Here is a 95,340-nt window from a genome sequence, read left to right as displayed (position 1 = left end):
GCGCAGCCCCACCCGTCAGGCCGGATCCTCGACGAGGTCGGACGGGCCGACCGTGTTCGGTGTCGCATGCCCCGAGAGGGCGAGCGTGAGGTCGAGTTCGGCGAGCAGGCAGCGGATGACGTGTTCGACGCCTGACCGGCCGTCGAGGCCGAGGCCGTAGACGTAAGGGCGGCCCACGAGGACCGCGCGGGCGCCGAGGGCGAGGGCCTTGACGATGTCGGCACCGGTGCGGACGCCGCTGTCGAAGAGGACGGTGAGCCGGTCGCTCACGGCTTCCACCACGCGGGGGAGCGCGTCGGCCGCCGCGACGGAGCCGGCCACCTGGCGCCCGCCGTGGTTGGAGACGACCACGCCGTCCATGCCGGCGTCCGCGGCCAGCCGCGCGTCGTCCGGGTGCAGGACGCCCTTGAGGACGATCGGGCCGTCCCAGTTCTCCCGCAGGAACGCCAGGTCGGGCCAGCCCTTGGCCGGGTCCGAGAACATCCCGACGAAGTGCATCACGGCCGCGTTCGGATCCTCGTGCACCGGTTTGGCCAGACCAGCCTGGAAGGCAGGGTCCGAGAAGTAGTTGGCCGTGCCGACACCGTGCAGGAAGGGCAGGTACGCCTGGTCGAGATCGCGCGGACGCCACGACAGCAGCGGCGTGTCCAGAGTGACGACCAGCACGCTGAACCCGGCCGCCTTCGCCCGGTCCAGGAAGCTGCGGGCCACTTCCGGGTCCTTCGGCCAGTACAGCTGGAACCAGCGCTCGGCGTCCCCCATCGCCTCGGCGACCTGCTCCATGGGCGTGCTGGACGCGGACGACAGGATGTACGGCACGCCCTGCGCGGCGGCGGCCCGGGCCGCGGCGGACTCGGCGTCCGGATGCATGATCGACAGCACGCCGACCGGGGCCAGCGCGAGGGGGGCCGGGAGGGCACGGCCCAGCACCTCGACCGACAGGTCCCGCTCGTGCACGTCACGCAGCATGCGGGGCACGATCCGGCGGCGCTCCAGGGCCGTCCGGTTGGCGCGGGCCGTGCTCCCGTCGCCCGCGCTGCCCGCGACATAGCCGACCGGGCCGGGCCCGAGCCGCTGCTCGGTGAGCTCCTCCAGCCGGGTCAGATCGGTGGACAGCCGCGGTACGGCGCCCGTCATCCCGGTCAGATAGATCTCGTACTGGAAGTCCGCCCAGTGCTTGCCCACCGTACGCCCGCCTCTCGTCGTCTCCTCGTCGAGACCGTGCCGTACGGCCGACGATACCGAGCGGTATGCGTGCCGGCGGATCAGGCCCGGGCCGCCGCCGCGCACAGCACCCGGGCCAGTGCGCGCGGCTGCGAGAACGTCGGCCAGTGCCCGGTGTCCAGCTCCACCAGCTCCCAGCTGTCGCTCCCGAGGGCCGCGGCCGCCGCCGGCATCGGCTCGTCCCCGTCGAGGAGGCACTTCACATACGTGGCCGGGAGCTCGCCGAGGGGACGGGCGAGGACGGCCGGCTCGGTCAGTGTGACACCGGGGTGCGGTGTCGAGCCGCCCACGATCCGGGTGATCTGCTCGTCCGTCAGCCCCTGCCCGGCGTAGTCCTCGGGGCCCGGCGGCGGCCAGTACCCGGCATGGCCGTCGATCGCCCGCCGTACGTGGTCGCTGGGCCAGCCCGACAGGAACGACTCCCCGTCCACCGGCACGTTCGCGTCGACCAACACCACGCGCCGCAGCCGGTCGCCGATCCGCTCGCCGGCCTGCCCGGCCGGGATGCCCGCGTAGCTGTGCCCGACCAGGACGACGTCCCGCAGATCGAGGCGCTCCACCTTCTCGACGATGTCCCGGACGTGCGTCTGCTGCCCCGCCGGCTGGGTGCTCCGCCTCTCGGCGAGGCCCGTCAGCGTCAGCCCATGGACGTCATGCCCGGCGGCGCGCAGCTCCGCGTCCACCTCGACCCATGCCCACGCCCCGAGCCAGGTCCCTGCCACCAGTACGAAGTCGGCCATGCGGGCAATGTAGCCGGAGGGTCCGACAACGCCCCTCCCGCGCCGGGCCCGCGGAGCGCCCGGGGTTCGGGAACGGCCTCAGCGGCGTCCGTGGTCACCCCTGGTCGTTCGCGTGGTCCGCGCCCGCTGCGGGGCTTGGCCCGGTGTCCGGTCCCTGGGCCCTGACGCGCTGCACGTGCTCCAGCGAGTCGCGCAACTCCGCGAGCCAGTCGTCCGTATGGCGCTGGACCAGGCGCACGCACCAGGCCAGCGCGTCGCTGCGGCTGCGGGCCACGCCGCCGGCGATCAGGGTGTCCAGGACCTGGCGCTCCGGCTGGCGCAGCCGTGTCATGACCGGCGCGGCCACGCGCGTGAAGAGCGTCCGCCGCCCGCCGCACTCCACGCCCCAGGACACCTTCCGGCGGAACCGGTGCTCGGCTTCCCGTGCCACTGCCATCCGGTCCTCGCGGGTGCGCTCCCGGAACTCCTGTGCCCGGCTCTCCAGAGCCGCCTCCCTCTCGGCGGCCGGGGCGTCCTCGGCCAGCCGGGGTGCGGGGATGCGGCCGATCACGGTGATCTCCTCGCGGTCGACCGTGATCTCGGTCAGTTCCTCGAAAAGGTCGTCGGGCAGACGGCCTGCGAACCAGCCGCGGAGCTTCTCTCTCTGCTCGGTCGTAATCATGTAATGACGATTACTCGGCCGATCCATGAACACAAGGGGTCGCAAAGCAGTCGGCCGAGAGCGGAATCGGAATGTTTCAGGCCTATTAACGAACGTACGGATATCAGCCATCTGGCCGCTTCGTGACCCCGGGGACCGTGCGGTTACGGGCTTCACCCGCGCGGATTCCGTAACTTCACGCCACTGATTCAATACGCAATGTTACTGAAACCCGTGGGGTCGATGTGTGTTTCCACGGCGGACTCGGCAGACTCGCGCTCGCCGCTCCGGGCACCGACCGAGCACGGGCCGGCACACCCTGTAATCGATGCGGAAGGATGCACACAATGCGGAACACCGCGCGCTGGGTCTTGACCCTCGGCCTGACGGCCACCGCCGTCTGCGGCCCCCTCTCCGGGGCCGCGCTCGCCACCCCGGGTCAGGACCCCACCGCGCTCTACGCCCCGTCGGCCCTCGTCCTCACGGTGGGCCATGGCGAGAGCGCGATCACAGCGACACCGGAACGCGCGGTCACCCTGACCTGTGCCCCGACCCCCGCCGGCACGCACCCGGCGGCCGGCCCGGCCTGCGCGGAACTGCGCGGCGTCGGCGGTGACTTCGACGCCCTCACCGCGAAGGACGGCGTGTGGTGCACCAAGCAGTACGACCCCGTGGTCGTCACCGTCGACGGCGTCTGGCAGGGCAAGCGCGTCTCCTACGAGCGCACCTTCTCCAACGACTGCATGAAGAACGCCTACGGGACGGGCGTCTTCTCCTTCTGAGAGGGCTGCGCCCACAGACCGGGATCGCACTGAGTCCGTGAAGCACAACGGGCCGTGGCTGGGGAGCCGGGCCGTTGTCACGGGAAGCCGCGATCTCGCGCAAGGGGGCCGGCGGGCGGAGTGGGGCCGCCCGCCGGCCCCTGGGCGTTTCCGTCCGGGGCCTTGGGGGTCCTTTCCCTGTGAGCGTCCGATCAGGTCGCGTGGTGCCAGGCCGCGCGACCCGGGGGCATAGGGAAAGGACCCCTTAGGCCCGCTCGCGGTGGCTCGTGTCGCACCACGGAAAGCGGCGGCTGCGGCGGCAGGTGCACAGGGCCACGCGGAAGCGGTCGGAGGTGACGACGGTGCCGTCCTCCAGCTCCACCTCCACAGGGCCCTCCATCAGCAGCGGGCCCTTGCGCTGGACGGTGACGCGGCGGGGCGTGGCGGACCGGTCAGACGGGGAGTTCGGCACGGACGACCACCAGCTCTTCCTTGTCATCGGCGGCGGACAGCAGCCCCCGCTCCCGCAGCCAGCCTTCCCGGCCGCGCAGGACCGGCCCGAGCGCGATCCGGCGCCGACGGGTCACGGCGGCCTTCAGGCCGGCCGTGCGCAACCGCCCGACGGTCAGGTCCGGGCCGCTGAGTGCCGACTGCACGAGAAGCAGCACCCCGCCCGGCCGCAGCCGGCCGGGCGCCTCCCGGCAGATCCGGTCGACGACCAGCCGCCCGTCGCCGCCCGCGTCCCAGGCCCGGGCCGTGCCTCGCGGCGGCCTGCGATGACCGTCCGGCGCCGGTACGTACGGCGGATTGGCCAGGATCAGTTCGAACGCTTCTCCGCGCACGGGTTCGAAGAGGTTCCCGTGCCGGATGCGGACCGGGAGCCCCGCCACCCGGGCGTTCAGCCGCGCGGCCCACACAGCGCTCCAGGACACGTCCACGGCGGTCACACGGCTGCCCCGGCGCGCGGCCTCCAGGGCTAGGGCACCACTGCCGGTGCCCACGTCGAGAACCCGCGCGCCCGGAGGCAGCGGCTCGTCGGACAGGGCACCGGCCAGCAGCTCGGTGTCCTCCTGCGGGGCGTAGACGCCCGGGGGTACCAGTGCCATCACGGACGCCGAGTACCCCGGCCATCAGGAGATATGAGTTACTTCCCGGGTAAGCGGTGCATACAGTGACGAACGTGACGCACGCCAGTCGGTGAGCAGCCGGGCGCCGAAGCGCTCCTCGACGAACTCGGTGGCGTCGATGCCGAAGGCCACGTCCGGGGCGAGATGCGGCTCTCCTTCCAGCAGCCCGCCGATGACGTCGTGACGCACCACCTGCTCGTGGACCGCGTCCGCCTCGACGTGCTCGTCGTAGAAGTGCTCGGCGGCGGGCCCGGCGCCCGTGCGGCGCATCGCCTCGGCGAGCCGCCGCGACCCCGGTGACGAGGTGATCTCGACCGTCGCGAAGTGGCCGACGAGGGCGCCTCTGAGGGCCCGGTGCAGTCCGAAGAGGGACATCATGTTCACGGAGACCAGAGCCTCGGCGGACGCCGCGTCGAGGTAGCGGCCGTACGTGGTGTCCAGGCCCAGGTCCGTCATGAGGCCGGCGAACAGGCAGGCGTGTACGCGGTCGGCCCGGCCGGCGCCCCACTCGTCGAACTCCACGGCCGCCATCGCCGCCTTCGCCCGGCCGTACAGCCTCGGCAGCACCCAGGCGTGCGGGTCCGCCTCCTTGAGGTGGTAGAGGGAGCGCTGGGCCGCGTACTCGCGCACCTGCCACAGCTCGCCCTCGTCACGCAGGAAGTGGCTGACACCGGTGCCGTCGACGGGCTCGACCAGCAGGCCGGCCAGTGCCTCCTCCACGCCGTCGTGGACGGACGCGTCGGCGCGCAGCGCGGACAGGAAGCGGTGCTCCACGGCCGCGCGGACGCGCAGCAGATCGGGGTCCCACTCGCGCTCCGCGGGGACGCCCGCGAAGCCGCGGTAGTGCAGCTCGTAGCACAGGTACAGGGCGAGCTGGAGGTCGCCGCCGTACACCTCGGCGCGGGCGACCTCCTCGAGGCGGGGCAGACGGCCCGCCCCGCGCAGCCAGGCGTCGACACCCCTGCTCAGCGGGCCGCGCGGGGTGGGCAGTCGTGGTCCGTCGTGCTCCATGCACGCCGGGTACCCGCCCGGCGGCCGAGGTCACCCGGCGCGTGGGACCCGCCCCGGCGGCGGACCGTCCGGCCTCGCGTCAGTCCCCCTCGGCCTGCTCCTGCGCACGCGTGTTGGGGGTGACGGCCTCCCCGGCCTCGCCCCGGTGGCGGCGCTGCCCGGCGGAGTCCCGGGTGCGGATCTCGGCGTCCTCGACCTCCCGCAGCACCTCCTCGAGCGCCGTCTCGGGCGGTTTGCCCTGCTGCTCCTCGTTCCGGTCGTGGTCCTTGTGCTGGGACACGGGGGTCTCCTTCCTCTGTTCGGTACGTCCCGTCACGGGCATGGGCGGTTCAGCCGGAGGCGGTGGCGATGCGCAGCGGCACCGGATCGGGCGGGGCGGCCTCCTCACTGCGGCGGGCGACCTCCGCCCACCAGGAAGAGCCGTCCTCGAGGTGACGCAGCAGCACCCCTTCGCGGATCGCCCAGGGGCAGACCGTGACGGCCTTGATGCCGGTCAGCTTCAGTGCGGTGTGCCCGACCACCGCTCCCGCCAGGCTCTGTGCGGCGCGCGGTGCGGAGACGCCGGGCAGGTGCGCGCGTTCGGCGGCGGGCAGCGCGGCGAGTTGCGTGATCGCCGCACGCAGCTCGGAACGGTGCATCTGCCGGTCCACGAACGGACCGTGCCGTCCGGGCGCCGCGCCGCACAGCCGCCCCAGCTGCTGGAAGGTGCGGGAGGTGGCGACCGCGGTGCGCGGGCCCTCCCAGCGGATCCGCGCCGCGACGTCCCGCAGCTGATGGCGGACCTTGCGGCGCAACGCCCGTACCCGCTCCGGGGAGGGTGGGTCCTCGTCCTCGAAGAACTCGTGCGTCAGCCGCCGCGCGCCCAGCGGCAATGACGCCACGAAATCGGGTAACCGGCCGCGCCCGAAGGCGACTTCGAGCGTGCCGCCACCGATGTCGAGCAGGGCGAGCGGCCCCGACCGCCAGCCCATCCAGCGCCGGGCCGCGAGGAACGTCAGTTCGGCCTCCACCTCGCCCGGCAGGGTGCACAGGTCGACTCCCGTACGGGCGCGGACGGTGCGCAGCACCTCCTGCCGGTTCGGCGCGTTGCGCACCACGGCGGTCGCGAACGCCGGCGGCCCGGCTGCACCCCACCGGGTGGCGGTCCGGCTCGCCTCGGCCACCGCGTCGACGAGTTGTCCCACGGCCCGCTCCGGGATGGGTCCCCCCGGTGTGACCTGCTCGGACAGCCTGAGCCGCCACTTGGCGGTGTGCACGGGCAGCGGCACCCCGTCCGCCGCGTCCGCGACCACAAGTCTGACCGTGTTCGATCCCACATCCACCACGCTGATTCGCATGCGCGGTGGGTACCCATTTACAGGGCGGGCCAACAGACCGCACGCGCCCTGACGGCGAGGACACGCCACCGTTCGGTCACCGCAACCGGCCGGTCACGCCATCTGGCGCCGTACCAGCTCGTGCAGCCGCCCGTTGGTGTCGGCGAGCAGCCGGGCGGGCGGGCCCTGCTGGATGACCTTGCCCTCCTCCATCACCACGACACGGTCGGCGTCCAGCACGGTCGACAACCGGTGCGCGATGACGACGCGGGTGGCGTTGAGGGCCTTGGTGCTCTCGATGACCGTGCGCTGCGTCTCGTTGTCGAGCGCGCTGGTCGCCTCGTCGAAGAAGAGGATGCGCGGCCGGCGGATCAGAGCCTGGGCGATCATCAGCCGCTGGCGCTGGCCGCCGGAGACGGCACCGCTGCCCGCCACGATGGTGTGCAGACCCATCGGCATCCGCTTGATGTCCTCGGCGAGACCGGCCATCTCGGCCGCCGCCATCGCCTCCTCCGGCGTGTACGGCTCGGTGCCGCAGATGACGTCCAGGATCGATCCGGTGAACGGCTGCGCGTGCTGGAGCACCACACCGCACTGGCGGCGCACCGCCGACTGGTCCAGGGCCGCCAGGTCCTGCCCGTCGTACAGCACGCTGCCCGACACGGGCCGGTCGAAGCCGATCAGCAGGCGCAGCAGCGTCGACTTCCCGCAGCCGCTCGGGCCGACGACCGCGACGAACTCGCCCGGCCGCACCTCGAACGACACGTCGTCCAGGACCAGCGGACCGTCGTCCGAGTAGCGGAAGGACACCCGCCGCGCCTCGATCGCCCCGGTCAGCGGGCCCGGCCGGGTGCTCGCCGTGCGCACCTCGGGTGTCGCGTCCAGCACCGGCTTGATCTGCTCGAACAGCGGCAGCGCGGCCACCGCCGAGACGAACGAGCCGGTCAGCTGGGTGACGGAGGTCAGCAGCATCGTCACGGAGGTGTTGAAGGTGAGGAACGCCGCCGCCGACATCGAGCCCCGGGCCGGACCGGCCAGCAGCATGAACATCAGCAAGGTGCACAGCGGCAGATACACCGCGCCCAGCACCGTCGTGAGGTTCTTGATGCGGCCGACCTTCTGCTGGAGCTCCCGGCTGCGCGCGAACTCCGACGCCCACGCGGCGTACGCGTAGTTCTCGGCCGCGGCCACCCGCAGCTTGGGCAGACCCCGCAGCGTCTGGAACGCCTGGTTGTTGAGCTTGTTGGAGAGCACCACCAGCCGCCGCTGCCAGCGCACCTGCCACAACCCGAGCCCCAGGAACACCGCCGCGATGACGACGAGCATGCCGATCGCGGCCATCGCCATCGGCACGCTGAACCACAGCAGCAGCCCGAGGTTCATCGCCCCGACCGTCAGCGACTGGGCGACCGTCGGCCCGACTCCGGCCAGCAGCCGCCGGATCGAGCTGATGCCCATGGCCGCGCTGGCCAGTTCGCCCGTGGAGCGCTCGGTGAAGAACTTCGTCGGCAGTCTCAGCAGCCGGTCCCACACGGCCGGCTGGAGTGTGGCCTCGATCCGGCCCTCCAGCCGCAGGATGGTCAGGTTCTGCAACAGCATGAAGGCCGCCGCCACGACACTGCTCAGCATCACCGCGAGGCACACCTGCACGATCAGGTCCGTCTGTGCCTTCGGCACGAACTCGCCCAGCACCTTGCCGGTCGCGATCGGGACCAGGGCGCCGATCGCCACCGTGATCAGGCCGCTGAGCAGCAGACCGGTCAGGTCGCCGCGCATGCCCTGCATACAGAACCGCAGCAGCCTCAGCGGACTGAGTCCCCGCTCCGGCAGCGGACGGTAGAACATCACCGCGCGCGGCTCGAACTCGTCGGCGTTGGCCTTCTCGACCGGCGTCTCACGCCCGGTCGACGGATGCACCGCGACATAGCCGCCGCGCCGCCACAGCAGCGCAACCGGCGCACCCGACAAGGCCCGTTGGCCGACCAGCGGCCCCACGTTGTCCCGCCACCAGCGGCCGTCGAGCCGTACGGCCCGGGTGCGGACGCGGGAGGCCAGGGCGACCTGCTCGACCGGGTCGAGACGGTCGCCGCCGGTGCCCTTCTGGGTCGGCTCGGTGATCCGGATCCCGGCAGCCTGCCCGACCAGCTTGCAGGCCGCGTACGTGGCGTCCGCGTCGGCCGCGGTCGTGCGCTTCGAGGAGCGTTTGCCGATGGAGGCGAGCAGCGTCCGGTCGGCCTGGGCGCGCACGGCCTCACCGGCCTTGATGCCCTCGGCCGTGCGCGTCTCGTGGGTGCGCTCCAGCTGTTCGATCCAGCGGTCCAGCGTGGTCAGCAGCCGGTACTGCTGGTCGACCATGGACTGCCACAGCGCGGGGTCCATCAGCAGGTCGGCCGCGGCCTCCGCGCCGTACAGCGAGCCGTACTGCACGCTGCCCGGCGGCACCTGCATCCAGAACACGTCGTCGTCCTCCCCCACGCTCGAATACGCTCGCGCGGGGGGACCCCCAGGCGCGACGACCCGCTCGGTGGCCATCGGCGCCTGGAAGAGGATGGACAGACTGCGGCCGACGCCGAGGGAGAGCGCGTACTCCAGCGGACTCGTCGCCGGCGGCACGTACTGCGGGTTGCCGTACTCGTCGTACGACCAGCTGGCGGTGCTGGCCGGCTGGTACAGCTCGCGCAGGCCGATGCGGTGCACCACGCAGTCCCGCAGCGGCCGGGCCACCAGGGTGTGCTGCGGCCCCGGCACCGGGCCGAGCACCAGCGAGCCCGCCTCCAGCCGCCCCAGATGGTGCCAGTGGCCCTGCTGCCCGGCGTCGACCGCGAACAGGTCCACGGCACCGGACGCCACCAGCCACAGCACCTGCGGGCCTTCGAGGTCGAGGCGGTTGAACCCGGCGCAGTCGACGCGCGAGCCCATCTGCCCGAAGGCGCCCAGCACGAGGTCGCCGTCGTGCCCTTCGTGAACGGCCGTCATCTCACCGCTCCCTGACCAGTGCCGCGTACGCGCCGCCGCGAGCCACCAGGTCCTCGTGCCGTCCCCGCTCCACGATCGTGCCGTGCTGCAGGACGACGATCTCGTCGCTGTCGCGCACGGTGCTCAGCCGGTGCGCGATCACCACACAGGCGCAGCCGCGCCGGCGCAGGTTGTCCATCACGACCTGCTCGGTCTCCGCGTCCAGCGCGCTCGTCACCTCGTCGAGCACCAGGATGCTCGGGCGGCGCACCAGCGCCCGCGCGATCTCCAGGCGCTGACGCTGCCCGCCGGAGAAGTTGCGGCCGTCCTGTTCCACCTTGCTGTGGATGCCGCCCGGCCGGCGGGTGATCACGTCGTACAGGGCGGCGTCGCGCAGCGCGTCCTCCACCGCGTCGTCGGGGATCGACGGGTCCCACAGCGCCACGTTGTCGCGGACCGTGCCCTCGAAGAGGAACACGTCCTGGTCGACGAAGGAGACCGAGGAGGCCAGCGCTCCGCGCGGGATGTCCTCGATGCGCTGCCCGTCGATGCGGATCACGCCCTCCCACGGCGCGTACAGCCCGGAGATCATCCGGGACACCGTGGACTTGCCGCTGCCCGAGCCGCCGACCAGCGCCACCTGCTGCCCGGGACCGACCGTCAGGTCGAAGCCGGTCAGCAGGGGCTTGTCGAGCGGGCTGTAGCCGAACGTGATGTTCTCCAGCTCGACATGGCCTTGCAGGCGGCGCGTGGACTCGCTCGCGCCGGGCCGGCCGTAGAGCGGGTCGGCCTTGAAGTTCTCCACGTCCTTCAGCCGGGCCACGTCCGCCGCGAAGTCCTGGATACGGCCCGCGACGCCGTTCAGCCGGGTCAGCGGGGCCGTGAACCGGGTGACCAGGGCCTGGAAGGCGACCAGCAGACCGACCGAGATGTGTCCCTCGACCGCCCGCATGCCGCCGATCCACAGGATCAGCGCGCTGTTGAGGGTGGCGAGCGTCGGCGCGACCACGCCCAGCCAGGCGCTCGGCACGCCGAGCCGCTGCTGCTCCTCCAGGGTGGTGGCGTGCTGCCCGGCCCACTTGCGGAAGTAGCCGTCCTCGCCGCCGGTCGCCTTCATCGTCTCGATCAGCTGAAGGCCCGTGTAGGCGGTGTTGGTGAGCCGGGCCGTGTCCGCGCGCAGCTTCGCCGTGCGGGTCGCCCGCAGCCGGATGACGACCCGCATGGCGACGATGTTCAGCAGGGCCACGCCGATGCCGACGAAGGTGAGCTGCGGGTCGTAGGTGTAGAGCAGCACCGCGTACAGCACGACCACGATCGCGTCCACGCCCGCCGCCGCGAGGTCCCGGGACAGGGTCTCGGACACCGCGTCGTTGGACTGCAGGCGTTGCACCAGGTCGGCCGGGCTGCGCTGGGAGAAGAACGTGACCGGCAGCCGCAGCAGATGCCGCAGGAAGCGGGCGCTGGAGAGGGTGGAGGAGATGATGCGACCGCGCAGCAGGTTGGCCTGCTGGAGCCAGGTCAGCACGACCGTGAGCAGCACGCACGCCGCCATCGACGGGAAGAGCACGCCGAGCAGCGAGGTCTGGTTGCCGATCAGGAACTCGTCGATGTAGGTGCGGCTCAGCGCGGGCACCGCCGCACCGACCGCCACGAGCAGCAGACTCGCCAGCACCGCCGCGGGCATCGTGCCCGCCGTGCCGCGCAGCCGGGCCGGCATCGCGCCCAGGACACCGGGCTTGCGACCGCCCCGGGCGAAGTCCTCACCGGGCTCCATCACCAGGACGACACCGGTGAAGCTGCCGTCGAACTCCTCCACGGGGACGAACCGGCGGCCCTTGCCGGGGTCGTTGATGTAGACGCCGCGGCGGCCGAAGCGGCGGCCCATGCCGTCGTAGACGACGTAGTGGTTGAACTCCCAGAACAGGATGGCCGGCGAGGTCACCTCGGCCAGGGCGGCGAGGTCCATCTGCATGCCCTTGGCCGTCAGGCCGTAAGAACGCGCCGCCTTCAGGAGGTTGCTGGCACGCGAGCCGTCCCGGGAGACGCCGCAGGCGATACGCAGTTCCTCCAGCGGGACGTGCTTGCCGTGGTGGCCGAGCACCATCGCCAGGGAGGCGGCGCCGCACTCGACGGCCTCCATCTGGAGCACGGTGGGCGTGCGGACGGTCTTCGCCCGGGCCTTGGGCACCTTGCGCTTGGGTGGGGCGGCGCGCCGTCTGCTCCGGGGCTCCTGCGCGGTCGAGCTCATGGCAGCAGCCAGTCGACGGGTCGCTGGTCCGACAGCCGGATCGATCCGGAGGCCAGCGTCATGGAGGTCAGCTTGTACGGGGGCCCGTCCGCGGAGGACCACTCGTAGCCGCTCTTCGTGGCGGACGACTTGTCCAGCCGGACCGTCACGGCCACCGGCCTGCCCTTCTTCGTGAACTGCTCGCCCAGCTGGCTGTCCCCGAGGAACGCGGCGATCTGCTGTGGGGACTGGGCCGAGCGGTCCACCGACTTCACATGGCCGCGCAGCACGCCGTACTCCTGGGTCGGCACCGACTGCACGCTCAGGTCCACAGCCGCGTCGCCGGGGATCGAGGCGGCGTTCTCGGCGGGCACGTACACGGTCGCGTAGAGCGGATCACCGGCGTGGGCGACCTTCTCGACGGCTGCGACGTTCGCGCCGGTCTGGATGATCTGCCCGACGGTGGCCGCGAGCGCCGAGACACGGCCCGCGTCGAGCGTGCGGACGACCGCTTCTCCCCGGCTCGTACGGACCTTGAGTACGGGGGAGTCCGCGGGCACCTGCTCGCCCTGCTTGGCGAGCACCGCGGTGACCTGGCCCGCTACCGGGCTCTGGAGGAGGTAACTGCCCTGCCCGTGCGTGATGATGGCGGGTGCGCTGACGGTGGAGGCCACCGAGCCGGTCACCGCCCACACCGAGGCGGCCGCCATCGCGACCACCGTCACCGAGAGCACGAGCCAGCCCTGCGGGCGGGCGAAACGCACCGGGAGGTCGAGTTCCTCCGGAGACTGGAGCTTGGCGAGGGCCTGTTGGCGGAACTGCAAGGGGCTTCCCTCACCGGTGGAAGAGGAGCGTACGGAACCCGAAGAACCCGGAACCGCCGGCTGCGGCTCCGGGACTCAACGGCACTGGGGCTCGATCAGAGACCGGAGACCAGGTTGGTGACCGGGGTGGTGTTCAGGCCGGTGACACCCTCGACGGTGCCGACGGCCGTGTCGACCAGGCCGGAGACCGGAGCAATGCCGTTCACCGTGTCGGTGACGGTGTTCACGGCGTTCACGGACAGGCCGCCGGAGACGGCGTCGAGCTCGGCGTCGGCGATCTCGGCGGTCTCAACCTGGGGGGTGGAGTTCATGATGGAACTTCCCTTCATATGGATATCTCACAAGGGGGGAGCGGCCCCCTCTGGGGGACAGATGACGGCCGCGACCGCGAGCACCGGGCACCCGTCTCCGAATGCCCTGAGCGGCCCCCGCGGTGCGATGGATCAAAGCACGCTGCGGCTCCGCGCTTCCAATCAACCACCCTCCTCACCAGGGAACTTGCGCCCCAGCGGCACCGATCCGTGCAGGTCTGTGCACCGCTTGGCGGCGAGTTCTTCACATGCGGCACCGCATCGGCGCATCCAGGCCCTTGTCTCGCGGGGCCGCGAATCCGGCACTCCCGCCCCAAAGGCGTGACCGAGGCGACCAGGGTGTGGACAACCCAATTTTCGGTGACCGGGTTGAGCATTCGATGTGCAGATTCCCTGAAGCCGGGATTCGGCTCCGTGATGTCAACCGATCGTTCCCGGGTGGATACGGAGCGTTCCGTTCCGCCCTGCCGGGGCGGCGTCCGTTGCTGAAGGGCCGTCATCCGGCCATGGCGCCCCGCGGGCCGGCCGGGCCCGCCCTCCTGGACCGCCCCCTGTGAACAGGGCGGTCGGGGACCGCGCGGTCGGTGTGCGGCCGACGGGAGTTGGCTGATTCCGCGATGCGAAGGGATCACTTGCAAACGGAATTGAACGCCCCGTGTGGCCCGTGCGTACCAACAGCCATCCAGGCGCCCCCCAGAAGCTGCCGGACGGCGGCACCTACTCCGTTCCCCAGGAGGAGAGAAGTTTGAGTCACAAGCGAATTCCGAAGCGCAAGGCCGCGATAGCGGCGGGCAGCGTGGTGGCGCTCGGCGCGGCCGCGATCCTGCTCCCCAACGCCAACGCCTCCCAGGACGGTTCGTCCGACGACGCGGCGGCCGCGCCGAAGACCCTGAAGGCGGGCGACGCCTCGGATCTCGCCTCGCAGCTCTCCGGGCTCCTCGGTGAGGCGTTCGGCGGCTCCTACTACGACGGCGACAGCCAGCAGCTCGTCGTCAACGTCGTACCGGGCGACAACAACAACGTGATCGTGCAGGCGAAGGCGGCCGGCGCGAAGGTACGAGAGGTCGAGAACAGCTGGTCGGAGCTCCAGGACGGGGCGTCGACGCTGAAGTCCGAGGCGACCATCGCGGGCACCTCCTGGTCGATCGACCCGCGTACCAACAAGCTCCTGGTGACCGCGGACAGCACCGTGACCGGTGCCAAGTGGGACAGACTGGAATCCACCGTGCAGGAGCTCGGCTCCGGCATGGCCACCATCAAGAAGTCCTCCGGGATCTTCAAGCCGTTCGTCTCCGGCGGCGACGCCATCTTCGCGGGCGGCTCGCGCTGCTCCCTCGGCTTCAACGTCACCGCGGGCGACGGCTCGCCCGCCTTCCTGACCGCCGGTCACTGCACCCTCGGCGGCAACGAGTGGTCGGACACTCAGGGCGGCCAGCCGATCGCCACCGTCGACCAGTCCACGTTCCCGGGCGCCGGTGACTTCGCACTCGTGAAGTACGACGACCCGGCGACCGAGGCGCCCAGCGAGGTCAACGCCGGCGGCCAGACCGTCCAGATCACCGAGGCCGCGGAGGCGACCGTCGGCCAGGAGGTCTTCCGGATGGGCAGCACCACCGGGCTCGCCGACGGCCAGGTCCTCGGCCTGGACGCCACGGTCAACTACCCGGAGGGCACCGTCACCGGCCTCATCCAGACCAACGTCTGCGCCGAGCCCGGTGACAGTGGCGGCTCGCTGTTCACCCGGGACGGTCTCGCCATCGGCCTGACCTCCGGCGGCAGCGGTGACTGCACGGTCGGCGGCGAGACGTTCTTCCAGCCGGTGACCACCGCCCTGGAGGCGGTCGGCGCGACCCTCGGCGCGGGCGGCGGTGCCGGTGCCGGTGACGAGGCCGGCGCGGGCCAGGAAGCCGGTGCCGGCGAGGAAGCGGGCGCTGGCGAAGAGGCCGGTGCCGGTGAAGAGGCCGGTGCGGGTGCCGGTGAGGAAGCCGGAGCCGGTCAAGAGGCCGGTGCCGGTGCCGGAGGCGACGAAGCGGGTGCCGGAGCCGGTGCGGGTGCCGGTGCCGGTGCCGGTCAGGACGCGGGTCAGGGCGTCGAGGACAACTCCGGTCTGACCGAGTCCCGCTGACCCCTTCCAAGCCGTCGGCAGCCAATCCGGCGCGGCCGGCCCGGTTCCGCCCCCTTCCAGGCGGGACCGGGCCGGCCCGTCGGCGTTCCCGTCCGGGTGCCGCCGCCCGCCGGCCCTACCGGAGAGCCCTGATCAGCAACAGGGCGATGTCGTCGAGCCGTTCCTCCCCGTCCCGGTGATGAGGCGTCTGGAGGACCAGGTTGTCGGCGAGTTCGTCCAGCGGCAGGTCCCCGGCGTCCGCCAGCCGCCGGCCCAGATCCGCGAGGGCCTCCTCGAAGTCCGTGCCGGGGGACTCGACCAGCCCGTCGGTGTACAGGACGAGCAGCGATCCGGGGGGCAGGGCGACCTCCGTCGTCGGGTACACCGCCGAGGCGTCGATGCCCAGCAGCGGGCCGCCCGCCAGGTCGAGGACGCGCACCTTGCCGTCCGGCCGTCTCAGCAGTGGCGGGGGATGCCCCGCCCGGGACATCACGGCCCGCCCGTGCTCCGGGTCGAGCCGCAGGTAGAGGCAGCTGGCGAACAGGTCGGACCCCAGGTCGAGCAGCAGCCGGTTGGTGCTGCGCATGACCTCCTCGGGCGCCTGTCCCACGGTCGTGTACGCGCGCACCGCGGTGCGGACCTGCCCCATCAGCCCGGCCGCCGTCACGTTGTGGCCCTGGACGTCCCCGATCACCGCCGCCGCCGTCCCCTGGGTGCCGACCAGGTCGTAGAAGTCGCCGCCGATGTCCATGCCCTGAGTGGCCGGGACATAGCGGCCGACCGCCTCGATGCCGGGCAGCGACGGCAGGGAGTGCGGCAGCAGCGCCTCTTGCAGGCCGTGCGCGAGCCGGTGCTTGGCGTCGTAGAGCAGGGCCCGCTCCAGCGCCTGGGCGATCAGCCCGGCCATGCTGGTCATCACCGCCCGCTCCTCCGTCGGGAAGGGGTGCGGCTCGGCATAGCAGAGCACGCACGTCCCCACCGGACGGCCCTGGGCGATCAGCGGCAGAAAAGCCCATGCCGCGAACCCGTCGGGGGTCGCGAGCCGCGCCGGGTACAGGCGCTCCAGCTGCTCCTGTGACTCGAAGAAGGCGGGGACGCCCGTCCGCAGCACCTGGGTGCCGGGTGTCGGCTCGGTCAGGGGCATCCCGTCGAACCGTTCCACCACGTGCGGGTCCCGGTATCCGCGGTGCCCGAGGACCCGCAGCCGGTTCGCCCGCGAGCCCAGCACGACCAGGGCCTGGCTGCCCACCGCCGGGGCGATCTCGTCGGCGACCAGCTGCACCACGTCCTGCACCCCCACCGCCTCGGTGAGGGCACCGGCCAGGTCCAGCACCTGGGAGATGGTGACGAGCCGGGACGGCGCCCCGTCGGGTGGCGGTGCGGTCCGGTTCATCCGGGACACGGCCCTGGACCGGGTGATGCGAACGCTCAGGCCCGTCGTGCTCGGGTACAGCCGGAACGACAGCCACTCGCCGGGCGGGCGCAGCGCCACGAACGACGTGACGTGCTGGCTCAGCAGCGCGGCCCGGTAGCGGTCCTCGTACACCGGGTCGTTGAGCCACGGCACGGACGCCCACAGCTGGGTGCCGAGGAGCCGGCTGACCGGGACGTTCAGCAGCTCGGCCGCCGCCGCGTTCACGAAGCCGACCCGTCCGTGCAGGTCCAGCGAGACCAGCCCGTACGGCAGCCGGCTCACCATCCGCGCCGCCTCGACCGTGCCGAGCGTGCCGGCCATGCCGCCCACCAGGGGCGAGGCGAGCAGATCGGTCTCTGGGTGCGGCGGGATGCTGTGCTCGGCGGCCCGCTCCAGCCGGACCGCCAGCCGGCCGCAGGCCGCGGTCAGATGATCGCGCTCGTGGTCGGACATCTCCGCCGGATGCGCGCCCGGCCAGGTCACGAAGACCGCGCCGTAGACGGTCGACTCGGTGGCGATCGGCACCGCGGCCAGGGCGAACGGGTAGGGCAGCACCACGGCGATCCGCGGATAGTGGCGGGCCATCTGCTCCTCGCCGCCGACCCACACCAGCCGCCGCTCGCGCGCCGCGTCGGAGACCGGGATCGGCGAGCTCAGGCCCACCCGCTCCCAGGGCGCCGCGAACGCCCGGGGCAGACCGGCCATCACCGCCATCTCCAGCACCGGCTGATCCGGTGCCATCAGGTACACCGCGCCGGAGTGGGCGTGCACCTCGTCCATCATCGAGGCCAGTGCCAGGGAGAGCAGGGGACGGCCGACCGGCGTCCTGCCTGCTGCCGGCGCCTGCGCGGACGACTGTCCGTCGGACACGCCGACCACCTCCTCGCACGGCCGCGCCACCGGGTCCAGGAACAAATCTCCCCCCTGACGGCCCGTCCCGCACGACGAGCGGTTCCGGAACGGCTCTGGTTACCGTCGGTCACATGCGCTCTGGCCCGGACGGGGGCGCCCCCCGTACCCCGGCCGCCCCGACCCATGCCCCCGTAGTCGAAGCGTGGCCGGGCGTATGGGCGCTGGGCGTGCGCCCCCGCGCACCCTGATGGCCGGATCTTCGCGCCCACGCAGCGTCACGGTCGCGAACAATGGGGCACGCGCTCAATACGACGAGGGGGCGTACGGCGAGCGGAGGGGGAGGCAGTGATCCGGGTACTTCTGGTGCACGACGAGTGTCTGGTGAGATCGGTGCTGGCGGAGTGGCTGCGGCTGGAGTCCGACCTGGCGGTGCAGGACACGTCGTGGCGCGGCGCGCCGGGCCTGGTGCGGTCGGTCCGGCCGGACGTGTGCGCGGCGGACCTGGAGTGCGCGGACTCCTACGGCATCCCCCCGCTGGGCGAACTGTCCCGGCCGGGGCCGGAGCGCGTGCGCCCGCGATTACTCGTGCTCGCCACCGCGAACCGGCCGGGCCTGCTGAAACGGGCGGTCGAGGCGGGGGCGCTCGGCTACGTCGACAAGGAGGGATCCCCGCAGAACCTGCTGCGCGGGATCCGTCGCGTCGCCGAGGGGGAACGTTTCGTCAACGACTCGCTGGGCTTCGGGTTCCTCAAGGCGGCCGAGATGCCGCTGACCCGCAGAGAACTGAGCGTGTTATCCCTCGCGGCCGAGGGAGCCTCCATCGCCGAGATCGCCGGGAGCCTGCACCTCTCCCACGGGACGGTGCGCAACTACATGGCGGCCATCACCCGCAAGACCGGGGCCCGCAACCGCATCGACGCGATACGCATCTCGCAGGGCCAGGGCTGGCTCTGACCCCCGCCGGGCCGGCGCGGGAGCCCAGCTCCCGACGAGGTCCCGGTACAGCGCGGAGGACCGCATCAGCTGCTCATGGCTGCCGTACGCCGCGCTCCGGCCGTCCATCACCAGAACACGGCCGGCGCGGCGGGCCGAGCTGATGCGGTGGGCCACGACCACCAGGGTCCCGCCCGGCCGCGCGGCGAACGCCCGCTCCGCACGCTCCTCCGTCTCTGGGTCCAGATGGCAGGTCGCCTCGTCCAGCAGGGCGAGCGGGGCGTACGACAGATAGGCCCGGGTCAGCGCGACCAGCTGCCGTTCGCCGGCCGACAGCGCCGCCGGATCGACCCGGGCGCCGAGCCCTCCGAGCCGGTCCGCCAGCGGGGTGAGGCCGACCGCTTCGGCCGCGGCCAGCAGCTCCTCCTCGGGCACCGGGTCCGGACGCAGGTACGCGAGGTTCTCGGCCAGGGTGCCGCCGAACACGTACGCCTCCTGCGGGATGAGCACCCGCTGGGCGGCGGCCTCCGGCCCGGGCACGGAGTGACCGCCGACCTGGAGGGTGCCGTGTGAGGGCATGAGCAGCCCCGCCACGAGTGCGGTGAGCGTGGACTTGCCGGTGCCACTGGGGCCCACGACGGCCAGGTGCGCACCGGGTGGCAGAACGAGGTCGAGATCCCGGACGACGGGAGTACTGGCGGGACCGTACGCGAAGGTGACGGAGGCGAGGGAGAGGGCGGGGGGCGGCTCTTCGGCGGGTTGCCTCCGCGCGGGGCGGGGGAGCGGTGCGCTGCGGCCGTCCTCCGTGGGGGAGGCGCTGCCGTCCGGGCGGGCAGTGCCGGTGTCCTCGGCACCGGCCGGGAGGGGGCCTGCGGTCGGGTGGGGCGGGTCGGCGTGGTGCGCGGCGGTGCCCGCAGGGGTGGTCCGGGCGGCTGGGCGAGGCGTTTCGGCGCCGGTGGGGCGGAGGCTCGCGGCGGGGTGGGGCGGGTCGGCGTCGTCGTCGGCGGTGTCCGTCCGGGTCAGTCTGCGCAGCACCACCGTCAGGCGGGAGCCACTCGTGCCCAGGCCGTGGATCAGGTTGCGCAGGGCCGGGAGCAGGGACTGGGTGACGTAGGCGAGGGCGCCGACCAGGGCGCCGGTGGTGACGCCGTGGGCCAGGAGCCAGGGGGCGGCGGCGAGCAGCAGCACGATCGGCAGCTGGCCGCCGACCGTCAGGGACGCCACGCGCAGCACGCCCCAGTGGGCCAGGGCGCGCGCCGCCCGCAGTTCCGCCTCGACCCGTTCCCCGGTTCCGGCGGCGATGTGCGCCTCCGCGCCGGTGGCCGTGATGTCCCGCAGGCCCGGGCATACGGTGCCGAGGTCACCGGCGAGGGCCTCGTCGGCGAGAAGGAACGTCTCCTGCCGCCGGGCGAGGGGCCGCAGCGTCGCGGCGAACAGCGCCAGGCCGGCGGCCAGTGGCGGCCCCACGACCAGCAGGAGCGGCGGGGCGAGCGCGAACAGGCCCGCCAGGGCACCGACGGCGGTGAACACGAAGGAGCGGGAGACCATGACCAGTCCGGCGAAGGTGTCCCGGGCGATCTCCACCTGCTGAGTGAGCCCGGACAGGGAACCCGTGTCCCCGGTCCGCACGCCGCGCGAGACCACCCGTTCCACGAGCCGGTCCCGGAACGGTTCGACCAGAGCCGCGACGGCGGCGTAGACCCGGGCGGTCCCGTACGCGCCGAGCAGGACACCGATCCCGGTGACCGCCAGCCAGGCCAGTCCGACCTCCGCCCGCCCGCGCAGGAACCCCTCGTCCAGGGCTCGGGCGGGCCCGTACCCGATGAGGAAGGTCTGCCCGGTCTCCAGCACGGACCAGGCGGTGAGCCGCAGCAGGACCCGCCGGCGGGCCAGCAGGAAGCGCAGTCCCCGGGTGGGGAGGCCGCTGGAGGCGGAGGTGTCCTTGCGCGCCGGGACAACGGCGGTCGTACGCATCCGGCCGCTCATGCGGTGACGCCCCTCTGCCCGCCTGCCCCGCCCCGGGCGTCCGGGGCCCGCCGCGAGCCGCCGTCGCCCGCATCCGCGTCGGCGGGGCCCGCCCCGTCCCCGAACACCGCCCGGTACTCCGCGAGTTGCCACAACTCCTCGTGCCGTCCCACCGCCCGCACCCGCCCGCCGTCCAGCCACGCCACGGCGTCGGCGCACGCGGCCGTCGCGCCCCGGTGGGCGACCAGCAGCCGGGTGGTGCCCGGGCCGTCGCCGAACAGGGCGTCGGTGATACGGCGTTCCGTCACCGTGTCGAGGCTGGAGAGGGCGTCGTCGAGGATGAGCAGGCGCCCGCCGTGCGCGAACGCCCGGGCGAGGCCGAGTCGTTGGGACTCGCCGCCGGAGCGCGGGGCGTCGGCGACGGCCGTGCCGTATCCGCCGGGGAGGCGGCGGACGAAGTCGTCCGCGAGGGCCGTGCGGGCCGCCTCGCGGAGCAGGCCCGGGGAGGGGGACGTCAGACCGAGGCCGATCGCCTGCTCGACCGTGCCGCCGAGGAGGGCGGGGCGGGCGAAGGCGTAGCCGACCGCCCCGCGCAGGTCGTCGTGCGTCAGCTCGCGCAGGGGCACACCGTCGAGGAGCACCTCGCCCGCGTCCGGGTCGGTCAGCCGGCCGGCGAGCGCGGCCAGCAGCGACTTGCCCGCTCCGGACCGGCCGACCACGGCCAGGGTCGTGCCGCCCGGCACGTCGAGGTCCACGCCGTCGAGCACCGTGCGTCCGCCGCGCCGGGCCGTCACCCCGCGCAGCTCGAGGCGCCCGGGGCCGTCGGGCAGCCGGCGGGTGCCGAAGGCGGTGGCGGGCTCGGTCTCGACCTCGCCGAGGCGCCGGGCCGCGGCCCGGGCCCGGGCCAGGCCCGCGAGCCGGCCGACCATCACCCCGACGCCCGTGGCGAGCACCGCGTACCGGGAGGCCGCGAGCACCTCGCCCACCGAGAGCCGGTCCCGGGTGAGCAGCACTCCGGCCACGGCGACGACAGCGAGTTGCAGCAGCGGGGCCACGGCGACCGCCCGGGCCGCGGCCCGGCCCTGCACCCGCCACATGCGGTGTCCGGCCCGGGACAGATCGGGCAGCGGCCGCAGCACACGGGCCGTCTCCCGGCCCTCCGTGCCGGCCGCCCGGACGGTGCGGGCTCCTTCGACGGCCTCCGCCAGCGCGGCGGCGATGCGGCCCTGGGCCCGCTGATAGCGCGAGGCGCTCTCGGAGGTGTCCCGGGAGACGGCGCGCAGGAGAAGTACGAGCACGGGGGCGCCGGCGAGGAACACGGCCGCGAGCCACCAGTCGATGAGCCCCAGCGCGACCACCCCGCCGACGGGACCGGCGAGCGCGGCGAGCAGTGCCGCACGGGCCGCCGGAGTGGTGCCCGCCTCGGCGGCGTTGCCCACCAGCCGCGCGACGAGGTCACCGGAGCCGAAACGGTCGGCGGCCCGCGGGCCGGCACCCAGGACGTGCCCGGTCAGCCGGCGGCGCAGCCATGCGGTGCTTCGGGCGTCGACGGTGCCGGTCAGGACGGTCTGGACCGCGTCGAGCAGACCGAGCAGCAGCACGAGGCCGGCGCAGCCGAGCACCCAGCGGGTCGCCGGGGCCTGCGCCAGCAGGAGATCGAGGGCCCGGCCCAGTACGGCCGGCAGCAGCAGTCCGGCACCCGTCGCGGCGATGCTCACCAGGCACAGCGCCACGCAGCGGGACCCGCTGTACCGGGTGGCCGTGCGCAGCAGCGTGCGCGCGTGCCCGGCCGCCGGGTCGTCGTCGGCACGCGAGGTCATACGGGCCTTTCCTGGGGTGGGAAGGACCCCGGGCGGCCCCTCCCCGAAGGGAGGGAGCCGCCCGGAGCGAGCAGACCGTAGATCAGAGACAGAGCAGAACGCTCGCGGCGCTGATGCAGGAGAGCAGGCTCACCGTGCTGTTGCCGCCGCCGTCCGTGCGCTCTTCGGTCTCGATGGTCTGCAGGTCGAGAAGTGCCATGGTGTGTCCTTCCGTTGGGTGTCCGTCCGTGGTCATCCGTGGGGACGGGGTGGTGTCACGACTCCGCCGGATCGCGGAACCGCGTCATGTGGGCCGCCGGTGGGGCGGCGGGAGGAACGGCAGGTGGGCGTCGGCCGCCGGGTCGAGGGCCGCGCCGAGTGCCAGCAGGCACCCTGCCGTTCCGGTGGCGAGGTCCATGGAGAGCCGCATCATCTGGTGTCCGGGGAAGGCCAGTTGGCCCTGGTACGTCATCGCGAACCAGCCGAGCCCGGCGATCTGCCCGGCCAGCCGGTCCTCGGTCGCTCCCGGCGTGGTCGTGCGGCTGAGGTGCAGGATCATTCCGGCGCGGCCCTGGAAGAGCCCGGGCTGCGCGTAGAAGCGTGAGGTGGCCGCGGTGAGGACGCCGGAACGGGCCGGCTCGAACTCCCCGGCGAGACCGGGGGAGTGGACCACGAGGTCGTCGAGGACCATGCCGAGGCCCGCGCTGCCGTCGCCGAGGTAGGGCAGGGTCCGCCAGCCCTCGTCGACCTCCAGCGAGCCGTTCTCACGGGTCACGCAGGACTCCAGGTCCCGGCGCAGGGCCACGGCCGCCGCCTCCAGCCAGGCCTCCTCGCCGGACCACTCGTACTGCCGGAGCATGAGCAGTGCGGGGCCGCTCGCGCCGCGCAGCAGCCCGGCGCGCCGCCGGGGCGTGGCCGGAACCGGCTCCGTGAGGCGTTGTACGAGGATCCGCGCGGCCTCGTGGGCCCGCTCGCCCAGTTCCGCCTCGCCGGTCGTACGGGCCAGATGCCCGAGGACGAGGCCGAGCCCGGCCAGCCCGCCGTGCAGGTCGGAGGAGAGGTTCTGCCAGCGCTCGGCGAGGATGCCCTCGACCAGGTCCAGCGCCCGCTGCCGGTGCCCGAGCCGGTCGAGGACCAGGGCGACCCCCGCGAGCCCGTCGTACAGGCCGAGCGGCGTACCGACGGGGGCCGGCGCCGTGCGATCCAGCAGCCAGCGCTCGCCCTCCTCGTACCGCTCGGCACCGGCCGCGTCCAGCGCGAACAGCACCCCCGCGGCGCCGTGGGCGAGGCCGAGACCGCCGCCGTCGGAGAACTGCGCGACGTCGCCCGGGAAGAGCCGGTCGTCGCGCTCCGGGGTGGCCGAGGCGAGGATGGCCTTGACCATCGAGTCGCGGCTGTACGGCCAGTCGCCCGGGTCCACCGGCGAGGAGGGAGTGGCCGGAGTACGGCCGGACGTCTCCCGGGTGATCTCCGTGACCGCCTCGTCGAGGAACTGACGCGGCACGTCCGGGAACTGCTCCGCGATCACCTCGGCCAGATGTGCCGCCTTGCCGCGGTCGACCACGAACAACGTGGTCACGGGCAGGAAGAGGGCCAGCCGCAGACAGGCCAGCGCGTAGCGGTCGATGTCGGCGCCCCGGCGGTCCGGCGGCGCGAAGAACCCGGGGTGGGCGACGACCTGGCGGCCGTTCTCCCCGGCCGGTGCCGCGGCCTCGAAGTCGAGGAGGAACACCGTCTCCTCGTCCGGGGCGACCATGATGTTGAAGACGTGCAGGTCGTTGAAGACGATGCCCCGGGCGTGCACCGCCGCCACGGCGTCCTCCACCCTGCGGTGGATGCGCAGGGCCCATGCCGTGTATGCGGCGACGGCCTCCGCGCCGGGGTCCTGGGTGAGCAGTGGATGCCGTTCGGCGAAGAAGGAGTTGAGCGGACGGCCCTCCAGGAAGTCCATCACCAGGAAGCGGTGACCGCCGAGCTCGAACCAGTCGCGCACCTCCGGGACCACGCCGGTGCCCGCGACCTGCTCCAGAGCCTGCTTCTCCCGCTCGAGCCGGGCGACCGCGTCGGCCCCGTCCGAGGCCAGCCCCGCGTGCGGCCGGCCCTCCTTGAGGACGACCTTGCGCCCGTCACGGGTGTCGGTGCCGACGTACACACCGCCGCCGTTGGAGAAGTGCAGCGCCTTCTCGATGCGGTACGGCAGCTCACCCGTCGTCGTGTCGTTCCGCGTGTCGAGATGCGGCTGCAGGAACGCGGGGAGTGTCACCCACTCGGGCACCTGGAAGGACGGCGACCGCCGGTCCGGCACCAGCCGCCCCTCGCCGTCCCGCACCGCGGGCACCAGCGAGCCCCGCTCGTCCACGACGAACGCGCGGGCGAAGGCGCCGTAGCGGACGTACAGCGGGCCCTCGCCCCACCGCAGGTCGGTGAGGATGTACGGCCCCTCGAAACCCTCCAGCAGCGCGCCCAGCTCGCGCAGCACCTGGTGCAGCTGTTCCTCGTCGGACGGGTAGACGGTGACGAACTTGCCGCTGCCGTCGCGCGGTGCGTACTTGGTGTTGCGCAGGTGGAGCAGGTGCGGACCCGGCACGAACTTGAAGGGGACCCGCCGCTCGACGCAGTAGTCCCACACGATCCGCGCGATCTCCTCCGCGTTCGCCCGGGTCGCCGAGGCGTGGATCTTCCACCCCTGGGCCGGGCCCTGCAGCGGTTCGCCGTCCGGGCCGAGCGGTGTCATGGTCTGCCAGTCGCCGATCCGGGCCGACTCCCAGCCCTCCGGCAGCGGCCGGCGGGCCGTCTCGTAGAGGTGGGCGGCTGTCCCCTGCCCGCCCCGCGCCAGCCGGTCCGGCGTCTCGTAGAAATGCCGGTCGGCCAGCGCGTACACCTCGTACCGCTTGTCCATGCGTCCCCCTCCGTGACGAGCACCGAGCTTTCCAGCCACGTGCGGGGCACGCACAGTCACGCCTGTCACGAGAACACCGTGCGGAACGCATGCGTTAAGACATGTTCGGTTCCTTTCGAGCGCCCTCGGCGGCGTTGGCTCACGGAACGCCCACAGGGGCTGCGCAGGTGTCTCATTAGCGCTGTAATGGCCAACGTGGTCAGTCAGGGCGCCCCAGAGCGCGGAACGCGATCGATGCGTGCCGAAGGTGCCCTCAAGGCGATCGCGGCCGATCAGGAGTCGCCCGAACGGCTGCGCCGCGTCCTCGAACAAGCACTCGTCTTCGCCGGTGCGGCGTTCGCCGCCGTCTACGCGCCCGGACAGGACGGCGAGCTGCTGTGCCTGATGGAGTCCGCCGGGGCCCCGAGGACGCTGTACGGGCTGCGCGACAGCTACCCGCGCACCGGGCGGTCCCCGGTCGCCGAGGCCCACCGCGGGGGACGGCCGGTGTCACTGGGCCCTGCGGAACTCGCCGAGGACGCCCAGGCGCGGCGCGTGCCGTCGGGTGACTTCCACCTGACGGCCCTTCCCGTGCGGGGGGACGGCGGCTGCCTGCTGGCCGTGAGCGAACGCCCCGAGGGGTTCGGCGCCGACGACCGCAGGTGCCTGGAACTCGTCTCCGATGCGGTCGCCTTCACCGCCCCGGCCGCGCCCGCCGAGGCCGGGGACCTGCCGCCGAGCGCCTTCAGCCTCGCCATGGACACCGGCCGGGTCCGGGTCGGCGACGACCTGCTGGACCTGTTCGGCCTGGACCCCGTGGAGTTCGACGGCCGGGTCGAGACACTGCTCGGCCTGACCGTCCCCGAGGACCTGCCGTCACTGATGTCCGTGGTGGAGGCCGACCACATGTCCATCGGCGACCGCGAGCTGGAGTTCCGGGTGCTCCAGCCCGCCGGGCCGCCGAAGTGGCTCCGGCTGCGCGGGCGTCTCCTGCCCGGCGGCGAGGGCCGCCCGGCGCGCCTCGTGGGCACGGTCGTCGACGTCTCCACGCTGCGCTCCGACGTCACCGACGTGGCCCGCGTCCAGCGCCTGGCCGCCGCGCTGGCCACCGCCGTCACCGTCCGCGACGTCGGCAAGGCCGTGGTCGCCGCGCTGCGCCGGCCCCTGCGGGCCGACCGGATCGCACTCGCCGAGCTGGAGAGCGAACGGCTCGTCGTCACCGTCCTCGACCCGCCCGAACCCGAGGCCTGGCCCGATCTGTGGCGGTCGGAGTGGCGCACCGAGTGGCCCGACGCACCCGTGCGCGCCATGCCCACCCTCGCCGCCGCGCTGCGCGAGGGCCGGGCCCGCATCTGGCCCGCCGGCAGCCCCCTGGAACGCGCCCTGGCCGAGGTCGGCCCCGGCGGCCTCGCCGTCCTGCCGCTGCCCGCCGGGAACCGCATGGCCGGTGCCTGCCTGATCGGCTGGGACACCCCGCACGACTTCGGCACCGACGAACGCGCCCTGCTCACCGCCTGCGCCGGCCTTGCCGGACAGGCCCTGGTGCGGGCCCGCGCCTTCGACGCCGAACACGAACTCGTCGGCATGCTCCAGCGCCAGCTGCTGCCGCGCAGCCTGCCCCGGCTGCCGGGCGCGGTGGCCGTCGCCCGCTACCTGCCCAGCACGGCGGGGCTCGAACTCGGCGGCGACTGGTACGACGTCATCCCGCTGCCCGACAACCACGTCGCCCTCGTCATCGGCGACGTCCAGGGCCACAGCGCCGGCGCCGCCACCCTCATGGGCCAGATGCGCACCGCCCTGCGCGCCTACGCCGTCGAGGGGCACCCGCCGGACGTGGTCGTCGCGCACGCCAACCGGCTCCTCATGGACATGGAGAGCGACCTCTTCGCGACCTGCTGCTATGTCGACGTCGACCTGGAGGAGGGCGCCGCCTGGTGCGTGCGCGCGGGGCACCTGCCGCCGGTGCTGCGCTACCCGGACGGCCGGACCGAGATCGCGGAGGCCGAGGGCGGCCCGCCCCTCGGGGTGGTCACCCGGGCCGACTTCCCCATGAGCCCGCTCAGGCTCCCGCCGGGCACCGTGATCGCCCTGACCACGGACGGGCTCGTCGAGACGCCCGGCTCCGACATCGACGCAGGCATGGACCACCTCGCCGAGGAGCTCGCCGACGCCGCCTCCACCGACCTCGGGCTCGTCGCCGACGCCCTCCTGGGCAACGCACCGCGCAGCGACGACGTCGCCCTGCTCCTCATGCGCTACGACGGCATGGACCTGCGCCCGCTCCGGGAGAGCTGGACGGTCTGGCGGGTGCCGCAGGCCGTCGGGCACGCCCGCCGCTTCGCCCGGCGCACCCTGCGCTCCTGGGGCGTCACGGCCGACTACGACGCCGTCCTCCTCGTCGTCTCCGAACTCGTCACCAACGCCCTGGTCCACACCGACGGCAAGGTCCGCATGGACCTGACCCTCGTGAACGACCGGCTGCGCGTCGCCATCGCCGACGCCTCCCCCCGCTCCCCGGTCAGGCCGACCAGCATCAGCTGGGAGGCCACCGGCGGCCGGGGCATCCTCCTCGTCGAGGCCCTCGCCGCGAACTGGGGCACCCTGCCGGTCAGCGGCGGCAAGCAGGTGTGGGCGGAACTGCCGCTGGGGCGCTGAGCGACGGGACCGGCTCGCCGGCCCGCCTTCGGCGCACTCGCCCGTCCGGAGCCGTCACACACCCGCATCCCGCCCCACCGGGGCCTCTGGGCGCGGGCCCGCCCGGCAGCACCCCTGCTCAGCCCAGCCGCTTCAGCAGCTCCTCCGCGAGCGGCGCCGACGACGCGGGGTTCTGGCCGGTGACCAGGTTGCGGTCGGTGACCACGTGCGGGGCCCACGGCTCGGCGGCCCGCACGGTCACACCGGCCTCGGTGAGGCGGTCCTCGAGCAGCCACCTGGCGCGCTCGGCGAGTCCGCCCTGGATCTCCTCGGCGTTGGTGAACGCCGCGACCTCGTAGCCGGCGAAGACGTTCCCGCCGTCGGCCCCGACTGCGGCCAGCAGCGCGGCCGGCCCGTGGCAGACGACACCGAGCGGCCTGCCCGACTCCAGGGCCCGGGCGAGCAGCCTGCCGGAGTCGGCGTTCACGGCCAGGTCCTCCATCGGGCCGTGGCCGCCGGGGTAGAAGACGGCCGCGTAGTCGTCCAGCCGGACGTCCTCCAGGCGGACGGGACGCCGCAGCTCGGTGAAGGACTCCAGCGCCTTCGCGATCCGGTCGGCGTTCTCCTGCCCCCCGTTCACCTCGGGAGCCAGGGAGGCCCGGTCGACGGTGGGCTCGACTCCGCCGGGCGTGGCCACGACGACCTCGTGCCCGGCGGCCCGGAACGCCTCGTACGGGGCGACGGCCTCCTCGGCCCAGAAGCCGGTGGGGTGCTCGGTGCCGTCGGCCAGGGTCCAGGTGTCGGCGCCGGTGACGACGAAGAGGATCTTCGACATGGTGGGTGCATCTCCGTGAGACGGGCCGCGGTCGGACAGTGCGGCGATGACTCGTACGAGGACGACCGTAGGCGCCCGGACCGCAGGCTTTCCAATGGCAGAACCAATGGCAGCCATAGGTTTCCCAATGGCGCGGCCCGGTAGGGTCGGATCTCGTGAGGCCCCTCGACCCCCTCGGCGCGACGGCCCCGCCCGCGCAGCCCGACCTCAACCTGCTGCGCACCTTCCTGGCCGTCTACCGGTCCGGATCCTTCACGGCCGCCGCGCAGCTGCTGGGCCTGTCCCAGCCGACCGTCACCACGCAGATCCGCTCGCTGGAGCGGCAGACCCGCCGGGAGCTGTTCGAACGGCTCCCGCGCGGAGTCGCCCCGACCGCCGTGGCCGACGAGCTCGCGGCCCGTGTCGCGGGCCCCCTCGACGCGCTCGCCGAGGTCACCGGCCACGGAGGCCGGGAGCCGTCACGCGCCGAGCCGGTCCACCTGGCCGGGCCCGCCGAGCTCCTGTCCACCCGGGCCCTGCCCGCCCTCGCCCCGCTCGTCACCGACGGCGTACGGCTGCGCGTCACGATGGGGCTGACCGAGCCCCTGCTCGACGAACTGCGCGCCGGCCGCCACGACCTGGTGATCGCCACCACCCGGCCCCGCGGCCGCACCCTGTCCGCGGTGCCGCTGGCCGACGAGGAGTTCGTCCTGGTCGCCGCCCCCGCCTGGGCCGATCGTGTCGCGCAGCGCCCGGCAGCCGATGCCCCCGCCGCGCTGCACGACGTCCCGCTGATCACGTACGCCGAGGACCTGCCGATCGTGCGCCGCTACTGGCGGCACGTCTTCGGCCGGCGCCTGAACTGCCGCGCCGCCGTCTCGGTGCCGGACCTGAGGGCCGTCCTGGCCCTGGTCACGGCCGGTGCCGGTTTCAGCGTGCTGCCGCGCTACCTGTGCGCCGGGGAACTGGCGTCCGGCGCTCTGGTCCTCCTCGACGCTCCCGAGGACGTGCCGATCAACACCGGTTTCCTCGTCCAGCGCCCGGGCACCTCGGACCATCCGCACGTCACCCTGGTCCGCGACCGTCTGCTGGAGGCCGGCCGTACCTGGTGACGCCGCGGCCCGGCCGGGTACCCGCTGCGGCGGACGGGAAATTGGCACGAGCCGAAGGAAGAGGAACGTCATGGCTCAGCATGTCCGCGACATCATGACCGGCGACCCGGTCACCGTCGAGCCGCAGACCTCCGTCGCCGAGGTGGCGCGCATCATGCGCGACGAGGACCTCGGAGCCGTCCTGGTGACGGACGACGGCAGTCTGCGCGGCCTGGTCACCGACCGCGACATCGTGGTCCGCTCGGTCAGCAGGGGCGGCGACCCGGAGCAGATCACCGTGGCCGGCGCGTGCAGCGACGAGCTGGTCACCGTCAGCCCCGACGAGGACCTGGCCCAGGCGGTGGAGCTGATGCGCGAGCACTCGGTGCGCCGCATCCCGGTCGTCGACCACGGGCACCCCGTGGGCATCGTCTCCCTGGGCGACATGGCCATCGAACGCGACCCGGAGTCCGCGCTCGGCGACATCAGCGCCGCGCGTCCCAACACCTGACGGACGTCTTCCGGGCACGTCTTCCGAACACCCGGACGGGGAGGGGGAGTCCGGCCGCGCGGCACGGACGCCCCGGTCCGGGTTTGTTCGGTTTTCCGCTGGGGACTCGAACGTGAGCGGAAGCAGAAGGAAGATGATGAGTCGTGGAGTCCATGGACACCAGTGAGAAGCCCGTCGCCCGTCAGCACGAGACCGGCTGGTCGAGGGCACGCCGCCTGCGCGGAAAGGCCGCGCTGCGGACCTGCCTCCCCGCCGTCGAGGACCGGGGTACCCCCGGGGTGGTGCACTCCGGGGCGGAGTGGAACATCGTCCGGGGTGAGGACTGATCCCCCTCCGCAGGACCGCGCGGTGACGATCCGGGCAACTCCGCGCGTCGACAACCCGAAGAAGTGATGCTCACGTCCGCCGGATCACGACTAAGGTGAACCGAATGAAGGCTCTCGTGCTGTCCGGCGGCGCAGGAACAAGACTGAGGCCGATCACGCACACCTCGGCCAAACAACTGGTGCCCGTGGCCAACAAGGCCGTTCTGTTCTACGGGTTGGAGTCGATCGCCGAGGCCGGCATCACGGATGTGGGCATGATCGTCGGGGAGACGGCCGAGGAGATCGAGGAAGCGGTGGGGGACGGGTCGGAGTTCGGCCTCAAGGTCACCTACATTCCCCAGGAGCGACCCCTCGGGCTGGCCCACGCGGTACTGATCGCCCGGGACTACCTCGGTGACGACGACTTCGTGATGTACCTCGGCGACAACTTCATCGTCGGCGGCATCACCGGCCTCGTCGACGAGTTCCGGGGCAACCGGCCCGACGCCCAGATCCTCCTCACGCGCGTGGCCGACCCCCGCGCCTTCGGCGTCGCCGAACTCGACCCGTCCGGCCGGGTGATCGGCCTGGAGGAGAAGCCCGACCAGCCCAAGAGCGATCTCGCGCTGGTCGGCGTCTACATGTTCACGCCCCTGATCCACGAGGCGGTCCGCGCCATCGGACCGTCCTGGCGCGGCGAACTCGAGATCACCCACGCCATCCAGCACCTGATCGACACCCGCGCCGACGTGCGCTCCACGGTCATCAAGGGCTACTGGAAGGACACCGGCAACGTCGGCGACATGCTCGAGGTGAACCGCACGGTCCTCGAAGCCATGGAGCGCCGCATCGACGGCGACGTGGACGACGCGTCGGAGACCATCGGGCGCGTCGTGCTCGAAGAGGGCGCGCGGATCGTCAACTCCCGTGTCGTCGGGCCCGTCGTCATCGGCTCGGGCACCGTCGTCAGCAACTCCTACGTCGGTCCCTTCACCTCCGTCGCGGAGAACTGCCGGATCACCGACAGCGAGCTGGAGTTCTCGATCGTGCTGCGGGACTCCTCGATCCAGGGCGTCGGCCGGATCGAGGCCTCGCTGATCGGCCGGCACGTCGAGGTGACCCCGGCCCCCAGCGTGCCCAGCGCCCACCGTCTCGTCCTCGGAGATCACAGCAAGGTGCAGATCACTTCATGAACCTCCTCGTCACCGGCGCCGCCGGGTTCATCGGCTCCCGCTACGTCCGCGCACTGCTCGCCTCGGACGCGCCCGACGCGCCGCGCATCACCGTGCTGGACAAGCTCACCTACGCCGGCACCCTCGACAACCTCGAACTGACCCATCCGCGGCTGGAGTTCGTGCAGGGCGACGTCTGTGACGCCGAGCTGGTCGACAAGCTGACGGCCGGTGCGGACCAGGTCGTGCACTTCGCGGCCGAGTCCCACGTGGACCGCTCGATCAGCGGCGCCGCCGACTTCGTCCGCACCAACGTCCTCGGCACCCAGACCCTGCTGGACGCCGCCCTGCGCCACGACGTGGGCCCCTTCGTGCACGTCTCCACCGACGAGGTCTACGGCTCCATCGAGTCCGGCTCGTGGCCGGAGGACCACCCGCTGCAGCCGAACTCGCCGTACTCGGCCTCCAAGGCCTCCTCCGACCTGCTCGCGCTGGCCTACCACCGCACCCACGGCCTGGACGTGCGCGTCACGCGCTGCTCCAACAACTACGGCCCGCACCAGTTCCCCGAGAAGGTCATCCCGCTGTTCGTCACCAACCTCCTCGACGGCCACAAGGTGCCGCTGTACGGCGAGGGCCGCAACGTCCGCGACTGGCTGCACGTCGACGACCACTGCCAGGGCGTCGACCTCGTCCGCACCCAGGGCCGGCCCGGCGAGGTCTACAACATCGGCGGCGGCACCGAGCTCACCAACAGGGAACTCACCGGCCTGCTCCTGGACGCCTGCGGAGCGGACTGGGACCGGGTCGAGCACGTCGAGGACCGCAAGGGCCACGACCTGCGCTACTCCGTGGACTGCTCCAAGGCCCGCGACGAACTCGGCTACCGACCCCGCCACGACTTCACCACCGGCCTCGCCGAGACCGTCGCCTGGTACCGCGACAACCGGGCCTGGTGGGAGCCCCTGAAGCGGCGCGTCGCCCAGGAGCGGGTATGAGGTGGCTGATCGCCGGGGCGGGCGGAATGCTCGGCCGTGACGTCGTCGGGGAACTCACGCGGCGGGGCGAGAGCGTCGTGGGTCTCGACCGCGCATCCCTCGACATCACGAGCCCCGAAGCCGTCGACGCCGCCGTGCGGGAACACCGCCCCGACCTCGTCGTGAACTGCGCCGCCTACACGGCTGTCGACGACGCCGAGACCGACGAGGCCCGCGCCCTGGAGATCAACGGCCACGGCCCGCGTCTGCTGGCCCGGGCCTGCGCCGCGTACGGTGCCCGCCTGATCCATGTCTCCACGGACTACGTCTTCTCCGGCGAGGCCCGCGCCACCCCCTACCCGGAGGATCATCCGACGGGCCCGCGCACCGCCTACGGCCGCACCAAGCTGGCCGGCGAGCGGGCCGTACGGGAAGAGCTCCCCGGGGCGAGCGCGATCGTGCGCACGGCGTGGCTCTACGGCGTCCACGGCCCGAATTTCGTCCGGACCATGATCGGACTGGAAGCCCGCCGGGACACCCTCGACGTCGTCGACGACCAGCGCGGGCAGCCCACCTGGAGCGCGGACGTCGCCGAGCGGATCGCCGACCTCGGCTCCCGGCTCGGCCCCGAGGCGCACGGCGTCTTCCACGCGACCAGCTCCGGCGAGGCCACCTGGCTCGACCTCGCCCGCGAGGTGTTCTCCCTCATCGGCGCGGACCCCGACCGGGTGCGCCCCACCAGCAGCGCGGCCTTCCCCCGGCCCGCGCCCCGCCCGGCGTACAGCGCCCTCGCACACCGACGGTGGCAGGAGATCGGCCTGCCGCCGCCGCGTGACTGGCGCTCCGCCCTGCACGAAGCACTGCCCCGCATCCGCAAGGAAGGTCTTCCTCGTGAAACGCCATGAGTTCCTCCGGGAACTGCACAAGGTCAGCGCCAATCGCAACTACCTGGAGATCGGCGTCAACGACGGGCGCAGCCTGACGCTGTCCCGCGTCCCCAGCATCGCGATCGACCCCGCCTTCAAGGTGGTCTCGGAGCTGAGGTGCGACGTCCACCTGGTGAAGGCCACCAGCGACGACTTCTTCGCGCGCGACAATCCGCTCCAGCACCTCAAGGGTGGCCGTCACCCGCTGCGCAACCTGCGCCGTGGCCGCAGCCCGATCGGCTACTGGCGCAAGACGACGCTGGATCTGTCGTTCATCGACGGCATGCACCTGTTCGAGTTCGCGCTGCGCGACTTCATGAACGTCGAGAAGTACTCGGACTGGTCCAGTGTGATCGTCCTCGACGACATGCTGCCGCGCAGCATCGACGAGGCGGCCCGGGACCGGCACACGAACGCCTGGACCGGTGACGTCTACAAGATCACCGAGGTGCTGGCGCGCTACCGCCCCGACCTGGTCACGGTGCAGGTGGACACCGCCCCCACCGGCCAGCTGGTCGTCTTCGGTGCCGACCCGAACAACCGGGTCCTGCACGACAAGTACGACGAGATCATGGCCGAGTACAAGATCCCGGACCCGCAGAAGGTCCCCGAGGCGATCCTGGAGCGGGCCGGCGCGGTCCGCCCCGAGGCCCTCCTGGAAGCGGGCTTCTGGCGTCCCCTCACCCAGGCCCGCAACCGCGGCCTGCCCCGCGCCGTCGGCTGGGAGCCCCTGCGCAAGGCCCTGCAGCAGGTCGGCGTGAGCCGCTGAAAGACGGCGCCGGCCACCGCCCGGGGGCGGCCGGCGCCAACGACCTTCCCGGCCTTCCGGGGCACAGGCCCAGACGCTTCATGCGTCTGGGCCTGCGGTGTGCCAGGGCGTTCGGCTGAGGCGTCGGCGGCCGGAGCCGTCAGCCGCCGTCCCCGGCCGGCCCGCGCCGCAGTTCCTCGTAGTACGCCAGGCAGGCCTCGTACGACGGCAGCAGCCCCCGGCGTTCCGCCTCTGCCAGGGTCGGGGCCTGTTCGTCCTTGGGGGACAGAAGCGGGGTGATGCCGTCGGGCCACTCGATGCCCAGGGCCGGGTCGAGAGGGTGGATGCCGTGCTCGCGGCCCGGGGCGTAGCCCTCCGAGCACAGGTAGACCACCGTCGCGTCGTCCGTGAGGGCCATGAAGGCGTGGCCGAGGCCCTCCGCGAGGAACACCGCGTGCCGCGTGTCGTCGTCGAGCCGGACGGCCTCCCACTTCCCGTACGTGGGAGAGCCCACGCGGATGTCGATCACCACGTCCAGGACGGCACCGCGTACACAGGTGACGTATTTGGCCTGGCCGGGCGGCACATCGGCGAAGTGCACGCCCCGCAGCACTCCCCGCCGTGAGACCGAGCAGTTGGCCTGGGCCAGGGACAGGCCGTGACCGGTCGCCTCGCGGAACTCCGCGCCGCGGTACCACTCGTGGAAGCTGCCCCGGTCGTCCGGGAAGATCTTGGGCTCCAGAACCCAGGCGCCCTCTACCCCCAGGGGTCGCATGCCGTCACCGTCCTCCGGTCTCGATACGGGAATTCACCTTCCGGCGCGCGGCGCCGAGCACGCGTCGGGCGCGCCGGGCCAGCCGCAGCGCGACCCCGGGCCCCGGCACCGGCGTCACCAGCACACTCCCGTCCCCGGCCCGCAGCGCGAACGGCAGGCCGGTGAAGCGGGCCCGGTCGGCGCCCGGGGTCAGGCACACGGCCACCCGCCAGACGTCGTCCGAGAGATCCCGGGGCAGTTCCGTCTCCACCACCGAGCCCGGCCGGTCCGCGCCGGGGGAGAGCGTGCCCGGCACCTCCAGGATCCGGCTGGAGGAGACGAACCTCAGCCGCACCTCGGTGCCGCCCGCGACATGCACCGGAAGCAGGACACGGAACCGCCCGCCGGAGACGGCGACGTCCCCCAGTTGCACACGGCCCAGTCCGAGCCGCTTGCCGCGCGCGCCGAGTTCCAGGGAGAGGTTGCCGTGCGGTTCGGTCCAGTACGGCAGGACCGGCCGGTCACCGACGACACCCACGGGGAGCGTGGGCCGGTCCTCGCGCGGCGCCGGACCCAGCCGGCACTCCTTGGTCCAGCCGCCCGACTTCACCCGGACGAGCGCGTCCCAGGCACCGTCACGCGGCAGTTCGGCCGGATCGACCGTGGCGGTGGTCCGCAGGACCAGCCGGACCTCCTCGCCGTCCCCGACGGGCGCGGTCTCGCGAGTGAACTCCACCGGCTGGAAGTACTGCGCGGCGCTGGAGCGCTCCCGCAGCAGCAGATCGGCCGTGGCCTGCCCGGACCGCGCGGCGGTCTCCGAGGCCACCCACCGCACCGCCTCGGTCACGTCCTTGGGTACGTCGGTCAGCGGCGCGGCCTCGGCGTCGGCCGGGAACAGCATGGGCTCGCCGCCGGACAGGTACTCGGCCGTGAAGGCGACGCGGAGCGAGCCGTCGCGCCACTCGATGTCCCCGAGGGTCGCCTTGGGGGCGACGCCCGCCTCCCACTGCGCGAAGGCCACCACGTCGTCGTACCGGTCGGCCGCCGTCAGCGCGGCGATGACCTGCTGCGTCGGCTGCAGGCCGGCCGCGACACCGGGCCCGAAGCGCTCGACGACGACCTCGTGGATCTCCCCGAACAGCTCCCTGCGGTAGTCGTCCGGCAGGTTCAGGAAGCGCCGGGCCCGCAGCCGCTCGACCATCTCCACACGCAGCCAGCGCCGGAACAGCCGGTCGCGCACCGGACCGGGCTCCGTGTACTCCTCGACGACGTCGAGGGCCTCGCGCAGGTTCCTGAAGTAGCCGGCGGGGTCGAAGCGTTCGAAACCGGCGTTGGAGCCGTCGTCCCGCCGGATGTGGTAGTAGCAGACGTAGTCGCTGAGCACGGAGACGTTCCGCGCGCGCAGATACGCCTCGGCGATGAAGACGTGGTCCTCCAGGCGCCGTCTGCCCTCGGGAAAGCGCAGGCCGATGCGGTCCAGGAAGGCCCGGCGGACCATCTTGTGCGGGGTGAGGCTGTCGATGAGCGGGGCGTTCTCGACGGTGGCGCGCGGGTGGTTGCGGCGGAACAGCTCCACCGGCACCCCGCGGTTCCTGCCGGCCATCTTGCCCACGACGACGTCGGCGTCGTGGGCCACGCCGTAGTCGTACATCCGCTCCAGGGCCTCGTCGCCCAGGTAGTCGTCGTTGTCGACGAACATCACGAACTCGCCCCGGGAGGCCTCGATGCCGACGTTGCGGGGCTTGCCCGACCAGCCGGAGTTCTCCTGGTGGATGACCTTCATCCGGGGGTCCTCGGCGGCGAGCGCGTCGAGCCGGGCCGGGGTCTCGTCGGTCGAGCCGTCGTCGACGAAGATCACCTCGAACTCGTCGGGCGGCAGCGACTGCCGCTGCAGCGAGGAGATGCAGTCCTCGATGTAGATCCCCGGGTTGTACACGGGGACGATGACGCTGACCTTGACCGGCATCGGGTTTCCGGGCCCCTTCGGGTCGCTTGCCGTAGACGTCCTGTTGTACTGCGTTGTACTGCGTGTTGCCCGATGCTAACCCGGTCGGCGACTCCGCCTCACCACTCGAGACCTCGATGTGATCATCTCCGCCGGCACTGCAACTGCGCTGCTCTGTCTGTCTGTTCGCGGTCAAGCCGGTTCGGGCCGGAGCCGCCCGCGGCCTCTAGGCTGGGGAGGTGCGCCTGCTCCTCATGTCAGACACCCACCTGCCCAAGCGGGCCAGGCGACTTCCCGCCCCCCTGCTCGCCGAGCTGCCGCATGCCGATGTCGTGTTCCACGCCGGAGACTGGGTCGACACGGACACCCTCGATCTGCTGGAGGCCCGCTGCCGCAGGCTCGTCGGTGTGTACGGCAACAACGACGGGACGGAGCTGCGGGCCCGGCTGCCTGAGGTGGCGTACGCGGAACTGGGCGGGGTGCGGTTCGGCGTGATCCACGAGACGGGCGCCAAGCAGGGCCGGGAGCAGCGGTGCGCCGCCCGCTTCCCCGGCCTGGACGTGCTGGTCTTCGGCCACAGCCACATCCCCTGGGACACCACGGCCCCCTCCGGCCTGCGCCTGCTGAACCCGGGTTCCCCGACGGACCGCCGCCGTCAGCCCCACTGTACGTACATGACCGCCACGGTCGCCGATGGGCTGCTCGCGGACGTGCAACTGCACCGGCTGCCGCCCCGCCCGCCGCGCTGAACCACCCGGCCGCGCTCGTGACATGATCGCCGCATGGCTCAGGACGAGGGGTACCTCCTGGACAACCGGCGGCCGGGGCCGGTACGCGCTTCGACGCGCTGGCAGCCCTCTTCGACGCCTCGACGTTGCGCCACTTCGAGACGGCCGGGGTCGCCGAGGGATGGCGGTGCTGGGAGGTCGGGGCCGGCGGGCCGACCGTGGCGGTGTGGCTGCGCGAGCGCCTCGGGCCGGCCGGGAGCGTGCTCGCCACCGACATCGACGTGTCCTCGACGGGGACGGCCGGCACCGAGGGCGTAGAGGTGCTCCGGCACGACGTCGGCCGCGACGACCCCCCCGCCCGGCCCCTTCGACCTGGTGCACGCCCGTCTCGTCCTGGTCCACGTCACCGAGCGCGACGCCGCGCTGCGCGCCATGGTCCGGGCGCTCAGGCCCGGCGGGCTGCTGCTGGTCGAGGACGCCGCCCTCGCGCTGCAGCCGCTGATCTGCCCCGACGGGCACGGCCCCGAGCCGGAGCGGGCCAACCGGCTCCGCACCGGCTTCCGTGAGCTGCTGCGTCGGCGCGGTGCCGATCTCTCCTACGGGCGCAGACTGCCGCGGCTGCTGCGCGAGGCGGGCCTCGTGGACGTCGAGGCCGACGCCTGCTTCCCGGTCACCTCGCCCGCCTGCGACGCCCTGGAGGCGGCCACCGTCCGGCAGGTGCGGGACAGGCTCGTCGCCGCGGGCCTCGCCACGGACGAGGAGATCGACGGACATCTCGCCGCCGTCGAGGCGGGACGACCGGACCTCGCCACCTCGCCGATGATCTCCGCGTGGGGCCGCAGACCGACAGGCGACGGTCCGCAGCGACTCATCCAGAGCCGGCCCTGAGACGCCGGAGTGCTCCACCCACCCGTCGACCACCGGCGCGTCCAGACCTTGCGGCCGGTCAGGTGACGGGCCGGCTGTTCCGGGCGCCCCTCACCCGTCGTTCCTTTCCCCCTCCGAGAAGCCGGCGCTGTCGAAACCGGGCTCCAGTTCCACACCGGTGGCATTCAGGAAGAAGGCCACCATGTGGTACTGCCCCACCAGCATGGCGATCTCGATCAGTTCGGGGTCGCCGAAGTGCTCGGCCAGACCCTCCCAGGTCGCGTCGGACATCGTGGCCTCGCCGTGCAGCTCGTCCGCCGCGCGGATCAGGTCCCTCTGGAGGTCCCCCCAGCCGGGTGCCTCCGGCCCTTCGCCGATGCGGTCGATGTCCGCGTCCGTGACGCCCGCGGCCCTGGCCAGGGGGAGGTGCCGCCCCCACTCGTACCGCGCGCCGGTGTTCCATGCGGTACGCAGGATCAGCAACTCGCGCAGATCTCCCGGCAGTCGGCCCCTGCCGAGCAGCTGGCCACCGAACGGCATGAACTGCTCGTAGAGATCGGGATGGCGCACGAGCGTGGTGAAGATGTTCGGGATCCCGCCTCCAGGGTCGTGGGGAGCGGCGGCCAGCAGTTCCCTGGTCCGCGGGTCCCACTCTTCTTCGGGGAGCGGTGTCAGACGTGGACGGTTCGGTGGGGCGGCTTCGTGGCGCTGTGACATGGCGGCCTCCAGTCTCCGAGGGACTCACCTTAGGAGACCGGCTGAACGCTCAGCGAGTGAACGGCCGGGAGCAGTCAGCCGGTTGGGTCCAGAACGACCTTGCGGACGCCGTCGGAGCGGCCTGCGAACAGTGCGTACGCCGCCGGTCCTTCGGAGAGGGCGAAGCGGTGGGAGACCACGGCCTCGGGCTGGAGCCGGCCGGCACGGGTGAGGGCGATCAGGGGAGGGAGTTCGTAGTGCACCGAGCACAGCCCGATGGCGAACTCCAGTTCCTTGACCTGTGCCAATCCCATGTGGAACGGGAAGGCTTTGCTCTGGCTGACCCCGATGACACTGACCCGGCCGGCCTGGCGGACGGCCTTGAGGGCGAGCGCGATGGTGGCGTCGGAACCCACGGCCTCCACCACGGCGTCCGGCCCGCGGCCGGCGGTCATGTCCCGGATGGCCGTCCGCGCGTCGTCACCCTCGACCGGCTCGACGCCCAGGCCGGCGGCGAAGGCGCGGCGCTCCGCCACCAGGTCCACGCCCAGCACCCGTGCCGCGCCCATCGCGAGGGCGGACTGAGCGGCCATGAGACCGACCGGGCCGAGGCCGATGACCAGGACGGTCTCACCGGGCTGGATGCGGGCACGGCGGCAGCCGTACCAAGCGGTGGGGGCGTTGTCCGTCAGGACGACGGCGGCCTCGTCGGAGATGTCCTCGGGCAGGTGCACCAGGTTGACATCGGCGCAGGGCACCACCAGGGCCTGGGCCTGGCTGCCCGGGAGCTTCGGGCTCACTCCGTAGCAGAGCTCCGTGCTCGACGTGGCGCGCTCGCATCGGGCGGTGAACCCGGCCGCACACTGCCGGCACTGCGAACAGCCGACAGAGGCGGGCACCAGGACCCGGTCGCCGGGCTTGAAGCGGGTGACCTGGCCGCCGGTGTCGACGACCACGCCGACGCACTCGTGTCCCGGTGTGTAGCCCAGTTCCGGGCTGAACGCGTTGCCGCCGTAGATGTGCAGGTCGCTGCCGCAGATGCCGGCCGCGGTCACCCGCACCACCGCATCGGCGGGGCTGGTGACGGCCGGGTCGGGGACGTCCCCGTAGCGGATGTCGTGACGGCCGTGGTAGGTCAGCGCCTTCATCGGATCTCTCCCTCCCCTCGGCCCGGTCAGTCCGCGATCTTCAGCACCAGCTTGCCGTGGTTGTCACCACGGAACAGCCGCATCAGGGTCTCGGGGAACGCCGCGACCGAGCCGGACACCACGTCCTCCAAGGACTTCAGCCGGCCTTCCGCCCGCCACGTGGCCATCTGTGCGATGCCCTCCGCGTACCGTTCGGCGTAGTCGAACACCACGATGCCCGTCATGGAGGCGCGGTTCACCAGCAGCGACAGGTAGTTGGCGGGGCCTTGCGGCTCGGTGCTGTTGTACTGGGAGATCGCGCCGCAGACCACGACGCGGGCGCCGCGCGCCAGGCGCAGCAGCACGGCGTCCAGAACGTCGCCGCCGACGTTGTCGAAGTACACGTCGACGCCGTCGGGGGCGTGCTCGCGCAGGGCCTTGCGGACGTCCTCGCTCTGGTAGTCGATCGCGGCGTCGAATCCGAACTCGTCCACCACCAGGCGGCACTTGGCCTCGCCGCCGGCGATGCCGATGACCCGGCATCCGAGAATCTTGGCGATCTGCCCGACGACGCTGCCGACGGCCCCGGCTGCTCCGGAGACCACGACGGTCTGCCCCGGCTCGGGACGCCCGACCTCGATCAGGCCGAAGTAGGCCGTCAGGCCCGACATGCCGAGCGTGCCGAGATAGGTCGGCAGGGGAGCAGCCGCAGGGTCGACCTTGGTCACGCCGCGCCCGTCCGAGACGCAGTACTCCTGCACGCCGAACGTGCCCGACACATGGTCGCCGACCGCGAACCCGGAGTGTCGGGAGGCGACCACCCGGCCCACCGCGCCGGCGCGCATCACCTCGCCGATCTCCACCGGGCGGATGTAGGACCTGCCCGCGTTCATCCAGCCGCGCATCGCCGGGTCGATCGACAGGCAGAGCACCTGTACCAGGAACTCCCCCTCGCCCGGCTGCCCCGCCGGTTCCTCGACGTGCTCCCAGTCGGTGGGGCGCGGCTCTCCCACGGGACGTGCGGCCAGGCGTATCTGGCGGTTGACCGTACTCATCAGCGGCGACTCTCCTCGGCTGCATACCGTCCAGTCGGTACGGTCGTGAGCGTACGGGTGCCCGCCGTCCGGGGCAAGAGCGGGTCCGCCACGACCTACGGCTCATGCGGGCGGCCGGCCCTGGACGGCGGGCTATTCCGGTCCAGGCACCGCCATCTCTCCGAGCAGCGACCAGTCGTCCTGCGGGACGTTCGCGTTCACGATGCGCGGTGTCTCGGCCAGATGCGGAGGCAGCGTCTGCTGCGCGGCCTTGAAGTGCGCGGACTGTACGTGTGCGGCCCCGGCCTCGTCGTCGCGGAAGGCCTCGACGAGAACGTACTCCGACGGCTCGTCCACGCTGCGCGACCAGTCGAACCACAGGCAGCCGGGCTCGGTGCGCGTCGCCCGGGTGAAATCACCGGCGATCTCGGGCCAGCGGTCGGCGTGCTCGGGGCGGACCCGGAACTTTGCGGTGATGAAGATCATGGGAATCCCTTCCGTGAGGTGCTGATGGCGACACGATCGTACGAACCCGGCTCGACGGCGACGTGACGGGAGCGGCGCCGCTGATCAGGAGGGTCGGGCCGGGTGCACCGCCCCCTCCGTCGCGGTGAGCGGCGCTCCGGTGCCGCCCCAGCGCAGCGCCACGATCTCGGCGGCGACGGACACCGCCACCTCCTCGGGCGTACGGGCCCCGAGGTCGAGGCCGACCGGTGAGCGCAGCCGGGACAGCTCGGACTCCGTGAGCCCGGCCTCGGCCAGCCGCTGCGCCCGGTCGGTGTGGGTGCGGCGGCTGCCCATCGCCCCGATGTAGGCGGCCGGGCGGCGCAGCGCCTCCGTCAGCAGCGGCACGTCGAACTTCGGGTCGTGCGTCAGGACGCAGATCACCGTGCCCTCGTCCGTGCGGGTCTCGCGCAGATAGAGGTGCGGCCACTCGGCGACCACCTCGACGCCCTCGGGGAAGCGGCGGGGCGTGGTGAAGACCGGGCGGGCGTCGCAGACGGTGACCCGGTAGCCGAGGAAGTCCCCGATCCGGGCCACGGCCGCGGCGTAGTCGATCGCGCCGAAGACCAGCATGCGCGGGGGCGGTGCGAAGGACTGCAGGAACACGCTCACGGAGTCCTCGCGGCGCTGCCCCTCGGGCCCGTAGTGCCGCAGACCGGTGGCGCCGAGAGCGAGTTCGCCGCGGGCGTCGGCGGTCACGGCCGCGTCCAGGCCGCTCGCGCCGAGCGTGCCGAGGGTCCGGTCCGGCCAGACCGAGAGGGCCGCCCCGCGCGGCGCCGGCCCGTCGGTCACGGTCGCCACCGTGACCGGCTCGCCCGCCGCGACCGAGTCCGCGACCGCGCCGAAGCCGGGGTCCCGCTCGGCCGTGACCGCGCGCACGAGCAGCGTGATCTCGCCGCCGCAGGTCAGACCGACCGCGAAGGCGTCCTCGTCGCTGTAGCCGAAGGTCTCCAGCCGGGCCTCGCCACCCGCGGCGACGTCCTGCGCCAGCTCGAACACCGCCCCCTCGACACAGCCCCCGGAGACACTGCCCACGACCTCCTCGTCGGGGCCCACCGCCATCGCCGCGCCCGGGTCGCGCGGCGCGCTGCGGCTCACCTCGACGACCGTGGCGAGGCCGAACGGGATCCCGGCCGCGTACCAGCGGCCGAGCACCGGGAGAACGTCACGCACGAGCCGCTCCTCTCCTTGCGCGCACCCCGCCGGGTACCCCGGCAGCGGTTAATTCCGTTGTGGATCTCCGCGCCGGTCTGCTGCACTGCACAGGACAGCGACGTCACCGAGTCCCGAGGAGTTCCGCATGCGCACTGCGTGCCTGTCCCCCCAGCCAGGAACGGACCTCTCTCCGAAGGACATGACGCTTCGTGCACATGCTCAACCTCGGAATTCTCGCCCATGTCGACGCGGGTAAGACCAGCCTGACCGAGCGGCTGCTCCATTCGGCCGGGGTGACCGACGAGATCGGCAGCGTCGACGACGGGAACACCCGCACCGACACCCTCGCCCTGGAACGACAGCGCGGCATCACCATCAAGTCCGCCGTCGTCTCGTTCCCGCTCGACGGTGTGACCGTCAACCTCATCGACACCCCCGGTCACCCGGACTTCATCGCCGAGGTGGAGCGCGTCCTCGGTGTGCTGGACGGCGTCGTCCTCGTGATCTCCGCCGTCGAAGGGGTGCAGGCGCAGACGCGGGTACTGATGCGCACGCTCCAGCGGCTGCGCATCCCGACCCTGCTCTTCGTCAACAAGATCGACCGGAGGGGGGCACGCCACGAGGCGGTGCTGCGGGAGATCTCGGCGCGGCTGACACCCGCGATCGTGCCGATGGGGACCGCCTCCGGCCTCGGCACCCGCGCCGCCGGCTTCACCCCCTCTGCTGGACCGGCCGGCGCTCTCGACGTCCTGACCGGGCACGACGACGCGCTGCTGTCCGCGTATGTCGAGAACAGCGTCACGGACGCCCTGCTGCGCGGGTCCCTCGTCGCGCAGACCAGGGAGGCGCTCGTCCACCCGGTCTACTTCGGTTCCGCCGCGACGGGCGCGGGCGTCGAGGCGCTCCTGTCCGGCATCGAAACGCTGCTGCCCGCGGCCGGCGGTGAGGCGGACGGGCCGGTCTCCGCCACCGTGTTCAAGGTCGACCGGGGCCCGGCGGGGGAGAAGGTCGCCTACGCCCGGATGTTCTCCGGGACCCTGTGCACCCGCGACCGGATCCCCTTCGGAGCGGACGGCGCCGAAGGCCGGATCACCGGCATCAGCGTCTTCGGCCACGGCACGGACACCCGTACGGACTCCGTCGGTCCCGGCCGGATCGCCCGCCTCACCGGGCTCGGCGACATCCGGATCGGCGACGCGATCGGCGAACCCCGCACGGCGTACGAGCGCGTCTTCGCGCCGCCCAGCCTGGAGACGGTCGTCGTCCCCGGCCCGGACGTCGACAGGGGAGCGCTCCACCTCGCGCTCACCCAGCTCGCCGAGCAGGACCCGCTGATCGGCCTGCGCCGCGACGAACGCCGCCAGGAGACCTCCGTCTCCCTCTACGGCGAGGTGCAGAAGGAGGTCGTCCAGGCCACCCTCGCCGACGAGTACGGCCTCGACGTCACCTTCCGTGAGACGACGCCGCTGTGCGTCGAACGGCCCGTCGGCACCGGGCAGGCCGTGGAGTTCAACAAGAAGGACCCCAACCCGTTCCTCGCGACGGTCGGCCTGCGCGTCGACCCCGCGCCGGCCGGCTCGGGCGTCGGCTTCCGGCTGGAGGTGGAGCTCGGGTCGATGCCGCACGCCTTCTTCAAGGCCGTCGAGGACACCGTGCGCGAGACCCTCGACCAGGGTCTGCACGGCTGGCAGGTCACCGACTGCGTGGTCACCATGACCCACAGCGGCTACTCGCCCCGTCAGAGCCATGCCCACCAGGGCTTCGACAAGAGCATGTCGAGCACCGGTGCCGACTTTCGCGGCGTGACCCCGCTGGTGCTGATCGAGGCGCTGCGGCGGGCCGGGACGCGGGTCCACGAGCCGATGCACCGCTTCCGCGTCGAGGCGCCCGCCGACACCCTCGGCGCCCTGCTGCCGGTCCTGGCCGGGCTCGCGGCCGTACCCGAGACGACGCGCAACCGGGACGACGTCGGTGTCCTCGAGGGCACCGTGCCGGCCGCCCGGGTGCACGCCCTCGAACAGAGGCTGCCGGGGCTCACCCGGGGCGAGGGCGAGCTGGAGAGCTCCTTCGCTCACTACGCGCCCGTCACGCACGGCACGATCCCCGAGCGCCCGCGCACCGACCACAACCCGCTGGACAGGAAGGAGTACCTGCTGAACGTGACACGAAGGGTGTGTGGCTGAGATGTGAGGGCTGACCGGAGCGAACTTACTCCGGAGTCAGAGGTGTTGACGGTGTCCTGATATCGCCGGACTGTAGTGGACATGCCGACTATCCGAGCGCGTCTGCTGGTTGTCCTGGTCGTCCTCTTCGGCTCCGTTGCGGTGGCGGGTGTCCCGCCGGCCACCGCCGCGCCCCCTCCCGGCTCCCTCTGGTTCGACGACCCGGCCGTCACCGTGCGGGACGGCCGCTTCACCGACGCCCACGGCCGCGAGATCGTGCTGCGCGGCTTCAACGTCTCCGGCGAGACCAAGCTCGCGGAGAACAAGGGCCTGCCCTTCGCCTCGGTCGCCGACGCCCGCACATCGGCGACCGCGCTGCGCGCCCTCGGCGGCGGCAACACCGTCCGCTTCCTGCTCTCCTGGGCGTACGCCGAGCCCGAGCGCGGAAAGGTGGACACGGCCTATCTGGCCGCCGCCACCGCCCAGATGAAGGCCTTCCTCGACGCCGGCATCCGCGTCTACCCCGACTTCCACCAGGACCTCTACTCCCGGCACCTCTTCGACACCGACAGCTGGTACACCGGCGACGGCGCGCCGAAGTGGGCGGTGGACGCCGGGAACTACCCGGACGAGTCCTGCGGGATCTGCCTTTTCTGGGGGCAGAACATCACCCAGAACGAGGCCGTGAAGCGTGCCACGTACGACTTCTGGCACAACGCGCACGGTGTGCAGGACGCCTTCCTCGCCACCGCCCAGAAGGCCATGGCGTACGTCCAACAGCACCTGAGCGCGGACCAGTTCAAGGGCATCGTCGGCTTCGATCCCTACAACGAGCCGCACGCGGGCGTATACGACTCCGGGCAGACCAGCCGCGCCTGGGAGAAGGACGTGCTCTGGCCGTTCTACGAGAAGTTCCGGACCCGCATGGACGCGGCCGGCTGGCGTGACAAGCCCGCCTTCGTCGAACCGAACCTCTTCTGGAATGCCAACCTCGACTTCCAGAAGCAGGAGGGCGGCCTGCTGGACGCCGGCACCCTCGGGCCGCGCTACGTCTTCAACACGCACTTCTACGACCAGAAGGCCATCTCCGGCGTCTTCATGTGGGGCAAGGCGGCCGACGGCCAGTACGCGGGCGACTTCCGCACCGTCCGCGACCGGGCCGCCGCCGCTCAGACGGCCGCCGTGGTCAGCGAGTTCGGGCACCCGCTGGCGGGCCACGTCTCCGACAAGGCGCCGACCGTCCTCAAAGCGATGTACCAGGCCCTCGACTCCCGTCTGAAGGGCGCCGACTGGTGGTCCGACCCGGCGGCCTCGGGGCGCGTGCTCTCCGGCTCGCAGTGGCAGTGGGACATCTACCACGGCCGCCACCACGAGCTGATGAACGGCAACCCCGACAAGGTGCTCACCACCGGTGACGCCTGGAACGACGAGGACCTGTCGGCCGTACGCCTCGACGACTCCGGCAGGCCCGTGCTGCGCCAGGACGCCCGGCTCCTGGACCGCCTCTACCCGAGCGCCACGGCCGGTGAGACCGTCGGCTTCACCTACGAGGACCGCTCGCGGGACGGGTCGACGACCCTGACCTGGAACCCGGTGCCCCGCTCCCTGCCGAACGTGCAACGGCTCGTGGGATCAGGGCAGTACGGTCTGCTGCTGTGGCGCTCGGACGGCGGCCCGGCACCCACCGAACTGCACCTGCCGGCGAGCTTCCCGGCCGGGTCCACCACCGTCGTCTCCGACCTGGGCGCGGTCCATGCCCCGCCGGCGTACACCTCGGTGACACCGGTCGGGGTGGCGCAGGAGCCCGGTGGCACGGGAAGCCGCCGCCTGCTGCTCACCGCGCCGGACTCGGGCGTCCTGCACTATGCGCTGGTGACCAACGGGGCGACGGCTCCCTCGGCGGAGCTGCTCGCCGCGGCCCGCTCCGAACTGGCGGCCTGGGCGGCGAAGGAGGTCAACTAGCGGACGGGCTCGTCCAGTCGGCCGCCACATGGCCGAGCCGGACGCGCTGAGGGTGGTCGCCGACCGGCACGGACACGACCTTCTTCCCGGTGGCGAAGTCGATGGCCGTGACCTGGTCGGTGCCGCTCTCGGAGACCACGCAGGACTTGCCGTCACCGCTGACCGTGGCCCAGTAGGGCTTGGAGGCGGTGACGAGCGGGCCCTCCTGGAGGGTGGCGCGGTCCACGACGGTGGCGTAGTCGTCCATCGTGCCCGCGACGCACAGCTTGCGTCCGTCCGGGCTCATCGAGATGCCGTGGTGGCGCGAGTCGTTGACGAAGGTCGTGCGGTCGTCGCTGGTCGCCTGGTTCTTCGGCAGGGTCTTGGTGCGGGTGATCTTGTTCGCGGCGATGTCGTACTCGAAGAAGCCGTTGAAGAAGGAGACCTGGAAGTACAGCTTCGACTCGTCCGGGGAGAAGACGGCCGGACGGACCGCGTCGGAGTAGTCCCTGAGGCCGAGCGCGTCCAGCTGCGGGCGCATGTCGATGACCCTGACCTGCTTGTACGTCGTGGCGTCGACGACGGTGATGCGCCGGTCGCCCTTCGTCCAGTCCAGCCACGGGGCGTCGGTCTGCGTGTTCACGTCGCCGATCGCCATGTTGTAGATGTACTTGCCGTCCTGCGTGAAGATGTTCTCGTGCGGCTTGTCGCCGGTGCCGAACGTGCCCAGTTCCCTTCCGGAGACGATGTCCAGCACATGGACGGTGTTCGAGGTCGACGCCGAGACCGCCACCCGCTTGCCGTCGGGGGAGACCGCCATGTGGTCGGAACGGTAACCGGACACGGGGAAGCGCCAGTTGATCCGTCCGGAGGCGACGTCGATCGAGACGACGTCGGCGAAGCTCGGCCGGGAGACGACCACCGACCCCCCGTCCGGGGTGGAGTACATGTCGTCGACGAACTGGTCGTGGCCCTCACCGACGCTGTTGCGGATCGCCATGAAGTAGATCCACCTGATCGGATCGGCGTTGATCTCCGCCATCCGCTCGGCCTTGTCGGGGATGACGTTGATCCGCCCGATCTTCCCGAAGTCCCCGGTGGACCGGATGACGTCGGCGGTGCCGTCCCAGTTGTTGCCGACGAACATCACCTCGCGCAGTGCGGAGGGGGAGCCCGGGGAGGCCGCGGTCGCGGCGGTCGCGGGAACGGTGACGGTCAGGGCGAGGGCTGCGGCTACGGAGCACAGGTGCCGGCGTCGGAAGACGGGCATGACTGCTCCCCTCTCTGCTGTGGGGTCTCTGCTGCGGGGCGGGACGTCGTGAGTGGGGCATGCCAAAGCTGGGCGCGTGGAATCTGAACACGCGTGCTTTCAGAGTGAACTTACTGCAAAGTAAGGAAGGGGCTGCCTTCTCCACAAGACCGCGTGCACGACAAAATCAGTGTTCGAGCGACGAAGGGAGAGCCGGTGCCGGGGAGACTCAGAGCGCCGACCGGCCGCTATGGCGGCAAGTCCGCCCAGGAGCGGCAGGCCGAGCGGCGCCGGCGGTTCCTCGGCGCCGCGCTCCAGCTGTTCGGCGACACCCCCGGCTTCCGCTCCACCACGGTCGCGGCGCTCAGCGAATCGGCCGGTCTCTCCACCCGCCAGTTCTACGAGGAGTTCCGCACCCTCGAGGACGTACTCGCCGCGTTGCACCTCCAGGTCAACGGCTGGGCCGAGGCTGCCGTGCTGGAGGCGGCCGCGGGCGCGGCGGACCTGCCGCTCGTCGAACGCGCCACGGCCATCTTCCGCGCCTACGCCGGGAACGTCGCCGCCGATCCGCGCCGGATCCGCATCACCTTCGTCGAGATCATCGGCGTCAGCCCGCGCCTGGAGGAGCAGCGGCTCGCCCGCCGGGCCGGCTGGGTCGACCTCATCCGCGCCGAGGCCGACGCGGCCGCCGCGCGCGGCGAGGCCGCCCCCCGCGACTACCGCCTGGCCGCGACGGGTTTCATCGGCAGCGTCAACGGCCTGCTGCACGACTGGAGCGCCGGCTGGGTCGACGCGACACTCGACGAGGTCGTCGACGAACTGGTCATGCAGCTACTGGGCATCCTGTGGCCACCGGGGTGGAAGCCGGAAGGGTGAGGCGGCTGCCGGGCACAGCCACCCGGGGCTCGTTCTGGCGACCGGCCCGAGACACCCGGGCCGCCCGGTCCTCTCCGACGGCGGCGCAAAGCCGCGGCTCGCCGAAATGGCGGCGGGCAGCGTCACGTGCCGGGAGGCCATGCCGGCCGTGCGGCAGCGGTTCTGCTTCATCCGGACGTACGTGACCGAGGCGGCGTCCTCCCCGACGAGCACCGGGACAGGGCGCCGCACCCGTCCGCTCGGTGAGGACGGCCGCCCGCTTGCCGGTCTCCTCCACCGTGCACCGGGCGAGCGCGGTGCCGTCCTCCCTCGATGCCCCGCTCCTGCTACTCGTCCCAGGCCTGGACCAGAGTCTGCTCGGCGATCTTGCCGCCGCGCAGCGCGATCATGGACTCGGACAGGACGCGCACCCCGTCCGCGTACTCGCAGCTCTCGCTGTAGGCGGCCTCGTCGCCCTGGATGACGCACCGCTCCAGCTTGTGCGACATGTCCCGGCTGTAGACGTCCTCCAGCATCTGGCCGATCTCGTCCCGGCCGTGCAGAACCTTGGGGTGGCTCGGCTGGGTCGTGCGGTCCACGATGCGCAGCTCCGCATCGTCGGCGTACAGGGAGAGCAGGATGTCCGGGGTCTGTCCTTCCAGGCCCCGGCGCAGGGTCTCCCGGTCGAAGGCGGGGTCTGCCGCGGTTCCCATGATGACCTCCTTCGAAGGGCCGTGGCCCGGCGGGAGCGGGCCGTGAAAGGCCTCTCCTGACGAGCGTCCTCCCGCCCGGCGGGCTCGGCAAGCGCAGCCGGGGCACTGGGCCTGACGGGTGAGCGGCACCGTCCGCCCGTGTCCGCCGGGGACCCGCCCGCGTTGCGAAAGGCATGATCTCAACACGACGTATCGTCGCCGCCGTTGGTCTCGCCGCTGGGGTCACCGGCCTCGTCGCGCCGATGGCGAACGCGGCCGAAGCGGAAGCGAAGAGCCCGCTCAGCCCGATGGCCACGCTCGACTCGCTGACCGTGAGCGACATCCCCGCCGAGCACAAGGACGAGATCCCGCGGCCCTCCTCGCAGCTGGCCGGACTCAACCGCCTCAACGACCTCGACCAGCTGAACCAGGTCGTCGGCCTGGTCTCCCCGGTCTTCGGCTTCCTTCCCAACGTCCGCTGACCGCAGCGCGTACGTGCGGGCCGCCCGGAGCCGGGCGGCCCGCACGCACGCCCGGACTCAGTCCGCGGTGGCCAGGAACTGCGTCGCCGCCAGCTCCGCGTAGAGCGGATCGGCCGTCACGAGCTCACGGTGCGTGCCGACGGCCCGGACCCGGCCCGCGTCCATCACCACGATCCGGTCGGCCATCGTCACCGTCGACAGCCGGTGCGCCACGACGAGGACCGTGGTCGACCGCGCCACGTCCGCGACGGTGTCGCGCAGCGCCGCCTCGTTCACCGCGTCCAGCTGCGAGGTCGCCTCGTCGAGCAGCAGCAGCCGGGGGCGGCGCAGCAGCGCGCGGGCGATGGCGACGCGCTGCCGCTCACCGCCGGACAGCTTGGTGCCGCGGTGCCCCACGAGCGTGTCGAGGCCGGCGGGCAACCGGGAGACCAGGCCGTCGAGACGGGTCGTCTTGAGCACCCGCGCGAGGGCGTCCTCGTCCGCTTCCGGATGGCCCAGCAGCAGATTGTCCCGCAGGGAGCCCGACAGGACCGGCGCGTCCTGCTCCACGTAGCCGATCGCGGCGCGCAGCCGGGGCAGCTCCCAGTCGTTCAGGTCCTTCCCGTCCACCGTGATGACACCGGACTCGGGGTCGTAGAACCGCTCGATCAGCGAGAAGACGGTGGTCTTGCCGGCGCCGGACGGGCCGACGAACGCCGTCATGCCCTGGGCGGGCACGGTGAACGTCACTCCGTGGTGGACGTAGGGCAGGTCGTCGGCGTAGCGGAAGCGGACGTCGTCGAAGGCGAGGGCGGCAGGCTGCGCGCCCGGGGAGGGCAGCGGCGCGGCCTCGGCGGCAGGCTCGGCGGGCAGGCGCAGCGCCTCCTCGATGCGGGTGAGGGCCGCGGCCCCCGTCTGGTACTGCGTGATGGCGCCGACGACCTGCTGTATCGGCGACATCAGGTAGAAGACGTACAGCAGGAACGCGACCAGTGTGCCCACGTCGACCGCGCCGGTCGCGACCCGCGCCCCGCCCACGGCGAGCACCGTGATGAAGGCGACCTGCATGGACAGCCCCGCGGTGTTGCCCGCGGCCGCCGACCACTTGGCGGCCCGCACGCTCTGCCGCCACGACTCCTGCGCCGCCTCGTGGAGCGTCCGCTCCTCCCGGTGCTCGGCCCCGGACGCCTTCACCGTGCGCAGGGCGCCGAGGATCCGCTCCAGCGAGGCACCCATGACCCCCACCGCGGTCTGCGCCTCCCGGCTCGCCTTGTTGATACGCGGCACGATCACCCCGAGGATCACGCCCGCGCCCAGGATCACGGCCAGGGTGACGCCCAGCAGCACGGCGTCCACCAGGCCCATCATCACCACCGTGGCGACGAGCGTGAGCCCGCCCGTGCCCAGGCCGACCAGCGAGTCGGTGGTGACCGCGCGCAGCAGGGTGGTGTCCGAGGTGATGCGGGCCATCAGGTCCCCGGGTTCGCTGCGGTCCACGGCCGTGATCCGCAGCCGCAGCAGATACGACGACAGGGCGCGCCGCGCGCCGAGCACCACCGACTCGGCGGTGCGGGTCAGCACGTACGAACCCAGTGCTCCCACCGCCGCGTTGGCCACGACCAGGGCCGACATCGCCAGCAGGGCGCCGGTGATGGCCCGCTCGTGCGACAGGTCGTCGATCAGTTCCCGCGCCACCAGCGGCAGCAGCAGCCCGGTCGCCCCGGTGACCAGCGAGAGCAGCGCCCCCGCGACAAGGGACCAGCGGTGCGGCCGGACGTATCCGAGGAGCTGCCGCCACGCGGGTGTGGCGGTCTCGGTCTCTGCGATGCTCACGGCGCTCCCTCGGCGTCGGCGGAGCGTTCAGGCTACGTCGCCGCCGACCCGTGTGGCCTGCCCTTTCCGGCGCGGAACAGGGTGGCCGATCAGCACCCCTCACCGATCAGTCGCGCGTAGGGTCGGAAGGGAACGGACCCCGGCCGACGAAGGAGTCAGCACCATGGCCCAGGAAGTACGCGGCGTGATCGCCCCCGGCAGGGACGAGCCGGTGCGGATCGAGACGGTCGTGGTACCCGACCCCGGCCCGGGCGAGGCCGTCGTGCGGGTGCAGGCCTGCGGGGTGTGTCACACCGACCTGCACTACAAGCAGGGCGGCATCAACGACGAGTTCCCGTTCCTGCTGGGCCACGAGGCCGCGGGCGTGGTCGAGGCGGTCGGCGCCGGTGTCACCGATGTCGTGCCCGGGGACTTCGTGATCCTCAACTGGCGTGCGGTGTGCGGGAAGTGCCGGGCCTGTCTGCGCGGGCGGCCCTGGTACTGCTTCGACACCCACAACGCTGAGCAGAAGATGACCCTCGCCTCGACCGGCCAGGAGCTGTCCCCGGCCCTCGGCATCGGCGCCTTCGCGGAGAAGACGCTGGTCGCGGCCGGACAGTGCACCAAGGTCGACCCGGGCGTGGCCCCGCAGGTGGCCGGGCTGCTGGGCTGCGGTGTGATGGCCGGGGTCGGCGCCGCCATCAACACCGGGAACGTCGGCCGGGGCGACTCGGTCGCCGTCATCGGCTGCGGTGGGGTCGGTGACGCGGCCATCGCCGGATCGCAGCTGGCCGGAGCGGCGACGATCATCGCCGTCGACATCGACGACCGCAAGCTTCGCACCGCCCGCTCCATGGGCGCCACGCACACCGTCAACTCGCGCGAGAGCGACCCGGTGGAGGCGATCCGCGAGCTCACCGGCGGCTTCGGCGCCGATGTCGTCATCGAGGCCGTCGGCCGCCCGGAGACGTACAAGCAGGCCTTCTACGCCCGGGACCTCGCCGGCACGGTCGTCCTCGTCGGCGTCCCCACGCCGGAGATGAAGCTCGAACTGCCGCTGCTCGACGTCTTCGGCCGCGGCGGAGCACTGAAGTCGAGCTGGTACGGCGACTGCCTGCCCTCCCGCGACTTCCCGATGCTGATCGACCTGCATCTGCAGGGGCGCCTGGACCTCGGCGCGTTCGTGACCGAGACGATCCAGCTCGACGAGGTGGAGAAGGCGTTCGAGCGGATGCACCACGGTGACGTGCTGCGTTCGGTGGTGGTGCTGTGATGACGACGCGTATCGAACACCTCGTCACCTCGGGGCAGTTCAGCCTCGACGGCGGCACCTGGGACGTCGACAACAACGTGTGGATCGTCGGCGACGACCACGAGGTGATCGTCATCGACGCCGCCCACGACGCCGACGCCATCGCCGAGGCCGTCGGGGACCGCCGGCTGACGGCCATCGTGTGCACCCACGCCCACAACGATCACATCGACGCCGCCCCCGCCCTCGCCGAGCGCACCGGCGCCACCATCTGGCTGCACCACGACGACCTGCCGCTGTGGAAGCAGACCCACCCGGACCGCGAGCCGGACGCCTGGCTCGTCGACGGCCAGGTGATCGAGGCCGGCGGCGCCGACCTGCGGGTCCTGCACACCCCGGGGCACGCGCCCGGCGCGGTCTGCCTCTACGACCCGGGGCTGGGCACCGTCTTCACCGGCGACACCCTCTTCCAGGGCGGCCCGGGTGCCACCGGCCGGTCCTTCTCGCACTTCCCGACCATCGTCGACTCCATCCGCGACCGGCTGCTCACCCTGCCGCCCGGGACGACGGTCCGCACCGGACACGGGGACTCCACCACCATCGGCGCGGAGGCCCCGCACCTGCAGGAGTGGATCGCCCGGGGGCACTGACCGCGGGCCGCCCGGAAAAGGCGACAGAAGATGTCCGGCTTACCCGTCACGCTGAGAGCGGCAAGCAGTCGAGGACACGGGAGGCCGGACATGTCAGCTCCGTTGCAGGGCAAGGTCGCACTGGTCGCCGGGGCGACCCGGGGCGCCGGACGGGGGATCGCGGTGGAACTCGGCGCGGCCGGCGCCACGGTCTACGTCACCGGCCGCAGCACCCGCGCCGGCCGCTCGGAGTACGACCGTCCGGAGACCATCGAGGACACCGCCGACCTGGTCACCGAGGCCGGCGGGCGGGGCGTCGCCGTGCCCACCGACCACCTCGACCCGGCGCAGGTCCGCGCCCTCGTCGACCGCGTCGCGGACGAGCAGGGCCGCCTCGACGTCCTCGTCAACGACATCTGGGGCGGAGAGAAGCTCTTCGAGTGGGACACCCCGCTCTGGGAGCACGATCTCGACAACGGCCTGCACCTGCTCCGGCTCGCCGTCGAGACGCACGCCGTCACCAGCCACCACGCCCTGCCCCTGCTGCTGCGCAACCCCGGCGGCCTGGTCGTCGAGGTCACCGACGGCACCGCCGACTACAACGGCGCGAACTACCGCAACAGCTTCTTCTACGACCTCGCCAAGACGTCCGTCCTGCGCATGGCCTTCGCCCTCGGTCACGAACTCGGCCCGCGCGGCGCCACCGCCGTCGCCCTCACCCCGGGCTGGATGCGCTCGGAGATCATGCTGGACGCCTTCGAGGTGCGCGAGGAGAACTGGCGCGACGCCCTGGAACGCGTCCCCCACTTCGCCATCTCGGAGACCCCGCGCTACGTGGGCCGGGCGGTGGCCGCACTCGCCGCCGACGCGGAGGTGGCGCGCTGGAACGGGCAGTCGTTGTCCAGCGGCGGACTCGCCCAGGTGTACGGCTTCACCGACCTCGACGGCAGCCGCCCGGACGCCTGGCGCTACCTCGTGGAGGTCCAGGACGCGGGCAAGCCGGCGGACACGGTCGGCTACCGCTGACGGCCCCTGGGCCCTGATCTCCTCAATCAACCACTATGTCAAGGTATGTCCACCCTGTACCGGTGGGGTATGTCACTGTTCCGTCCCAGCGCGCCCGGCCGCACAACCGGAACCGTTCTCCGTCCGTCTAGCTGGCAGACATCGCAGACCCGACTTTCGCGAAAGGGCATGACCAGCCATGGGGGACGTACGCAGACGGAGCGCCGTCGCACTGGGGATCACCGGTCTGGTGACACCGCTCACGCTCGCACTCGGCGCCACGCCGGCCCAGGCCGCGAGCTGCACCACGCAGGCCGGCCCGCACCAGAAGAAGGTGGAGAAGTTCCTCGGCCGTCCGGTCGACGGCAAGCAGTCCGCCGCCGACTGCAAGGCCATCCGCGCCTTCCAGACCAAGCACGGCATCTCCCCGAACATCGGCTACGCCGGGCCCGTCACCTGGGGCGTGATGGACCTGATGCAGAAGCAGAAGGCCGTCGGGAAGAACCCCAACAAGGACGGCAAGTGCCCGGTGAACAAGGGCCGGATCGCCTGTGTGAACCTGACGCTCCAGCTGAGCTGGATCCAGGACGGCAAGAAGCTCGTCTACGGCCCCGTCCCGGTCCGCACCGGCCGCGACGGGTACGAGACCCGCACCGGCCTGAAGAAGGTCTACTGGCGCAACATCGACCACGTCTCGTCCATCTACGACGTGCCGATGCCCTACGCCCAGTTCTTCGACGGCGGCCAGGCCTTCCACTCGGTCGGCGTCAGCATGTGGAACCCGCCGGGCTCGCACGGCTGCGTCAACATGACCAAGACCGACGCCAAGAAGTACTGGTCGCTGCTGAAGAAGAACGACGACGTCTACGTGTACGGCCGCAAGCCGGGCACCTGATCCCAGGCACCCGGCCCGCGCTGAGCCCCTACTCGGGCGCGCCCCCGAAGTCCGGGATCTCCAGCCGCACGCCACCCCGCCGCGCCGACTCGTGCGCGATGATGCCCGGCAGGGTGTAGCGGGCGGCCACCCAGGCGTTCACCGACGGCAGCGTGCGGTCGTTGACGGCGGTCACGAAGTCGTCCACCAGGAAGTGGTGGCTGCCCTCGTGGCCGTTGTGGAGGTGGTCGAACTCCCTCGGCAGCCGTGCCCGGTCGTGCACGGGCGCCGACCCGGAGGTGAAGGCGGCCCGCAGCTCAGGCGCGATGTGCTGGAGCGAGGGGTCGTCGGGTGCCATGGTGGGCTTGGGCTCCAGCAGTTCGCTGATGTCCTTCACCCCTTGCTTGTCCTGCCACAGGGCGACCGTGGCGAGCTGCTCCATGCTGGCCTCGGTGCCGAAGAAGCGGAAGCGCGACTCGCGTATGTGTGAGGGGTAGCCGACCCGCCGGAACTCGTTCGTACGGAACGAGCCACCGCCCGCCACCTCGAACAGCGCGGTGGCGTTGGAGACGTCGTTGCCGAACTGGCTGACGTCCTTGTCGAAGACGCCGTCGCCCCGGTCGTCGACGACCCCGATCGCCGACACGCTCACCGCGTGCGTCCTCCAAGCGCCCAGCACCCCGCCGACCGCGTGGGTCGGGTACAGCAGCGGGGGATAGCTGGCGGTCGCCTTCCAGTTCTCGCCGCCGCTGTACCGGTAGGCCTCGTAGAACCCCAGATCCATGTCGTGCACGTAGTCGCCCTCGGCGTAGAAGAGCCGCCCGAAGGCGCCCTCGGCGATCTGGTTGCGGGCGTGGACCGTGGCCGGGTTGTACTCGCTGGTCTCGCCCATCATGTAGGTCAGCCCGGTGGCCTTGACCGTGTCGATGATCGCCGCGATCTCCTCCGTGCTGATGGCCATGGGGACGGCGGAGTACACGTGCTTGCCCGCGTTCAGGCCCTGGAGCACCAGGGGCCCGTGCGTCCAGCGCTGGGTGAAGATCGCGACGGCGTCGACGTCCTCCGACTCCAGCATGGCCTGGTAGGACGGGAAGGTGCCCGCCAGCCCCTGGGCGGAGGCGAGTTGGCCGGCCCGCTCGGGCAGCAGGTCGGTGACGTAGACGTCGCTGACGCCGGGGTGGGCCTGGAACAGGGTGGCGAACTGGCCCGAGAACTGTCCGGCGCCGACGATGCCGATGGAGAACGTCATGTAAGGCGTGCCCTTCACTGGTGGGGGATCACTGCGAGAGGATCAGGTTGATCTGTTCGTTGGTCTGGTCGAGGCTGCTCACGGGCTCCCCGTTGCCGTAGATGTCCTCCATCGCGGGCGCCATCAGCGCCGTCATGTCCGCCGAGTAGCTGGCGATCGGATAGGAGAAGGTCCGGAAGCGCATCTTGTCGGCGAGGGGCTCGGTGAACGCCGAGACGTCGATGCCCTTCTTCCGGTACGCGGCGACGGCCGCCTCGGTCCCGGCCGGGGTGGCGGGGAACACGACCCCGGACTTGCCGACGATGGTCTGGCACCGGTCCGAGGCCAGGTAGGCGACCCACTTGCGGGCGCCCGCCTTGTTCTTGGAGGCCTTGGTGATCGAGTCGGCGAGGCCGTTCAGCATCGTGGCGCGCCTGCCGGTCGGGCCGGCCGGCGTCAGAGCGGTCTTGATGTCCTTGCCCTTGAAGCCCGCGTACGTGGAGATCATCCAGGCGCCGTCGAACGCGGTGGCCGCCTTGCCCGCGGCGACCTGGGTGTTCGCCTGGTTGGACTGGACGTTGTAGTCGGACAGCGGCGGCATGTAGCCCTTCTTCGCCAGGCCGAAGTACCACCGGATGACGGACTGGAAGGTCTTGCTGTCGTACTGGTACTTCGTGCCCCAGCGCGGCTTGTCGAGGTAGCTCCAGCCGGCGGAGGCGGCGAAGGTGCTCCACTGGGTCTGGCCGTCGCCGAACCCGCCGCCGTTGCTGGCCATGCCGTACACCTTGACGTTGTCCTTGTCGAAGCCCGGCTCGTCACCCCGCTTGCCGTTCCTGTCGACGGTGAGGTGGGCGATGGCCTTCTCGAAGGTGCCGCCGTCCTTCGGGTTCCAGGACAGGTCATTGAGCTGCTCCGCGGTGAGGCCGGCGTCCTCGGTCAGCTTCGAGTTGTAGAACAGCGCGACCGTGTCCCAGTCCTTGGGGGCGCCGTAGCGGTGGCCGTCCTGGCCGACCCAGTTGGCGGCGAGGCCCGGCTGGTAGTCGGAGTCCTCGATGCCGAGGTCGTCGAGCGGTTCGAGGACCTCCAGGTCGGCGAACTGGCCGAAGTTCTGGATGTGGTCGGTGAACACGTCCGGCTGGGTGCCCGCGATGAACCCGGCGGTGAGCTTGGTCCAGTAGTCGGACCAGCCCAACTGCGTGATCTTCACCTCGAGTCCGGGGTTCTCCTTCTCGAACCCCTTCGCGCAGGCCTGGTAGGCGGGCAGCTGGTTGGCGTCCCAGAGCCAGTACGTGACCGTGTGGGCGGAGGATCCGGCGGCACCTCCCTGCGCGCACCCGCTGACCAGGGACAGCGCCAGCGCTCCGGTCGCCGCGACGAGCGGACGAAGTCGAATTCGCATCCCAGTCCCCTTACTTGATCCCGGTGAAGCCGATGGAGCTGACGATGCGGCGGGCGAAGCAGGCGAACAGCACCAGCATCGGCAGCGCGGCGATCAGCGTGGCCGCCATGAGCCCGGACCAGTCGACGCCGGTCTGCGGGGTCTGCGCCCGGAAGACCGCCAGCGCCACGGTCAGCACGCGTGAGCTGTCGCTGTAGGAGACCATCAGCGGCCAGAAGTAGTCGTTCCAGGAGGTGATGTACGTCAGCACGGCCAGCGTGATGACCGGCGTGGACGCCATCGGCAGGACCACCCGGAAGAAGATCTTGATCTTCCCGGCGCCGTCGAGCAGCGCGGCCTCCTCGACCTCCTTCGGGATGTTCATGAAGAACTGCCGCAGGAAGAACACCGCGAACGGGGTCATGAACATGGTGGGCAGCGCGATACCCAGGAGCGTGTCGATCAGGTGCAGTTGTTTGATCAGCACGAAGTTCGGCAGGAGCGTGAAGATGGCTGGCACCATCATCCCGGCCAGGAACAGCCCGAACATCGTGTCCCGGCCCCGCCACCGCAGTCGCGAGAAGGCGTACGCGGCCATCGCGGAGAAGAAGATCTGACAGCCGGTGATCATGGTCGACACCAGCACCGAGTTGAGCAGGTAGCGCCAGAAGTCCAGCCCGCCGCCCGCGCCGCCCTGCGCGATCGCCTCCTCGGACGACTGCAGCCCCAGGGCCCGTGCGAAGCCGCTGGTGGTGAGGTCCACCGGCAGGGGGTTGGTGGGGTCGGCGTTCAGGCCCGCGTTGGTGGAGAGCGCGGTGCGCAGGATCCAGTAGAACGGCAGCAGGGTGATGAGGACGATCAGTCCCATCCCGGTCCAGGCGGCGGCCCGCCCGAAGGGGAACCTGCGCCGGTCCGGCCGCAGGGTGGTAGGCGTCGTTGTCGTCACGGCAGTCACGGCGGTGTCTCCCTTCTCAGCCGAGGTCGGTCCGGCCGGCCCGGGTGAGCCGGTACTGGAGGATGGTGATCGCGCTCAGCACGACCAGCAGGGCGACGGACATGGCCGAGGCGTAGCCGAACTGGAAGCGGCCGAAGGCCGAGCCGTAGATGTAGTACTGCAGGACGTTGGTGGCGTTCGCCGGACCCCCCGCGGTGGTCACGGCGACGGTGTCGAACACCTGGAACGACCCGATCACCGTCATGATCAGCACGACCGCGAGGACCGGCCGCAGCAGCGGCATGGTGATCCGCCAGAACATCCGCCACTCGCTCGCGCCGTCCACCCGGGCCGCCTCGTACATGTCACCCGGGATGGCCTGGAGGCCGGCGAACAGCAGCAGGGCGGTGTAGCCCACGTGCCGCCACACGTTGATGAGAGCGATCGTCGGGATCGCCCAGGTCTCGTCGGCGAGGAACGGGATGCGGTCGACGCCGAGGCCGCTGATGATCTCGTTGCCGATGCCGAGCTGGGTGTCGAGGATCCACAGCCAGACCAGACCGGCGACGACGTTCGACATCAGGTACGGCGTCAGCACGATGCCGCGCAGCATCGCCGACCGGGTCAGCCGCTGGAGCAGGACGGCGATGGCGAGCGCCGCGACCGTCTGGACGCCGATGTTGAGGACGACGTACTCGACGGTGACCCGGAGGGAGTCCCAGAAGATGGGGTCGTTGACCATGCGGACGTAGTTGTCCAGGCCCACCCATTCCGCCGGCGTCAGCAGGTTGAAGCGGGTGAAGCTCAGATAGATGCCCCGGAGCGTCGGCCAGAGCAGGAAGGCCAGGAAGCCGAGCAGTGCCGGCGCGATGAAGAGCGCGGCCAGCCGCCCGTCCCCCCGGTCCTCCCCGGACACCCCCTGTCGCGTCCCGGTCCTGCTGCGGGCCTCCGCCGCGCCGCCCGTGGGCAGACGTGAAGGAGGACTGCTGGAGGCGATGGTCATCGGGAGACTCCCTCGCTGCGGCGGCTTGTCCTCTGGCGGGACTTACTTTTGGTGCGAAACAATTGCTGCGTCAAGAGGCCTGCAAACATCTTTTCGCCTGGCCGGCATCGGCCTAGAGTGGTCACGTTGGTTTCAGTGTGAAAAAAATGGGTGAGGGGAGTCGGGCTTTCATGACCGAGGGCACCGCCGGCTGGCTGCCACTGAGCCCGGGGGAGCGCTCCGTGGCGATCGAAGTGCTCGTCCACGGGCCGCTGTCGCGTACGGAACTGGCGCGCAGACTGGGTCTGTCGGCCGGCAGCCTCACCCGGCTGACCAAGCCGCTGATCGAGTCGGGCCTGCTGGTCGAGGTGCCCGAGGCGGGCGCGCCCGCGGAGACGCGCCAGGGCCGCCCGTCCCAGCCGCTGGACGTCGTCGCCGACTCGGGGTTCTTCCTCGGCTTCAAGATCACCGAGGACACCGTCTACGGCGTCGTCACCACTCTGCGGAGCCACATCGTCGCCCGCCACGACCGCCCGCTCACCACCCACGACCCCGCCGAAGTCGCCGACGTGCTGGCCGAGATGACCGCCGGCCTGGCCACGGGTCACCCCCGCCTGGCCGGGATCGGCATCGGGGTCGGCGGATTCGTCCAGGACCGTGCGGTGGTCGGCGAGTCGCCGTTCCTGCTGTGGCGGGACGTCCCCCTGGCCGACCTGGTCGAGGAGCGCACCGGGCTGCCGGTGGTCGTGGAGAACGACGTCGCCGCCCTGGTCGAGGCCGAGACCTGGTTCGGCGCCGGGCGCGGCCTGGACCGCTTCGTCGTCCTCACCATCGGTGCGGGCATCGGCTACGGGCTCGTCCTGGGCGGCAGGCGAGTGCCCTTCGCGGAGGAGGACCGCGGCTTCGGGAGGCACTGGATCGTCGACTCCAGCGGGCCGCTCACCCCGGACGGCAGGCGCGGCAGCGCCGTCTCGTTGCTGGCCATCCCCAGCATCCGCTACCAGATCCGGGCCGCCACCGGCGCGGACCGCACCTATGAGGAGATTCTTGCCCTGGCGGCCGAGGGGGACCCGATGGCCGCCCGGGTCGTCGGCGAAGCGGCGCGTGCCCTGGGCACGCTCGTCGCGCAGATCTCCAACTTCGTGATGCCGCAGAAGATCCTGCTCGCGGGGGAGGGGGTCGGGCTGATGGACGTGGCCGGGAAGACGGTCGAGGAGACCGTCCGCGAGCACCGGCATCCGCTGGCCGCCCCGGTGGGTCTGGAGACGAGGGTGTCCGACTTCCACGACTGGGCCCGCGGCGCGGCCGTGCTCGCCATCAAGGTGCTGGTGCTGGGATCGGTCGAAGCGTGAACGACGGCGAACTTCCGGGCGGCGAAAGGTACTCGCAGGTGGCTGATGTGAACAGCCTCACGTTTACCGGGAGATGGACGTGATCAGTGACACTGTCCGAAATGCCCGATTGAGTCGTGATTACTCACATCGCCTTCACGTCCGGCGACGTATGCTTCACAGCATGTCCACCACTGTTGAATCATCATCCGAGCGATCGGCTGACGAGGTCAACGAGGAGATCCGCGCGTTGTGGCGCCGGTCGGGCGGGACACTGAGCGTCGAGCAGCGCGAGGAGTACCAGCGGCTCGTCCTGGAGTGGGCCGCCGCGGCCCCGCAGCCGGCGCCCGCGGCCTGACCATCGTCCCGGCCCGCCGACGGCATCGGACCCTCGTCGAAGGGCGCCCCTGACCCCATGGGTGCCCTTCTCGTGCTTTCCTCGGCCGTGGTCTGAGCCGGGGCGATGAGAGCACCTGTCTGCTCGGCGAAGCCGAGAGCGTGGGGAGAGTGCCGGGGTGACCGTGAGCGCGGTCACCGGTGTCGCGTTGCCCGTGCTGTGCGGGGTCCTCGTCCTCGGTGACGGTCCGGGCGTCGTCGCCTGGCTGGAGATCGCTGTCACGGTGCCCGGGCTGTGGCCTCTCTCCGCGGTCCTCGTCCTCCTGCCGGACGCCGGACGCCGGACGCCACGTCCGACGGCTGCGGCTGCCGCGGGTCCGCTGCGCCCAGGCCGTACTCACCGGGGCCGGGGCCGCCCTCGGCTCGTGCCATATCTGCCCGCCGCCCAGCGGCAGTTGCGTGGCTGTGGCTGTGGTCCTGGCCTCCCTCTACCCGGCCCTCCCCGTGGTGCCGGGCCTCACCCTGCCGCACGAGCGGCCCGGCCGCCGCCAGGCGGTGGGGCCGCCGAGGGGCGGGCATCGCGACCGTGCTGCGCACACCGGGCGGACGGGGACGCCCCCGACGGACGGTCACCGGCAGCGTCATCCCCACGTGGCCGAGTAGTGCTGCCGGTACGCCTTGCGGTCCTGCTCCGCGCGAATCCACCGGGTTGCCACCAGGGCGACGAGGCTGCCCGCCATGACGAGCATGCCGGGGCCGACATTGCGCGGGTCGGTGAGGCGGCTCAGCAGCGTCGACACGTCCGTGCCCGTGATCGGCGCCGTCGAACCCGGCGAGGCGGCACCCTCCGAGGCCGACGGCGCGGGTGCGGCGCCCGTACCACCGGCCGACTCGGCCACGATCAGCTTGACCCCCAGCTCGGTCAGCGCCTTCGTCACCGGCTGGAAGAACGTCGTACCGCCCGCCGTGCAGTCCCCGCTGCCGCCCGACGTCACGCCGAGCGCGACGCCGTCGGCGAACATCGGCCCTCCGCTGTCTCCGGGTTCGGCGCACACGTTCGTCTCGATCAGGCCGGTGACCGTGCCCTCGGGGTAGTTGACCGTCGCGTTGAGCGCGGTCACCTCTCCCTCGCGCAGCCCGCTGGTGCTGCCGCTGCGGAAGATCTTCTGCCCGACCTCCGCGTCGGCGACAGCCGTGATCCGCACGCCCTTGCCGTCACCGACCACCACGACGTCCGCGTCCTTGCCCGCACGGCCACCGTCGTACTTCACCAGGGAGTAGTCGTCGCCGGGAAAGCTGCCCCTGAGCGAGGTACCGACCTGCTCCCGGCCCCGGTCGTCGGCGAACCAGACGGAACCGTCGGGCCCGCAGTGCCCGGCCGTGAGGATGAAGTCGCTCTTCCCGTCGGTCACGTTGAACCCCGCCGAACAGCGCCCTGCGGTCGACAGGATGGGCTGCGCGCCGTTGACCCGTGTCGTGAACGTGCCCTCGGTGCGCTCCATGCGCACGAAGGAACCGATGCCTTCGGCGACCTCCGTCATCCGGGACCAGTCGGAGGAGGAGACGGTGCTGTCTCCCCGCACCACCACCTGGTTGCTCTTGTAGTCCAGGGACCACGAGGTTCCGGGGACCCGGGGTGCGGAACGCAGCGTCGCCGCCGCGGACTTGAGGTCGCTCATGCTGTGGCTGACCATCTTCGCCTGCGCGCCGGCGCGCTTCACCTCGGCGGCTGTCTTCTCGTCGGTGACCGCGACGACCGGCCGCCCGGCCGAGTCGACCCAGCTGCCCGCCGTGCGGGAGTTCCCGAGCCGGGACACGAGGTCGGTGCCCTCACCGGTCGCCGGCGGCGCGGTGAACGGGACGCCGATGGACGGGGCGGGTGGCTCGCTCGCCACGGCGTTGGTGACCATCGCTCCTCCGAGGAGGAGTCCGCCGACGGCCGCCAGCCGTGTCACTCGCCGGACGACCCGTCGTCGTGCGTGCCTCATGCATGGCTCCCGAAACCGAACATCACGGCGTGAACACCGCGGGGCCCTCCTTGAGTTGAGTGCCCTTCATCCATACGGGACGGAGCCGTGCCGCGTTCAGCGCACCGGTGATCTCTTCGGCGTCACCCGGTGACCGGGCCCGCGAGCAGGGCCCCGCTGCGCGCGTCGCCCCACACCGAGTCCGGATCGACGTAGGGCCGCAGCAGCGCGGTCAGCGCCGGGTCCCCGCGGCCGTTCAGCTCGTCGGAGGCGATCTTGCGGGCGATCCCGGCGAGGAAGTCCGCCACCTGCACCCGCGTATCGTCCCGCGCGACGACGAGCCGCATCCCCGCCAGGCGGATGCCGGTCTGCCGGGCTGTCTCGCCGATCCACGCGATGCGCTCCGGCGTCAGCATGTTCTGCCGGTCGTGCACGAGGTGCACCGGCCGCCCGTCGGGGCTCCACAGCGCGGCCGTCCGCACGATCGCCGGGAGCAGCGGGTTGAGCAGCGGGATCAGGGGTGGCCCGGCCAGGAAACCGTCCCGGTAGGACTCCGCGCGGGGCCGGGTCGCGGCGAGCCGCTCCAGGATCCTTGCCGCGTCCGTCCCCGGACACGTCCGGCGCAGGGTGTCGACCGTGCCGTAGAAGACGTCCACCGGGTCCCCGTCGTGGCGAACCCGCAGCAGCTGGTTGGCCGCCTCCAGGAACGACCGCCAGCCGTCCTCCCCGAAGGCCGGGCGCCCCGCGCGGAACAGGACGGCGGCCTCGGCGGCGTCGTCCAGCAGCAGGCCGACGGTCCGGTCCACCACGAAGAAGGCCTTCTCCATGAGGTGCACCCGCGCCTGACCGTGGATCGGCCCCTGCGGCGCGAGCAGCCACTCCAGCACCGCGCGGTGCTTCTCCCGCAACAGGTGGTTCGCCTTGTACTCCTCGGCCGGTGAGCGGATCCGGTCCCGGATCTCCCGCACCGTCGCCGCGGCAGACGCCACGGACAGGGAGACGCCGGCGTGCGCGAACACGTCCGTGTTCCCGCCGGTGAGGTTCTCACCGTCCGACCCCGACTCGTCGCAGGCGATCTCCAGGAACGCGCCCGCCGCCCCGCCCCGCTCCCCGTCCGCAAGATTCCCGCTCACCGCACAGCCCCCTATCGTGTGCCCATGACCAGGATCCCGCACGAGACGTCCGGTGAACCGAACCCCCTGCAGATCCTCACTCTCGACCGCCTCCGGCAGCGCACCAGCATGAAGTGGCGCACCTACCCCGAGGACGTGCTGCCGCTCTGGGTGGCCGAGATGGACGTGCCGCTCGCCGAGCCCGTCGTGCGCGCCGTCACCGACGCGCTCCACCTCGGTGACACCGGCTACCCGGCGGGCACCGCCTACGCGGAGGCCCTGGCCGCCTTCGCCGGGAAGCGGTGGGGCTGGGACGGGCTCGCGGTGGAGCGCACCGCGATCGTGCCCGACGTGATGCTGGGCGTCGTCGAGATGCTCAAACTGGTCACCGGCCCCGGCGACACGGTGGTCGTGAACCCGCCCGTGTACCCGCCGTTCTACCTGTTCGTGGAGCACATGGACCGGCGGGTGGCCGAGGCCCCGCTCGGGGCGGACGGGCGCATCGACCTCGCAGTCCTGGAGGAGAGCTTCCGGCAGGCCGTCACGGACGGACGGCGGGCCGTCCACCTGCTGTGCAGCCCCCACAACCCGACCGGCACCGTGCACACGGCCGAGGAGCTGTCCGCCGTCGCGGGGCTCGCCGAGCGGTACGGCGTGCGGGTCGTCGCCGACGAGATCCACGCGCCGCTCGTGTGCGGCGGCGCCGGCTTCGTGCCCTACCTGAGCGTGCCGGGCGCCGAGCGCGGTCTGTCGCTGATGTCGGCCTCGAAGGGCTGGAACCTGCCCGGGCTCAAGGCCGCCCTCGCGGTCGCGGGGCCCGGGGCCGCCGCCGACCTGCACCGGATGCCCGAGGAGGTGGGGCACGGCCCGAGCCACGTCGCCGTCATCGCCCACACCGCCGCCCTGCGCGACGGCGTCGCCTGGCTGGACGCCCTGCTGGCCGGCCTCGACAGCAACCGGCGGCTGCTCGCGGACCTGCTGGCCGAACAGCTGCCCGCGATCCGCTACCGGCCGGGCGACGCCACCTGCCTGGCCTGGCTCGACTGCCGCGCCCTCGGGCTCGGCGACGACCCGGCCGACGTCTTCCTGCACCGCGGCCGCGTCGCCCTCAGCTCCGGCCGCCCCTTCGGCACCGGTGGCACCGGCCACGTCCGCCTCAACCTGGCGACCTCGCAGGACGTGCTCACGGAGGCGGTGCGGAACATGGCGGCGGCGCTGCGGTGAACCCGGGGACACGCTCGTACACTTCCTGCCATGGACGACAGAGCGCCGGCTGAGCCGGGCGCGGGCAAGTACCTGCTGATCACCAGCTACCGCAGGAACGGTACGCCGGTCGCCACCCCGGTCTGGGTGGTACGCGACGGGGAGGCGCTCGGCGTGTGGACGCCCGCCGGCTCCTGGAAGGTGAAGCGGATCCGCAACCGCGCCGACGTTCTGGTCGGCCCCTGCGACCGGCGCGGCAACCCCACCGGTGAGCAGGTGCCCGCGACGGCGGAGATCTGCGATCCGGCCACCACCGCCCGCTACCGGAAGCTGATCGCCCGCAAGTACGGACTGACAGGCCGGCTGACCCTGCTCGGAAGCCGGCTGCGCCGGGGCCTGGACGGCACCGTGGGCATCCGCATCACCCTCTGAATGCCCGGCAAGCGCTTCCGGCCGCAGGGGAGTGGAGGCCCCGTTCACGGGAAAGGGCACCTGCCATGAGCCGAAATCCCGTCCTGCGCGCAGCCGTCGTCGGCACCGGCCACCGGGCCCAGCTGTTCACCCGCGGCCTCGCCGAACGCCCCGGCCATGCCGTGGCCGCGCTGTGCGACCCCAGCCCGACCCGGATGGCCTTCCACAACCGGCTGCTGGCCGAGACCGGCGCACCGGCCGCCACCACATGGGAGCCCGACCGCTTCACCGACCTGCTCGCCGGGGAGGGCATCGACGAGGTCGTCGTCACCACCGTCGACGCCGAGCACGACCGCTACATCGTCCCGGCTCTGAAGGCGGGCTGCCGGGTCGTCACGGAGAAGCCGATGACCGTCGACGCCGGGCGCTGCGCCCGCATCCTCGACACCGTCCGCGAGACCGGCAACTCCCTGACCGTCGCCTTCAACTACCGCTTCAACCCCGCGCACGAGAGGGTCCGCGCCCTGCTCGCCGACGGCGCGATCGGCGAGGTCTTGTCGGTCCACTTCGAGTGGCTGCTCGACGTACGGCACGGCGCCGACTACTTCCGCCGCTGGCACCGCGAGAAGCGCCACAGCGGCGGCCTGATGGTGCACAAGGCCTCACACCACTTCGACCTGGTCAACTGGTGGCTCGCCGACGAGCCCGAGGAGGCCTTCGGCTACGGCCGGCTCGGCTTCTACGGTCGTGCGGCGGGGGAGCGGCACGGGCTGCGCCGGGACTACGACCGCGCCCATGGCGCCGAGCGGGCCGCCGACGACCCCTTCGCGCTGGACCTCGCGGCCGACGACACCCTGCGCGCCCTCTACCTCGACGCCGAACGCGACGACGGCTACCTGCGCGACCGCAATGTGTTCGACGGGCCGGTCACCATCGAGGACGACATGTCCGTCCTCGTGCGCTACGCGCGCGGCGCGACCATGACGTACCACCTGACCGCCTACTCCCCGTGGGAGGGCTACCGGGTGATGTTCAACGGCAGCGCGGGCCGGCTGGAGCTGGAGGTCGAGGAGAGCCGCTGGCAGCAGCCGCGGACCCGGCTCACTTCGGCGGCCGGCGCGGTGCACGGGGACACGGCGGCCGAGCACGCGGGCGGCGCGCGCCTCACCCTGCGCCCGCTGTGGCAGCCCCCGGTGGACGTGCCGCTCGCGGTCGCCCACGAGGCCCACGGCGGCGGTGACCCGCGCATGCTCGACGCGCTGTTCGGCCCGGTCGGCCCCACCCGCCCGGCGGATACCGCCGCGGACCGTCCGACGGCCACCGAACGCGACGGTGCGCTGGCCCTCGTGGTCGGGCTCGCGGCCAACCGGAGCTTCGAGACGGGACGGCCCGTGCGCACCGGCGAGCTGATCACCGGCTGAGGGGAGGTCAGCTCCAGGCCCGGTACGGCTCGTCCAGCAGCTGGAAGACCGGCTCGCCCCGCACCGGGTCCTTGGCCGTGGACAGCCGTACCCGGTCCCCGCTGTGGATGCCGATCGGCGGGCCCATCACCCGGCCGCGCACCACGAACCCCTCGGACATCTCTATCTGCGACACGTTGCGCGCCGCGGGGGTGTTGCGGTGCACCACCGTGGAATGGCGGACGGTGCCCGTGCCCTCGGCGCGCTCCGTGCGCAGCTCGCTGCCCCGGCAGACCGGACACAGCAGCCGGTGGTACATGGCGGTGCCGCACCAGGTGCAGCGCTGGAAGAAGATGGCCTCCGCGTTCTGGCCCCTCGGGTCGAGCAGACCCGTGGCGGAGCCGGCTGCCTGCTGAGCGACGCTTCCTGAGTGGTACACGCTGGTCAACTCCCTGCACTCGGCCGGAATCCGCGCACGCGATCACCCGCGCACACGTGTGCGCGGTTCGCCGTGCCACCGTGCACGCAGCACAGAGTATGGCACTCAGTGCCACTCGTAAAGGCACTCCGTACCCTGAAAGTGCGGAGGCTCAGCCCCGCCCCAGCGTCGTCTCGATCTCCTGCACGACCCGCCACAGCGGTGCCCCGCGCCGCGACACCACGACCACCACGTCCTCCGGTTGCTCCACGGCCGGCGGTACCGGCACACCGCCGAACGCCGACTGCACGTAGGCCAGCGCGTGGCCGACCGCCGCGCTCGCCTCGCCCTGCCCGTCCGAACGCAGCCAGGAGCGCAGCGCGTTGTTGTGCGCCGCGACCACCGCCGCCGCGATCACGTCGGCCTGCAGGGTGCCGTCCCGGCGGGTGGCGAAGCGCCGGCGCAGGTACTCGGCGAGGGCCCGCTCGTAGCGCCACACGACCGACAGCTCGTAGGCCCGCAGCCCCGGCACCTGCTTGGTGAGGCGGTAGCGCTGCACGGAGAACGTCGGGTTCTCGGCGTACATGCGCAGCACCAGCCGGGCCGCGTCGCAGACCCGCCCCACGGGTTCGTCGTCGTCCGGGCCGTTCGCCAGGAAGGCCGTCATGTCGGCCAGGCAGCGCTCGTGGTCAGGGAAGACCACATCCTCCTTGGAGGGGAAGTAGCGGAAGAACGAGCGCCGTCCGACACCGGCCAGCGCCACGATGTCGTCGACGGTGGTCTGCTCGTACCCCCGCTCGAGGAACAGCTGGAAGGCCGCCGCCACCAGGGCGTCCCGCATGGGCGGCTTCCCGGTGCCGGCCTCGGCTTTCTCGGAGCTCATGAGCGGGAACGTAGCACCCACGAGGCCACTCATGGCACTCAGTGCACTGATCAGGAGGTACTGAGTGCTCTGCCCACCGGGCCTGAGCGGTCTCTGAACCCCGGGCCCGGCAGCCGCGTATCTAGCGGCAGGACGATCCTCGAAGACGGGCACTCCCGGCCCGGACGAAGGAGAGCAGCGTGTCGACACCGTCCGAGCCCCGGCCGCCGCACGACGGCCCGGCCCTCGAACCCATCCGCGTCCTGCGGCCCCGCCGCACCGACGCGCTCGCTGAACTGATGCGGGAGTTCCGGCAGGACACCGGCCAGGAGCCGGGCGGCTACGAGTCCGTCGCGCTGCCCGGGAAGCCGCCGGCCGGCTCCGAGGCCCTGACGCAGGAACTCCCGCCCGTCGTCCGTGAGACCCGTCGGCGTACGGACGCCGCACCCCCCGGAGCCGGGCTGCGCCGCGCCGCCGTCGCGGTGGCCGTCCTCGCGGCCGCGGTGATCGGCTTCGGCGGTGCGCTCCTGCTCCACGGCGAGAAATCGGACGACAGCGCGGCGCCCGTGCCCGCGCCGCCCGCGTCCGCCGCCTCCACCCCCGACCCCACACCCACCCCACCCGCCACGGCACCCGTGGACCCCGACGGCGCCGGCACGCTGCGCGAGGGCGCCACCGGCCCCGAGGTGACCGAACTCCAGCAGCGCCTCCTGCGCATCCCGGACGTCTACCGGGACGGATCCACGAGTGGCCGCTACGACCCGACCCTCACCGCGGCGGTCGCCCGCTTCCAGCTCTGGTACGGCATCCGCGGCGACGAGACCGGCGTGTACGGCAACGACACCCGGGCCGCACTGGAGTCCCGCACCCCGGCGGGCACGAGCTGATGTGTGACCATGGCCGGCATGGACGAGTTCATCGACCGGCTGAACCCCGACATGTACGTGGTCACGGCCGCCGCGGGCGGTGAACGGGCGGGCTGCCTGGTCGGATTCGCCTCGCAGTGCTCGCTGCGGCCCGTCCGGTTCGTGGTGTGGCTGTCCGAGCTCAACCACACCTTCCGGGTGGCCCGGAACGCGGAAGTCCTCGCCGTGCACCTGCTCGGCCGCGACCAGCACGCCCTCGCCGAGCTGTTCGGTGGGCGCACCGGCGACCGGATGGACAAGTTCCAGGGCCTCCGGTTGCGGGAGGCGTACGGCGGGGCCCTCGTCCTGGAGGGCGTGCCGGCCTGGTTCGTCGGCCGGATCGTGACCCGCGCGGGCGGCGGCGACCACATCGGCTTCGTCCTCGACCCGGTCGAGTGGGGCGGACAGGGGGAGTACGGCGGGCCGTTGCTGCGCCTTTCCGACGCCGTCACCATCGACCCGGGTCACCCGGTCGGCTGACGCCGCTCCCCGTATATCGAACGCCGGGCAAGGACTGGGGAAAAGCGGCGCAGCGGCGGGAGCCCACGGCGTCACCCTGGGCCGGGGCGACGCACGAGGCGCCCGGACCGCCGACCGAAGGCCACGCCCATGAACGGCTCCCGCATCCCCGGCCTGGTGCTGCCCGCCCTGTTCCTGCTGGCCCTGCTCGTGGGCCTGTGGTGGTACTGGCGCCACCGCGGGGACTCGTGAGGCGGGCGTAGCCGCTACCGGCCCTGAACCCCGGGAACCCGGACGTCCACCACGCACACGTCGTCCCGCCGCACATCCGGCAGCATCCTCGCGAGCAGCGGCCCCAGCGACGCGGGCCCGTCACCGTGCGGAGCGGCCACCGCCTCGGCGAACTGTTCCAGACCCCGGTCGATGCTGTCCGGCGGGTGCTCGACCAGGCCGTCGGTGTACAGGATGAGCCGGTCGCCCGGGTCGAGACGGCACTCCGCCTCCTGGTAGACCGGCGTGGCGGACGCCCCGAGCAGCATGCCGCTGGGGCGGCGCAGATACCGTGCCTCGCCGTCACGCAGCAGCAGCGGCGGGGGATGCCCCGCCTGGGTCCAGACCAGGCGCCGACGGCGGGGGTCGTAGCGGGCGAGCACCATCGTGGCGGTCGCGTGGGAGTCGCGCGAGTGCAGCAGCAGCGTGTTCAGCCGGGCGAGCGCGCCGGTCAGCGACGAGCCCGTGATGACCATGCCCTTCGCGGTGAACCGGAGCTGTGCCATCGTGGCCACGGCGTCGACGCCGTGCCCGGCGACATCACCGACCACCAGCAGCGCGTCCCCGTTGGGCAGTTCGATGGCGCTGAACCAGTCACCGCCGACGTGCACATCCGACTGGGCCGGCAGATAGGCGACTTCGACGCGCAGCCCGGCCAGGTGCACGGGCCGGTTGGCCATCGGCAGCAGCGCGTGCTGGAGCCTGGAGGCCAGGGTCCGCTCGGCCTGGAGCACGTCGTGCTGCGTCAGGATCGCCCGCTCGCTCTCGACCAGGGCCAGTTCCGCCCGCCGCCGGGCGGTCATGTCCTGCAGGAAGCCGTGTACCTCGACGGGCGTTCCGTGCCGGTCGGCCACCGCCTCGGCCACCAGCCGCAGATGCCGGATGACGCCGTTCGTCCGGATCCGGAACGGCACGTCGAAGGGCCGCCCCTCGTGGACGAGTTCACCGACGGCGCGCGTCAGCGCGGGCGTGTCCTCGGGCAGCGCGAGTTCCGGCACCTCGGACAGGAGCAGCGGACCGTGCGCGGGGTCGCGGCCGACGAGGGAGAAGACCTGGGCCGACCAGGAGGCCTCCTGCGTGGCCAGGTTCCAGTTCGCCCAGCCGAGGTTGCCCAGCCGCTGCAGGTCCGCCAGCCGCTGCTCCTGCCGGTCGGAGGAGCCGTGCCGGATCCACGAGACGACGAGGGCGTCGCCCAGCTGCGCCACCCGTGCCGCGTACACGGACAGCTCGGCGACCCCCGCCACGACCTCCTCGTGCGCGAACGGCTCGCCCTCGTAGGTCTCGCCGGTTTCCAGCACCCGCAGACAGCCCCGCCACAGCGGCTCGGCCACCAGGGCCGGCCGCAGCTCCAGCAGCCGTCGCCCGGCCGGTTCCTCACCGGTCCGGCCCAGCAGGTCACCCACCTGGGCGGTCGCGGCCTCCACCTGGAAGTCCTCGGTCTCGCCCGTGACGTTCCGCAGCGGCGTCAGCAGCATCGCCGCGACCGGCAGTGCCTCGAACAGCGCCTGCACCGCGTCCGTGGCGGCGTCGGCGTCACGCTGGGGCGGGGTGTCGAAGGCGCGCAGCCGGCCGGCGCACAGCCCGGTGACGCCCCGCAGGTGTGCGCGGTCGCGTGGGGTGAACGCCCCGGCCCGGCCGCGCAGCACGCCGATGCAGACCTCGGCCGAGCCCGCGGCGGGCACGGGCAGCCAGGCACGCGAGCGCCACCGGTCGGGAGGGTCACCGATGAGCAGGTACTGCCGCTCGTCCGAGGCGAAGTCCTCCAGCCAGCGCGGCTGGCCCGCCCGCAGCGCGTCCAGCGCCGCCATTCCGCTCAGCGGCGGCACCTGGCACCACTGGGCCGCCAGCTTGTCGTCGATGCCCGCGTGCCCGATCAGTACGAGGCCGCCGTCGGGCCTGCGTGCGTAGATCAGGACCGCGTCCGCCGACATGTCGGGGCCCAGGTGCTCCAGCAGGCACCGGGCGAGGTCGTGCGGTGTCATCACCCGAACGAGGGCTTGGCCGAGGCGGGCCAGGGCGGCGGTGACGTCGTCCGGCGCGGCCGGCTGCTCCATGATCCGTGCCGTGGAGCCGGATGCCTCGACGCCGGATGCCTCGGTCGCCCCGCCCGGGCCGGGCGGTGTGGGCGCGAGAGTGCCCAGGGTGATCCAGCACTCCTCCAGCAGGGTGTGACGGGCGGCCTTGGCCCGCTGGAGCAGCTGCTCGCCCGCGGCGTCGGCGGAACACCCGGTCAGCGCCATCACCGCGCCCTTGGCCCGTTCCACGACAGCCGACATGGCCGCCTGGTCGCGCAGCCGGTCCAGTTCGGCGCGCTGCCGGGCGACGATCCTGGCCAGTTCGACCACGTCCGGTGCGGCACCGGGCTGCGCCGGCGTCACGGGCTCGCTCGTCACGCGTCGAGCATGGCACACCTGGCCCGGTTCGAAGACCGCCTTGTACGCACGGACTGCTCGCTCGTCCCAGGCGCCCCGTCGGTCGCATCAGACCCACGGTGGACCGTTCAACGGCCGTCATGCGGATACAGCCACAGCCGCAGCAGCCGGCTGAGCCGCGGCATCACCAGGTACGTCAGCACCGGCAGCAGCACCAGCGGGAACACGGCGGCGCGCAGGGGCAGCGGCCAGCCCCCGGTATGGGGGGTCACCAGCCACTGGACGAGCAGGGTGAAGGGGTAGGCGCCGAGGAAGGTCGTGAGGACCATCTTCCACCGGGGCGGGGCCTGCACGGCGGTGCCCGGCAGGCTGAACCAGGTCTCCATCCCGGTCGTCGACTGGCGTTCGCTGCTGACCTCGGTGGCGATGTCCCCGATCCGCCGGTGCCAGTGAGCGCGCTCCTCGGACTCCAGCCAGGCGGCGAGCCGGTGCTGATCGGACCAGCGCAGCACCGCGTGGTAGCGGTGGCCGTCCTCGGGGGTCAGCCAGGAGACGCCCTCGTTGCCGGGGAACTGTCTGGCGCAGCGGGTGATGCCGTGCGTCCACTCCTCGAACCGCTGCTCCCGGCCGGGGCGCACGTGCCAGGTCAGGACGGTGGTCACGGGTTCGCCGCGCCGTGCTGTGGTGGTGCTCATTCCCCCACGGGTGCCACGCGCGGCGCCGGTCATGCCCGGCGGCTCACGGCTGGCGGTTCGCCTCCACCAGGGCCTGGGTGACCGCCCGGACGCTGCGCGCGATGTGCTGGAGCTGCATGACCTCGGCCGCGTACAGCTTGATCGTGTGCTCGATGACCCCCTCGTGCAGGCCGAGTCCCGGCAGGTCGGCGCGGGCGGTCTGCAGGGCGGTGCGGGCGACCCGGATCTCGTTCTGGACCTGGATCTGGGCATGTCGGGCGAGGAGGACGGGGTGGCGGATGAACACGGGGTATCCGGCGTAGCGCGTGGGCACCAGCTCGCGCAGCCACTTGGCCGCCGAGCGCTCCCAGTCGTAGCTCCCGGGGGTCTTGACCTGGCAGGGCCAGTCCGGGCTGATGCGCGTAGTCGTCAGGTGCATGATCATCGCTTCCGGGTGTGCGGCGTCGTGAGGGTGGACGACGGGTCGGGGCGGCCCCGGCCTAGGGGATGGCCGGGGCCGCCACGGACACCCGGGACCCGGAGTGGGTAGGACCCGGCTCCACGGGTGCGGAACGGATCCGGAACGGCCGGGTCGCGATCCGTGAGCAGTATTTATATATGCCATCCGGTTTGCAAGGAGCATGAAAACATTCATGCGTGCTTTGTTGTGGATGGTCCCCCCGTGTGGTCCGCCGCCCGCCGCTCAGTCCCTGAGGAAGAACTGGTGCTGGTCGGCGACCTGCTCGTATTCCTCCAGCCGCGCCTGCGTCCGCTCCGGATCCGCGTCCGTCATGGCCTGCAGCAGCGCCGAGCACATCACGCCCGGGGCCGCGTAGGAGTCGAAGACCAGCCGCGATCCGGTCCCGAGGGCGAAGACGACGTCGGCCTCGTCCGCGAGCGGCCCGAGCGCCAGGTCGGTGATCAGGGCGACCTTGAGCCCGGCGCCCCGCGCGACCCGCACGGCCGTCAGGGTCTCCTGGGCGTGCCGGGGCATGGAGAAGGCCAGCACCCACGTACCACCCGCCTCACGTGACTGCAGCAGCGCGTCGTAGGCGACGCTGCCGCCCCGCGTCACGAGCCGTACGTCCGGATGGATCCGGCGGGCGGCGTAGGCGAAGTACTCGGCGAGCGAGACGGAGATGCGCAGCCCGAGCACCGTCAGGGGCGCGGACGACGAGAGCTTGCGGCCGACGTCGATGACGACGTTCGGGTCGGCCAGGTCCCGCCGCAGGTTCTCCAGGTTCTCGATCTCGGCGTCGACCGCCGCCTGCAGTTCGTTGCCGCGCATCTCCTCGGCCGGGCCGACGGCGAGGGTGCCCAGCGCGATCGACTGCAGCTTCTCCCGCAGCGCCGGGTAACCGCTGAAGCCGACCGCCGCGGCGAACCGCGTCACCGAGGGCTGGCTGACGCCGGCCCGGTCCGCGAGATCCGTGATCGACAGGAACGCCGCCTCGGTGATGTGCTCGATCAGGTACTGCGCGATGCGCCGCTGCCCCGGGGACAGCCGGGGCCGGTCGAAGAGTGCCCGGAGCTGGGCGGACGGGGAGACCTCCGCTTCCGGGGCGGCCTTCCCCGAGGTGATCGCGGATGCCTGTGCGCGTGCCTGCTGCGGCGATGGCACCGGTGCGCCTCCTTCGTCTCCCAAGGACGTTCAACATAGCTCACGCACTGTGGTGACCAGGGCTTCTCCAGGCAGCATGAGCCGGCCTGCGCGGGGATACCCGTACGCCCGGCGGGAACCCGCCGCCGCACACGACCCCGAGAGGAGCCGCCTTCATGACCGTCCCCGAGGAGAACCGGCCCAAGACGGACACCACCGGCGAACTGCTGGAACACCAGGACGACAGCCGCTCCCGGCCGCCGGGCGGGACCGGCCGCACGATGCGCGAGGCTCTGGAGGAGGCCGCGGTGCGCCCCGACGACTACGACGACCGCTAGGGCATCACCCGGCCACCGCAATCGAATCGACGACGCTTCCGGCAGGTGAGACGGCATGAGTGCGCTGAGTGCGCTGGAACAGACCCTGGAGAACCGCCTGGACGCGCTGTGGGCGCGGCTCCTCGGCAAGGAACCGGTCGAGGTCCTCGACGCCCTGCGGCGCGAGTGCGACGACAACGCCGTCGTGTGCGGTGAGGGCCGCGTCATGGTCCCCAACGCCTACGACGTGGAGCTGCCCGACGACGTGCACGACCATCTGACCCGCTCCGGCACCGATGTGGGCCAGGCCCTCACCGACAGCCTGTGCCGCCACGCGGAACGCCGCGGCTACGAATTCGCCGGCCCGCCGGCGATCCACGTGGCGAGGTGCCCCGACGTGCCCAACGGCCGCTACCGGGTGGCCGGAAGGGTCATGCCCCACGTGAGCGCGGACGGGTTCTTCTACGCCACCCACTGACCTGCGCGCGCCACGGCACTCAACGGCGATACAGCGTGATCGAGTGGCCGACGTCGTCCACGGGGCGGCTGCTGCCGATCAACTCTGCCAGCCGCCCCGTGGCCTTGGCGGCGGCCGAGTCCGACACCGCCAGCAGCCCCCGCACCTCACGGACCGGCACCCGCCGAGGGTCCGAGGCCTCGATGCCGTAGAAGGACGGCACGCCACTGCCCTTGTACACGAGCCACACCCGCTCGCCCGGGTACCGCTCACGCAGCCGGTCCGCGAGCCGTCCGAGGTCCTGGCCCCAGTCCACGTTCGAGTCGTGCAGCCACTCCCGGGTCCTGCCCGGCCCCCCGAACGCCTCGTTGGAGTACGGCAGATACCAGGGATACGCCCGCGCCGAACTGACGGCGGCCAAGGCCACCAGCACGGCCGCCCCCACGGTCACCCACCGCCGCCGCACCAGGAGCACGCATCCCGCCGCGACCGCGAGGAACAGCGGCAGGAACACGGCGTACCGGGTCCCGAAGTCCCGTGCCCCCTGCATGGCCGCCGCCAGCAGTACCAGGGGAGCGCCGAGCACATAGGGTGCGGCAGGCCGCAGCCGCCGGACCGCGACAACGGCCGCGGCGCCCCCGGCCCACAGCGCGAGCAGCCCCAGCGGCGTCTTCACCAGCAGCGCGGCCGGCAGGTAGTACCAGAGTGAGCCGTCGTAGAGCCGCCCGAACAGAAAGCCCTGCCAGAGCCGGTTCTCCAGCCCGAACTGCACGCGCATCCCGTCCCGGTAGGCCTCCGGGAACGGCATCATCCCGACCAGCAGCCCCCGCATCCCGCGCACCACCGGCACATGCTGCTCCGGAGTCCAGCGCAGCCGCGGATCGACCATCAGATACGTGACCCACACGACGGCGACCGCGACCAGCGCCACACCGCCGGCCGCCGCCACGGCCCGGCGCCGGCTGCCCCCGGACGCACGCCACACGGACACCGCGGCCAGCACCATCAGCACCGGTACGGCGGGCAACGTACTTATCTTCGTAGCCAGCGCGGCGCCCAGCGCCACTCCCGCGAGCGGCGCGTACAGCCGCGGTCTCCGGCGCGCCCGCCACATCAGCCACGCCGACGTCAGTACGAACCCGGCGGCCGGCACGTCGAGCGTGGCGAGCGAGCCGTGGGCGATGACGTCGGGGGAGAAGCAGTACAGCGCGAGTGCGACCGACCCCGCGGCGGGCCCGGCCAGTTCACGGGCGAAGGCGAACACCACCAGCCCGAAGGACAGGGTCAGCGCGATCACCGGAAGGCGGGCCCACAGCATCAGCCGCCACGGATCGTTCCCCGACTCGTACAGCAGATGCCGGCCCAACTGCCCCTGGTCCCCGGCGAAGGCGGGATCGACGTGCGGATCCGCGAGGGCCACCCCCGCGCCGATGACCAGCTTGCCGAGCGGCGGATGCTCGGGGTTGTGCCGCAGCCGGTGCTCGTGCACGTACTCCACGGCCGTGCCCACGTACACGGGTTCGTCGATCGTCGGGGTCTGCCGCACCGCGGTCGTGACCATCGCGAAGGCCATCTGGGCGAGCAGCACGGCCACCAGGAGCGGCACCGGCCACCGTCTGCCGGGCCGGCGTCTGCCGGGCCGGCGTGCGGCGTGCGCCGGTGCCGGGGGCGGGAGCGACACCGGCCGGGGAACGGCGGGAGCGATCCAGAGGTCCCTCATGGACCCACTCTGCATCAGCCCCCGCCGTAGAAAGCGCTACCGCCTCACGAGTCGCACCGACAGACCGTCAGCCGTGTGGACGGGCACGGCCCGCAGCGTCTCCGAGTCCAGCTCGACACGGTCGAAGCGGCCACGCAGCTGCCCGGCGGACAGGACGGGAACGGTCGTCCCCGCGACCGGCGGCCGCTCGGCGCCGAGCCGCAGCGACAGCACGCTGCCCCGGCCCAGCAGAACCCGCCGGTCCACCGTGAGGGCCGGGCCGCGGTGCCGGCGCAGCAGCAGTTCCAGCGTCGACTCGCAGTCCTGGACGTAGGAGCCGCGCACCCGCAGCACCTTGTCCGCGCGCAGCGTGCCGCCCGTGATCCGGACGTCACCCTCGCCCAGGGCGCCCGGCGACGCGGCGACCAGCGTGCCGGCCTCCAGAACGGTCCCGCCCTGGTAGCGGTTGTGGCCCGTCAGGGTGAGGGTGCCCGAGCCGCGCTTGGTCAGACCCCCGTCGCCCTCGATGTCGTTGCGCCAGCTGTCGGCCGTGTGGAAGCCACCGGCCGCCGCGTCCAGCGTCACGGTGACGTCCCGGTCGAAGGCGCCGTAACCGTCCGCCGCGGCGAAGAGGTTCAGCCGGCCCCACTGCTCGAAGCCGTCCAGCAGGACGTAGCCGGAGGGCAGGGCGGTCGTCCGCAGCACCTCGCGCCGCTGGGCCGCGGTCAGGTAGGGAAGCCGCGTCTCCAGCAGCACCTCCGCGCCCTTGGGCACGGTGAGCGGGTCCTTGCGGCCGCGGCGCGGCAGGATGTACGTCAAACGGGACCCGACCGCACGGGCGTTGGCCTCGCGGTCGGCGTAGGCGTCCCCGGCGCCCGGGTGGGCCCAGCCGTACAGCGTGTCCGCCGTCGTGCCGGTCCGCTGCGTGAAGTACGCGAGGGCCTGGGCACGGGCCGCGGCCTTGAGCTCCGCGTTCGCCGGGTCGGCCAGGGCCGCGGCCGTCAGGGCGGTGGCCATGATCCGGCCGCCGATGACGTCGACGGGGGAGTGCATGCCCGCCATGATCCGGGTGTGGCTCAGCTCGAACGTCCGCGTCACCAGCTCCTGGAACCGCTCCGGCACCGCGTACGCGAAGGCCAGACCGGCCAGGTGGAAGGCGTTGGTGTGGCCGCTGGGGAAGCCGCCGTCCTCCTGCGCGTTCTCCGAGCGCTGACGCAGCAGCTGCGGGGCGACGACGACGTCCGAGTCGTACACCGGGTAGCCCAGCGCGTCCTTCTTCCCGGTGTCGACGACCTCGCTGTCCTCGTTCATCCGCCACGGACGCGGGTACTGGAAGGCGAACTTGCCCGGGTTGCCCGAGGCGAACGGCCCGCGCACGGTGTCGACCAGCTTGGCCACCTGGCCGAGGTCCGAGTCGTACGAGCCCGCCCCGATGGCGGATCCGGCCGGGGCGTCGGCGGGCAGGGTGTCGTGGATCTTCCCGTCAGGTGTGCCGTCCGGGGCGGTGGTGATCGACGTGACCGCCTTGGCGCCCTCCTTGTAGAGCTCGGCCAGCGGACCGAGACCGGCGATCATCGCGTAGCTCTGGTGCTGGCGGTCGTAGAGGAAGGCCTCCTTCGCCTGCGCCTCGGTGCGGGCCTGCGTGAGGCGGGCGCAGTAGCGCATGTTGGCGCGCAGCACCTCGCGGTCCAGGACCCGGCCCGTGTTCCAGGCGTCGCCGGTCTTCCATACCTTCGACATACCGCTCAGGACCCGGACGACTGCGTTGGTCTCCGGGGTCAGGTTGGTGAGGACGTTCGACTTGTAGTCGTCGACGAACGCGGCGAAGCCCGTTGCGGCCTTGGCGTCCGCGGCGCCGAGCCACGTGGCGACGGTCGGTGCGGCGAGCAGGGCCGCCGAGGCACCGAGGGAGGTCCTGAGGAAGCCCCGCCTGTCGACGGTGGCGGGGGAGCGGTGCCCGGCTGATGACGGCATGAGTGTGCCTCTCTGGAGTTCTGCGAGGGAGGTGACGTGGCGTTGCGCGACGGTGCTTCGGCCGTGCGGCCGGGGAGGTGATGCGGCATGTGCGACTTCTGGTGCCTCTGGCGACTTCTGTGGCACCTGTTGCGTACGAGCGAAGATCTACGGCCGTGTGGTGACCCCTCGGAGAGAGGTCGGCCACCGGCCGGTGGCCGGAAGGTGAACGGCGGCAGCCCGGCTCACAGAAGCGAACGGGCCAGGGCCAGCGCGCCCTCGACCGGCGGCACCCGCAGCCGCTGCGGCCGGGCCCCGGGCAGGGACTCGGCGAGGGCGGAGGTGAACGCCTCGTACAGCGCGGGCTGGGCGAGCACCGTGCCGCCCGCCACCACCACGTCGTCCACCGGGACCCCGCGCACGGCGAGCCGAGCGACGAGCCCGGCGAGTGCGCGGCCGCCGTCGGCGATCACGGTCCGGGCGAGCGGCGAGCCCGCCTCGGCGGCGGCGAACACGGCGGGGGAGCGGCGGCCCCACTCGGCGGAGACGTCCGCGGCGGCCTCCAGGGCCGCGCCGAGCGCGGGTACCTCGGCGACCCCGAACGCGGCGACCAGGCCGGCCGCCAGTGCGTCGGGCTCCTCGCCGCGGTCGTGCGCGGCCCAGACGGCCCGCGCGGCCTCACGGACGAGGCCGGCCGCGCCGCCCTCGTCGCCGAGCACCGCGCCCCAGCCGCCCACCTGGACCGCGGCGCCGTCGGGCAGCCGCCCCACCGCGACCGAACCGGTACCGGCGACCAGACCGACGCCCTTGTCCAGCCCCGCGGCCGGTACGAGCAGTTCGGCATCGCCCACGACGAGCGCGGGCACCCCGAGCCGCTCCTGAAGGGCGGTCCGGATGCCCGCGCACTGGCGTGGCGTCTCGCAGGCGTGACCGCCCACGGCGAGCGCGGACGGTCGTACATGAGACGGCAGGGCGTCGGCGACCAGAGCGGCCAGCCAGTCGGCGGCGGCCTCGGGGTCGTGCGGTCGCCACCCCGTACTGCTGCGCACACGGTCGACGGTGTCCTCGTCGCCCGCGAAGGCGCGCAGATGCGTCTTGGTGCCGCCCACGTCGATACCGACCGCGTAAGGCGTGGAGTCCTGCACGGGTCCTCTTTCGTCGTTGCGCGGCACGGCGACGGCAGGCGAACCGCGCGTCGGACCACGGCAGTTGAAGAGGTAGGGAAGCCCCGGGACGGGCTTCTGCGGAACACGGCAGGCGAGTACCGTGAAGTTCGTTAGGAAGTTAACTAACGAAGTAGGGTGCGTCAAGAGGCACGGAATTCCCGATGCCGCGCGACTCTCGCGGCCGCCCTGCTCGGCCGCTGCACGACCTGGGGAGACCATGCACCTGAGTGAGAGTGCCCGTGTGGTGTTCGACGTACTGGCCGGGACGGGTACGGCCACCCGCCCCCAGCTGGCGGCCGGTGCGGGCCTTTCCAAGCCGACCGTCTCCACCGCCGTGGCCGAACTCGAGGCCGTCGAGCTCGCCGCCCACTCCGGGCGGGCCTCCGGCGGCACCGGCCGCAGCGCCGCCGTCTACCGGCTCGGCCCGGCCGCCGGCGCCGTGCTGGCCGTCGACCTGGGCCCCGCCAAGACCCGGGTGCGCAGTTGCGCCCTGGACGGCACGCTGCTCGCCGAGGGCACCGGCTCCCGGCAGGAGGCCGCCGGCACCGTCCGCAAGGTCCTCGACGCGCTGCCCGCCGGGGCCCCGCTGCGGGCCGTCGTCGTCGCCGTCGGTGATGTCACCATCCGCGACGGCGAGGGCGCCGGGGAACGCCCCGCGACCGCCAAGGCCGGCCCCGTCTTCGACGCCATGGCCGTCGCGCTGCCCGAGGGCGTGCCCGTCCACCTGGAGAACAACGTCAACTGCGCCGCCCTGGCCGAGCTGCACGAAGGGGCCGCCGTCGGCCGCGACACCTTCGGCTACCTGCGCATCGGCGTAGGCATCGGTCTCGCCGTCGTCATCGGCGGCCGGGTGCTGCGCGGTGCGAACGGGGCCGCCGGTGAGGTCGCCCGGCTGCCCTACCCCTGGGACGAGAGCCACGCCCCGCGCCACGAGGGCCTGGAGCAGCGCATGGGATCGCGCACGCTGCTGCGCAGGGCGGCCGAGGCCTGGCGGGCGACCGACGGCCCCTGCCCGCGCACCGCCGAGCGGCTCCTCTCCCTGGCCGGGCAGGGGCATGCCACGGCCCGGTCCGTGATCGACGCGCACGCCGCGGACGTGGGCCGGCTCGGCGCCGCCGTCGCGGCCGTACTGGACCCCGGCCTGATCGTGCTGGGCGGCGGCACCGGCGCGGATCCGCAGCTCCTGCCCGGGGTGCGGGCCGAGCTGGCCCGGCTGAGCTGGCCCACCGAGGTGGTCAGCAGCGTGGTGGGCGACACCGGCACGGTGGCGGGCGCCAGCAGGCTCGCGGTCGCCCATGGAATTCAAACCGTGACCGGAGCTGTGCGGGCGAAGCATTGACGGCTGCGCCATCGGTCTGCCAATGTCCGGACAAGCGCTTTCTGAGTCGGCCGGGACGCCGACTCCGGGTGAGCCTCCCGCCCGTACGTGAAGTACGGCAGCCGCACGAGGGCGTGCTTGTGCGGTGCCGGCCGTCATGGCCGGGGACGCCACCCGTCAAGGCGACGCGGCTGGGCGAGGCCGTGCCCCCGGAAAGCGAAATTTCCTGCAAAATGCACCCGTGCCGCCTCGGCTGGCGCCGTGCTTCTTCCGCTACGACGAAAAGGGATTGAAGATGACCAGTCTGGGTGTGCGGCGCTCGCGCCGGCTCGGCCGCGGCGGCATACGCCGCGTAGTTCCCCTCGCGGCCGTGGCCACGGCGGGTGCCCTCCTGCTCTCCGCCTGCGGGTCGGAATCCGGCTCGGGCGGGACCTCCAAGTCGCTGACGTTCTGGATCTCCACGGTTCCGGGGCAGGACGCGGGCTGGAAGAAGATGGTGGCGCAGTACAAGAAGGAAACCGGCGTCAAGGTCAAGCTCGTCAACATCCCCTACGACGGCTACGACGCGAAGCTGCGCAACGCCGCGCAGGCGAACTCCCTGCCCGACGTGGCGGCGGTTCCGAAGCTGGACCCGATCTGGGCGAACAAGCTGATCGACCTCGGCTCCATCGCCAACAAGAAGAGCAACAAGATCAACAAGAACTTCATCGCCAAGGACTCGTCCGGGAAGGTGCTGTCCATCCCCTCGGACGTCACCGCGTCCGGCCTGTTCATCAACGAGACGCTGTTCAAGAAGGCCGGCGTCTCCGTCCCGGCCTCGCCCCAGAAGACCTGGACCTGGACCGAATTCATCAAGGCGGCGGACGAGGTCCGGGAGAAGACCGGCGCCAAGTACTCCCTCACGTTCGACCAGTCGCCCTCCCGGCTCCGCGCCATGGTGTACGAGCTCGGCGGGAAGTACGTCCACGCGGACTCCTCCGGCAAGTTCTCGGTGGACGCCGCGACCAAGAAGGCCGTGAAGCGCTTCGTCGAGATGAACGACGACAAGACCATGCCGAAGTCGGTGTGGACCAGCGGCGCCGACCCGTCGGCCATGTTCCAGAGCGGTGACGTGGTCGCCTACTGGTCCGGCGTGTGGCAGGTGCCCGCCTTCGCGGAGAGCATCACGAAGTTCGACTGGGCGAGCGTCCCGACTCCCGCCGAGCCGGTGCAGGCCAGCGACGTCAACAGCGGCGGCATGACGGTGGGCTTCAACAACAACGCCGACGCGGCCGCCGCCGCGACGAAGTTCTTGTCCTGGCTGTACGAGCCGGCCCACTACCAGGCGCTGTGCGAGGCGTCCGGGTTCCTGCCCGTCGAGAGCGGTCTGAACCCGAAGTACCCCTTCAAGTCCGATGCGGCGCAGGCGGCGTTCAAGCTGTACAACGAGTCGATCCCGCTGTACGCCCCGATCTCCGGCTACTTCAACACCGCGCAGACGAACTGGGTGCTGAAGGGCAAGAGCCTCACCGAGGACCCGACCAAGACGGAACTCGGCAAGGCGATCAACGGCCAGCAGTCGGTCGACAAGGCGCTGGACAACATCGTGGCCGGCTACAACCAGCAGGTCGGCGGCTGAGCGCAGGCCGACAGGCCCGGGCGGCGGAGTCGAGACACCGCCGCCCGGCCTCGGGAACCCACGCGATGCCGGGCTCATGGCCTGAGCCCACCGGAACCCATTCCACCAGCACGGAGTCAGGAAGATGACCAAACGCGCCCCGGACGTGTCCGCGAGCCCGCCCAGGAGCCGCAGTAAGTACACCCTTGCGCCGCTCGTCCTCATCGCGGCCAACGCCGTGCTCTTCGCGCTGTTCTTCGTCTGGCCGGCGGTGATCGGGCTCGTCTACTCCTTCACGAACTACACGGGCGTAGGGGCGTTCCAGTTCGTCGGACTGGACAACTACCAGAACCTGTTCGGGGACTCCACCTTCTTCAGCGCGCTGACCCGGACGCTGCTGTACACCGTGCTCTTCGTTCCGCTGAACTTCGTGTTCTCGCTGCTCATCGCCAACGTGCTGGTGAGCAAGCACGCCAAGGGCGTGTCGGTCGCCCGCGTCTTCTTCTTCATTCCGTGGCTTCTGTCGCCCATCGTCGTGGGTGTCCTGTGGCGGTGGCTGTTCGGTGAGAACTTCGGACTGGTCAACCACGTCATCGAGACGCTCGGCGGAAGTGCCGTTCCGTGGCAGTCGAACGCGGACCTGTCGCTGATGGTGGTGGTGGCGGCGGCGTCCTGGGCCTGGACGGGCTTCTCGATGCTGCTGTTCATCGCGGCGATCAAGAACGTACCGGCGTCGTACTACGAGGCGGCCTCGCTCGACGGCGCCGGGCCATGGCGCCAGTTCGTCAGCATCACACTGCCGAGCATCGCGCCCACTTCCTTCATCGTCATCCTGCTCAACACGATCCACGCGATGAAGGAATACCCGCTGTTCGCCTCCCTCAACAACGGCGGACCCGGAACGTCGAACAATCTACTTGTTCAGTACATCTATCAGACCGGCTTCAAATCGGGCCAGATCGGCTACGCGAGCGCCGCGTCGTTCGTGCTCATGCTCATCCTGATGGCCGTCGCGATCATCCAGCTGATCGTCAACCGGCGGGTGGAGAACCGATGACAACCACAGACATGCCACGCCCGGTCGACTCCGAGCCCGGACGGGCTGTTCCCAAGAAGCGGCCCCGCGGCGCGGCCGGCGGTGGGCTGCGGCGCGCGGTGCCCGCGACGACACTGCTGTGGGTCCTGGCGGCCGTCTACGGGTTTCCGGTGCTGTGGTTCGTCCTCAGCTCCTTCAAACCGGCGGGAGACTTGTTCTCCTCGCTGACGCTGTTTCCGGAAGACCCCAGCCTGTCGGGCTACAAGGCAGCCTGGAACGGCGCCAACTTCTCCCAGTACTTCATCAACACGGCCATCGTGTGTGTGATCGCGACGATCCTCACGGTGGGAGTCAGCTGCTGCACGGGGTACGCGCTGGCCAAGTACGACAACAAGTGGCTCAAGGTGTTCTTCATCGGCATCCTGGCCACGACGATGCTGCCGTCCGAGGTCATGCTCGCCCCGCAGTTCCTGGTGGTCCGCGACCTGGGCCTCTACAACTCGCTCGCAGGCATCATCTTCCCGGCCTTGCTCACCGCGACCGGATGCTTCATGTTCCGCCAGTTCTTCCTGACGGTCCCGGACGAGCTCATCGAGGCCGCCCGCATCGACGGCGCCCGCGAACTGTCGATCTTCCTGCGGATCATGGTGCCGATCTCCCGGCCCATCATGCTGACGCTCGCCATCCTGTCGTTCCAGTGGCGGTGGAACGACTACATCTGGCCGCTGCTGATGCTCAACGACCCCGCGAAGTTCACCGTGCAGATCGGTATCCAGAGCCTCGTCGGGGCGCAGAACATCAACTGGTCGGTGGTGCTCGGCGGATCGGTCATCTCCATGATCCCTCTGATCCTCGTCTTCCTGGTGTTCCAGCGTTACGTCATGAACGCCGACATCAACGCCGGACTGAAGGACTGACCGTGCCCACGCACCTCCCCCACCAGCGCGGCCCGTTGCACGACCTGCCGGACACCCCGGAGGCCTACGACGCCGTCCTCGCCGAGGTCACCGAGCAGGCCCTGGCCCGCATGACCCCGGAGGGCAACCTCGAACACCCCGACTGCGTCGACGACATCGGCGACACGTCCCTCGGCGTCACGTCGCTGCTGGCCCTCGCCTGGCAGCGGAGCAAGGACCCCCGGCTGCCCGACGCGGTACGCCGCAGCCTCGCCTTCCACCTGGACGAGCGGGTGTACACCGAGGACAACCCCGGCTACCCAAACCTCCGGGTACGCAACTCCGCTCTCCCGTACGCCCGTTACACCCTGGCGGCCGGTGCGCACCCCATCGGTGACTGGCCGAGCACGGTGTGGGCCCTGCTTCAGGCGGTCAACGTCCTGGACGCGGCGGACGGCCTCGTCGACGACGCACAGCGCACGCGGCTCGTCTCGGTGGCGCACGGCTACTGGCGCTGGCTGACGGAGGTGACGTTCTTCAACCCGCAGGAGGCCGGCAACCAGGCCATCGGCTGCGTCGTCGGCGGCCTGATGCTGGCCCCGCATCTGCCGCCCGCCGAGGTCGAGTCGGTGCGGCGGGAGGCGGTGCGGCTGTACGAGGACGAGATCCGCGCCCACCGGGTCCGCGACCGCGGCGCCCTCCTTCCGCCCGAGCACGGCGGTGCCTACGACAACAACTACGGCCCGATCTCCCTGTCCTTCCTCGCCCAGGCCCACCGGGTCAGCGGCGAGGAGATCTTCGCCGAGGACGGCGACGCACTCGCCCGCTACCTCGACGCCCGCCTCACCAGCGGCGGTTTCGACAACGGCGGCCCCCGCTACAGCGAGCAGCACTCCGCCTTCGAATCGGTGCTGGGCCTGCGCTACTTCGGCGCCCGTATCGGCTCCGACCTGGGCCGCTACCGGGGAGACGGCCGCTGGGCCCGGCACGCCTGCAAAGCGGACGGCGGGGTCGACGGCCACTTCGCGTGGATGCTGGTCTGGCAGATCCAGGACACCACGCGCTGGCACCGGGTCCCGTCAGCGGCGCCGGCCCGTCACCAGCTCCGCGCGGGCTCGGTGTCGGTGGCCTTCGACAGCCGCATGACCCCGTCCCTGGTCGAGGCGGCGGGCACGTACTACCTGCCGGCCGCGGTGAACCGCCAGCACGGCTTCGGCCCGGTCGTCGACGGCTTCCTGATGTGCCGACCGATGGGCGAGGTCCGTGTCCGGGACGTGGTGGCCGAGGGCCTGCGGGCGAAGCTGGTCACCAAGCCGGTCGTCGGCCGCGACCACGTCCTGCGCCACATCCGGTCCCTGTACGTCACCGACGGCACGACCCTGTGGACGACGGTCGCGGTGGAACGCCTCCCGGGCACGCCGTACCTGCTGGCCGGCCTGCCGTACGCCGCCGACGACGGCGACCGGGTCCGCAGGACCGCCGAACCCCGGGTGACGTCGGCCGGTGACCTGCGCCTGACCCACCCGGACCCGGACGACCCGCACCACTTCGACGCCCGCACGGACCTCACGCAGGAGCGGGCCGCCTTCGCCCTGGCCGCCGACCCCCGCGGCTACGGCAACCCCGACGAGGGCTGGCGCCACCTGGTCGCCTCGACGGCACTGGAGGCCGAACCCGCCCCCGGAGCCCCCGAGGACCTGCACGTCTTCGCGGTCCGCTACGGCCCGCACGACAGCGCCTTCACACCGGCGTTCGAGCGCGACGGTACGGCCCTGAGGGTCCGCACCGAGGCCTTCACGGCCGTCATCGGTGATCCGGCCGGGGACGCCGCCGGGGAACCGGAGCTCACGCTGTCCGGGTGAGGCGGCCCTGCGGACCTGTCGCCCAGGGATCTGGCCGCTGCATCCATCAACAGCGTGTACCTGTCCTCGAACGGCTTCCTCTCCAGCCGCTCCCGGTCGACCGCCGGCACCGTGATGTCCAGCGTCATGTTCACGCCCCCCCACGCGGCAGGGCCGACTCGGGCACCACCAGGTCGGCCCGCCCCCGGGTCGTCGCGACCAGTTCCGCGTTCCGCTCGTCCGAGCGTGACACCCAGGCCACCGCCTCCTCGTGCGTCTTGCCGAACTCCTCGTGGCGGGTGACCAGCCGGCGGACGCGCTCGCGTTCGGGCACCTCGCAGAACCACACCTCGTCGAGGAGAGGGCGGACGCGGGGCCAGGCACCGGTGGTCAGGAGCAGGTAGTTGCCCTCGGTGATGACCAGCCGGGCGGTCGGAGGTACCGGGATCGCGCCCGCGACCGGCTGTTCCAGGACGCGTTCGAAGCCGGGGGCGTACACGACGTCGTCGTCCGTCTCCTCGCGCAGCCGCCCCAGCAGCGCCGCGTACCCGGCCGCGTCGAAGGTGTCGGGCGCGCCCTTGCGGTCTCGCCGGCCGAGTCGCTCCAGTTCGGCGTCGGCGAGGTGGAAGCCGTCCATGGGGACGTGCGCGACCCAGGGGGCACCGGTGCCGTTCAGCTTCCGCACCAGATGCTCGGCGAGTGTCGACTTGCCCGCGCCGGGGCTGCCCGCGATGCCGAGGATCGCGCGCCGGCCGCCCCGGGGGAGGGCACGGGCGCGCAGGACGAGGTCGTCGAAGGTGAGCGGCACAGTGGAGAGTGTGTCACCCGCGCCCGGTGTGAACTGGCGTGCTCGGGCCCATGTGGCGTGCGCCACTCACTGGAACATCGCCGGGTGGGGAACCGGTCCTGTATGACGCAGCTCGGTCTTCCCGAAGACATCCACGCCTGTCTGTTCGACCTCGACGGCGTCGTCACCAAGACGGCCGTCGTGCACGCGGCCGCCTGGAAGGAGATGTTCGACGCCTTCCTGCGCGAGCGCGACGGCGCGGACTTCCGGCCGTTCGACGCGGCGGACTACGACGAGTACGTCGACGGGCGACCACGCGCCGACGGGGTGCGCACCTTCCTCGCCTCCCGCGGCATCGATCTGCCCGACGGCGCCCCGGACGACCCGCCGGGGGCCGAGACCGTGCACGGACTGGGCAACCGCAAGAACGAGCTGGTCCTGGAGAAGATCCGCACCGACGGGGTGGAGGCCTACGACGGCACCCTGCGCTATCTGGAGGCCGTCCGCGCGCGCGGACTCAGCACCGCGATCGTCTCCTCCAGCGCCAACTGCCGTGACGTGCTCCGCTCGATCGGCGCCGAGCACTTCTTCGACGTACGCATCGACGGCGTCGTCGCCGCCGAGCGCAAGCTCCCCGGCAAGCCGCACCCCGACACGTTCCTGGCCGCCGCGGAGGACCTCGGTGTCGAGCCGTCCGCGGCGGCCGTCTTCGAGGACGCCCTGGCCGGCATGGACGCGGGCCGTGCGGGCCGCTTCGGGTACGTCGTCGGAGTGGACCGGGTCGGGCAGACCGAGGCGCTGTACCGGCACGGCGCCGACATCGTGGTGAAGGACCTCGCCGAACTGGGGGACGCGGAGTGATCACGCAGCGGGCGTACGACGTCGAGCCCTGGACCGTACGCGAGACGGAACTCAACCTCGACGTCCTGGCCCAGGGCGAGTCCGTCTTCGCGCTGTCCAACGGCCACATCGGCTGGCGCGGCAACCTCGACGAGGGCGAACCGCACGGCCTGCCCGGCTCCTACCTCAACGGCGTCCACGAACTGCACCCGCTGCCCTACGCCGAGGCCGGCTACGGCTACCCGGAGTCCGGCCAGACCTCCATCAACGTCACCAACGGCAAGGTGCTGCGGCTCCTGGTCGACGACGAGCCGTTCGACCTGCGCTACGGGCGGCTCGTCACCCACGAGCGGACCCTCGACCTGCGGCGGGGAGTCCTTGAGCGAGTGTGCGAATGGACCTCGCCGGCCGGCTCCACCGTCCGGGTGCGCTCCACACGGCTGGTGTCCCTCACCCAGCGCGCGATAGCCGCCGTGGCGTACGAGGTGGAGCCCGTCGACAGCCGGACCCGCGTGGTCGTCCAGTCGGAACTCGTCGCCAACGAGAGCCTGCCCGAACCGGACGGCGACCCGCGTGCCGCCAAGGCGCTGAAGTCGCCGCTGGAGCCGGAGGAGGACCTCGCCTCGGGCAGCCGGCTGCGCCTGGTCCACCGCACCCGCCGCAGCGGACTCCGGGTCGCCGTGGCCGCCGACCACACCGTCACCGGTCCCGAACGGACCACCACGAGCAGCGAGAGCAACGTGGACGTGGCCCGGCTGACCATCACCTCCGTGCTGGAACCGGGGGAGCGGCTGCGCGTGGAGAAGCTGGTCGCGCACGGCTGGTCCGGCGTCCGCTCCCGGCCCGCCATGAGCGACCAGGTCGAGGCGGCCCTCGCTGCGGCCGGGCACAGTGGCTGGCAGGGGCTCCTGGAGGACCAGCGGGCCTGCCTCGACGAGTTCTGGGCGCGCGCCGACGTCGAGATAGACGGTGACGCGGAGATACAGCAGGCCGTCCGCTTCGCCCTGTTCCACGTCCTGCAGGCCGGCGCCCGCGCCGAACAGCGCGCCATCCCGTCCAAGGGCCTCACCGGCTCCGGTTACGACGGCCATGCTTTCTGGGACACCGAGGCGTTCGTGCTGCCGCTGCTGACCTACACCGCGCCGAAGTCCGCCGCCGAGGCCCTGCGCTGGCGCCTCGCCACCCTGCCGGCGGCCCGTGAACGCGCCACCCAACTCGGCCTGCGCGGGGCCGCGTTCCCCTGGCGCACCATCGACGGCTCGGAGGGCTCCGCCTACTGGCCGGCCGGCACGGCGGCCTTCCACGTGGGCGCCGACATCGCCGACGCCGTCGTGCGGTACGTGGCCGTCACCGGCGACGAGACCTTCGAACGCGAGGTCGGCGTGGAGCTGCTGGTGGAGACCGCGCGCCTGTGGCGCTCCCTCGGCCACCACGACGACCGGGGCACCTTCCACATCGACGGCGTCACCGGTCCGGACGAGTACAGCGCCATCGCCGACGACAACACGTACACCAACCTCATGGCCCGGGCGAACCTGCTGGCCGCCGCCGACGCCTGCAAACGCCACCCCGACGAGGCCGCGCGGCTCGGCGCCGACGAGGAGGAGCGGGCCGCCTGGCGGGACGCCGCCGAGGCCATGAACGTCCCCTACAACGAGGAACTCGGCGTGCACGAGCAGCACGCCGGCTTCACCCGCTACCAGCGCTGGGACTTCGACCGGACCGGCCCGGACCAGTACCCCCTGATGCTGCACTTCCCCTACTTCGACCTGTACCGCAAACAGGTCATCAAACAGGCGGACCTGGTCCTGGCGATGTACACCTGCGGCAGCTTCTTCGAGGAGTACTTCGACGAGGAGCAGATCGCCCGCAACTTCGCCTACTACGAGCCGCTGACCGTCCGCGACTCCTCCCTGTCCGCCTGCGTCCAGGCCGTCATGGCCGCCCGGGCCGGCCATCTCGACCTGGCCGGCGACTACACGGCCGAGGCCGCGCTGATGGACCTCGGAGACCTGGAGCACAACACCCGCGACGGACTGCACATCGCCTCGCTGGCCGGTACCTGGATGGCCCTGGTCGCCGGGTTCGGCGGCATGCGGTGCAGCGACGGCACCCTGCGGTTCGCGCCCCGCCTGCCCGAGCGGTACAGCCGGCTCGCCTTCACGGTGGGCTTCCTCGGCCGGTGCCTGCGCGTGGAAGTGACCGCCGGCCAGGCCACGTACTCCCTGAACTCCGGCATGCCCCTGACCCTCCGGCACCACGGCACCGAGCTGACGGTCGGCGAGGACGCCCCCGCCTCCCTGCCCATTCCCGAGCTGACCCGCCGCCCGGCCCCGGGCCGGCCCCCGCACCGCGCCCCGAACGCCCGCTGACCCACGTCCCCGGGTCAGGCACTTGGCCGAGTATCGCCCTGCACGCACCCGCCCCGCGGGTTAGCTTGATCGGGATTTTCCGATGATCAGGGTGAAGGGGCGGTCCATGCCTGATGGCGCGAACGCCATCCTCGTTCGGAGGCGGAGACGCGAACAGGCGGCCGGGTCGCGTTCCACCGGCAAGGTGCGCGGCAGCCGGCCGCTCGCCGCGCTGGCCGCGGTCTTCGTCCTCGCGCAGCTCCTCCTCGTCCGGCCGGTGCTCGGCCTCGGCTGGGACGAGATCGTCTACGTCAGCCAGGTCACCTCCCACCACCCCGCTGCCTTCTTCAGCGCCCCCCGCTCCCGCGGTGTCTCGCTGCTGGTCGCGCCCGTCGCGTCCTGGTCGTCGTCCGTCCCGCTGCTGCGCGTCTACCTCGCCCTGCTGTCCGGCGTGGCCCTCTTTCTGGCCCTGCGCGCCTGGCGGGGCCTGTTCCCGACCCGCGTCCTGGTCGTCGGCGGGGCCCTCTTCGCGTCCCTGTGGATGACCCTCTTCTACGGTCCGCAGGCCATGCCCAACTACTGGGTCGCGATCGGGGCCCTGATCAGCGTCGGCTGCTTCCTGCGGGCCCGGGCGGAACGTTCCGCCTCGGGGGTCCTCCGGGGTCTCGCGGCCGGTGGCGCACTCATGGCGTGGATGCGTCCGACCGACGCGGTCTACGTGGCCGTGCCGCTGCTCGTCGTCGCCGTGGTGCGCCGCCACTGGCGACTCCTGCTGGTGCTCGCGGCAGGCCTCGCGGCCGGTGCCGTGCCGTGGGTGATCGAGGCGTACGTCGGACACGGCGGTCTGGGGGAGCGGCTGGCGGAGGCCTCCCGGATCCAGGGCGGACTGGGATGGCAGATCGCCGTCGACGACCAGCTGCGCAGCCTGGGCGGACGGGCCCTGTGCCGGCCGTGCACCGGGTCGATGCCCAGCCCCCTGGTCACCCTGTGGTGGTTCGCCCTGCCCGTCCTGGCCGGCCTCGGGCTGGTCGTCGCGGCCCGGGCCGGGCGCCTGGAACGGACCCTGGTCCCGCTGGCCTGCGCCACCACGGCCGCGCTGCCGTACCTCTTCATGATCGGCTACGCGGCGCCGCGCTTCCTCCAGCCGGCCTACGCGCTGCTCGCGATCCCGGTCGCCGACGCCCTGTGGCACCTGGTCAGAACCCCGCGCGGAACCTGGCGTCCGGTGGCCGCCACACTCGTCGCGCTCTGCCTGGCCGGGCACCTCGCGGCGCAGCTCGCCGTTCTGCACGGCGCCGTGTCCCGCAACACCGAGAGCCGCCGCGACTGGGGCCGCACCGCCGGCTCACTGCACCGGCTCGGTGTCCGCCCGCCCTGTCTGCTCACCGGTCACGAGGCCATCCCCATCGGCTACTACACCGGGTGCTCCTCGGGGGCGACGTCGGGCAACAACGAGAACATCACCTCGGCCGGCATCCTGCGCACCGCGGACCGTCTCCCGGTCGCCCACCTCGCACCGGCCGGCGGCACTCCGCCCCGCTACGCCCGCTCCTGGCCCGTCCACCGGATCTCGGACCTGGACGTCCGCGTCGCACCGGGGCCCTGACGCCGAACGCCGCGCTTCCCGGTCGCCCGGCACCGGCAGGAGCCGGACCCGGCGCGGAGACGTGACACCCCGGGGAAGACCGCCGGCACCGCGGAGTTTCCGGTCAGGTGCGCACGCCTGGCCGCAGCCCCCTGCGCCACGTGACGAGCTGCTCCTGCGCGGCGCCCGTGTACGGCCACGGCGTCCGCATGCTGGTCCGAAGGACGTTCGCGCGCCTCCCGGCAGGGCGACATCCGCCGAGGTTAGAGCCCGCGTAACGGGAAACGCGGAACGGACAGGCGAGACGAACGAGTCGAGCAGCGCGACAGGAAGGCAGGAGTGATGGGCACGGAACCGATGCGCCCCGAACCGATGGCGGACGACGCGTACCAGCCCACCGGGACCAACGAGGAGCAGGAGGACGCCGCGCCGCTGGACCTGCAGGACGCCATCGACGAACGGACGTACGACGACACTCTCGACGAGGGCTACTCCCCGCCGGAGAAGCCCCTCGGCGTCACCAAGCGCGGCACCACCGCCGCCGAGCAGCACGAGGGCGAGACCCTCGACGAACGGCTGGCCCAGGAGGTCCCCGACGTGTCCGCCGAGCCCGCCGGGGACGGCGTCGGCGACACCCCGGACAGCGACGGCGAACCGGTGGACCCCGAAGCGGGCACCGAACGCGCCGGCCGCCTGGTCGCCCCGGACGAGGGCGCCCACGCCGACACCACGAAGGAGACCGTCGCGACCGACGTCGGAATCGACGGCGGAGCGGCCGGCGCGGAGGAGGCCGCCGTGCACGTGGTGGAGGACGACAGCGCCCTGCCCGGGGACGACGGCGGGGTGTGACCCGCCCGCCGGCGTGAGGTCACGCCGGCACGCGCCAGGCCACCGGACCCGTACGCATCCGCGCCGGGCCGGTGGCCTTCCGTGTGCCCCGGCTAAGGCAGCAGCTTCTCGAGGGCGGCGGGTCCCTCCGCAGCCAGCTTGCGCTTGGCCCACTCGATGGTGTGCGGGGTGAGGTCCTTGCCCGAGGCGAGGACGAGGTCCTCCGGCGACACGTCCGTGCCGGTGCGGGCGTGGAGCAGGCGGTCCGGGGTGGCGCGGTCCTCGGGCGGCCGGGATGCGGCGGGCTCTGACGTCGACATGTTCTCTGCTCCTAGGGTCCGGATCGCTGGTGCGGCCCCGGTGCTGAAAAACGGGTCCGGTATCACCATTCCCCGCGGGAGCGCGGCGTGCATCCGGAGAGCGCGAACCCGGCCCCGCCGGACCCCGGGCACCCCGTTCGGACGCTCACCGATGTCGCGTCGCCGTACCCCGGGTCACGGTGGAGACACGTGTCCCTGCGAATGACAGGAGCTTTACCCATGCGCACACGTGTGACTGCCGCGGCCGGCCTGGCCTGTGCCGCCCTGCTGGCCTTCGCCGGTACGGCGAGCGCGAACGACGGCCCCGTCGGTATCGCCACCGACAGCCCCGGCGTCCTCTCCGGCAACGTCATCCAGATCCCGATCGACATCAACGCCAACGTCTGCGGTAACTCGATCAACGTGATCGGGCTGCTCAACCCCGCGTTCGGCAACAAGTGCGTGATCAAGGACTGACGTACCGGTCGTACGGCCCGCCGGCGGTGGCCCGCGAAGCATCGCTGGCC

83 protein-coding genes and 3 pseudogenes are annotated in these 95,340 nt (G+C 72.1%); 40 read left to right on the top strand and 46 right to left on the bottom strand.

Features of this window, described 5'->3' with window-relative positions; all coding sequences use genetic code 11:
- Nucleotides 1–15 precede the first annotated feature (15 nt).
- The 3 genes from ACFU3E_RS22965 to ACFU3E_RS22955 form a co-directional block, all read right to left on the bottom strand.
- A complete protein-coding gene (locus tag ACFU3E_RS22965) occupies nucleotides 16–1,185 on the bottom strand; it encodes a lactate 2-monooxygenase (RefSeq protein WP_384161185.1) in 1,170 nt (389 codons plus the stop codon).
- Between the two features lie 80 nt (nucleotides 1,186–1,265).
- Nucleotides 1,266–1,964, bottom strand: coding sequence for an alpha/beta fold hydrolase (locus tag ACFU3E_RS22960; protein WP_384161176.1), 699 nt, complete (start codon nucleotides 1,962–1,964; stop codon nucleotides 1,266–1,268).
- 94 nt (nucleotides 1,965–2,058) lie between these two features.
- Nucleotides 2,059–2,625 (bottom strand): hypothetical protein, encoded by a 567-nt coding sequence (locus ACFU3E_RS22955; RefSeq protein ID WP_384161173.1) that lies wholly within the window; start codon nucleotides 2,623–2,625, stop codon nucleotides 2,059–2,061.
- A gap of 326 nt (nucleotides 2,626–2,951) precedes the next feature.
- Here ACFU3E_RS22955 and ACFU3E_RS22950 point away from each other — a divergent pair, with 326 nt between their 5' ends.
- Nucleotides 2,952–3,386 carry a protease inhibitor gene (locus tag ACFU3E_RS22950; protein ID WP_384161170.1) on the top strand — a complete coding sequence of 145 codons (435 nt, stop codon included), beginning with the start codon at nucleotides 2,952–2,954 and terminating at the stop codon, nucleotides 3,384–3,386.
- Between the two features lie 244 nt (nucleotides 3,387–3,630).
- Here the strand turns inward: ACFU3E_RS22950 and ACFU3E_RS22945 are convergent, their stop codons facing one another.
- The 9 genes from ACFU3E_RS22945 to ACFU3E_RS22905 all read right to left on the bottom strand — a co-directional run bounded on the left by ACFU3E_RS22945 (nucleotide 3,631) and on the right by ACFU3E_RS22905 (nucleotide 13,136).
- Complete coding sequence (locus ACFU3E_RS22945; RefSeq protein WP_384161167.1) at nucleotides 3,631–3,837, bottom strand: CDGSH iron-sulfur domain-containing protein; 207 nt, start codon at nucleotides 3,835–3,837, stop codon at nucleotides 3,631–3,633.
- Complete coding sequence (locus ACFU3E_RS22940) at nucleotides 3,818–4,471, bottom strand: HemK2/MTQ2 family protein methyltransferase (protein WP_384161164.1); 654 nt, start codon at nucleotides 4,469–4,471, stop codon at nucleotides 3,818–3,820. Before ACFU3E_RS22940 ends, ACFU3E_RS22945 begins: the two co-directional genes overlap by 20 nt.
- A gap of 24 nt (nucleotides 4,472–4,495) precedes the next feature.
- Nucleotides 4,496–5,503 (bottom strand): iron-containing redox enzyme family protein, encoded by a 1,008-nt coding sequence (locus ACFU3E_RS22935; protein WP_384161161.1) that lies wholly within the window; start codon nucleotides 5,501–5,503, stop codon nucleotides 4,496–4,498.
- A 79-nt stretch (nucleotides 5,504–5,582) separates the two neighbouring features.
- On the bottom strand, nucleotides 5,583–5,783 hold the full coding sequence (locus ACFU3E_RS22930; RefSeq protein ID WP_384161158.1) for a hypothetical protein: 201 nt from the start codon (nucleotides 5,781–5,783) through the stop codon (nucleotides 5,583–5,585).
- A gap of 49 nt (nucleotides 5,784–5,832) precedes the next feature.
- On the bottom strand, nucleotides 5,833–6,840 hold the full coding sequence (locus ACFU3E_RS22925) for a Ppx/GppA family phosphatase (RefSeq protein WP_384161155.1): 1,008 nt from the start codon (nucleotides 6,838–6,840) through the stop codon (nucleotides 5,833–5,835).
- A 93-nt stretch (nucleotides 6,841–6,933) separates the two neighbouring features.
- On the bottom strand, nucleotides 6,934–9,795 hold the full coding sequence (locus tag ACFU3E_RS22920) for an NHLP bacteriocin export ABC transporter permease/ATPase subunit (RefSeq protein ID WP_384161152.1): 2,862 nt from the start codon (nucleotides 9,793–9,795) through the stop codon (nucleotides 6,934–6,936).
- Between the two features lies 1 nt (nucleotide 9,796).
- Nucleotides 9,797–12,022, bottom strand: a complete 2,226-nt coding sequence (locus ACFU3E_RS22915; RefSeq protein ID WP_384161149.1) for an NHLP family bacteriocin export ABC transporter peptidase/permease/ATPase subunit — start codon at nucleotides 12,020–12,022, stop codon at nucleotides 9,797–9,799.
- Complete coding sequence (locus tag ACFU3E_RS22910; protein ID WP_384161146.1) at nucleotides 12,019–12,825, bottom strand: HlyD family efflux transporter periplasmic adaptor subunit; 807 nt, start codon at nucleotides 12,823–12,825, stop codon at nucleotides 12,019–12,021. Before ACFU3E_RS22910 ends, ACFU3E_RS22915 begins: the two co-directional genes overlap by 4 nt.
- 95 nt (nucleotides 12,826–12,920) lie before the next feature.
- Nucleotides 12,921–13,136, bottom strand: coding sequence for a type A2 lantipeptide (locus ACFU3E_RS22905; RefSeq protein WP_384161143.1), 216 nt, complete (start codon nucleotides 13,134–13,136; stop codon nucleotides 12,921–12,923).
- A gap of 745 nt (nucleotides 13,137–13,881) precedes the next feature.
- Between ACFU3E_RS22905 and ACFU3E_RS22900 the strand changes: the two genes are divergently transcribed.
- Nucleotides 13,882–15,261, top strand: coding sequence for a S1 family peptidase (locus tag ACFU3E_RS22900; protein WP_384161140.1), 1,380 nt, complete (start codon nucleotides 13,882–13,884; stop codon nucleotides 15,259–15,261).
- 115 nt (nucleotides 15,262–15,376) lie between these two features.
- Here ACFU3E_RS22900 and ACFU3E_RS22895 read toward each other — a convergent pair whose 3' ends face one another.
- Entirely contained in the window at nucleotides 15,377–17,524 is a 2,148-nt protein-coding gene (locus ACFU3E_RS22895; protein WP_384161137.1) for a SpoIIE family protein phosphatase, read from the bottom strand.
- A 327-nt stretch (nucleotides 17,525–17,851) separates the two neighbouring features.
- Here ACFU3E_RS22895 and ACFU3E_RS22890 point away from each other — a divergent pair, with 327 nt between their 5' ends.
- Nucleotides 17,852–18,460, top strand: coding sequence for a LuxR C-terminal-related transcriptional regulator (locus ACFU3E_RS22890; RefSeq protein ID WP_384161134.1), 609 nt, complete (start codon nucleotides 17,852–17,854; stop codon nucleotides 18,458–18,460).
- Between the two features lie 243 nt (nucleotides 18,461–18,703).
- On the opposite strand, the pseudogene ACFU3E_RS22885 reads toward ACFU3E_RS22890, so the two are convergent.
- From ACFU3E_RS22885 to lanKC, 4 genes and pseudogenes are all read right to left on the bottom strand, one after another.
- Nucleotides 18,704–19,987 (bottom strand): annotated as a pseudogene (locus ACFU3E_RS22885) (ATP-binding cassette domain-containing protein); the annotation flags it as partial.
- A gap of 434 nt (nucleotides 19,988–20,421) precedes the next feature.
- A complete protein-coding gene (locus ACFU3E_RS22880) occupies nucleotides 20,422–22,224 on the bottom strand; it encodes an ABC transporter ATP-binding protein (protein ID WP_384161131.1) in 1,803 nt (600 codons plus the stop codon).
- Between the two features lie 82 nt (nucleotides 22,225–22,306).
- On the bottom strand, nucleotides 22,307–22,423 hold the full coding sequence (locus ACFU3E_RS22875; protein ID WP_031113019.1) for a SapB/AmfS family lanthipeptide: 117 nt from the start codon (nucleotides 22,421–22,423) through the stop codon (nucleotides 22,307–22,309).
- An 84-nt stretch (nucleotides 22,424–22,507) separates the two neighbouring features.
- Nucleotides 22,508–25,102, bottom strand: coding sequence for a class III lanthionine synthetase LanKC (gene lanKC / locus ACFU3E_RS22870; RefSeq protein WP_384161128.1), 2,595 nt, complete (start codon nucleotides 25,100–25,102; stop codon nucleotides 22,508–22,510).
- Nucleotides 25,103–25,288: 186 nt separating this feature from the next.
- On the opposite strand from lanKC, the gene ACFU3E_RS22865 reads away from it, so the two are divergent.
- Entirely contained in the window at nucleotides 25,289–27,736 is a 2,448-nt protein-coding gene (locus ACFU3E_RS22865; protein WP_384161125.1) for a SpoIIE family protein phosphatase, read from the top strand.
- A gap of 118 nt (nucleotides 27,737–27,854) precedes the next feature.
- Here the strand turns inward: ACFU3E_RS22865 and ACFU3E_RS22860 are convergent, their stop codons facing one another.
- The gene (locus ACFU3E_RS22860; protein WP_384161122.1) at nucleotides 27,855–28,550 is read right to left on the bottom strand and encodes a type 1 glutamine amidotransferase domain-containing protein; all 696 of its coding nucleotides are present in this window, start codon (nucleotides 28,548–28,550) and stop codon (nucleotides 27,855–27,857) included.
- A gap of 155 nt (nucleotides 28,551–28,705) precedes the next feature.
- On the opposite strand from ACFU3E_RS22860, the gene ACFU3E_RS22855 reads away from it, so the two are divergent.
- From ACFU3E_RS22855 to ACFU3E_RS22825, 7 genes are all read left to right on the top strand, one after another.
- Nucleotides 28,706–29,641: a LysR family transcriptional regulator gene (locus tag ACFU3E_RS22855; protein WP_384161119.1), complete on the top strand. Its 936-nt coding sequence runs from the start codon at nucleotides 28,706–28,708 to the stop codon at nucleotides 29,639–29,641.
- A gap of 70 nt (nucleotides 29,642–29,711) precedes the next feature.
- A complete protein-coding gene (locus tag ACFU3E_RS22850; RefSeq protein WP_384161116.1) occupies nucleotides 29,712–30,131 on the top strand; it encodes a CBS domain-containing protein in 420 nt (139 codons plus the stop codon).
- A 143-nt stretch (nucleotides 30,132–30,274) separates the two neighbouring features.
- Nucleotides 30,275–30,457 (top strand): hypothetical protein, encoded by a 183-nt coding sequence (locus ACFU3E_RS22845; RefSeq protein WP_384161188.1) that lies wholly within the window; start codon nucleotides 30,275–30,277, stop codon nucleotides 30,455–30,457.
- Nucleotides 30,458–30,561: 104 nt separating this feature from the next.
- Nucleotides 30,562–31,629: a glucose-1-phosphate thymidylyltransferase gene (locus ACFU3E_RS22840; protein ID WP_384161113.1), complete on the top strand. Its 1,068-nt coding sequence runs from the start codon at nucleotides 30,562–30,564 to the stop codon at nucleotides 31,627–31,629.
- Nucleotides 31,626–32,606: a dTDP-glucose 4,6-dehydratase gene (rfbB, locus tag ACFU3E_RS22835; protein WP_384161110.1), complete on the top strand. Its 981-nt coding sequence runs from the start codon at nucleotides 31,626–31,628 to the stop codon at nucleotides 32,604–32,606. The genes ACFU3E_RS22840 and rfbB overlap by 4 nt, the downstream gene beginning before the upstream one ends.
- Nucleotides 32,603–33,490 carry a dTDP-4-dehydrorhamnose reductase gene (gene rfbD, locus ACFU3E_RS22830; protein ID WP_384161107.1) on the top strand — a complete coding sequence of 296 codons (888 nt, stop codon included), beginning with the start codon at nucleotides 32,603–32,605 and terminating at the stop codon, nucleotides 33,488–33,490. The genes rfbB and rfbD overlap by 4 nt, the downstream gene beginning before the upstream one ends.
- Entirely contained in the window at nucleotides 33,477–34,280 is an 804-nt protein-coding gene (locus ACFU3E_RS22825) for a class I SAM-dependent methyltransferase (protein WP_384161104.1), read from the top strand. Before rfbD ends, ACFU3E_RS22825 begins: the two co-directional genes overlap by 14 nt.
- A gap of 139 nt (nucleotides 34,281–34,419) precedes the next feature.
- Here the strand turns inward: ACFU3E_RS22825 and rfbC are convergent, their stop codons facing one another.
- Nucleotides 34,420–35,034, bottom strand: coding sequence for a dTDP-4-dehydrorhamnose 3,5-epimerase (rfbC, locus tag ACFU3E_RS22820; RefSeq protein WP_384161101.1), 615 nt, complete (start codon nucleotides 35,032–35,034; stop codon nucleotides 34,420–34,422).
- A gap of 4 nt (nucleotides 35,035–35,038) precedes the next feature.
- Nucleotides 35,039–36,979, bottom strand: a complete 1,941-nt coding sequence (locus ACFU3E_RS22815) for a glycosyltransferase family 2 protein (protein WP_384161098.1) — start codon at nucleotides 36,977–36,979, stop codon at nucleotides 35,039–35,041.
- Nucleotides 36,980–37,197: 218 nt separating this feature from the next.
- Here ACFU3E_RS22815 and ACFU3E_RS22810 point away from each other — a divergent pair, with 218 nt between their 5' ends.
- Both ACFU3E_RS22810 and ACFU3E_RS22805 read left to right on the top strand, forming a co-directional pair.
- Nucleotides 37,198–37,707, top strand: a complete 510-nt coding sequence (locus ACFU3E_RS22810; RefSeq protein ID WP_384161095.1) for a metallophosphoesterase family protein — start codon at nucleotides 37,198–37,200, stop codon at nucleotides 37,705–37,707.
- A 33-nt stretch (nucleotides 37,708–37,740) separates the two neighbouring features.
- A pseudogene (locus ACFU3E_RS22805) lies at nucleotides 37,741–38,574 on the top strand (methyltransferase).
- A 90-nt stretch (nucleotides 38,575–38,664) separates the two neighbouring features.
- Here the strand turns inward: ACFU3E_RS22805 and ACFU3E_RS22800 are convergent.
- The 5 genes from ACFU3E_RS22800 to ACFU3E_RS22780 form a co-directional block, all read right to left on the bottom strand.
- The gene (locus ACFU3E_RS22800; protein ID WP_384161093.1) at nucleotides 38,665–39,270 is read right to left on the bottom strand and encodes a carboxymuconolactone decarboxylase family protein; all 606 of its coding nucleotides are present in this window, start codon (nucleotides 39,268–39,270) and stop codon (nucleotides 38,665–38,667) included.
- A gap of 74 nt (nucleotides 39,271–39,344) precedes the next feature.
- Nucleotides 39,345–40,397 carry an alcohol dehydrogenase catalytic domain-containing protein gene (locus ACFU3E_RS22795; RefSeq protein WP_384161090.1) on the bottom strand — a complete coding sequence of 351 codons (1,053 nt, stop codon included), beginning with the start codon at nucleotides 40,395–40,397 and terminating at the stop codon, nucleotides 39,345–39,347.
- A gap of 26 nt (nucleotides 40,398–40,423) precedes the next feature.
- Nucleotides 40,424–41,431 carry an NADP-dependent oxidoreductase gene (locus ACFU3E_RS22790; RefSeq protein ID WP_384161087.1) on the bottom strand — a complete coding sequence of 336 codons (1,008 nt, stop codon included), beginning with the start codon at nucleotides 41,429–41,431 and terminating at the stop codon, nucleotides 40,424–40,426.
- 132 nt (nucleotides 41,432–41,563) lie between these two features.
- Complete coding sequence (locus ACFU3E_RS22785; RefSeq protein WP_384161084.1) at nucleotides 41,564–41,896, bottom strand: putative quinol monooxygenase; 333 nt, start codon at nucleotides 41,894–41,896, stop codon at nucleotides 41,564–41,566.
- Between the two features lie 84 nt (nucleotides 41,897–41,980).
- Nucleotides 41,981–43,087, bottom strand: a complete 1,107-nt coding sequence (locus tag ACFU3E_RS22780; RefSeq protein WP_384161081.1) for an XdhC family protein — start codon at nucleotides 43,085–43,087, stop codon at nucleotides 41,981–41,983.
- A gap of 191 nt (nucleotides 43,088–43,278) precedes the next feature.
- Here ACFU3E_RS22780 and ACFU3E_RS22775 point away from each other — a divergent pair, with 191 nt between their 5' ends.
- Together ACFU3E_RS22775 and ACFU3E_RS22770 are read left to right on the top strand one after the other, a co-directional pair.
- Nucleotides 43,279–45,252, top strand: coding sequence for a GTP-binding protein (locus ACFU3E_RS22775; RefSeq protein WP_384161078.1), 1,974 nt, complete (start codon nucleotides 43,279–43,281; stop codon nucleotides 45,250–45,252).
- An 81-nt stretch (nucleotides 45,253–45,333) separates the two neighbouring features.
- A complete protein-coding gene (locus ACFU3E_RS22770; protein ID WP_384161075.1) occupies nucleotides 45,334–47,193 on the top strand; it encodes a cellulase family glycosylhydrolase in 1,860 nt (619 codons plus the stop codon).
- Here ACFU3E_RS22770 and ACFU3E_RS22765 read toward each other — a convergent pair.
- On the bottom strand, nucleotides 47,186–48,442 hold the full coding sequence (locus tag ACFU3E_RS22765) for a YncE family protein (protein ID WP_384161072.1): 1,257 nt from the start codon (nucleotides 48,440–48,442) through the stop codon (nucleotides 47,186–47,188). The genes ACFU3E_RS22770 and ACFU3E_RS22765 overlap by 8 nt on opposite strands.
- A gap of 195 nt (nucleotides 48,443–48,637) precedes the next feature.
- On the opposite strand from ACFU3E_RS22765, the gene ACFU3E_RS22760 reads away from it, so the two are divergent.
- On the top strand, nucleotides 48,638–49,297 hold the full coding sequence (locus ACFU3E_RS22760) for a TetR/AcrR family transcriptional regulator (protein WP_384161069.1): 660 nt from the start codon (nucleotides 48,638–48,640) through the stop codon (nucleotides 49,295–49,297).
- Nucleotides 49,298–49,393: 96 nt separating this feature from the next.
- Here ACFU3E_RS22760 and ACFU3E_RS22755 read toward each other — a convergent pair.
- Nucleotides 49,394–49,574 (bottom strand): annotated as a pseudogene (locus ACFU3E_RS22755) (tetrahydrofolate dehydrogenase/cyclohydrolase catalytic domain-containing protein); the annotation flags it as partial.
- A gap of 49 nt (nucleotides 49,575–49,623) precedes the next feature.
- Nucleotides 49,624–49,989 (bottom strand): nuclear transport factor 2 family protein, encoded by a 366-nt coding sequence (locus ACFU3E_RS22750; protein ID WP_384161066.1) that lies wholly within the window; start codon nucleotides 49,987–49,989, stop codon nucleotides 49,624–49,626.
- 173 nt (nucleotides 49,990–50,162) lie between these two features.
- Between ACFU3E_RS22750 and ACFU3E_RS22745 the strand changes: the two genes are divergently transcribed.
- On the top strand, nucleotides 50,163–50,450 hold the full coding sequence (locus ACFU3E_RS22745; protein ID WP_384161063.1) for a hypothetical protein: 288 nt from the start codon (nucleotides 50,163–50,165) through the stop codon (nucleotides 50,448–50,450).
- Nucleotides 50,451–50,507: 57 nt separating this feature from the next.
- Here the strand turns inward: ACFU3E_RS22745 and ACFU3E_RS22740 are convergent, their stop codons facing one another.
- On the bottom strand, nucleotides 50,508–52,262 hold the full coding sequence (locus tag ACFU3E_RS22740; protein ID WP_384161060.1) for an ABC transporter ATP-binding protein: 1,755 nt from the start codon (nucleotides 52,260–52,262) through the stop codon (nucleotides 50,508–50,510).
- Nucleotides 52,263–52,425: 163 nt separating this feature from the next.
- Between ACFU3E_RS22740 and ACFU3E_RS22735 the strand changes: the two genes are divergently transcribed.
- The 4 genes from ACFU3E_RS22735 to ACFU3E_RS22720 all read left to right on the top strand — a co-directional run bounded on the left by ACFU3E_RS22735 (nucleotide 52,426) and on the right by ACFU3E_RS22720 (nucleotide 56,022).
- Nucleotides 52,426–53,514, top strand: a complete 1,089-nt coding sequence (locus ACFU3E_RS22735; RefSeq protein ID WP_384161057.1) for an S-(hydroxymethyl)mycothiol dehydrogenase — start codon at nucleotides 52,426–52,428, stop codon at nucleotides 53,512–53,514.
- Entirely contained in the window at nucleotides 53,514–54,143 is a 630-nt protein-coding gene (locus tag ACFU3E_RS22730; RefSeq protein ID WP_384161054.1) for an MBL fold metallo-hydrolase, read from the top strand. Before ACFU3E_RS22735 ends, ACFU3E_RS22730 begins: the two co-directional genes overlap by 1 nt.
- A gap of 90 nt (nucleotides 54,144–54,233) precedes the next feature.
- Nucleotides 54,234–55,148: an SDR family oxidoreductase gene (locus ACFU3E_RS22725; RefSeq protein WP_384161051.1), complete on the top strand. Its 915-nt coding sequence runs from the start codon at nucleotides 54,234–54,236 to the stop codon at nucleotides 55,146–55,148.
- A 178-nt stretch (nucleotides 55,149–55,326) separates the two neighbouring features.
- Nucleotides 55,327–56,022, top strand: coding sequence for a L,D-transpeptidase family protein (locus ACFU3E_RS22720; protein ID WP_384161048.1), 696 nt, complete (start codon nucleotides 55,327–55,329; stop codon nucleotides 56,020–56,022).
- A gap of 28 nt (nucleotides 56,023–56,050) precedes the next feature.
- On the opposite strand, the gene ACFU3E_RS22715 is transcribed toward ACFU3E_RS22720, so the two are convergent.
- The 4 genes from ACFU3E_RS22715 to ACFU3E_RS22700 are packed head-to-tail and all read right to left on the bottom strand — an operon-like array spanning nucleotide 56,051 to nucleotide 60,544.
- Complete coding sequence (locus ACFU3E_RS22715) at nucleotides 56,051–57,250, bottom strand: Gfo/Idh/MocA family protein (protein ID WP_384161046.1); 1,200 nt, start codon at nucleotides 57,248–57,250, stop codon at nucleotides 56,051–56,053.
- 28 nt (nucleotides 57,251–57,278) lie between these two features.
- Nucleotides 57,279–58,628 carry an ABC transporter substrate-binding protein gene (locus tag ACFU3E_RS22710; RefSeq protein ID WP_384161043.1) on the bottom strand — a complete coding sequence of 450 codons (1,350 nt, stop codon included), beginning with the start codon at nucleotides 58,626–58,628 and terminating at the stop codon, nucleotides 57,279–57,281.
- Between the two features lie 10 nt (nucleotides 58,629–58,638).
- Nucleotides 58,639–59,562 (bottom strand): carbohydrate ABC transporter permease, encoded by a 924-nt coding sequence (locus ACFU3E_RS22705; RefSeq protein WP_384161040.1) that lies wholly within the window; start codon nucleotides 59,560–59,562, stop codon nucleotides 58,639–58,641.
- A gap of 16 nt (nucleotides 59,563–59,578) precedes the next feature.
- Nucleotides 59,579–60,544 carry a carbohydrate ABC transporter permease gene (locus ACFU3E_RS22700; protein WP_384161037.1) on the bottom strand — a complete coding sequence of 322 codons (966 nt, stop codon included), beginning with the start codon at nucleotides 60,542–60,544 and terminating at the stop codon, nucleotides 59,579–59,581.
- A 170-nt stretch (nucleotides 60,545–60,714) separates the two neighbouring features.
- Between ACFU3E_RS22700 and ACFU3E_RS22695 the strand changes: the two genes are divergently transcribed.
- Together ACFU3E_RS22695 and ACFU3E_RS22690 are read left to right on the top strand one after the other, a co-directional pair.
- The gene (locus ACFU3E_RS22695) at nucleotides 60,715–61,875 is read left to right on the top strand and encodes an ROK family protein (protein ID WP_384161035.1); all 1,161 of its coding nucleotides are present in this window, start codon (nucleotides 60,715–60,717) and stop codon (nucleotides 61,873–61,875) included.
- Nucleotides 61,876–62,026: 151 nt separating this feature from the next.
- The gene (locus tag ACFU3E_RS22690) at nucleotides 62,027–62,212 is read left to right on the top strand and encodes a hypothetical protein (protein WP_161361580.1); all 186 of its coding nucleotides are present in this window, start codon (nucleotides 62,027–62,029) and stop codon (nucleotides 62,210–62,212) included.
- Between the two features lie 619 nt (nucleotides 62,213–62,831).
- Here the strand turns inward: ACFU3E_RS22690 and ACFU3E_RS22685 are convergent.
- On the bottom strand, nucleotides 62,832–64,178 hold the full coding sequence (locus tag ACFU3E_RS22685; protein ID WP_384161032.1) for a S1 family peptidase: 1,347 nt from the start codon (nucleotides 64,176–64,178) through the stop codon (nucleotides 62,832–62,834).
- A gap of 122 nt (nucleotides 64,179–64,300) precedes the next feature.
- A complete protein-coding gene (locus ACFU3E_RS22680) occupies nucleotides 64,301–65,290 on the bottom strand; it encodes a hypothetical protein (protein WP_384161029.1) in 990 nt (329 codons plus the stop codon).
- 24 nt (nucleotides 65,291–65,314) lie between these two features.
- Between ACFU3E_RS22680 and ACFU3E_RS22675 the strand changes: the two genes are divergently transcribed.
- From ACFU3E_RS22675 to ACFU3E_RS22665, 3 genes are all read left to right on the top strand, one after another.
- The gene (locus ACFU3E_RS22675) at nucleotides 65,315–66,493 is read left to right on the top strand and encodes a MalY/PatB family protein (protein WP_384161026.1); all 1,179 of its coding nucleotides are present in this window, start codon (nucleotides 65,315–65,317) and stop codon (nucleotides 66,491–66,493) included.
- Between the two features lie 30 nt (nucleotides 66,494–66,523).
- On the top strand, nucleotides 66,524–66,904 hold the full coding sequence (locus ACFU3E_RS22670) for a PPOX class F420-dependent oxidoreductase (RefSeq protein ID WP_384161024.1): 381 nt from the start codon (nucleotides 66,524–66,526) through the stop codon (nucleotides 66,902–66,904).
- A gap of 65 nt (nucleotides 66,905–66,969) precedes the next feature.
- On the top strand, nucleotides 66,970–68,304 hold the full coding sequence (locus ACFU3E_RS22665; protein WP_384161021.1) for a Gfo/Idh/MocA family oxidoreductase: 1,335 nt from the start codon (nucleotides 66,970–66,972) through the stop codon (nucleotides 68,302–68,304).
- Between the two features lie 7 nt (nucleotides 68,305–68,311).
- On the opposite strand, the gene ACFU3E_RS22660 is transcribed toward ACFU3E_RS22665, so the two are convergent.
- Both ACFU3E_RS22660 and ACFU3E_RS22655 read right to left on the bottom strand, forming a co-directional pair.
- Entirely contained in the window at nucleotides 68,312–68,722 is a 411-nt protein-coding gene (locus ACFU3E_RS22660) for a Zn-ribbon domain-containing OB-fold protein (protein WP_384161019.1), read from the bottom strand.
- 151 nt (nucleotides 68,723–68,873) lie between these two features.
- On the bottom strand, nucleotides 68,874–69,542 hold the full coding sequence (locus ACFU3E_RS22655) for a TetR family transcriptional regulator (protein ID WP_384161182.1): 669 nt from the start codon (nucleotides 69,540–69,542) through the stop codon (nucleotides 68,874–68,876).
- Between the two features lie 221 nt (nucleotides 69,543–69,763).
- Between ACFU3E_RS22655 and ACFU3E_RS22650 the strand changes: the two genes are divergently transcribed.
- Both ACFU3E_RS22650 and ACFU3E_RS22645 read left to right on the top strand, forming a co-directional pair.
- Entirely contained in the window at nucleotides 69,764–70,450 is a 687-nt protein-coding gene (locus tag ACFU3E_RS22650) for a peptidoglycan-binding protein (protein ID WP_384161016.1), read from the top strand.
- A gap of 9 nt (nucleotides 70,451–70,459) precedes the next feature.
- The gene (locus ACFU3E_RS22645; RefSeq protein ID WP_384161014.1) at nucleotides 70,460–70,948 is read left to right on the top strand and encodes a flavin reductase family protein; all 489 of its coding nucleotides are present in this window, start codon (nucleotides 70,460–70,462) and stop codon (nucleotides 70,946–70,948) included.
- Nucleotides 70,949–71,193: 245 nt separating this feature from the next.
- Here ACFU3E_RS22645 and ACFU3E_RS22640 read toward each other — a convergent pair whose 3' ends face one another.
- From ACFU3E_RS22640 to ACFU3E_RS22625, 4 genes are all read right to left on the bottom strand, one after another.
- Nucleotides 71,194–73,590, bottom strand: a complete 2,397-nt coding sequence (locus ACFU3E_RS22640; protein ID WP_384161011.1) for a SpoIIE family protein phosphatase — start codon at nucleotides 73,588–73,590, stop codon at nucleotides 71,194–71,196.
- Nucleotides 73,591–73,697: 107 nt separating this feature from the next.
- Nucleotides 73,698–74,264, bottom strand: coding sequence for an antibiotic biosynthesis monooxygenase (locus tag ACFU3E_RS22635; RefSeq protein ID WP_384161008.1), 567 nt, complete (start codon nucleotides 74,262–74,264; stop codon nucleotides 73,698–73,700).
- Between the two features lie 43 nt (nucleotides 74,265–74,307).
- A complete protein-coding gene (locus ACFU3E_RS22630; protein ID WP_174569490.1) occupies nucleotides 74,308–74,688 on the bottom strand; it encodes a hypothetical protein in 381 nt (126 codons plus the stop codon).
- 258 nt (nucleotides 74,689–74,946) lie between these two features.
- The gene (locus ACFU3E_RS22625) at nucleotides 74,947–75,864 is read right to left on the bottom strand and encodes a MurR/RpiR family transcriptional regulator (RefSeq protein ID WP_384161004.1); all 918 of its coding nucleotides are present in this window, start codon (nucleotides 75,862–75,864) and stop codon (nucleotides 74,947–74,949) included.
- A gap of 155 nt (nucleotides 75,865–76,019) precedes the next feature.
- Between ACFU3E_RS22625 and ACFU3E_RS22620 the strand changes: the two genes are divergently transcribed.
- Nucleotides 76,020–76,181, top strand: a complete 162-nt coding sequence (locus ACFU3E_RS22620; protein ID WP_384161001.1) for a hypothetical protein — start codon at nucleotides 76,020–76,022, stop codon at nucleotides 76,179–76,181.
- A 55-nt stretch (nucleotides 76,182–76,236) separates the two neighbouring features.
- Nucleotides 76,237–76,638, top strand: coding sequence for a DUF3662 domain-containing protein (locus ACFU3E_RS22615; RefSeq protein ID WP_384160998.1), 402 nt, complete (start codon nucleotides 76,237–76,239; stop codon nucleotides 76,636–76,638).
- Between the two features lie 19 nt (nucleotides 76,639–76,657).
- Here ACFU3E_RS22615 and ACFU3E_RS22610 read toward each other — a convergent pair whose 3' ends face one another.
- The 3 genes from ACFU3E_RS22610 to ACFU3E_RS22600 all read right to left on the bottom strand — a co-directional run bounded on the left by ACFU3E_RS22610 (nucleotide 76,658) and on the right by ACFU3E_RS22600 (nucleotide 81,414).
- The gene (locus ACFU3E_RS22610; RefSeq protein ID WP_384160996.1) at nucleotides 76,658–78,337 is read right to left on the bottom strand and encodes an ArnT family glycosyltransferase; all 1,680 of its coding nucleotides are present in this window, start codon (nucleotides 78,335–78,337) and stop codon (nucleotides 76,658–76,660) included.
- Between the two features lie 36 nt (nucleotides 78,338–78,373).
- Nucleotides 78,374–80,290 carry a phosphatase PAP2 family protein gene (locus ACFU3E_RS22605; protein WP_384160993.1) on the bottom strand — a complete coding sequence of 639 codons (1,917 nt, stop codon included), beginning with the start codon at nucleotides 80,288–80,290 and terminating at the stop codon, nucleotides 78,374–78,376.
- A gap of 224 nt (nucleotides 80,291–80,514) precedes the next feature.
- Nucleotides 80,515–81,414, bottom strand: a complete 900-nt coding sequence (locus ACFU3E_RS22600) for an N-acetylglucosamine kinase (protein ID WP_384160990.1) — start codon at nucleotides 81,412–81,414, stop codon at nucleotides 80,515–80,517.
- Between the two features lie 238 nt (nucleotides 81,415–81,652).
- Between ACFU3E_RS22600 and ACFU3E_RS22595 the strand changes: the two genes are divergently transcribed.
- The 5 genes from ACFU3E_RS22595 (at nucleotide 81,653) to ACFU3E_RS22575 (ending at nucleotide 88,144) form a co-directional block, all read left to right on the top strand.
- Entirely contained in the window at nucleotides 81,653–82,774 is a 1,122-nt protein-coding gene (locus tag ACFU3E_RS22595; protein ID WP_384160987.1) for an ROK family protein, read from the top strand.
- A 274-nt stretch (nucleotides 82,775–83,048) separates the two neighbouring features.
- A complete protein-coding gene (locus tag ACFU3E_RS22590; protein WP_384160983.1) occupies nucleotides 83,049–84,371 on the top strand; it encodes an extracellular solute-binding protein in 1,323 nt (440 codons plus the stop codon).
- A 124-nt stretch (nucleotides 84,372–84,495) separates the two neighbouring features.
- On the top strand, nucleotides 84,496–85,407 hold the full coding sequence (locus ACFU3E_RS22585; protein ID WP_384160980.1) for a carbohydrate ABC transporter permease: 912 nt from the start codon (nucleotides 84,496–84,498) through the stop codon (nucleotides 85,405–85,407).
- Nucleotides 85,404–86,303 carry a carbohydrate ABC transporter permease gene (locus ACFU3E_RS22580; RefSeq protein WP_384160976.1) on the top strand — a complete coding sequence of 300 codons (900 nt, stop codon included), beginning with the start codon at nucleotides 85,404–85,406 and terminating at the stop codon, nucleotides 86,301–86,303. Before ACFU3E_RS22585 ends, ACFU3E_RS22580 begins: the two co-directional genes overlap by 4 nt.
- 2 nt (nucleotides 86,304–86,305) lie before the next feature.
- Nucleotides 86,306–88,144 carry a hypothetical protein gene (locus ACFU3E_RS22575; RefSeq protein ID WP_384160973.1) on the top strand — a complete coding sequence of 613 codons (1,839 nt, stop codon included), beginning with the start codon at nucleotides 86,306–86,308 and terminating at the stop codon, nucleotides 88,142–88,144.
- A 130-nt stretch (nucleotides 88,145–88,274) separates the two neighbouring features.
- On the opposite strand, the gene ACFU3E_RS22570 is transcribed toward ACFU3E_RS22575, so the two are convergent.
- Nucleotides 88,275–88,931: a nucleoside/nucleotide kinase family protein gene (locus tag ACFU3E_RS22570; protein WP_384160970.1), complete on the bottom strand. Its 657-nt coding sequence runs from the start codon at nucleotides 88,929–88,931 to the stop codon at nucleotides 88,275–88,277.
- 102 nt (nucleotides 88,932–89,033) lie between these two features.
- On the opposite strand from ACFU3E_RS22570, the gene ACFU3E_RS22565 reads away from it, so the two are divergent.
- The 4 genes from ACFU3E_RS22565 to ACFU3E_RS22550 all read left to right on the top strand — a co-directional run bounded on the left by ACFU3E_RS22565 (nucleotide 89,034) and on the right by ACFU3E_RS22550 (nucleotide 94,535).
- Nucleotides 89,034–89,771: a beta-phosphoglucomutase family hydrolase gene (locus ACFU3E_RS22565; RefSeq protein ID WP_384160967.1), complete on the top strand. Its 738-nt coding sequence runs from the start codon at nucleotides 89,034–89,036 to the stop codon at nucleotides 89,769–89,771.
- Nucleotides 89,768–92,122 carry a glycoside hydrolase family 65 protein gene (locus ACFU3E_RS22560; protein ID WP_384160965.1) on the top strand — a complete coding sequence of 785 codons (2,355 nt, stop codon included), beginning with the start codon at nucleotides 89,768–89,770 and terminating at the stop codon, nucleotides 92,120–92,122. Before ACFU3E_RS22565 ends, ACFU3E_RS22560 begins: the two co-directional genes overlap by 4 nt.
- 106 nt (nucleotides 92,123–92,228) lie before the next feature.
- Complete coding sequence (locus tag ACFU3E_RS22555; RefSeq protein ID WP_384160962.1) at nucleotides 92,229–93,707, top strand: hypothetical protein; 1,479 nt, start codon at nucleotides 92,229–92,231, stop codon at nucleotides 93,705–93,707.
- Between the two features lie 336 nt (nucleotides 93,708–94,043).
- Nucleotides 94,044–94,535, top strand: coding sequence for a DUF5709 domain-containing protein (locus ACFU3E_RS22550; RefSeq protein WP_384161179.1), 492 nt, complete (start codon nucleotides 94,044–94,046; stop codon nucleotides 94,533–94,535).
- 92 nt (nucleotides 94,536–94,627) lie between these two features.
- On the opposite strand, the gene ACFU3E_RS22545 is transcribed toward ACFU3E_RS22550, so the two are convergent.
- Nucleotides 94,628–94,834, bottom strand: coding sequence for a hypothetical protein (locus tag ACFU3E_RS22545; RefSeq protein ID WP_384160960.1), 207 nt, complete (start codon nucleotides 94,832–94,834; stop codon nucleotides 94,628–94,630).
- Between the two features lie 219 nt (nucleotides 94,835–95,053).
- Here ACFU3E_RS22545 and ACFU3E_RS22540 point away from each other — a divergent pair, with 219 nt between their 5' ends.
- Nucleotides 95,054–95,290: a chaplin gene (locus tag ACFU3E_RS22540; protein WP_384160957.1), complete on the top strand. Its 237-nt coding sequence runs from the start codon at nucleotides 95,054–95,056 to the stop codon at nucleotides 95,288–95,290.
- Nucleotides 95,291–95,340 lie beyond the last annotated feature (50 nt).

Origin of the sequence: Streptomyces sp. NPDC057424, from assembly GCF_042803315.1 — a bacterium.
Classification (GTDB): Bacteria; Actinomycetota; Actinomycetes; order Streptomycetales; family Streptomycetaceae; genus Streptomyces.
This window is presented reverse-complemented; position numbering and strand designations above follow the sequence as displayed.

What these genes read in the sequence shown, in the direction of transcription:
- ACFU3E_RS22960 (WP_384161176.1), bottom strand. Translation starts at nt 1,964, where the DNA reads ATGGCCGACTTCGTACTGGTGGCAGGGACCTGGCTCGGGGCGTGGGCA.
- ACFU3E_RS22955 (WP_384161173.1), bottom strand. Translation starts at nt 2,625, where the DNA reads ATGATTACGACCGAGCAGAGAGAGAAGCTCCGCGGCTGGTTCGCAGGC.
- ACFU3E_RS22950 (WP_384161170.1), top strand. Translation starts at nt 2,952, where the DNA reads ATGCGGAACACCGCGCGCTGGGTCTTGACCCTCGGCCTGACGGCCACC.
- ACFU3E_RS22940 (WP_384161164.1), bottom strand. Translation starts at nt 4,471, where the DNA reads ATGGCACTGGTACCCCCGGGCGTCTACGCCCCGCAGGAGGACACCGAG.
- ACFU3E_RS22935 (WP_384161161.1), bottom strand. Translation starts at nt 5,503, where the DNA reads ATGGAGCACGACGGACCACGACTGCCCACCCCGCGCGGCCCGCTGAGC.
- ACFU3E_RS22925 (WP_384161155.1), bottom strand. Translation starts at nt 6,840, where the DNA reads ATGCGAATCAGCGTGGTGGATGTGGGATCGAACACGGTCAGACTTGTG.
- ACFU3E_RS22920 (WP_384161152.1), bottom strand. Translation starts at nt 9,795, where the DNA reads ATGACGGCCGTTCACGAAGGGCACGACGGCGACCTCGTGCTGGGCGCC.
- ACFU3E_RS22915 (WP_384161149.1), bottom strand. Translation starts at nt 12,022, where the DNA reads ATGAGCTCGACCGCGCAGGAGCCCCGGAGCAGACGGCGCGCCGCCCCA.
- ACFU3E_RS22905 (WP_384161143.1), bottom strand. Translation starts at nt 13,136, where the DNA reads ATGAACTCCACCCCCCAGGTTGAGACCGCCGAGATCGCCGACGCCGAG.
- ACFU3E_RS22880 (WP_384161131.1), bottom strand. Translation starts at nt 22,224, where the DNA reads ATGACCTCGCGTGCCGACGACGACCCGGCGGCCGGGCACGCGCGCACG.
- ACFU3E_RS22875 (WP_031113019.1), bottom strand. Translation starts at nt 22,423, where the DNA reads ATGGCACTTCTCGACCTGCAGACCATCGAGACCGAAGAGCGCACGGAC.
- lanKC (WP_384161128.1), bottom strand. Translation starts at nt 25,102, where the DNA reads ATGGACAAGCGGTACGAGGTGTACGCGCTGGCCGACCGGCATTTCTAC.
- ACFU3E_RS22865 (WP_384161125.1), top strand. Translation starts at nt 25,289, where the DNA reads ATGGCCAACGTGGTCAGTCAGGGCGCCCCAGAGCGCGGAACGCGATCG.
- ACFU3E_RS22860 (WP_384161122.1), bottom strand. Translation starts at nt 28,550, where the DNA reads ATGTCGAAGATCCTCTTCGTCGTCACCGGCGCCGACACCTGGACCCTG.
- ACFU3E_RS22850 (WP_384161116.1), top strand. Translation starts at nt 29,712, where the DNA reads ATGGCTCAGCATGTCCGCGACATCATGACCGGCGACCCGGTCACCGTC.
- ACFU3E_RS22840 (WP_384161113.1), top strand. Translation starts at nt 30,562, where the DNA reads ATGAAGGCTCTCGTGCTGTCCGGCGGCGCAGGAACAAGACTGAGGCCG.
- rfbB (WP_384161110.1), top strand. Translation starts at nt 31,626, where the DNA reads ATGAACCTCCTCGTCACCGGCGCCGCCGGGTTCATCGGCTCCCGCTAC.
- rfbD (WP_384161107.1), top strand. Translation starts at nt 32,603, where the DNA reads ATGAGGTGGCTGATCGCCGGGGCGGGCGGAATGCTCGGCCGTGACGTC.
- rfbC (WP_384161101.1), bottom strand. Translation starts at nt 35,034, where the DNA reads ATGCGACCCCTGGGGGTAGAGGGCGCCTGGGTTCTGGAGCCCAAGATC.
- ACFU3E_RS22815 (WP_384161098.1), bottom strand. Translation starts at nt 36,979, where the DNA reads ATGCCGGTCAAGGTCAGCGTCATCGTCCCCGTGTACAACCCGGGGATC.
- ACFU3E_RS22800 (WP_384161093.1), bottom strand. Translation starts at nt 39,270, where the DNA reads ATGTCACAGCGCCACGAAGCCGCCCCACCGAACCGTCCACGTCTGACA.
- ACFU3E_RS22795 (WP_384161090.1), bottom strand. Translation starts at nt 40,397, where the DNA reads ATGAAGGCGCTGACCTACCACGGCCGTCACGACATCCGCTACGGGGAC.
- ACFU3E_RS22790 (WP_384161087.1), bottom strand. Translation starts at nt 41,431, where the DNA reads ATGAGTACGGTCAACCGCCAGATACGCCTGGCCGCACGTCCCGTGGGA.
- ACFU3E_RS22785 (WP_384161084.1), bottom strand. Translation starts at nt 41,896, where the DNA reads ATGATCTTCATCACCGCAAAGTTCCGGGTCCGCCCCGAGCACGCCGAC.
- ACFU3E_RS22770 (WP_384161075.1), top strand. Translation starts at nt 45,334, where the DNA reads ATGCCGACTATCCGAGCGCGTCTGCTGGTTGTCCTGGTCGTCCTCTTC.
- ACFU3E_RS22765 (WP_384161072.1), bottom strand. Translation starts at nt 48,442, where the DNA reads ATGCCCGTCTTCCGACGCCGGCACCTGTGCTCCGTAGCCGCAGCCCTC.
- ACFU3E_RS22750 (WP_384161066.1), bottom strand. Translation starts at nt 49,989, where the DNA reads ATGGGAACCGCGGCAGACCCCGCCTTCGACCGGGAGACCCTGCGCCGG.
- ACFU3E_RS22745 (WP_384161063.1), top strand. Translation starts at nt 50,163, where the DNA reads ATGATCTCAACACGACGTATCGTCGCCGCCGTTGGTCTCGCCGCTGGG.
- ACFU3E_RS22735 (WP_384161057.1), top strand. Translation starts at nt 52,426, where the DNA reads ATGGCCCAGGAAGTACGCGGCGTGATCGCCCCCGGCAGGGACGAGCCG.
- ACFU3E_RS22730 (WP_384161054.1), top strand. Translation starts at nt 53,514, where the DNA reads ATGACGACGCGTATCGAACACCTCGTCACCTCGGGGCAGTTCAGCCTC.
- ACFU3E_RS22725 (WP_384161051.1), top strand. Translation starts at nt 54,234, where the DNA reads ATGTCAGCTCCGTTGCAGGGCAAGGTCGCACTGGTCGCCGGGGCGACC.
- ACFU3E_RS22720 (WP_384161048.1), top strand. Translation starts at nt 55,327, where the DNA reads ATGGGGGACGTACGCAGACGGAGCGCCGTCGCACTGGGGATCACCGGT.
- ACFU3E_RS22715 (WP_384161046.1), bottom strand. Translation starts at nt 57,250, where the DNA reads ATGACGTTCTCCATCGGCATCGTCGGCGCCGGACAGTTCTCGGGCCAG.
- ACFU3E_RS22710 (WP_384161043.1), bottom strand. Translation starts at nt 58,628, where the DNA reads ATGCGAATTCGACTTCGTCCGCTCGTCGCGGCGACCGGAGCGCTGGCG.
- ACFU3E_RS22700 (WP_384161037.1), bottom strand. Translation starts at nt 60,544, where the DNA reads ATGACCATCGCCTCCAGCAGTCCTCCTTCACGTCTGCCCACGGGCGGC.
- ACFU3E_RS22695 (WP_384161035.1), top strand. Translation starts at nt 60,715, where the DNA reads ATGACCGAGGGCACCGCCGGCTGGCTGCCACTGAGCCCGGGGGAGCGC.
- ACFU3E_RS22690 (WP_161361580.1), top strand. Translation starts at nt 62,027, where the DNA reads ATGCTTCACAGCATGTCCACCACTGTTGAATCATCATCCGAGCGATCG.
- ACFU3E_RS22685 (WP_384161032.1), bottom strand. Translation starts at nt 64,178, where the DNA reads ATGAGGCACGCACGACGACGGGTCGTCCGGCGAGTGACACGGCTGGCG.
- ACFU3E_RS22675 (WP_384161026.1), top strand. Translation starts at nt 65,315, where the DNA reads ATGACCAGGATCCCGCACGAGACGTCCGGTGAACCGAACCCCCTGCAG.
- ACFU3E_RS22670 (WP_384161024.1), top strand. Translation starts at nt 66,524, where the DNA reads ATGGACGACAGAGCGCCGGCTGAGCCGGGCGCGGGCAAGTACCTGCTG.
- ACFU3E_RS22665 (WP_384161021.1), top strand. Translation starts at nt 66,970, where the DNA reads ATGAGCCGAAATCCCGTCCTGCGCGCAGCCGTCGTCGGCACCGGCCAC.
- ACFU3E_RS22655 (WP_384161182.1), bottom strand. Translation starts at nt 69,542, where the DNA reads ATGCGGGACGCCCTGGTGGCGGCGGCCTTCCAGCTGTTCCTCGAGCGG.
- ACFU3E_RS22645 (WP_384161014.1), top strand. Translation starts at nt 70,460, where the DNA reads ATGGCCGGCATGGACGAGTTCATCGACCGGCTGAACCCCGACATGTAC.
- ACFU3E_RS22635 (WP_384161008.1), bottom strand. Translation starts at nt 74,264, where the DNA reads ATGAGCACCACCACAGCACGGCGCGGCGAACCCGTGACCACCGTCCTG.
- ACFU3E_RS22630 (WP_174569490.1), bottom strand. Translation starts at nt 74,688, where the DNA reads ATGATCATGCACCTGACGACTACGCGCATCAGCCCGGACTGGCCCTGC.
- ACFU3E_RS22620 (WP_384161001.1), top strand. Translation starts at nt 76,020, where the DNA reads ATGACCGTCCCCGAGGAGAACCGGCCCAAGACGGACACCACCGGCGAA.
- ACFU3E_RS22615 (WP_384160998.1), top strand. Translation starts at nt 76,237, where the DNA reads ATGAGTGCGCTGAGTGCGCTGGAACAGACCCTGGAGAACCGCCTGGAC.
- ACFU3E_RS22610 (WP_384160996.1), bottom strand. Translation starts at nt 78,337, where the DNA reads ATGAGGGACCTCTGGATCGCTCCCGCCGTTCCCCGGCCGGTGTCGCTC.
- ACFU3E_RS22605 (WP_384160993.1), bottom strand. Translation starts at nt 80,290, where the DNA reads ATGCCGTCATCAGCCGGGCACCGCTCCCCCGCCACCGTCGACAGGCGG.
- ACFU3E_RS22595 (WP_384160987.1), top strand. Translation starts at nt 81,653, where the DNA reads ATGCACCTGAGTGAGAGTGCCCGTGTGGTGTTCGACGTACTGGCCGGG.
- ACFU3E_RS22590 (WP_384160983.1), top strand. Translation starts at nt 83,049, where the DNA reads ATGACCAGTCTGGGTGTGCGGCGCTCGCGCCGGCTCGGCCGCGGCGGC.
- ACFU3E_RS22585 (WP_384160980.1), top strand. Translation starts at nt 84,496, where the DNA reads ATGACCAAACGCGCCCCGGACGTGTCCGCGAGCCCGCCCAGGAGCCGC.
- ACFU3E_RS22580 (WP_384160976.1), top strand. Translation starts at nt 85,404, where the DNA reads ATGACAACCACAGACATGCCACGCCCGGTCGACTCCGAGCCCGGACGG.
- ACFU3E_RS22565 (WP_384160967.1), top strand. Translation starts at nt 89,034, where the DNA reads ATGACGCAGCTCGGTCTTCCCGAAGACATCCACGCCTGTCTGTTCGAC.
- ACFU3E_RS22555 (WP_384160962.1), top strand. Translation starts at nt 92,229, where the DNA reads ATGCCTGATGGCGCGAACGCCATCCTCGTTCGGAGGCGGAGACGCGAA.
- ACFU3E_RS22550 (WP_384161179.1), top strand. Translation starts at nt 94,044, where the DNA reads ATGCGCCCCGAACCGATGGCGGACGACGCGTACCAGCCCACCGGGACC.
- ACFU3E_RS22545 (WP_384160960.1), bottom strand. Translation starts at nt 94,834, where the DNA reads ATGTCGACGTCAGAGCCCGCCGCATCCCGGCCGCCCGAGGACCGCGCC.
- ACFU3E_RS22540 (WP_384160957.1), top strand. Translation starts at nt 95,054, where the DNA reads ATGCGCACACGTGTGACTGCCGCGGCCGGCCTGGCCTGTGCCGCCCTG.